101 protein-coding genes and 2 tRNA genes (1 of these 103 running past the window's edge) are annotated in these 115,343 nt (G+C 42.8%); 30 read left to right on the forward strand and 73 right to left on the reverse strand.

The window, feature by feature from the left end; all coding sequences use genetic code 11:
• The 6 genes from ACRHOZ_RS11280 to ACRHOZ_RS11305 form a co-directional block, all read right to left on the reverse strand.
• The coding region (locus tag ACRHOZ_RS11280) for a hypothetical protein (RefSeq protein WP_431125672.1) at window positions 1–537 on the reverse strand (537 nt) is incomplete at its 3' end.
• A gap of 155 nt (window positions 538–692) precedes the next feature.
• Window positions 693–1,574 carry an ACP S-malonyltransferase gene (gene fabD / locus ACRHOZ_RS11285; RefSeq protein ID WP_431125674.1) on the reverse strand — a complete coding sequence of 294 codons (882 nt, stop codon included), beginning with the start codon at window positions 1,572–1,574 and terminating at the stop codon, window positions 693–695.
• Between the two features lie 115 nt (window positions 1,575–1,689).
• Entirely contained in the window at window positions 1,690–2,208 is a 519-nt protein-coding gene (locus ACRHOZ_RS11290; protein ID WP_431125676.1) for a gamma carbonic anhydrase family protein, read from the reverse strand.
• A 13-nt stretch (window positions 2,209–2,221) separates the two neighbouring features.
• Window positions 2,222–2,953 (reverse strand): LytR/AlgR family response regulator transcription factor, encoded by a 732-nt coding sequence (locus ACRHOZ_RS11295; RefSeq protein ID WP_431125678.1) that lies wholly within the window; start codon window positions 2,951–2,953, stop codon window positions 2,222–2,224.
• Entirely contained in the window at window positions 2,953–5,121 is a 2,169-nt protein-coding gene (locus ACRHOZ_RS11300; RefSeq protein ID WP_431125680.1) for a tetratricopeptide repeat-containing sensor histidine kinase, read from the reverse strand. The genes ACRHOZ_RS11295 and ACRHOZ_RS11300 overlap by 1 nt, the downstream gene beginning before the upstream one ends.
• A gap of 78 nt (window positions 5,122–5,199) precedes the next feature.
• On the reverse strand, window positions 5,200–6,015 hold the full coding sequence (locus tag ACRHOZ_RS11305; RefSeq protein WP_431125682.1) for a hypothetical protein: 816 nt from the start codon (window positions 6,013–6,015) through the stop codon (window positions 5,200–5,202).
• 230 nt (window positions 6,016–6,245) lie between these two features.
• Here ACRHOZ_RS11305 and ACRHOZ_RS11310 point away from each other — a divergent pair, with 230 nt between their 5' ends.
• Entirely contained in the window at window positions 6,246–7,415 is a 1,170-nt protein-coding gene (locus tag ACRHOZ_RS11310) for a vWA domain-containing protein (protein ID WP_431125684.1), read from the forward strand.
• Window positions 7,416–7,466: 51 nt separating this feature from the next.
• On the opposite strand, the gene ACRHOZ_RS11315 is transcribed toward ACRHOZ_RS11310, so the two are convergent.
• Window positions 7,467–8,462 carry a PorP/SprF family type IX secretion system membrane protein gene (locus ACRHOZ_RS11315; RefSeq protein ID WP_431125686.1) on the reverse strand — a complete coding sequence of 332 codons (996 nt, stop codon included), beginning with the start codon at window positions 8,460–8,462 and terminating at the stop codon, window positions 7,467–7,469.
• 124 nt (window positions 8,463–8,586) lie between these two features.
• On the opposite strand from ACRHOZ_RS11315, the gene ACRHOZ_RS11320 reads away from it, so the two are divergent.
• From ACRHOZ_RS11320 to ACRHOZ_RS11335, 4 genes are all read left to right on the forward strand, one after another.
• A complete protein-coding gene (locus ACRHOZ_RS11320) occupies window positions 8,587–9,483 on the forward strand; it encodes a NifU family protein (RefSeq protein ID WP_431125688.1) in 897 nt (298 codons plus the stop codon).
• A 70-nt stretch (window positions 9,484–9,553) separates the two neighbouring features.
• Window positions 9,554–9,754, forward strand: coding sequence for a dodecin family protein (locus ACRHOZ_RS11325; protein WP_136466086.1), 201 nt, complete (start codon window positions 9,554–9,556; stop codon window positions 9,752–9,754).
• Window positions 9,755–9,816: 62 nt separating this feature from the next.
• The gene (locus tag ACRHOZ_RS11330) at window positions 9,817–11,925 is read left to right on the forward strand and encodes a thioredoxin domain-containing protein (RefSeq protein ID WP_431125690.1); all 2,109 of its coding nucleotides are present in this window, start codon (window positions 9,817–9,819) and stop codon (window positions 11,923–11,925) included.
• 25 nt (window positions 11,926–11,950) lie between these two features.
• Window positions 11,951–12,772, forward strand: a complete 822-nt coding sequence (locus ACRHOZ_RS11335) for a mechanosensitive ion channel family protein (RefSeq protein WP_431125692.1) — start codon at window positions 11,951–11,953, stop codon at window positions 12,770–12,772.
• Here ACRHOZ_RS11335 and tsaB read toward each other — a convergent pair.
• The 17 genes from tsaB to cyoE form a co-directional block, all read right to left on the reverse strand.
• The gene (gene tsaB, locus ACRHOZ_RS11340; protein WP_431125694.1) at window positions 12,769–13,446 is read right to left on the reverse strand and encodes a tRNA (adenosine(37)-N6)-threonylcarbamoyltransferase complex dimerization subunit type 1 TsaB; all 678 of its coding nucleotides are present in this window, start codon (window positions 13,444–13,446) and stop codon (window positions 12,769–12,771) included. The two genes, ACRHOZ_RS11335 and tsaB, sit on opposite strands and share 4 nt — an antisense overlap.
• 16 nt (window positions 13,447–13,462) lie before the next feature.
• Window positions 13,463–14,812, reverse strand: coding sequence for a TolC family protein (locus ACRHOZ_RS11345; RefSeq protein WP_431125696.1), 1,350 nt, complete (start codon window positions 14,810–14,812; stop codon window positions 13,463–13,465).
• Window positions 14,813–14,852: 40 nt separating this feature from the next.
• Window positions 14,853–15,968 carry an efflux RND transporter periplasmic adaptor subunit gene (locus ACRHOZ_RS11350; RefSeq protein ID WP_431125698.1) on the reverse strand — a complete coding sequence of 372 codons (1,116 nt, stop codon included), beginning with the start codon at window positions 15,966–15,968 and terminating at the stop codon, window positions 14,853–14,855.
• A 45-nt stretch (window positions 15,969–16,013) separates the two neighbouring features.
• Window positions 16,014–17,213, reverse strand: a complete 1,200-nt coding sequence (locus tag ACRHOZ_RS11355; protein WP_431125700.1) for an ABC transporter permease — start codon at window positions 17,211–17,213, stop codon at window positions 16,014–16,016.
• 58 nt (window positions 17,214–17,271) lie between these two features.
• Window positions 17,272–18,501 (reverse strand): ABC transporter permease, encoded by a 1,230-nt coding sequence (locus tag ACRHOZ_RS11360; protein WP_431125702.1) that lies wholly within the window; start codon window positions 18,499–18,501, stop codon window positions 17,272–17,274.
• A complete protein-coding gene (locus ACRHOZ_RS11365) occupies window positions 18,494–19,195 on the reverse strand; it encodes an ABC transporter ATP-binding protein (protein ID WP_431125704.1) in 702 nt (233 codons plus the stop codon). Before ACRHOZ_RS11365 ends, ACRHOZ_RS11360 begins: the two co-directional genes overlap by 8 nt.
• Window positions 19,196–19,292: 97 nt before the next feature.
• A complete protein-coding gene (locus ACRHOZ_RS11370) occupies window positions 19,293–20,405 on the reverse strand; it encodes an efflux RND transporter periplasmic adaptor subunit (RefSeq protein WP_431125706.1) in 1,113 nt (370 codons plus the stop codon).
• 37 nt (window positions 20,406–20,442) lie between these two features.
• On the reverse strand, window positions 20,443–21,702 hold the full coding sequence (locus ACRHOZ_RS11375) for an ABC transporter permease (protein ID WP_431125708.1): 1,260 nt from the start codon (window positions 21,700–21,702) through the stop codon (window positions 20,443–20,445).
• Between the two features lie 17 nt (window positions 21,703–21,719).
• Window positions 21,720–22,964, reverse strand: coding sequence for an ABC transporter permease (locus ACRHOZ_RS11380; RefSeq protein WP_431125710.1), 1,245 nt, complete (start codon window positions 22,962–22,964; stop codon window positions 21,720–21,722).
• Window positions 22,965–23,078: 114 nt separating this feature from the next.
• Window positions 23,079–23,345, reverse strand: a complete 267-nt coding sequence (locus ACRHOZ_RS11385) for a hypothetical protein (RefSeq protein ID WP_431125712.1) — start codon at window positions 23,343–23,345, stop codon at window positions 23,079–23,081.
• 4 nt (window positions 23,346–23,349) lie between these two features.
• A complete protein-coding gene (locus ACRHOZ_RS11390) occupies window positions 23,350–23,883 on the reverse strand; it encodes a DUF420 domain-containing protein (protein WP_431125714.1) in 534 nt (177 codons plus the stop codon).
• On the reverse strand, window positions 23,883–24,629 hold the full coding sequence (locus tag ACRHOZ_RS11395; protein WP_431125716.1) for an SCO family protein: 747 nt from the start codon (window positions 24,627–24,629) through the stop codon (window positions 23,883–23,885). The genes ACRHOZ_RS11390 and ACRHOZ_RS11395 overlap by 1 nt, the downstream gene beginning before the upstream one ends.
• Complete coding sequence (locus tag ACRHOZ_RS11400; protein ID WP_431125718.1) at window positions 24,610–25,242, reverse strand: hypothetical protein; 633 nt, start codon at window positions 25,240–25,242, stop codon at window positions 24,610–24,612. Before ACRHOZ_RS11400 ends, ACRHOZ_RS11395 begins: the two co-directional genes overlap by 20 nt.
• Before the next feature lie 71 nt (window positions 25,243–25,313).
• A complete protein-coding gene (locus ACRHOZ_RS11405) occupies window positions 25,314–25,697 on the reverse strand; it encodes a cytochrome C oxidase subunit IV family protein (RefSeq protein WP_138835493.1) in 384 nt (127 codons plus the stop codon).
• A gap of 54 nt (window positions 25,698–25,751) precedes the next feature.
• Window positions 25,752–26,726: a cytochrome c oxidase subunit 3 gene (locus tag ACRHOZ_RS11410; RefSeq protein ID WP_431125720.1), complete on the reverse strand. Its 975-nt coding sequence runs from the start codon at window positions 26,724–26,726 to the stop codon at window positions 25,752–25,754.
• Window positions 26,727–26,819: 93 nt separating this feature from the next.
• Window positions 26,820–27,401, reverse strand: a complete 582-nt coding sequence (locus ACRHOZ_RS11415) for a cytochrome c oxidase subunit 3 (RefSeq protein ID WP_431125722.1) — start codon at window positions 27,399–27,401, stop codon at window positions 26,820–26,822.
• A 4-nt stretch (window positions 27,402–27,405) separates the two neighbouring features.
• Complete coding sequence (gene cyoE, locus ACRHOZ_RS11420) at window positions 27,406–28,308, reverse strand: heme o synthase (protein ID WP_431125724.1); 903 nt, start codon at window positions 28,306–28,308, stop codon at window positions 27,406–27,408.
• 127 nt (window positions 28,309–28,435) lie between these two features.
• Here cyoE and ACRHOZ_RS11425 point away from each other — a divergent pair, with 127 nt between their 5' ends.
• On the forward strand, window positions 28,436–29,323 hold the full coding sequence (locus tag ACRHOZ_RS11425; RefSeq protein ID WP_431125726.1) for an MBL fold metallo-hydrolase: 888 nt from the start codon (window positions 28,436–28,438) through the stop codon (window positions 29,321–29,323).
• A gap of 145 nt (window positions 29,324–29,468) precedes the next feature.
• Here the strand turns inward: ACRHOZ_RS11425 and ACRHOZ_RS11430 are convergent, their stop codons facing one another.
• Together ACRHOZ_RS11430 and ACRHOZ_RS11435 are read right to left on the reverse strand one after the other, a co-directional pair.
• The gene (locus ACRHOZ_RS11430) at window positions 29,469–29,708 is read right to left on the reverse strand and encodes a helix-turn-helix domain-containing protein (protein ID WP_431125728.1); all 240 of its coding nucleotides are present in this window, start codon (window positions 29,706–29,708) and stop codon (window positions 29,469–29,471) included.
• A 79-nt stretch (window positions 29,709–29,787) separates the two neighbouring features.
• The gene (locus ACRHOZ_RS11435; RefSeq protein WP_431125729.1) at window positions 29,788–30,027 is read right to left on the reverse strand and encodes a helix-turn-helix domain-containing protein; all 240 of its coding nucleotides are present in this window, start codon (window positions 30,025–30,027) and stop codon (window positions 29,788–29,790) included.
• 125 nt (window positions 30,028–30,152) lie between these two features.
• On the opposite strand from ACRHOZ_RS11435, the gene ACRHOZ_RS11440 reads away from it, so the two are divergent.
• Both ACRHOZ_RS11440 and ACRHOZ_RS11445 read left to right on the forward strand, forming a co-directional pair.
• A complete protein-coding gene (locus tag ACRHOZ_RS11440) occupies window positions 30,153–30,578 on the forward strand; it encodes a hypothetical protein (RefSeq protein WP_431125731.1) in 426 nt (141 codons plus the stop codon).
• Window positions 30,579–30,749: 171 nt separating this feature from the next.
• A complete protein-coding gene (locus ACRHOZ_RS11445) occupies window positions 30,750–31,121 on the forward strand; it encodes a SnoaL-like domain-containing protein (RefSeq protein ID WP_431125733.1) in 372 nt (123 codons plus the stop codon).
• 111 nt (window positions 31,122–31,232) lie between these two features.
• On the opposite strand, the gene ACRHOZ_RS11450 is transcribed toward ACRHOZ_RS11445, so the two are convergent.
• From ACRHOZ_RS11450 to ACRHOZ_RS11540, 19 genes are all read right to left on the reverse strand, one after another.
• The gene (locus ACRHOZ_RS11450) at window positions 31,233–31,937 is read right to left on the reverse strand and encodes an energy transducer TonB (RefSeq protein WP_431125735.1); all 705 of its coding nucleotides are present in this window, start codon (window positions 31,935–31,937) and stop codon (window positions 31,233–31,235) included.
• A 52-nt stretch (window positions 31,938–31,989) separates the two neighbouring features.
• Window positions 31,990–32,391: a VanZ family protein gene (locus tag ACRHOZ_RS11455; protein ID WP_431125737.1), complete on the reverse strand. Its 402-nt coding sequence runs from the start codon at window positions 32,389–32,391 to the stop codon at window positions 31,990–31,992.
• Complete coding sequence (gcvH, locus tag ACRHOZ_RS11460; RefSeq protein ID WP_422350203.1) at window positions 32,384–32,764, reverse strand: glycine cleavage system protein GcvH; 381 nt, start codon at window positions 32,762–32,764, stop codon at window positions 32,384–32,386. The genes ACRHOZ_RS11455 and gcvH overlap by 8 nt, the downstream gene beginning before the upstream one ends.
• A gap of 111 nt (window positions 32,765–32,875) precedes the next feature.
• Window positions 32,876–39,994, reverse strand: a complete 7,119-nt coding sequence (gene sprA / locus ACRHOZ_RS11465) for a cell surface protein SprA (protein ID WP_431125739.1) — start codon at window positions 39,992–39,994, stop codon at window positions 32,876–32,878.
• A gap of 5 nt (window positions 39,995–39,999) precedes the next feature.
• The gene (gene ruvA / locus ACRHOZ_RS11470) at window positions 40,000–40,581 is read right to left on the reverse strand and encodes a Holliday junction branch migration protein RuvA (protein WP_422350201.1); all 582 of its coding nucleotides are present in this window, start codon (window positions 40,579–40,581) and stop codon (window positions 40,000–40,002) included.
• 73 nt (window positions 40,582–40,654) lie between these two features.
• Entirely contained in the window at window positions 40,655–42,955 is a 2,301-nt protein-coding gene (locus ACRHOZ_RS11475) for an NADP-dependent malic enzyme (RefSeq protein ID WP_431125742.1), read from the reverse strand.
• Window positions 42,956–43,063: 108 nt separating this feature from the next.
• Entirely contained in the window at window positions 43,064–44,362 is a 1,299-nt protein-coding gene (locus ACRHOZ_RS11480; RefSeq protein WP_431126363.1) for an MFS transporter, read from the reverse strand.
• Window positions 44,363–44,509: 147 nt separating this feature from the next.
• Window positions 44,510–45,427, reverse strand: coding sequence for a tRNA epoxyqueuosine(34) reductase QueG (queG, locus tag ACRHOZ_RS11485; RefSeq protein WP_431125744.1), 918 nt, complete (start codon window positions 45,425–45,427; stop codon window positions 44,510–44,512).
• Window positions 45,427–46,755 carry a cytochrome P450 gene (locus tag ACRHOZ_RS11490; RefSeq protein ID WP_431125746.1) on the reverse strand — a complete coding sequence of 443 codons (1,329 nt, stop codon included), beginning with the start codon at window positions 46,753–46,755 and terminating at the stop codon, window positions 45,427–45,429. Before ACRHOZ_RS11490 ends, queG begins: the two co-directional genes overlap by 1 nt.
• Entirely contained in the window at window positions 46,752–47,777 is a 1,026-nt protein-coding gene (gene ruvB, locus ACRHOZ_RS11495; RefSeq protein WP_431125748.1) for a Holliday junction branch migration DNA helicase RuvB, read from the reverse strand. The genes ACRHOZ_RS11490 and ruvB overlap by 4 nt, the downstream gene beginning before the upstream one ends.
• Window positions 47,778–47,784: 7 nt before the next feature.
• A complete protein-coding gene (locus ACRHOZ_RS11500; RefSeq protein ID WP_431125750.1) occupies window positions 47,785–48,624 on the reverse strand; it encodes a GIN domain-containing protein in 840 nt (279 codons plus the stop codon).
• Window positions 48,625–48,728: 104 nt separating this feature from the next.
• Window positions 48,729–50,546 carry a cytochrome c oxidase subunit I gene (locus ACRHOZ_RS11505; protein WP_420402144.1) on the reverse strand — a complete coding sequence of 606 codons (1,818 nt, stop codon included), beginning with the start codon at window positions 50,544–50,546 and terminating at the stop codon, window positions 48,729–48,731.
• Window positions 50,547–50,587: 41 nt separating this feature from the next.
• Window positions 50,588–51,646 carry a cytochrome c oxidase subunit II gene (locus tag ACRHOZ_RS11510; protein WP_431125753.1) on the reverse strand — a complete coding sequence of 353 codons (1,059 nt, stop codon included), beginning with the start codon at window positions 51,644–51,646 and terminating at the stop codon, window positions 50,588–50,590.
• 27 nt (window positions 51,647–51,673) lie between these two features.
• Window positions 51,674–53,014 (reverse strand): quinol:cytochrome C oxidoreductase, encoded by a 1,341-nt coding sequence (locus ACRHOZ_RS11515; protein ID WP_431125755.1) that lies wholly within the window; start codon window positions 53,012–53,014, stop codon window positions 51,674–51,676.
• A gap of 15 nt (window positions 53,015–53,029) precedes the next feature.
• A complete protein-coding gene (locus tag ACRHOZ_RS11520) occupies window positions 53,030–53,599 on the reverse strand; it encodes a c-type cytochrome (protein ID WP_431125757.1) in 570 nt (189 codons plus the stop codon).
• A 4-nt stretch (window positions 53,600–53,603) separates the two neighbouring features.
• Window positions 53,604–54,131: a DUF3341 domain-containing protein gene (locus ACRHOZ_RS11525; protein ID WP_420402140.1), complete on the reverse strand. Its 528-nt coding sequence runs from the start codon at window positions 54,129–54,131 to the stop codon at window positions 53,604–53,606.
• A gap of 2 nt (window positions 54,132–54,133) precedes the next feature.
• A complete protein-coding gene (gene nrfD, locus ACRHOZ_RS11530) occupies window positions 54,134–55,858 on the reverse strand; it encodes an NrfD/PsrC family molybdoenzyme membrane anchor subunit (RefSeq protein WP_431125759.1) in 1,725 nt (574 codons plus the stop codon).
• A 32-nt stretch (window positions 55,859–55,890) separates the two neighbouring features.
• Window positions 55,891–59,013 (reverse strand): TAT-variant-translocated molybdopterin oxidoreductase, encoded by a 3,123-nt coding sequence (locus ACRHOZ_RS11535; RefSeq protein WP_431125762.1) that lies wholly within the window; start codon window positions 59,011–59,013, stop codon window positions 55,891–55,893.
• 32 nt (window positions 59,014–59,045) lie between these two features.
• Window positions 59,046–60,386 (reverse strand): cytochrome c3 family protein, encoded by a 1,341-nt coding sequence (locus ACRHOZ_RS11540; RefSeq protein WP_431125763.1) that lies wholly within the window; start codon window positions 60,384–60,386, stop codon window positions 59,046–59,048.
• A 235-nt stretch (window positions 60,387–60,621) separates the two neighbouring features.
• Between ACRHOZ_RS11540 and ACRHOZ_RS11545 the strand changes: the two genes are divergently transcribed.
• Window positions 60,622–60,993, forward strand: a complete 372-nt coding sequence (locus tag ACRHOZ_RS11545) for an SPOR domain-containing protein (protein WP_420402136.1) — start codon at window positions 60,622–60,624, stop codon at window positions 60,991–60,993.
• A gap of 463 nt (window positions 60,994–61,456) precedes the next feature.
• On the opposite strand, the gene infB is transcribed toward ACRHOZ_RS11545, so the two are convergent.
• From infB to ACRHOZ_RS11575, 6 genes are all read right to left on the reverse strand, one after another.
• Complete coding sequence (gene infB / locus ACRHOZ_RS11550; protein ID WP_431125766.1) at window positions 61,457–64,144, reverse strand: translation initiation factor IF-2; 2,688 nt, start codon at window positions 64,142–64,144, stop codon at window positions 61,457–61,459.
• A 43-nt stretch (window positions 64,145–64,187) separates the two neighbouring features.
• Window positions 64,188–65,420, reverse strand: coding sequence for a transcription termination factor NusA (gene nusA, locus ACRHOZ_RS11555; RefSeq protein ID WP_422350187.1), 1,233 nt, complete (start codon window positions 65,418–65,420; stop codon window positions 64,188–64,190).
• A gap of 13 nt (window positions 65,421–65,433) precedes the next feature.
• Window positions 65,434–65,895: a ribosome assembly cofactor RimP gene (gene rimP, locus ACRHOZ_RS11560; RefSeq protein WP_431125768.1), complete on the reverse strand. Its 462-nt coding sequence runs from the start codon at window positions 65,893–65,895 to the stop codon at window positions 65,434–65,436.
• Between the two features lie 125 nt (window positions 65,896–66,020).
• Entirely contained in the window at window positions 66,021–66,653 is a 633-nt protein-coding gene (locus tag ACRHOZ_RS11565; protein WP_431125770.1) for a hypothetical protein, read from the reverse strand.
• Window positions 66,654–66,738: 85 nt separating this feature from the next.
• On the reverse strand, window positions 66,739–68,322 hold the full coding sequence (locus ACRHOZ_RS11570; RefSeq protein WP_431125772.1) for a sulfatase family protein: 1,584 nt from the start codon (window positions 68,320–68,322) through the stop codon (window positions 66,739–66,741).
• A 225-nt stretch (window positions 68,323–68,547) separates the two neighbouring features.
• Window positions 68,548–68,619 (reverse strand) — tRNA-Gln (locus ACRHOZ_RS11575).
• Window positions 68,620–68,827: 208 nt separating this feature from the next.
• Between ACRHOZ_RS11575 and ACRHOZ_RS11580 the strand changes: the two genes are divergently transcribed.
• Window positions 68,828–72,157 carry a glycosyltransferase family 117 protein gene (locus tag ACRHOZ_RS11580; RefSeq protein ID WP_431125774.1) on the forward strand — a complete coding sequence of 1,110 codons (3,330 nt, stop codon included), beginning with the start codon at window positions 68,828–68,830 and terminating at the stop codon, window positions 72,155–72,157.
• Window positions 72,158–72,181: 24 nt separating this feature from the next.
• Here ACRHOZ_RS11580 and ACRHOZ_RS11585 read toward each other — a convergent pair whose 3' ends face one another.
• From ACRHOZ_RS11585 to ACRHOZ_RS11595, 3 genes are all read right to left on the reverse strand, one after another.
• On the reverse strand, window positions 72,182–72,478 hold the full coding sequence (locus ACRHOZ_RS11585; RefSeq protein WP_036382448.1) for a thioredoxin family protein: 297 nt from the start codon (window positions 72,476–72,478) through the stop codon (window positions 72,182–72,184).
• A gap of 89 nt (window positions 72,479–72,567) precedes the next feature.
• Window positions 72,568–73,803 (reverse strand): metallophosphoesterase, encoded by a 1,236-nt coding sequence (locus ACRHOZ_RS11590; protein WP_431125777.1) that lies wholly within the window; start codon window positions 73,801–73,803, stop codon window positions 72,568–72,570.
• Window positions 73,804–73,858: 55 nt separating this feature from the next.
• Window positions 73,859–74,581: a copper homeostasis protein CutC gene (locus ACRHOZ_RS11595; protein ID WP_431125779.1), complete on the reverse strand. Its 723-nt coding sequence runs from the start codon at window positions 74,579–74,581 to the stop codon at window positions 73,859–73,861.
• 109 nt (window positions 74,582–74,690) lie between these two features.
• Between ACRHOZ_RS11595 and ACRHOZ_RS11600 the strand changes: the two genes are divergently transcribed.
• The 4 genes from ACRHOZ_RS11600 to ACRHOZ_RS11615 all read left to right on the forward strand — a co-directional run bounded on the left by ACRHOZ_RS11600 (window position 74,691) and on the right by ACRHOZ_RS11615 (window position 80,645).
• Window positions 74,691–75,683 carry an isoaspartyl peptidase/L-asparaginase family protein gene (locus tag ACRHOZ_RS11600; protein WP_431125781.1) on the forward strand — a complete coding sequence of 331 codons (993 nt, stop codon included), beginning with the start codon at window positions 74,691–74,693 and terminating at the stop codon, window positions 75,681–75,683.
• Between the two features lie 159 nt (window positions 75,684–75,842).
• Window positions 75,843–78,683 (forward strand): DNA polymerase I, encoded by a 2,841-nt coding sequence (gene polA / locus ACRHOZ_RS11605; protein WP_431125784.1) that lies wholly within the window; start codon window positions 75,843–75,845, stop codon window positions 78,681–78,683.
• A 14-nt stretch (window positions 78,684–78,697) separates the two neighbouring features.
• On the forward strand, window positions 78,698–80,233 hold the full coding sequence (locus ACRHOZ_RS11610; RefSeq protein WP_431125786.1) for an arylsulfatase: 1,536 nt from the start codon (window positions 78,698–78,700) through the stop codon (window positions 80,231–80,233).
• A gap of 49 nt (window positions 80,234–80,282) precedes the next feature.
• Window positions 80,283–80,645, forward strand: coding sequence for a nuclear transport factor 2 family protein (locus ACRHOZ_RS11615; protein WP_431125788.1), 363 nt, complete (start codon window positions 80,283–80,285; stop codon window positions 80,643–80,645).
• 29 nt (window positions 80,646–80,674) lie between these two features.
• Here ACRHOZ_RS11615 and ACRHOZ_RS11620 read toward each other — a convergent pair whose 3' ends face one another.
• Window positions 80,675–81,127 carry a MarR family winged helix-turn-helix transcriptional regulator gene (locus ACRHOZ_RS11620; protein ID WP_431125790.1) on the reverse strand — a complete coding sequence of 151 codons (453 nt, stop codon included), beginning with the start codon at window positions 81,125–81,127 and terminating at the stop codon, window positions 80,675–80,677.
• Between the two features lie 188 nt (window positions 81,128–81,315).
• On the opposite strand from ACRHOZ_RS11620, the gene hppD reads away from it, so the two are divergent.
• The 5 genes from hppD (at window position 81,316) to ACRHOZ_RS11645 (ending at window position 87,056) form a co-directional block, all read left to right on the forward strand.
• Window positions 81,316–82,449 (forward strand): 4-hydroxyphenylpyruvate dioxygenase, encoded by a 1,134-nt coding sequence (gene hppD / locus ACRHOZ_RS11625; RefSeq protein WP_420402123.1) that lies wholly within the window; start codon window positions 81,316–81,318, stop codon window positions 82,447–82,449.
• An 89-nt stretch (window positions 82,450–82,538) separates the two neighbouring features.
• Complete coding sequence (locus ACRHOZ_RS11630; protein ID WP_431125793.1) at window positions 82,539–83,696, forward strand: homogentisate 1,2-dioxygenase; 1,158 nt, start codon at window positions 82,539–82,541, stop codon at window positions 83,694–83,696.
• Window positions 83,697–83,790: 94 nt separating this feature from the next.
• Window positions 83,791–85,011 carry a fumarylacetoacetase gene (fahA, locus tag ACRHOZ_RS11635; RefSeq protein WP_431125795.1) on the forward strand — a complete coding sequence of 407 codons (1,221 nt, stop codon included), beginning with the start codon at window positions 83,791–83,793 and terminating at the stop codon, window positions 85,009–85,011.
• A gap of 30 nt (window positions 85,012–85,041) precedes the next feature.
• Window positions 85,042–85,953: a flavin reductase family protein gene (locus ACRHOZ_RS11640; RefSeq protein WP_431125797.1), complete on the forward strand. Its 912-nt coding sequence runs from the start codon at window positions 85,042–85,044 to the stop codon at window positions 85,951–85,953.
• The gene (locus tag ACRHOZ_RS11645) at window positions 85,950–87,056 is read left to right on the forward strand and encodes a pyridoxal phosphate-dependent aminotransferase (protein WP_431125799.1); all 1,107 of its coding nucleotides are present in this window, start codon (window positions 85,950–85,952) and stop codon (window positions 87,054–87,056) included. Before ACRHOZ_RS11640 ends, ACRHOZ_RS11645 begins: the two co-directional genes overlap by 4 nt.
• 35 nt (window positions 87,057–87,091) lie before the next feature.
• Here the strand turns inward: ACRHOZ_RS11645 and ACRHOZ_RS11650 are convergent, their stop codons facing one another.
• Window positions 87,092–87,586, reverse strand: coding sequence for a hypothetical protein (locus ACRHOZ_RS11650; protein WP_431125801.1), 495 nt, complete (start codon window positions 87,584–87,586; stop codon window positions 87,092–87,094).
• Window positions 87,587–87,660: 74 nt separating this feature from the next.
• The gene (locus tag ACRHOZ_RS11655) at window positions 87,661–90,312 is read right to left on the reverse strand and encodes a DUF5916 domain-containing protein (RefSeq protein ID WP_431125803.1); all 2,652 of its coding nucleotides are present in this window, start codon (window positions 90,310–90,312) and stop codon (window positions 87,661–87,663) included.
• 248 nt (window positions 90,313–90,560) lie between these two features.
• On the opposite strand from ACRHOZ_RS11655, the gene rplM reads away from it, so the two are divergent.
• The 4 genes from rplM to tsf all read left to right on the forward strand — a co-directional run bounded on the left by rplM (window position 90,561) and on the right by tsf (window position 93,674).
• Window positions 90,561–91,016 carry a 50S ribosomal protein L13 gene (gene rplM / locus ACRHOZ_RS11660; protein WP_138835580.1) on the forward strand — a complete coding sequence of 152 codons (456 nt, stop codon included), beginning with the start codon at window positions 90,561–90,563 and terminating at the stop codon, window positions 91,014–91,016.
• Window positions 91,016–91,402 (forward strand): 30S ribosomal protein S9, encoded by a 387-nt coding sequence (gene rpsI / locus ACRHOZ_RS11665; RefSeq protein WP_138835582.1) that lies wholly within the window; start codon window positions 91,016–91,018, stop codon window positions 91,400–91,402. The genes rplM and rpsI overlap by 1 nt, the downstream gene beginning before the upstream one ends.
• 209 nt (window positions 91,403–91,611) lie before the next feature.
• Complete coding sequence (gene rpsB / locus ACRHOZ_RS11670) at window positions 91,612–92,742, forward strand: 30S ribosomal protein S2 (protein ID WP_431125806.1); 1,131 nt, start codon at window positions 91,612–91,614, stop codon at window positions 92,740–92,742.
• 107 nt (window positions 92,743–92,849) lie between these two features.
• On the forward strand, window positions 92,850–93,674 hold the full coding sequence (tsf, locus tag ACRHOZ_RS11675) for a translation elongation factor Ts (protein ID WP_431125808.1): 825 nt from the start codon (window positions 92,850–92,852) through the stop codon (window positions 93,672–93,674).
• A gap of 68 nt (window positions 93,675–93,742) precedes the next feature.
• Here the strand turns inward: tsf and ACRHOZ_RS11680 are convergent, their stop codons facing one another.
• From ACRHOZ_RS11680 to ACRHOZ_RS11695, 4 genes are read right to left on the reverse strand one after another with little or no spacing between them, the layout of a single operon-like run.
• Window positions 93,743–94,558 (reverse strand): DUF4097 family beta strand repeat-containing protein, encoded by an 816-nt coding sequence (locus ACRHOZ_RS11680; protein WP_431125810.1) that lies wholly within the window; start codon window positions 94,556–94,558, stop codon window positions 93,743–93,745.
• A 3-nt stretch (window positions 94,559–94,561) separates the two neighbouring features.
• The gene (locus ACRHOZ_RS11685; protein ID WP_431125812.1) at window positions 94,562–95,428 is read right to left on the reverse strand and encodes a DUF4097 family beta strand repeat-containing protein; all 867 of its coding nucleotides are present in this window, start codon (window positions 95,426–95,428) and stop codon (window positions 94,562–94,564) included.
• 56 nt (window positions 95,429–95,484) lie between these two features.
• Complete coding sequence (locus ACRHOZ_RS11690) at window positions 95,485–96,279, reverse strand: hypothetical protein (protein WP_431125814.1); 795 nt, start codon at window positions 96,277–96,279, stop codon at window positions 95,485–95,487.
• Between the two features lie 4 nt (window positions 96,280–96,283).
• Window positions 96,284–96,835, reverse strand: a complete 552-nt coding sequence (locus ACRHOZ_RS11695; RefSeq protein WP_431125816.1) for an RNA polymerase sigma factor — start codon at window positions 96,833–96,835, stop codon at window positions 96,284–96,286.
• Window positions 96,836–97,000: 165 nt separating this feature from the next.
• On the opposite strand from ACRHOZ_RS11695, the gene pyrH reads away from it, so the two are divergent.
• The 6 genes from pyrH to ACRHOZ_RS11725 all read left to right on the forward strand — a co-directional run bounded on the left by pyrH (window position 97,001) and on the right by ACRHOZ_RS11725 (window position 104,400).
• Complete coding sequence (gene pyrH / locus ACRHOZ_RS11700) at window positions 97,001–97,708, forward strand: UMP kinase (RefSeq protein ID WP_431125818.1); 708 nt, start codon at window positions 97,001–97,003, stop codon at window positions 97,706–97,708.
• Between the two features lie 42 nt (window positions 97,709–97,750).
• Complete coding sequence (gene frr / locus ACRHOZ_RS11705) at window positions 97,751–98,305, forward strand: ribosome recycling factor (protein WP_431125820.1); 555 nt, start codon at window positions 97,751–97,753, stop codon at window positions 98,303–98,305.
• A gap of 75 nt (window positions 98,306–98,380) precedes the next feature.
• Complete coding sequence (locus ACRHOZ_RS11710; RefSeq protein WP_431125822.1) at window positions 98,381–100,777, forward strand: efflux RND transporter permease subunit; 2,397 nt, start codon at window positions 98,381–98,383, stop codon at window positions 100,775–100,777.
• An 86-nt stretch (window positions 100,778–100,863) separates the two neighbouring features.
• Window positions 100,864–102,297: an asparagine--tRNA ligase gene (gene asnS / locus ACRHOZ_RS11715; protein WP_431125824.1), complete on the forward strand. Its 1,434-nt coding sequence runs from the start codon at window positions 100,864–100,866 to the stop codon at window positions 102,295–102,297.
• A 43-nt stretch (window positions 102,298–102,340) separates the two neighbouring features.
• On the forward strand, window positions 102,341–103,798 hold the full coding sequence (gene rpoN, locus ACRHOZ_RS11720; RefSeq protein WP_431125826.1) for an RNA polymerase factor sigma-54: 1,458 nt from the start codon (window positions 102,341–102,343) through the stop codon (window positions 103,796–103,798).
• Window positions 103,798–104,400: a hypothetical protein gene (locus ACRHOZ_RS11725; protein WP_431125828.1), complete on the forward strand. Its 603-nt coding sequence runs from the start codon at window positions 103,798–103,800 to the stop codon at window positions 104,398–104,400. The genes rpoN and ACRHOZ_RS11725 overlap by 1 nt, the downstream gene beginning before the upstream one ends.
• On the opposite strand, the gene ACRHOZ_RS11730 is transcribed toward ACRHOZ_RS11725, so the two are convergent.
• The 10 genes from ACRHOZ_RS11730 to ACRHOZ_RS11775 all read right to left on the reverse strand — a co-directional run bounded on the left by ACRHOZ_RS11730 (window position 104,395) and on the right by ACRHOZ_RS11775 (window position 110,808).
• Window positions 104,395–105,066 (reverse strand): porin family protein, encoded by a 672-nt coding sequence (locus tag ACRHOZ_RS11730; RefSeq protein ID WP_431125830.1) that lies wholly within the window; start codon window positions 105,064–105,066, stop codon window positions 104,395–104,397. The two genes, ACRHOZ_RS11725 and ACRHOZ_RS11730, sit on opposite strands and share 6 nt — an antisense overlap.
• An 87-nt stretch (window positions 105,067–105,153) precedes the next feature.
• On the reverse strand, window positions 105,154–105,630 hold the full coding sequence (locus ACRHOZ_RS11735) for an ExbD/TolR family protein (RefSeq protein WP_431125832.1): 477 nt from the start codon (window positions 105,628–105,630) through the stop codon (window positions 105,154–105,156).
• Window positions 105,631–105,638: 8 nt separating this feature from the next.
• Window positions 105,639–106,259 (reverse strand): ExbD/TolR family protein, encoded by a 621-nt coding sequence (locus ACRHOZ_RS11740; protein WP_431125834.1) that lies wholly within the window; start codon window positions 106,257–106,259, stop codon window positions 105,639–105,641.
• A 178-nt stretch (window positions 106,260–106,437) separates the two neighbouring features.
• Window positions 106,438–106,920: an ExbD/TolR family protein gene (locus tag ACRHOZ_RS11745; RefSeq protein ID WP_249970193.1), complete on the reverse strand. Its 483-nt coding sequence runs from the start codon at window positions 106,918–106,920 to the stop codon at window positions 106,438–106,440.
• A gap of 12 nt (window positions 106,921–106,932) precedes the next feature.
• Window positions 106,933–107,550, reverse strand: coding sequence for an ExbD/TolR family protein (locus tag ACRHOZ_RS11750; protein WP_138835612.1), 618 nt, complete (start codon window positions 107,548–107,550; stop codon window positions 106,933–106,935).
• A 12-nt stretch (window positions 107,551–107,562) separates the two neighbouring features.
• Complete coding sequence (locus ACRHOZ_RS11755) at window positions 107,563–108,009, reverse strand: hypothetical protein (RefSeq protein WP_138835613.1); 447 nt, start codon at window positions 108,007–108,009, stop codon at window positions 107,563–107,565.
• Between the two features lie 26 nt (window positions 108,010–108,035).
• Window positions 108,036–108,770: a MotA/TolQ/ExbB proton channel family protein gene (locus tag ACRHOZ_RS11760; RefSeq protein WP_138835615.1), complete on the reverse strand. Its 735-nt coding sequence runs from the start codon at window positions 108,768–108,770 to the stop codon at window positions 108,036–108,038.
• A gap of 78 nt (window positions 108,771–108,848) precedes the next feature.
• Window positions 108,849–108,936: transfer RNA gene (locus ACRHOZ_RS11765), tRNA-Ser, on the reverse strand.
• A gap of 69 nt (window positions 108,937–109,005) precedes the next feature.
• On the reverse strand, window positions 109,006–110,031 hold the full coding sequence (locus ACRHOZ_RS11770; protein ID WP_431125838.1) for an asparaginase: 1,026 nt from the start codon (window positions 110,029–110,031) through the stop codon (window positions 109,006–109,008).
• A 9-nt stretch (window positions 110,032–110,040) separates the two neighbouring features.
• Complete coding sequence (locus tag ACRHOZ_RS11775) at window positions 110,041–110,808, reverse strand: TatD family hydrolase (protein WP_431125840.1); 768 nt, start codon at window positions 110,806–110,808, stop codon at window positions 110,041–110,043.
• Window positions 110,809–110,845: 37 nt separating this feature from the next.
• Here ACRHOZ_RS11775 and ACRHOZ_RS11780 point away from each other — a divergent pair, with 37 nt between their 5' ends.
• A complete protein-coding gene (locus ACRHOZ_RS11780) occupies window positions 110,846–111,289 on the forward strand; it encodes a retropepsin-like aspartic protease (RefSeq protein ID WP_431125842.1) in 444 nt (147 codons plus the stop codon).
• A gap of 205 nt (window positions 111,290–111,494) precedes the next feature.
• Here ACRHOZ_RS11780 and odhB read toward each other — a convergent pair whose 3' ends face one another.
• Window positions 111,495–112,718 carry a 2-oxoglutarate dehydrogenase complex dihydrolipoyllysine-residue succinyltransferase gene (odhB, locus tag ACRHOZ_RS11785; RefSeq protein ID WP_431125844.1) on the reverse strand — a complete coding sequence of 408 codons (1,224 nt, stop codon included), beginning with the start codon at window positions 112,716–112,718 and terminating at the stop codon, window positions 111,495–111,497.
• A 24-nt stretch (window positions 112,719–112,742) separates the two neighbouring features.
• Window positions 112,743–115,343, reverse strand: partial view of a 2-oxoglutarate dehydrogenase E1 component gene (locus ACRHOZ_RS11790; protein ID WP_431125846.1) — the 3' portion only. Its footprint extends 195 nt past the window's final position; only the last 2,601 of its 2,796 coding nucleotides appear in the window; its start codon lies off the right edge, out of view — the gene reads right to left on this strand; it ends in the stop codon at window positions 112,743–112,745.

The raw sequence follows: 115,343 nt of genomic DNA on the forward strand, positions 1-115,343 counted from the left end.
GTCAAGGCTGACCGTATATTCGCCCGTGGTCGTGCCGGCCTCGGTCGCCGTGCCGTCCGTCGCCGTTATCGTGGCAACGGGGTCGGGGGCCACATCGTCGCTCTCTATCGTAACGTCGGCACTGCTGGGGGTCCCGACAGTATAGCCCGTGCCCGCGTCAAGGGTCACCGTCACCGTCTCGTCCGCCTCAACGTCGCCGTCGTCTATAGGGGTCAAAAGTATCGTCGCGCTGCTGGCCAGGTTCGCTATGTCGACACTGCCCGTGAGCGCTACAAAGTCGCTGCCTGAGGTCGCGTCCCCGCTGACCGTGTAATCGACCGTTATCGCACCGCCGCTGGTGTTCGCAACGTCAAGGCTGACCGTATATTCGCCCGTGGTCGTGCCGGCCTCGGTCGCCGTGCCGTCCGTCGCCGTTATCGTGGCAATTTGGCCATGACCAGCACCAACAGCTAAAAGAAAAATTACTAATAACAAGTTTTTTCTTCCAACAAGAAAGGAATTAGTGCTCCGTGAGGTTTTTTCTAAGAAGGTTAACATTACCTATTCAAGATTATAAGCTGGGTTTTTATGCCACAATAGGTAGGTTATTTGGGAAGAACCAATATTACTAAAAAATAAAGGAAGCCCCCAAAATTGTGGATTAAATCTAGGTTTATTGGCTGAACTGTAGTAATTCGTAGATAAATAGTATACTAGAGGACTGCAGATGAAGTCTCAACCCCTGAATCAATTTTCTTTACCAAACCTTGTAATACTTTGCCTGGACCAACTTCTACAAAAGTATTTCCCCCATCCTTGATCATTTGTTGAATACTCTGCGTCCATTTGACCGGGGCAGTGAGCTGCAACATTAGATTGTTTTTTATTTCAGAGGCACTGGTAACGGCAGTAGTAGGAACATTTTGGTAGATGGGGCAATTTGGTTCATTAAAATTGGTAGCATCTATTGCTGCTGCCAATTCTTCCCTTGCCGGCTCCATCAATGGGGAATGGAAAGCACCCCCAACAGGAAGCAACAATGCCCTTCTTGCTCCTGCCTCTTTCATCTTTTCGCAAGCCTCATTAACAGCTTCCACGTCACCTGAGATAACAAGCTGTCCAGGACAATTATAATTTGCGGGTACAACAATACCATCAATGCTATCGCATATTTCTTCCACTACCTCATCCGCCAAGCTTAAAACAGCCGCCATAGTGCTAGGTTTTAGCTCACAGGCTTTTTGCATGGCCAAGGCACGCTGGCTAACCAATTTGAGTCCATCCTCAAAATTTAGGGTTCCATTGGCAACCAAGGCGGAAAACTCCCCCAAAGAGTGGCCTGCAACCATTTCGGGTTTAAACACATCACCCAACACCTTACTAAGTATTACTGAATGTAAAAAAATTGCTGGTTGGGTAACTTTGGTTTGCTTCAGGTCATCTGCTGTACCTTCAAACATTATATCCGTGATGGAGAACCCTAAAATATCGTTGGCTTGTTCAAATAATTCTTGTGCCAAGGAGTGGTTTTCATAAAGATCCAGCCCCATTCCAACAAATTGGGCGCCTTGTCCGGGAAATATATGTGCTTTCATTATAGTCTGGTTTTGATTCTGCTAAAATAGGGATATTTTGAAATGTTACAGCGCATTTTTGACGAGGAGTTGTGGGTAGCGAGCAAAGGGCCAAGGGTGCTAGATGATTGATACCTTAATCACTTTCTTTGAACCAACCCGAGTACGTAACATAAGCGTTGGCAATACGATCAATCTCTCCAGAGCTGAGTTCAGGACTTATATCCTTAATTTTCTTTGCCGGCATTCCTGCATATATGCTTCCTGCCTCCACATGGGTCCCCTGGGTAACCACTGCACCTGCTGCTATTATGGAATTGCTTTCCACAACACAATTATCCATTATTATGCTACCCATACCAACCAGCACATTGTCCTTAATGGTGCAGCCATGAACTAGCGCATTATGACCTATGGAAACGTTGTTTCCAATGGTAGTTGCTGCTTTTTGATAGGTCCCATGAATCACAGCCCCATCCTGCACATTGACCTTGTCCCCCATTTTTATGTAGTTTACATCGCCCCTAACCACTGCATTAAACCAAATACTGCACTGGTCTCCCATGGTTACCTCACCAACAATAGTGGCATTTTCAGCAATAAAGCAATCATCACCAAATACAGGGGTTTTACCCCTTACTGATTTTACAATCATAATTCTTTGATTCTTATTTAAAATAAGAGAGCAATGTAGCCTTTTTAGACGCCGAAACCGACAATTCCTTTCCATTTGACAACACTACACTCCCCCCTTTTCCTTTTTTGTACTTAACCACTTCGGCCACGTTGACCAAATAGGATTTATGAATTCGGGCAAAGGCATAGGAACTGAGGGCATCCTCAAAATATTTAAGGGTTTTGCTCACTAATATCTTCTTATGCTCCAGATAGATTTCCGTATAGTTGTCATCAGCCTTACAAAAATAGATATCACCAACTTCCAATACTTGAAACCCATCTTGTTGGGGCAAGGTAATTTTTCCCTCCGCCTTAATAGATCCAGCACTAAGTACCCGTCCGTCCAAAGCACTTTCCTTTTCCTTGACCTCTTTTACGTAATCAACGGCCTTAATCAATTCGTCAATATTGATAGGCTTCATTAAATAATAAGCTGCATGGCTGTTCAGGGCATCCATGGCGTAATGGTTGTATGCCGTAACAAAAACAGTCTCAAAAGTTCTGTCAGGTAGCTTGTCCAATAAATCAAAGGCATTTCCAAATGGCATTTCCACATCCAAAAAGACCATGTCAGGCTCATTTTTCTTAATAAGCTCCAGCCCTTCATCAATATTGGAAGCTTCCCCTAAAAGTTTCACTCCTTGGCAATACTTCCCCAGATAATTTCGCAGAATCTCCCTGCTATTGGCCTCATCCTCTACTAAAATTGCTGTCAAATCCATCAATCCTTTCTTAGATTTAAGGTAACCCTTGTTCCCGTTTGATCCTCCTTCAAATCCGCTATGGAAACCTCCACCTTGTTCTTATACATATCGTTTAGAATTTGAATTCGTTTTTTAATGTTCCCCATTCCCTTGGACTTCTGCTTCTTTTGATTTTCGGTTTTCAACGCAGCCGATCTCTTTCTTCCAATCCCATCATCCTCAATCACAATTTTCAACTTATCCTTGGTTACTTCACTTACCTTAATTTTCAAAAAGCCCTTTTCCTCTTTATATCGAAGTCCATGCCAAATAGCATTTTCAATATAGGGCTGTAAGAGCATTGGCGGAATCTCAAAAGCCTCTACATCAATTTTATCATCAATTTCGATGGAAAAATCAAACTTGTCCGAAAAACGGGAGTGCTCCAATTTTACATAGAGTTCCAAAAGTTCCAGTTCCTTGGGCAAGGGAATAAAATCCTCTTCGGAATTTTCCAAAACACTCCGCATAAGCACAGAAAAATCGCTTAAGAAGCGGTTGGCACTCCGTTCATCGCTTTTGGCAATAAAATTGTTCACCGAATTGAGCGCATTGAAGATAAAATGGGGGTTCATTTGGGTTCGAAGCGACTTCAGTGCCAACAGATTGTTGGCCAATTTTTGCTGCTGATTGTTTCTATAGAACAGAAATGCGGTCAAGGCCATCAACACCATTCCAAAAATCAGGGAGTAAATAATCCATGTCTGTCTTTTACTGGCTTCCTCAAACAATTGCTGCTCTGTTAGGGCCAGGCTATACTTGCTTTGCGACAATTCCCTTTCTTGCTCCAGGCTTGAAATACGGTTTTGTTTAGTGGCTATTTCCCGGTTCAATCGGGCCGCCCTTGAAATCTCCTGCTCTTTTCTTGCATACAAACTATCCACGACCGCAACATAATCTTGATAGGTCTCCAGGGCTTTGGCAAAATCACCCTTATACCGATATGCTTCGGACAATCTTCTGGTCGCGTCCTTTTGCACTACCAAATCGTCCTCACTATCAGCCTCCACGATACTCTTTTGTAGATAAGGGATAGCCTCATCCAGCTTATCCTGGGCTATGTACGCACGACCAATCTTATAATTTATTTGTTGGGAAGTGATGGAATCCGGCAGTCCGGCAGAGGAATTATCTTTATTAACGGAAACACTGGGAAGTTGCTGTAGCTCATTCAAACTCTGCTTGCGCAATTGAATCTCATCCTCATAACGGTTTTTCTCGTTATAGAAATCCGCCACTTTTTCATTTTCCTGGATTTGGCGTTCTGGAGCCACTTTTTTGGAGAGATTCAGGGAGTTGGCAAAAAACCCTTCGGCCTCAACAAGTCTGTTATCCCTGGCATAGGCGTCTGCAATCTTGGAATTTAAATCGATTACCTTAGGGGAAATCTGATTTTTTTCGGCAATTTGAAGTCCTTCTTGATAGAATTCCAATGCTTTTTGGACATCTCCCAAGCCTTTATTGGCATCTCCCAGTCCTTCGTAAATTTCAATTCGTTGATAGGGCACCAGACCATTGACATCTACCAGTGGTGCCAGCATGGACTCGCCATTCCCAAATTCCCCATTTAAAATATGGGCCCGGCCCAAAAGCAACTCTGTTTTTACAGTCCTTCTCGCCGCAAGGGCATCCTGGAAACTACTTATGGCCAAATCGTATTGCTGGTGATATAAATAAATCTCGCCCAGCGCCGTCAACGAATTGGAGAGTTCTGTTTTGTTTCCCCGTTTACCCAATTGGGAAATGGATTGTGCAATGAAGTCGATACTCTTTTCCAGATCGGTTCTTTTATATTGGTTGGCAGAATCCAAAAAACGCTGATGATCTTCCACTTTTCTGGAAATTGAGCTTGACTTTTTTTCCCTCTTACTACTTCTTGAAGGAGTATAGCCTTCCACCAATACGTCCACATCCTCGTCGGAGGTAATCCGATGCCTTGCAGTTTCAAACTCCCCGCTTTCAAAAATGAGGAGATCACCAATAGCCGCCCTGATTCTGAACTCTCCAAGACTGTTGGTTGTGGTATAATACCCCGAATCCGTGGACACGTCCACACCAGAAATGGGCTCATAGTTCTCCTTGCCCTTTACAGAGCCTTTGATTTCTACCCATTTGCGTCCGTTCTGCTGTTGCGAAAAGGCAACCATTGTAAACAGACTACAGAGAAATACTATAATTTTTGATTTTACCATTCCCTTTAACATGCCGTTACTAGTCAGCGGTGTTTATTTTGTTCCCTCCAAGGTTCTTTGCAACTCAGCATCTACTTTTTCATCAACAATATCTACCAACTTGCCAGTTTCAAAATCATATTTTTTTATAATGGTGGGCTCATTGCGTTCCTCGTATTTTCCGTCTTTGTTTTTATCAATCCCAAAACGAATAGCTATGTCCTTGCCCGTATTCAGAACTTTAAAATGGAAAACATCCGTTCCTTCGATAGCAACTTTTTTTAGTTCTCCACTGCCCATAGAATAAATATAAAGTGTTTTGTAGTCCTTTAGGTTGATTACACCATCTTTGAAGGTATCTTTTTCAGAAACACTCAAAAAGAGCAGGACATCGTCTTCAAAATACTCAGTTTGGATTTCGTTAAAGTTCACTCTTTTATTAAATAGTTTTTTAAACTCATTCAGAGCGGGTTTATATATTATTAAATTGTTGAAGGCTCCATAAAAATAATTGGTGTACCGCAAGTCCACTTTTTCAAGCATCACTTCGGAAGACAAAGCGTTGAGGGATTCATCAATATCCTCAGGTTCGCCCAGGGTTTTGTGCGAGACAGGAATAATGTAAACCGAATTTAAGGTGTCAATTAATCGTGGGGTTTCATAGGAGATTACCTGCTCCCGTTTGTTTTCCTGCTGTAACTGCTCAATCTTTTCTTGCGATAAAATGCCAGTATTAATGTCGTCATCCGAATACCGTCCCAGCTCTAAAGCCCACATAGACACAAAGGCAATAAGTGCAATTATTAAGAAAATCACCCCTACAGTTCCCAAAATGGCTAGCAGTCTTTGGTTGTATTTTTCAATTTTCATTTTTGTAGATTTTATACTCGTTTGATTGATACAAACTTTCGTAAACTTACTTCATACCGAGCTTTTTAAAAAATGGTGTTTCCCCGAAAACATAGCATTTTTCAGCCTTTTTTTCCATGTCACAAAATGGTTTACCCTGCTCCCTCACCAAAATGACCTGTTTACTCATTATGGATTTTAATTCAAAAAAGTTGGAAATAGTTTTAGGGCAGATTTAAAAACATTGAACTATGAAACATTTGAAACACCTATTTGGAATAGCCCTTATGACTATGGCAACTGGAACACTATATGGTTGCAATCTTAAGGCACATCAACCGGAAACTGCCTCTTTGGTTACCACAACGATAGCCGAAAAGCCGGCAAAGCAATATGTGAAAATAGCCCTGTTATTGGATACCAGTAACAGTATGGACGGACTTATTAACCAGGCAAAGGCACAACTTTGGGACATTGTAAACGAATTTACCCATGCCCGTTGCGGAAACGAGACCCGCCCATTACTTCAAATTGCACTTTATGAGTACGGCAATGATAACTTGGCTTCGAGCGAAGGCTATATCCGTCAAGTGCTGGGATTCAGCGAAGACTTGGACGAAATCTCTGAAAAACTGTTCTCCCTTACCACCAATGGTGGGGAAGAATTCTGTGGAGAAGTAATTCAAACCTCATTAAAGCAATTGGAATGGGGCAAAAATGCCGACGACCTTAAAATGATATTCATTGCGGGGAACGAGCCCTTTACCCAAGGGAAGTTGAATTATAGGGATGCCGCCGATAATGCCAAGGAAAACGATGTTATTGTAAACACCATCTTTTGTGGCAACTACGAACAAGGTATCTCCACGGAATGGAAAAATGGCGCCACCTTGACCGGCGGTGAGTATATGGCCATTGATCATAACAGGCAAGTAGTCCATATTGAAACTCCCTATGACGATGTCATTATTCAACTCAATTCCAAGCTCAACAAAACCTATGTTTCTTACGGATACCTTGGTGCCCAAAAGGAAGCTGCACAGGCGGCGCAAGATATGAGGGCTAATGAAATGAACAAGGGCGTGGCCGTAAAACGATCTGTAAGTAAAAGCTCCAGACTTTATAAAAACTCCAAATGGGATTTGGTAGATGCCATTGAAGAGGATGAGATGGAAGTTTCCGCAATAGCTGTGGAAGACCTGCCCAAGGAACTTCAGGGCAAATCAGAGAAGGAAATCAAGGAATATGTGGAAGGAAAAAAAGAGGAGCGTGAAAAGATCCAGAAGCAAATTCAGGATTTGAACATAAAGCGCGAGGCCTATATTGCCAAAAACCAAAAGGAGGAGACCGGAGAGTTGGAAAATGCGCTGTTATCGGCCATTAAAAACCAGGCAGCCAAGAAAAACTACAAGTGGGATTAGTTTTGTGTTGATTGTAGTTAAGATGGTCCATCCTAACCGATGGGCCATTTTTTAGTTATTGGCAGCGGGACAATAACAATCGTATCGTTTGCTTTGATCATTCTGTCCAAATTCGTAGCCCAAGGTAATTTGATGAAATCCACCATTGTCAAAACGAATGTCCCCAGATTGGTAAGAATAGTTATAAGAGAACAAAAATTGGTTCCAGTTTACCCCCACAATGGGCGTGAACAACTGCAAACGTTGCTCTCCAAATCCGCCATTGGTCTGGAATTGAGCTCCATCAAAACTTCGCCTATAGGATAGTCCTGCCCATACGGTACCAAAACTCACATCTTTATACACTTTGGCGTTGATATCCACAGTCTTTTCGCGGGTAAAATCTGTTAGCTGGAACAAAATGGAAGGTTCAATCCTCGTTTTTCTCCCAAAAATATATCCTGCGGAAATTAAATATCTTCGGAGGTTATCAAATTCTTCAACACTATATAGATCCCGACCACTACCCAAAACATTTAAGATAGCAAAGTGCGCATAGAATTCCATATAGTTATAAGAAGCTCCCAAATCAACATTGAAATAACTAACAGTGTTCTTGGTTCCGGTAACCACCGGATCAGGAATTATGGAACGAAACTCGGTTTCGTCCAAACTGCTTAAAATAACCCCAGCACTAAGTCCCAACGAAATCTGGTTCAAAGTCCTAAAATCCCCTCCCAACTGTAGATGTTGGGCAAATGTTCCCTTAAATCCTGTTTGGGAGTGATAACCATTGCTGTCATTGAACAAAATAGCACCAATTCCGCTACGATCCCCTACCCTTGAATTAAAGTTCAAGGTCTGCAAACTGGGTGCCTCATCCACGTTAAACCATTGTTTTCTTGCAGTTAGCCTTATTTTGGTTCCTTCTGCTATACCAGCCATTGAGGGATACACCAAATAGTAGTTGTCCGCCAGATAATCAAAGTAAACGGGAATGCCCTCCTGGGCCTTAGCAGAAAGCCCTATGGTTAGGGCAACGATTAGTGAGGTTACATAGCGTCTCATGCTGTGTTTGGGGCTATAGTTGGGGTTTAAAGGTAATCAAACATTTAAATAACGCCCTCCGGCATACATTATTATATATTTTGCCCCTCATCTTTACTTTGGTATTTTTGTACAAATTTTGGCTATGAAGGAATATAACATCACGGTTGTACCCACCAACAACCCAAAAATCATAAAATTTGAGGCTAATCAGTTCCTTGCAAAAGGCAATTATGAGCTCAAAAACATAGACGAGGCAAAGAATTCGCCTTTGGCTCAACAACTTTTCTACCTTCCGTTTATTAAGACAGTATATATATCCGGAAATTTCATTGCCCTAGAGCGATTTGATATTGTGGAATGGGAAGATGTCAAGGACGAAGTGGCCCAACAATTGGTGGAATATCTAAACGACGGCCAGCCTGTGATTCTTGAGGAGGAAGTGCAAAAGAAACAGCCCATTACCGTGTATGCCGAGGTAACACCGAACCCGGGAGTAATGAAGTTTGTTTCCAATAAAAAAATAGTACCCGCAACTTACGAGTTCAAAAACATAGACGAAGCCAAGGACAGTCCACTTGCACAAGAACTTTTTCACTTTCCCTTTGTCAAGGAGGTATTTTTGGATGAAAACTATGTTTCCGTTACCAAATTTGACATCGCTGAATGGGATACCGTGACCATGGAAGTACGGGAATTTATCCGGGATTTTTTGGCCAATGGCAAGGAAGTTATTTCCGCGGAAAGTATTCAAAAATCCAAAGAAAGCGCAAGTCAAAACCAAGCACAAACGGCTTACGATGACACTTCCAAACAAATTATTGACATTTTGGACGAGTACGTAAAGCCAGCAGTTGCCAGTGATGGGGGCAATATCCTGTTCCAATCCTATGAAGCTGACAGTAAAACGGTCAACGTTATCCTCCAAGGCGCTTGTAGTGGTTGTCCATCATCCACATTCACCCTTAAGAACGGTATTGAAACCATGCTAAAAAACATGATGGGTGATAAGGTAAACGAAGTGGTCGCGATCAACGGTTGATTTCAAGCTCCCCTGCCAAAGGTGTGGTCAATTTTTGTTAAATTGAATAAATTTAAAATCATTAACTATTATGGCAGTATTAAAAGTAATCGAAGTATTGGCCAACTCGGATGAAAGTTGGGAACAAGCGGCAAAAAATGCGCTGGATCAGGCATCAAAGTCGGTAAAAAACATACGTTCTGTTTACATTAACGAGCAAAGCGCTTCCGTTAAAGATGGCAAAATTGATGAATACAGAGTCAATGTAAAGATTACCTTTGAGGTAAAATAATCAAAGGGCAAGAAAACAATGCGCCCTTTATGGGCGCTTTTTTTATGTCCAAAAGAATTGTTATGATCAAAAGAATTATCCTTTTATCGGTGATAATTTCACTGAACCAGGGCTGCACACAAAAAACCAGTAAAGTGACCCATAAACACACCAATGCCTTAATCAATGAAACCAGTCCCTATCTGCTTCAACATGCGCATAATCCGGTGAATTGGGAAGCTTGGCGGCCCGAAGTGCTGGAAAGGGCCAAAAAGGAGGATAAACCCTTACTCATCAGTATTGGCTATTCATCGTGCCACTGGTGCCATGTTATGGAAAAGGAGTGTTTTGAAGATGAGGAGGTGGCCCAAATGATGAACGAAAATTTCATCAACATAAAAATTGATCGGGAGGAAAGACCCGATGTGGACCAAATTTACATGGACGCCATCACCATGATGTCCGGAAACGGCGGATGGCCCCTCAACATTGTTGCCCTACCGGACGGTAGACCCTTTTGGGGAGCCACATATGTGCCCAAGGACAATTGGATAAAATCCCTTCAACAGCTTATCGATCTATACCAAAATGATAAATCCAGGATAGTCAAGTATGCAACTGACCTATCCAACGGAATCAACGCCATTAATTTGGTGGAGCATAAACCCGATTCCGGTTTATTTACCATGGAGCAACTGGATGTATCTGTGGAGAATTGGGCCAAGCACTTTGACAACTTTTTGGGAGGCTATAAACGGGCTCCAAAGTTCATGATGCCCAACAATTGGGATTTTTTGATGCACTATGCAGAGACCAACAACAAACCTGAACTCATGGAGCAGGTGGATGTTACCTTAAGGCGTATTGCCTTTGGTGGGGTTTTTGATCATGTTGGTGGCGGCTTTTCCAGATACGCCGTGGATACCAAATGGCACGTTCCACATTTTGAAAAAATGCTTTATGACAATGGCCCCTTGACCAGCTTATATTCCCGTGCTTATGCGGTGACGAAAAATGAGCTGTATCGAGACGTTGTTGAAAGAACCATTGCCTTTGTGCAAGAGGAACTATTGGATGAAAATGGCGGATTCTACTCTTCTTTGGATGCGGACAGTTTGGACGAAAATGGTGAATTGGAGGAAGGTGCCTACTATGTTTGGACCAAAGAACAACTAAGTCAACTCCTTGGAGCGGATTTTGAGGTTTTCAAGGATTATTACAACATCAACTCCTATGGACTTTGGGAACACGGTAATTATGTGCTGATTCGGGATAAAGAGGATGCCGAAATAGCTGAGAAGCACAACATTTCTGTGGATGAGCTAAAGCAAAAAATACAGAATACCCAACAAATCCTGAAAAAGAAACGTGCCAAGCGATCCAAACCCCGATTGGATGATAAAATCCTCACCTCATGGAACGGCCTTATGCTAAGCGGATTGATAGACGCACATCGGTACTTGGGGAACCAGGAATACTTGGATATGGCACTGAAAAATGCCGAATTTCTGGAGAAGGAAATGATCAAAGATGATTATTCCCTATTTAGAAACCATAAGGATGGTAAAAGTGACATTGATGCATTTTTGGAAGACTATGCCATTATCAGCGAAGCTTTTTTATCGCTATACGAGGTAACTTTTGACGAAAAATGGTTGAATCACTCCAAAAAGTTGGTGGAATATGCCAAAGTTCACTTTTTAGACCCAAAATCGGGGATGTTCTTTTATACTTCCGATGCGGACACCTCCCTTATCAGACGATCTATTGAGACCGTTGACAAGGAAATTTCCTCATCCAATTCCATCATGGCAAAAAATCTTCTAAAATTCCACAAGCTATATCCAGATGAAGGCTATGGGGACATGGCCAAACAAATGCTTAAAAATGTACAGGACGATTTTGTGGAAAGTGCGCAGGGATATGCCAATTGGATGAACTTGGTGCTTTTTGAGAATCAGAATTTCTACGAGATTGCCGTGGTTGGTGAAAACTACAAAGCCCTTGGGAAGGAAATCAGCAAAACCTATATTCCCAATAGTATTTTGGTGGGATCAGCCAAAGATGGCCCGGTAGAACTATTGACCAATAGATATGCTGAGGGAGAAACCTTTGTGTATGTCTGTATTGAAGGTACTTGCAAGCTTCCGGTGCAAACAGCAGATAAGGCTGTAGCATTGATGAACAACTAATAAATTTATTATCCGTTTTTAGGCTATGAAACAACTCAGGGATTTTGAGCAACATTTAGAGCATGCCATAGAATGGTTTTGGGGTTTTATGCCCAATCTGCTATTGGCGGTTGTTATATTTTTTGTTGGATTTTGGATCGTTCGGTTGATCAACAAGATGGTACACCGATTTTTTGAACGGAAAGACTATGACCCCACCCTCGAAAGCTTTCTTCAGAGTTTTATAAGTATAGCCCTAAAAGTGCTGCTTTTTGTAGTTGTGGTCACCCAATTGGGGGTCAAATCATCTTCTTTGGTGGCCATGGTCGGTGCCGCGGGATTGGCCATTGGTCTTGCGCTACAAGGTTCGTTGGCCAACTTTGCTGGCGGGGTGCTGATTTTGGTTTTCAAACCCTTTAAAGTTGGGGATTGGATTTCCGCCCAAGGACAGGAAGGTAGTGTAAAACAAATCAGCATCTTTAGTACCAAACTCAACACCTTTGGCAATCAGGTGGCCATCATACCCAACGGACAGTTGTCCAACGGTAGCATCGTAAACTACAATATGGAAAATACTCGGCGTGATAAATTTGATGTGGGTATTGGATACGGCTCCGATATTAAAAAAGCCAAGGAAATTTTATTGCAAATCTGTGCGGATAACCCAGATATTTTGACCGACCCCGTTCCTGAAGTGTATGTGGGAAACCTTGGGGATAGTTCCGTTGACCTTACATTGCGTTTTTGGGCAAACAACGATGTATTCTGGCCAGCACATTTTTATGTCATTGAGGAAACCAAACTTCGTTTTGACCAGGCGGGAATAGAAATTCCATTCCCACAAAGAGTGGTTCACGACGCCGATTAGGCTTTTTTCTTGGTTTGCAATACAAAATCCTTGAGGTAATAGGGCTCAAAGTAGGCCACATCCTCAAAGTCCTTGGTCTGAAATTTGGCGTAAGCCAATTCGGCCATTTCCTTTGATGATGGAACCACTTTGGGATGAAATTGAAAATTGGAATGTGTAAGTACCTCTTTGCATTTTTCTGCTCCGCTCCCAACCAGATGCACTTTTTTGAAGTCGGTAAACTCGCTAAAAGTTTGGTCATCCACTACTTCTGCCCTTGTTTCACGGACTTCTTCTCCTTGATCATCAAAAACAGCGGAGTACACTTCCATGCGCCTGGCATCCAAAACAGGAATGGCAAGCTCGCCTGCATTGAGCTTCACTTGTAAGGCCATACCCTGAAGTGTTGGAATGGAAATCAGGGGAATATCCAGCGAAAAACAGAGCCCTTTGGCTGCGGATACCCCAATCCGAAGCCCGGTGTACGAACCCGGGCCCTTGCTCACGGCAATTGCATCCAAGTCTGAAAAAGACAAAGAAGCCTCTATCAAGGCTTCTTTTATAAATACGTGCAACTGCTCTGAATGGGAATAGTTTATTGCATTATTCTCTTTTAAGCACAGGATTTCCTTTCCTTTGGAAATGCTTACAGAACAATTGGTCGTTGCTGTTTCTAAATTGAGTATTATGGCCATAGCGGCCACAAAGATACTAGTTTAGGGAAATGGGAATACCAAAGTAGAACTCCAAAATTTTCAATCTAAAGATATAGTCGTATTTGGTACGAATTACATCCGCTTCCGCATTGTCCACCCTGGATTGCGCTTGACTAAAATCAAATGCATTCATCAATCCCACATTAAAACGTTCCTTGGCATAATCATAGGCCAATCTTCGGGCTTCCAAGGTTTTTTCAGCAGCTTCGTAAGCTTTAAAAAAGGTGGTAACGTCCACATAGGCTTGCTGGATGTTGGTTTCCAAATCCAACTTATCCTGCTCGAATTGCAATTTGGCCTTTTCCAGATTGATTTGGGAACGTTTTACATTGTTTCGAGTACTCCAACCATTAAAAATGGGAACATTCAATTGGGCACCATAGGAAACCCCATCAAAAATCCACAACTGATCAGTGAAACTTGGCGTAAAAGGCACCCCATTCTGATCGGGAATTTGGGTTACGTCAGAATATCTGGTTCCATATTGGAAAAATGCCGACAGTGTAGGGTAATAGGCTCCCTTTGATATTTTTAAATCCTCTTCTGCAAGTTTTACGTTGGACTCCGAGAACTTGATGTCGTTTCTAAAACCCAAAGCTTTGTCAAAAATGACTTTGGCAGAGTTGTTCAAAATGTCCGAAGGTGGAATATTAAACTCTTCATCAGCTATATCAAAATTTTCGTAATCGGTAATTTGAAGCAATTGCGCCAAATTGATTCTGGCAATCAACACCAGACTCTCCCCATTTACAATTTGCTGCTCTTGATTGGCAGCGGTGGCCTCAATTTCCAACAAATCCCCTCTAGGCACCACCCCGGATTCCACCAACTCCTCGGTTCGTTTCAAATCCTGTTCGGTAACTGCATATTGGGCCCTGAAGGTCTTTAACTGTTCTTTATTGGAAATTACCTGCAAATACGCGTTGGCCACATTTAAGCGAATATCGTCTTTCAAATCGTCCAACCTATACTGACTGGCAATAGCGTTTAATTTGGCCCTTTCCAATTGGCGCATATTACGCAAGCCGTCAAACAGGGTTACATTGGAACTCAATGATCCGTTTACGTTGAAAGCTGTACTGTTGGTGGGCAGGTTATTTGTTGGATTAATGGAAAAACCTGTGTTACTTGAGATTGTGGACGACCCATTTAAATTGGGAAGCATGTTTCCAATGGCATCCGACTTATCAATTTTGGCACTTTCCAAGTCCAATTCAAACTGTTCAATGGTCAAGTTGTTCTCCACAGCAAATGTCACACATTCCTGCAGGGTCCACTTTTTCATTTGAGCGTTGGTGGCGAGCATGGCAAATAGTGCCATGATCACTGTGATCTTAAATTTCATTCGTTTTTTGATTTTTTGATTGATTATTGTTTGGCCCACTCTAGGAATCATCCTCATCGCTCTTCTTCTCCAATTTGTTCCAAACCTTTATTTTGTCTCCTTCCTCGATTCCGGAAACCACTTCTACATCAATGCCATCACTAACACCCAACTCCAACTCCTTTCGCTCAAATTCATTCTCACTCACTTCTATTTCCACATAGGGCTTTTCTGTTTCCTTGTCAAATTGCAACAATGCTTCCTTGATGGCCAGAACATCCTTCTTTTCTTCCAAAACAATGGAGGCATTGGCACTGTATCCAGCTCTTACATAAGTACTGTCATTGACCACCAAATCGCCTTCTATTTTAAACTGCACGGCACCTTCTTCCTCCACACCTTTCGGAGCAATAAACTTAAGTTCTGCATCAAATTTGTTCTTTTCCAAGGCACCCAAGCTAATTTCCAAGGGCATTCCCACGCTAAGTTTGCCTACCTCGGCCTCATCCACTTCCCCTTCAAAGATCATTTTGGTCATGTCCGCAATAGTGGCAATGGTGGTTCCATCATTGAAGTTATTACTTTGGATGACCTGATCTCCTTCTTCCACAGGGATTTCCAAAATGGTTCCAGATACCGTAGCTCTGATGTTGGTATTGGCGCTGGATGATCCACCAGCAGAACCTATTCTGATGATCTGATAATCGGCTCGGGAATTGGTAAGTTCCTGCACCGCCTGATCATAAGTCAACTTTTGATTGTTGAAATCTTGGCTCGAAATCACCCCTTTGTCAAAAAGAGCTTTGTTCCGATCAAATTCGATTTTGGCATTGTTCAAAGCCAACTCTGCATTTCTTACCCGTCCCGCTGCTTGGTTCAGGGATTGCTCATTGGGCACCACTTTGATGACCGCGATCAAATCCCCAGCCTTGACCTCAACACCTTCTTCCAAATAAATTTTGTCAATAATCCCAGAAATCTGCGGCTTAATGTTGATTTCATCTTCTGGAATAACCTTACCCGTAACAATAACTTTGTTTACAATGTCTTTGCGTTCCAAGGATTCTGTCTCATAAATCTGGGTTGGAGTACTATTTTGTTTAAGGAAATAAACCACAGCACCTAAAATTCCGACCGATACAATCGTGATTAACCCGTATTTTACGTATTTGTTCATTACTACTTATTTGATCGTTATCTAAATTATTTTTTCAATTTCAACTTATTCTTCCCGCAAGGCTTCAATGGGACGCACTTTAATAGCTTTAATCGCCGGTATCAACCCAATCAACAGGCTTAGGAACACCATCCAAAAGAAGGAGAAACTAAACTGTCCAATACTCACCATGGGCTTGACAAAGGGAAAATCCTCCCCACTGCCCCAGAGTGAATCCAGGATTGCCAAAATTCCGACAGAAATGGCAAATCCAACCAATCCAGCAAAGGAAGTCAACACTACCGCTTCCATCAAGATTTGCCGTAGCACCAATCTCGGGGTTGCACCCAAAGCTCTTCGCACTCCAATTTCCTTGGTGCGTTCCTTTACGGTAATCAATAGGATGTTACTAATGGCAATCACCCCAGCTAGTAAAGTGAGTAATCCTACGAAGTAGGAAAACCCTCTGAGTACCATGGTAAAGGAAGAAATGTTGTTGAATATTTCCGACATGTCAAAGCTTCCAATGGCCCTCTCGTCATCGGGATGTATATCGTATTTGTTTTTGAGAATATCCTTGATCCTGCTCTCCACTACTGGAACCTTGGTGTTGGGTTCCACAGCTATGGCCATCCAACCCATCCGATCTCCAGAATTAAAGGCTTTTTGAAAGGTTGTAAATGGGATAAACACGGCATTTTCCCCATCTATATTAATATTGTTGTTGGGCTTGTAGATACCCACCACGGAGAAAAACACTCCGTTGATCCTGATATCCTCGCCAATTGCATCTTCACCTTTCTCAAACAAAAGTTTATAGGTTTCCTCCCCAATTACACAGACTTTTTTGGAATTGTCAATGTCTGTTTGGTTCAAAAATCGTCCTTCAACCAACCTCTTTTTGGTGATATTATCGATTTCTGGGTAATCTCCATACACAGAGGATCCGCTGGTTTGGCCATTTCTATATACGGTGACCACACTCCTGTGGCTTCCCAACTCAATCCTTGGTGCCAAAACCTCAATTTCAGGAATTTCCCTTTTAAGAATTTCCGCATCCTCTATTTTATAGCGAATCCTTCGACCTCTTTCAAAACCCTTATAAGGTTCTGAGGTAGACTGTCCCCAAACAAAAAGACTGTTGGACGCCGTACCTGCAAAAATTTTGTCGAATCCGTTAGTCATTCCATTGGAAGATCCCAAAAGCAGCATCAAAATGATCATGGCAAAGATGACCCCCAACATGGTCAAGAATGTGCGAAACATATTCTTTCCAAGGGTGTGGAAAACTTCAATCCATAAATCTCTATCGAATAACCACATATTACTTATCGCTTAAGGCCACTATTGGTTTTACATTGGCAGCTTTTACTGCTGGAATCAATCCCGCCAACACCCCTGCAACAATTAGAATAATGGTTGCTGTAATCACTGTTGACAAGCTAACATTTGGATTGGTAAAGGCTGGGGTATTAATTGTAGGTCCTATCAAGGATAAAATGATCCACGCAAATCCCAGGCCAATAAAACCGGATAAGGCTGTTATAAATGTGGATTCCAAAAGCACCAAATTAATTATTTGCTTGGGCTGTGCCCCCAATGCTTTTCGAACCCCAATCTCCTTGGTTCGTTCCTTAATGGTAAAGACCATAATGTTTCCGATGCCCACAATTCCAGCAATCAATATTAGAAAGCCCACACCTATACTTATCGCACTTAAAACCGCAGAAAAACTACTGATGTCATCAAAGGCTTCCGCATAGTTCCAAACATTGATTCCAGCCTGATCCTCTGGAGCCACTTTATGCCTTCTTTTCATCAAATCCTCCAAACGATCGGAAAATTCCAAGGCCTTGGTGAGATCATAGGTTGGGTTGTAGGTCAACACAATTTGGTGGATGTCATTGGTATCCCCAAAAATTCTTTGGTATGTTGTTATTGGGGCATAAATACCTCGCTCCGCATTGTCATCACCGTCATCTGTAAAGACCCCAACAACTCTAAAAGGTAGTCCGTTGAATTCGACAAATTGACCTAAGGGATCTTCATCCTTAAATAAATCTTCGGCTACTTTTCTTCCAATTACTGCAACTTTGGCCCTATTGACTACATCGGCGTTATTAAAGAACCTCCCCTTCATGATCAACGTCTTTTCTATGATCTGATGGTCTGGGTGTACGGCTTGCACGGAGTAGTTCCCTGTCTCACTTTTATAGCGAGCCGTTGTATTTGTAAAATAACGGGTACTGATATATTCAACGTCTTTGGGAAAGCTCTCCTTTATATATTGGTAATCGTCATTTTTCAGCTGAATCCTTCTTCCTGCCTCAAAACCTCCATAAGCTTGGGCGGTAGTACCGGGTCTAATAAAAATGGAGTTGGTGGCATCATCGTTAAATTGGCTGGTAAAGCCGTTCTGCATTCCATTTACGGAAGCCAACAGCATCACCAAAATAAAGATGGCCCATCCCACAGAAAAACCGGTCAAGAACGTTCTGAGTTTGTTGTTCTTGAGGGTGTGAAAGATCTCTTGCCAAATATCCCGATCAAACATATTGTTGTGCTCTTACCTGCTCTATTTTCTTGTCTTCTACTATAACACCGTCCTTAAGGTGTACAATTCGCTTACACATATGTGCAATATCTTCTTCGTGTGTCACCACCAAAATGGTATTCCCTTCGTCATTGATTTTTTGGATGAGGTCCATAACCTCGTAGGAAGTGGTACTGTCCAAGGCTCCCGTAGGCTCATCTGCCAACAGTACCTTGGGTTCAGCAGCCATGGCTCTGGCAATGGCGACCCTTTGCTTTTGTCCACCTGAAAGTTCGCTTGGTAAATGGCTTGCCCATTCTTTAAGACCCACTTTTTCCAAATAGCTCATGGCTTTTTCCTGTCGTTCTTTCCTTCCCACTTTTTGATAATACAAGGGCAAGGCCACATTTTCCAATGCCGACTTATAATTGATCAGGTTAAACGATTGGAAGATGAATCCCAAGAACTTATTCCTGTATTGGGCCGCTTTGGTCTCACTTAAATCCTTGATCGGAACATTATCCAATGTATACTCCCCTGAATCGGCCACATCCAACATTCCCAAAATATTCAATAAGGTAGATTTACCTGACCCTGAGGACCCCATAATGGCCACCAGTTCTCCTGATTCTGCCTTAAAATTGATTCCTTTGAGTACATGAAGGGAATTGCTTCCCATTCTATAGGATTTGTGAAGGTCCTTGATTTCTATCATGATTGGTGCTATTAGCTATCTGGCATTTTAACTCCTGTAATATGACTTACAAGTTGTTAAAATGTTACAAGATTATTTGAAATTTTTTGTTAAATGATTAATTGGCAGATTCTTCCTCCTCAACAGCGTTCCATATTTTCACTTTGTCATCGGAATTGAGGCCAGACTTCACTTCTACAAAAATGCCGTCGCTAATACCCAACTCTACATCCTTGCGCTCAAATTGTTGTTCTGAAGTTTCTATTTCCACATAGGGTTCCTTGGTTTCCATATCAAACTGCACCAAAGCTTCCTTCAGCGCCAAAACACTATCCGCACGAGCCAAAATAATGGAGGCATTGGCACTCAAGCCAGCCCTAATAAATACGGAATCCCTTTTCTTGAGTGTTCCCTTGATTTCAAATTGAATGGCACCATTCTCCTCTTTTCCTTTGGGTGCGATGTAATCCAAAACAGCATCAAAAACCTGATTCTCTATGGCTCCAACAGTAATTTCCAAGGGTAAGTCTTCCGTAATTTTTCCCACTTCGGATTCGTCCACTTTCCCCTCAAAAATCATTTTTTCCACATCTGCGACAGCGGCAATGGTTGTACCCTCATTAAAATTGTTGCTTTCAATCACCTGGTTCCCCACTTCCACGGGAACTTCCAAGACCATTCCACTCACTGTGGAACGAATCAAGGTGTTGGCCGCATTGCTCAATCCCCTAGTGGTTCCTGTTTTCACAATATCATAGCGTTTATTTGCCGCGCCATAAGCTTGTTTGGCCTGATCATAGGTTACTTGGGCGCGTTCCAAATCGGCCTTGGATATCACCCCTTTATTGAACAGGGACAATTGTCTTTCGTAATTTCTTTTTTGATCATCCAAATTGATTTTGGACTCATCAATGGCATTTCGGGCATCGTTAAGTGCATTTAAATTGGGAACAACCTTGATTTTTGCCAAAAGGTCGCCCGATTTAACGTAATCGCCCCCTTCCACATAAATCTCTTCGATGACTCCAGAGATATTGGGTTTGATCAGTACTTCTTCCAAAGGAAGGATACTTCCAGTGGCCACAGCTTTTTTAACGATATTTTGTTTGGAGGGCTTTTCCGTCTCATAGACTACGGGATCCTCAGAATTTTTTTGATACAAGTAATACATGGAGCCACCGAATACCACAACGATGAGCAACAAGATGATGATGGTTACTGACTTTTTCATTTTAATTCCTATAGTTATTTGATTGATTCATTTTATTCTAATCTGTTCGAAGTGCTTCAATGGGTCTCACTTTGATGGCACTATTAGCGGGGATGAATCCAGCCAAAAGTCCAGATACCATGAGAATGACCAGCGCGCCGCTTACCACCCCAACGCTTACACTGGGATTGATAAACATATCCACAGGCCCTACACTGTCCAAAAGTGAATTGATTCCATAAATGACCAGTGACCCAAATACAATGCCCGCCATTCCTGAAATAATGGTTAGGAAAATGGACTCCATCAAAATCTGTTTTTTAATGGACCAAGGTTGCTCTCCCAATGCCCTGCGAATCCCAATTTCCTTGGTGCGTTCCTTCACCACAATGAGCATAATATTGCTCACACCAATGATCCCAGAGAGCAATACCATAATACCTACTAGATAAGCAATGGCCTTTAATCCCACAAATAGACTCTCTACCCTATTGAACTGCTCGTATAAATCAAAATGGCCAATGGCCCGGTTATCCTCAGGATGCACCTTATGGCGCTCCTTCATCACCTTGATAATATCTTCCTTTAAACGGGAAATGGAACTTCCATCGTGGGCGGTTATAGCCATCCAGCCTACATCTTCACCTCGATTAAAGGCCTGTGCAAAAGCGGTAAAGGGTACATATATTTCCTTTTGGGCCTCTTCCCCATCCCCGTCGTTGTTTTTCTTTTTATAGGTGCCAATGACCATAAAATTGACTCCCTGTATTTTAATATAACTTCCCAGGACTTCCTCACCTTTTTCATAGAGCTCGGATTTAACTCCTTGCCCAATAACCGCCACCTTTCTTTTCTCCCTGATGTCATTATGGTTAACAAATCGTCCCGAAGTAACGGTCATGGGATCTTGGTTGATGATTTCCGGATAGTCTCCATACACATTGTAGGCACCAATCCGAATGCCCCTGATGACATTTCCACCCCCACGAAAGCCACCCAATTGATTTCTTGGGGAGACAAACCGAAGGTTGGGCACATTGTCCCAAATGGCCTGCACATCACTTACCTTGAATTCAAAACTTCGATCCTTGGGAAGGCCTTCATAAGGTTTTGTGGTTCTGCGGGTCCACATGAACATGGTGTTGGTGGCAATGTCTCCAAAATCGGCCCGAATGCCATTTTCAAAGCCCTTCCCCGCAGCCAATAGCACAATTAGGATGAAAATACCCCAACACACCCCAAAAGCTGTAAGAATGGTTCGGCCCACATTACTCGTGAGCACTTCCAAAATTTCCCGCCATCTATCTCGGTTGAACATGGTATTTGGTTTTAAGTTTATTCATCCCGTAACGATTCTATCACTTGAACCCTAGCAGCGCGCAGTGCTGGTACAAGTCCGGCAAGAGCTCCGGCAAAAATGAGCACCATAACCGTAGAAAATGCCACCGTAAAATTCACAGACGGATTCTTTACATATTCAATTTGGACATGGGGTCCCAAAAATTCCAGTATCAACATGCTAAAAATCAAACCTGAAAAACCGGAAATTGCGGTAACAAAAATGGATTCATGTAAAATCATGCCCACAATGGACCAAGGTTTGGCTCCCAAAGCTTTCCGAATTCCAATTTCACGGGTACGTTCCTTGACCACAATCAGCATAATATTGCTAACCCCAACCACTCCGGCAATAATGGTGCAAACGCCCACAAACCAGAAAAACAGTTTCATATTGTTGGTTATACCGTAGTAGCGCTTGGCCTCCTCCATGGCACTCCAAACCCTCACTCCCGATTCATCTTCAGGAGCTACCAGATGCTCCTCTTTCAAAAACTTTCTGAGGTTATCCTTAAATGCAACAGCTTGGGCTACGGCTTGGTCAAAATTTTCTACTGGAGGTAAAGTGTAGGAGAGCGTGTTTAATTTATCATCCCCATTAAACACCCTTTGGCCCGTAGTAAGAGGTATGTAAATGCGCTCTTCTTCCCTCTCATTTTGTTCTTTAAAGACTCCTATAATGGTAAATTGGATTCCGGCAATTTCGATTCGCTCTCCTACGGGTGTATCCACATCTTTGAATACATCGCCCCGAATTTTCTTTCCTATAACGGCCACCTTGCCCAGGGACACTTCGTCCTTGTAGTTGATAAACCGCCCTTCTATAGTGGAAAAACCTTCTATAAACTGAAATTCGGAAGATACCCCTTGAATGCCATAGACCAAGGATTCGCTTCCGTAGTTGATGTTGACGTTGCGCACAAAAACACGCGGGGATTCATATTCAATATCCTCTTTGAACATTCTTCCAGCGGTTTCATAATCCGCATTTTTGAAGCGGATAACCCTTCCCGGGTTGAGTCCTTTGTAGGCTTTTGAAGTCGCCTCGGGCCAAGCCCATACGCTGGTGGTTGCATCCTGTTTGAACTCGTGTTCAATACCATTCTGCATCCCTTGGCCAAAACCTAATAATATGACAAGAATAAATATACCGGAGGCTACGGAAAGCCCGGTCAAAAAAGTACGCAGTTTGTTCTTCCGTATGGTGTCAAATATTTCTTGCCACCTTTCAATGTCGAACATGATGGTTGGTGTTTGATGATTGATGAAATACGTAAACGTATATTCAATAAGACAAAGCTACCATCAAAATGTTACACCTTTTTGTAAAAAATATGTGAAAATTTTAGATTTTTCTTAAGCGCGAAGCTTTTTATACACGAAATAGAACAATCCACCTATCAAAATATAGGGGATCGCCATTAAATAGACGATGCCGTTATTGATCCCTTCTGCCGTTTTTCCATCGGCCTCGCTTTCCACAACTGCCCTACACATGGCACATTGGGCTTCGGTGAGTTGGGGGAATAAGAAAAATATTACTAGGAGAAGCCAAATACCCCATTGTCCCGACCTAAAGCTCGGGACGTTTCCACTTCTTCGAGGGGAAAAGTGAGATGTCATAAATCTAATGTGCATAGTAAGGTGAGATCATGAGATAAACAACAACTCCCGTTACCGCTACATACAACCAAATGGGAAAGGTGAATTTGGCCCATTTTCTATGGCCTTGAAAATCCCCTAGGTATCCCTTGGAATAGGTGACCAATACCAATGGAATTACAGCAATAGAGAGAGCAATATGCGTGATCAGAATAAAGAAATACAGGTATTGGATTGCGCCATCACCTCCAAACTTAGTACTATCCGATGTCATGTGATAGGCCACATACATCACCAAAAAGAGTGCTGAGAGCACAATACAGGTAGTCATCAATTTTTGATGCAATTCCCTTTTTCCATTTTTAATGGCGATCACCGCCCAAACCAAAAGTATGGCAGTCAATCCGTTAATGGAAGCATAAATTGGTGGTAAAAAAGAAAGTGGTTTGGCATTTGGAATCTTGTACCCGAACAATAGGGCAACCACTACCGGTATAGCGATTGAAATTATGGTAATCCAACGCTTAAATCTTTTTTCCTTGGCTAAATCATGTTCCATCAGTCCTCGAGCAATAATTTTTGAATGTCTTCCTTGAGCATGGTAATCTGTTGCGCCTCTCCTTCCTTATTTACCCCTTGCTTTTCCGTTATAGTTCCGCGATAATAAATCATCGGATTTCCAAATTCGTCATCCCGCGAGCGGATATAGCCTTCCTTGTCCACCAGGGCAAACATACCCGAATGCTCAAAACCTCCTGGAGCATCCTCTGTCTCACTGGCCACAATATAGAATCCTTCTTGGGCCAAGGTATAAATGGAGTCCCTATCCCCGGTCAACAAATGCCAGTCTTGATCGGTAATCCCGTACTTGCTTGTATATTTCTTCAGAACGGTTGGGGTATCGTATCTTGGGTTAATGGTAAACGAAGCCACGCCAAACTCGGGATGCTCGATAAACGTATCTTGCAATTCCACCAAGTTCTGCGTCATAATTGGGCAAATGGTGGGGCAGGTGGTAAAAAAGAAGTCAACCAGATAGACTTTCCCCAAATAATCCTTGTTGGAAACCAGTACACTATCCTGATTCAAAAAGGAAAAGTTGGGAACCTTTCTCTTCTTGCCGTTACTGATCACATATCCCAGTTTGGATTGTTGGGGAACCGCACTCATGCGATCCGTTTCCACTACAGTTCCCTTTTTTAGGGTTTTTGTAATCTCACTCACCGCGAATATCCCAAAGATCAGGATTATGGCGGATACCCAAACGTAGTTGTACTTTTTCTTCTTAGTTGCTCCTGTCGGCATTGTTTTTCTTTAAAGAAAGGCGATATTCAGCAAGAATGATCTTTACATCATCTTCCATCTTGTTGTTCAGATCAGCTACAGATGTGGTATTGAATCCATATTTGGTTCCCTCATCCTCATCATCTGTTCTTCCCCTAAGGTTACGGTCTTTGTCCACAATAAACACATAGGCGGTACCCAAATCCTCATCCAGGGTTAAATTGGTTTTCAAACTTCCAAACAGGGATTTTATGTCTCCTTCTGTGCCATACACAAAATTCCATCTGTCTGTCTCGGAAAGCTTGCCCAAATCCTTTCTAAGGACCTCCACCTTTTCCTCTTCACCCTCTGGCACCACCATGATGATCTGAAAATCGGTGAACTTGCCAAAGCGCTTATAAATCTTTTGGTTCAGGTTAAAGGCATTTCCTTTTTTGTAGTCGATATTGTTCCCCAGAAAGCCTAGAATGGTAATCTTGTTGTTGAGTCTTGCACCTCCCTCAAAATTATCCAGCTCATGGATATTTTGGGTCAAAATGGGCAATCTCCCAAAGTTGTTTACGCCAGATGCAAAAAACAAATAGGCCACTAGGGGAAAGACAAAGAGAACGATTAAAACAGAGGCCTTTTTCATGATGAATTTGCTGAGTGCAAAAATAAAAAAAGACGGTCAAGAAACCGCCTTTTCATATTGTTAATCCTTTACTAGAAATTCCAGGACATATACCCATCCTTGAACACGTTGTAAATATAATCCGCTTCAAAAAGCAATATAAATATCAGGTAGCAGATCAAGAATATCGGTGTCCAAACAATAGCTCTACGCAAAGAACTTTTCTCATCCCTAAGATGCATGAAATCCCATGCAATGTAATAAGCCTTTACCAAGGTAAGGATAATGAATATCCAGTTGAGGAGTTTCATACCAAGGAAATAGCTTCCCGTCAAAGCCGCTGGTTTGGCAATACCCAAACCTACTTCAACTGCAGTTACCAAGGTTAGAAAAATCAGTACTCCCCAAATCTTTTGGACGTTGGACTTGAACTTTACCAGTCCTCTAAAAATTTCAAGTTTATGTTCGTGCGCCATAATGTGCTATTATTTTTTCAAAGATTCCTGCTTTCGCAGGAATGACATGTTGCGTTATACCAAATAGAAGAATGTAAATACGAATACCCACACCAAATCTACAAAGTGCCAGTAGAGTCCAACCTTTTCCACCATTTCATAATGACCTCTTCTTTCGTAGGTTCCCAAAATGATATTAAAGAAAATAATGATGTTGATCACTACTCCAGAGAATACGTGGAACCCGTGGAATCCAGTGATGAAAAAGAAGAAATCAGCAAAAAGACGGCTTCCGTATTCGTTATGGATAAGGTTTGCACCTTCCACCACTTGAGAGGCATCTGCCAATTTTGCCAACGAACCTGCTCGATCCAAAACCGTCTTTTCGCCATGTTCGTTAATGGTCTCGGTACGAATCAAAATATTTGGCGAAGCCTTGAATCCTTCAATAACTTCATTTAAGGAATAGCTGGTTTTGTAGCCTTCTTGCAAGAACCAAACACCTTCGCTCTTAACATGCTTTACCCGATCTTCAGGCAAAGTTTTGGAAAAATCTGCCAAGGCAGCCCTTTCACCAGTTTCGGCATTTACAAATTGAAGTATTCTACCTCCTTTGGTCTCAATCGCCCCAAAGTCACCTTTTATAAAAGTAGCCCATTCCCAAGCCTGTGAACCAACGAAGATGGCACCACCTATTATAGTAAGGAACATATAAAGAATGACCTTCTTTTGCATCATTTTATGTCCGGCATCCACGGCCAACACCATGGTAACGGAAGACATGATCAGAATAAAGGTCATAAAGGCCACATAGTACATGGGATAATTACCGTGGAAGAAAGGAACGTGGGTAAACACCTCATCGGCAATAGGCCAGGTTTCAATAAACTTGAACCTTGAAAAACCATAAGAAACCAAGAATCCAGAGAAGGTCAAGGCATCCGAGACGATGAAAAACCACATCATCATTTTTCCATAGCTAGCATTTAGTGGACGATTTCCGCCTCCCCAAGTGCTTTCTTCTGTACCGGTAGTCACCGTTGTATCCATATAAAAAGGTCGTTTTAATAAAACTTTAGCAAAAATACATCTTTTGCTGTATTGAAAAAGACAAAGTTGAATGAAAACTACTTCATCAAAAATTTATTTCACGAAATACATAAAAAGTATGAGATATACCCAAAGGAAATCCAAGAAATGCCAGAAGGTAGCCCCCAGTTCCAAGCCCAACATATTGTCCGGTGAATATTTCCCCCTAAGCTGTTGAACCAAAACCGTCAATAACGATAGAAGTCCCGCCACCACGTGTACAATGTGTACCGCAGCAATCAAAAACACATAGGACATTTTAATATTACTGGTTGGCCCGGTAAAGTAATAACCGTTTTCCAGCATTTGGGAAAATCCAATAAACTGCAACACAATAAAGGAAATGCCCAAAGCCAAAGTACCAACTAGCAAAAGTGTTCCTCTTTTTGGGTTTCCCGCAGCCACGGCTTGCTTGGCCATAAAATAGGTGATGCTGCTCAATATGATGATCGCGGTGCTCACAAAAAAGGCCTGAGGCAATTCCAGATCACTGATCCAGTCTTCCCGTTTGCTGCTTACAATATAGGCACTCGTCCATCCTGCAAAACCCATAATCAGGCTCACAATTCCAAACCAGAGCAACATTTTTTTGGCTCTTTTGTTCTTTACTTCAATATCCACTTCGGTGAAATCCATAGGCTTAACCAATAAACTTATCTATAACGTAAATAATCTGAATCAATGAGATGTAGGTAACACTGGCCAGCATCAACTTTCTTGCAGCTGGGTTATCCCTCTTTTCGTACAGTTTGAATGCAAACACCAGCATCACCAGCCCTGCCAACAACACCAGTACCGCTGCTGGAATGGATAAGTGCAATCTTCCGGTAAACCCAAATGCGGGCATAATGGAAATTACGATCATCCAAATGGTGTACAATATAATTTGAAGGGCGGTACCTGCATCTTTTTTTCCTGTGGGCAACATTTTAAAGCCGCCTTTTTTGTAATCTTCGTCCAACATCCAGCCCAATGCCCAGAAATGGGGGAATTGCCAAAAAAACTGGATCATGAACAAGGTTCCAGGCTCAATGCCAAAATCGTTGGTTGCCGCTACCCATCCCAGCATAAAGGGAATGGCTCCGGGCAATGCCCCAACAAATACCGAAAGTGGGGTTTTTGTTTTTAAGGGTGTGTAGGCGCTGGTGTACAAGAAAATGGAAATGGCCCCGAACATGGCCGTTTTGGGACTTAAAATGTATAGCGCAATTACGCCAAGGATGGTCATTACAATGGCGATGGTCATTGCGGTGGCCACTGTCATCCGTCCAGATGGGATAGGTCGGTTTTTGGTGCGGTTCATGAGCGCATCCAAATCCTTTTCTATCACCTGATTGTACGCATTGGAAGCTCCAACCATACAATAGCCGCCAAAGGCAAGGAGCAACAGAGAGACCAAATCAATTTGATAGGCCCCCAGAAAATAACCCGCAATGGATGAAAACACCACACTTACGGCCAGTTTGGCCTTGGTGATTTCCTTAAAATCGGTAAAAATCAAGGAAAGGGAAGTGCTTTTTACAGAACCTACGGCAGATTTCATCCTCATTTTTTAATGGCAGGCAAAGATAACGCCAGCCTATCTCTTTTCCAACCTATTGACGGTCTTTGTGTTATTTTTGATGGGACGGTACGTCCAAGATTAGGTAACAATCCTTAAAACCATCATCATGCGCGCTCTTTTAGCCCTTCTTTTTGTTTTTCCAGCCGTTCTTCAAGCCCAAATGAACGATGTGACCATTTCCGTAGATACCCTGACTTCAAATACCTATATGCTTACGGGTAGAGGCGGTAACATTGGGATTTATGTGGGGCAGGATAAAGTTTATATGATCGATGACCAGTTTGCCCCTTTGAGCGATAAAATCAAGAAAACGATCTCCTCATTGACGGACAAGCCAGTTTCTTTTTTGGTAAATACTCACATGCATGGTGATCATACGGGAGGAAATGCAAATTTCAATTCTGACGAAACCACGATTGTGGCCCAGGACAATGTGCGCAAAAGATTGCAAGAGCGTGGGCAAAAAAATGTGGCCGATAAAAAGCTTACCCAATCGGATTACGAAAAAAGCCTGCCTGAAATCACACATGCCGACGGGATGACATTTTACGAAGGTGATGAAACTATAATGCTCATGCACGTACACAATGCCCATACGGATGGGGATACCCAGGTATATTTTATGAATGAAAATGTACTGCACATGGGCGACACTTATTTTGCGGGTCGCTACCCTTATATTGATATCAACAGCGGGGGAAGCATTGATGGGTATATCGCTGCCAGTAAAAATGCGCTCATGGTAATTGATGACGAAACCCAAATTATCCCTGGGCACGGAAGACCTTCAAATAAAAAAGAACTACAAGGCTTTGTGGCCATGTTGGAGGATATCAAAAACATTATCCAAAAAGAAATTGATGCGGGTAAAGGTTTGGAAGAAGTAAAAAACAACAGCTCATTGTTGGCCAAGTACGATGAAACCCATGGGAAAGCATATATTAATCCCGAGCGAATGCGGGAGGCGGTTTATCGTAGTCTGACGGAAAAGTGAATTGACGGAGGACAGTTGTCAGATGTTGAATGCGTGTTGTCGGATCTCAATAATCCAAAGTCTGATTTTTGAGGCCATGGAAAAGAGAATAAAGAATAAAGAACCAAGACCAATGAACTTGAGTTTGAACTTGAACTTGAAAAGCCTAATCGTCAAAAAGAAACAAACTGCTCAACGGGATTTCAAGAGCATCTGCTATGCGGCTTAAGGTTACAATACTAGTGCTTCGTTCCGCGCGTTCTATTCTTCCTATCTGGTTTCTACTAATGTCTGAGTCTATAGAAAGCCAAAATTGGGATAATCCTTTTTGAATCCGAAGTCGTCTGACTCTTTCTCCGACTTTTTTGATAATCTCCTTATCCCTCTCTGTGTAGTTGGTATGCATAACCAAAAACCTTTGTTCCCTAAACGGGAAAATTAAACTTAGTTCAAGGGGTTATACTGATGAGGTTGGGAATGCCTTCTTAATTAGGGAAATCAAAGAAATCTCTAATTTGCACATTTAATGCTTGGGCAATCAGATTTAAATTTACTACCGAAGTGCTGATTTCACCTCTTTCTATACGCCCGACTTGGTTTTTGGACATTTTTGAATCGATTTCCAACGCCGCTTGCGACAAATCGGTTTGCTCTCGAAGTTCCCTAATACGGTTTCCAAGCTTTTTTAGAAATTCATAATCTTCTTCGGTATACTTTCTTCGCATAGGCCAATTTGCATTATGACCACAAGTTTATTAACCACATGTATGCTGTAATTGATTTTAATTGCTTACATTGTTCATTGTAAATTGAATTTCCGCATAGCCCCAGTTAACCAACACCATTGGCTATGACACCTATATCTATTTTGGAGGAAATCCAAAACTTTTGGGAAAGCAACTCCCACACCACCCTAGAACTGACCTTTGAAACTTTGGAAATCACCTTGCTGAACCATGGCAATCCGCTTGACAAACATATACGGCGAGAAGCGGAACTTATCCTCCAAAAAACCAACGATCCATTAACCCTAACCATGGACGTGGTAGACAATCTGGTATTTCCCTTTTTGTTTGCTTTTGAAACCAAAGAGGCGCTGGCTGGTAAAACCACAAGCATGAAAAAACTCCCACGGCCCTTAAACCACGGGAGTCTCTGTATTAGACCTCATTCCCTAGAACTGGAGTTTACCATTGAACCCCCAGAGAAACATAGGGAGTTGCGGGTGAGGCATGTTTATAAGCAGTTGGTTCTTTTAAATTTACTGAACAATTGAACAAACCAATTCAAAAGAAAAAAGCCTGTTTCCAAAGAAACCAGTACAAAAACAACACATTTTCACCCTATTAGGGAAATCCATAAAAGTATTCGGGAAAGATCAACAATGAAGAAGGCATCCACCACACCTACTTTTGCTTTCAGTTATTAACAACTTAAACATACAGTTATGGAAACTACAATACAAGAGCAAGAATTACTTGCCAAAGCAAACGAGGTAACGGCCCTATTGGCCCAAGGTAAATTTATTGAGGCCATGGAAAACTATTTGGATGACGACGTGCAACTTTTTGAAGGGAACAATCCCGCCAAAGTGGGTAAGGATTTCTGCCTGGCCGAAGAAAAGAAACTACTGGATACGGTAACCGCCTTTCACGGATATACCGTAATCTCCGGGCCGGCAGTTAAAGGGGACACTACTTTCTACGAAGCTGTAATGGAATTTACCACCGATGATGGCACCGACCACAGATTTGAACAGGTGGTACGAACGCAATGGAAAGATGGGAAGATCATCAATGAGCGCTACTATCATGCTTAACCCACCTACCTCAAGATTGCATCTTGTGGTAACCAAAATGACCAAAAAAAGCCCTGACGTTTCCATCAGGGCTTTTTCATTCCTGCCTCGACAGGAATTGTAAATCTTCTTTTACTGTAGCTTAAAGGTAATTGGAATACTGAAAGGAACCTTAACAGCTCTACCTCTCTGCTTTCCAGGAGTCATTTTAGGAAGCTTTTGGATAATACGCATAGCTTCTTTCTCCAAGTTTTTGTCCGGCCCACGCATTCTGATGTTTCCGATACTTCCATCCTTTTGGATAACGAAAATTACGTTTACCCTTCCTTGAACTCCCATTTCTTGGGCAATTTCCGGGTAACGGAAGTTTTTACGGATGTGCTTTTGCATCATATCCTGGAAACACTGCTTTTTATTGCTGGCTCCCTCACAACCAGGGAACACCGGTACGTCTTCAATTACGGCAAACGGAACGGAGATATCTTCATCGATTTCCTCTACCTCAACCTCTTCCACTTCCATAACTTCCTCTTCCTGGCTGGTTTCTGTAGACTCGATCACGGTTTCCTCAACTTCCTCCTCATCTTCAACAACCTCGATAACTTCAGGTGCAGCTGGTGGCGGTGGTGGTGGCGGTGTCTTGATCTGCTCCGTCATGGGCACTTCCTCATCCAATTGATCTTCAACGTTCATAGAAACGTCATAATCATTGGATTTGTCATATTTCTTCCACTCCATGGCTCCATAAACCAACCCCAAAACAGCGGCCAACCCTATCACAAAATAGAGTGAACTGTTTTTTCCTACGTCTGCTTTTGGATTCTTTTTTAGTTCCATCGTTCTGAATTTAGTGTTTGCTAATTTAATTATTAATTGATGAAATAAACAATTAAAATTTCCATTTTAACGGCCTTTCTTTGGAAAAATACCATTTAATTAAGAGAACTCCTGCAAATGCTCCCAATGTATTGGCAACCACATCTCCCAATTCGGCCATGCGATCTTGTGTTAGTGCGTACTGTAATACCTCAATAATTATACCGTAAGTTATGGCAGCGATCAATGCCCACTGCATAGCCTTTCCCAGTTCCATTCGGCCTTGGGTTTTCTCGCGTAGCATTAGGCAGGCAAGTACCCCAAAAATCAAATAAAACATAAAATGGGTAATCTTATCTGCATACGGTATGCGAATGGAACCCGTATCCAACCCGGAAAAAGAAAATAAGCTGAGTGTTGTTAAAAACAAGACCCAGCCTATAAAAAGTACGGTATAAATATTTTTTTTAAGCACCAATCAATGCTTTGTAATCTGTATCGCTCATTAAATCATCAACTTCAGCAGCATCACTGATCTTGATTTTGATCATCCACCCTTCACCATAAGGGTCTGTATTTACCTTCTCCGGTTCATCTTCCAAAGCTTCGTTGAACTCGATGATTTCGCCACTCAAGGGCAAAAACAAATCAGACACGGTTTTTACGGCTTCAACCGTTCCAAAAACCTCTTCCCTGTCCAAGGTTTCATCCACAGTTTCCACTTCTACATAAACAATGTCCCCAAGTTCCCCTTGGGCAAAATCCGTGATTCCCACAGTGGCAACATCGCCGTCAATCTTGATCCATTCGTGGTCTTTGGTGTACTTTAATTCTGCTGGTATGTTCATTATCAATTTGTATTAGTCCAGTGACAAATGTAAAGGATCGGATATAGCTTTTCAAGTAAACTTTGCAACAAAAATATCGGCCCTATAAACAGGCTCAAATTCTGTTGTTTTTTAGTTACCGAAATTGTACCTAAGCGTGAATCCGGCGTTGATGGTAGTCTGTGGGAATGCAGTGGAAACCGCAAACTTGGAGAAGGAATGATCGTAGAAGAACAGGGCATTTAAACTTTTGCTAAGCGCATAATCTGCCGAAAACTTGAAAGAAACCAGTTTTTGACCCGAGGTTATCTGATTGTTATCAATATCGAGGTTTCTAATGATGGTAATATTATCCCTGATTGAGAGATCGCCCTTTAAGTTCAAATCGCCCTTAAGTCGAGTTCTTTCACCCCCAATATTGGTCACAAATTTTACGTCCTTGAATCGATACCCCAATCCCAAGGTGTACTTTTTCCCATTGATCTCGGTCATCAAGTTGTTGTCAAAACTTAGGGTCAGCACCCTATCTGTTTCCACCTCGGCCAAGAAGCTAAAGGAGTTTTTCATCTCAAAATCCACACGAAGCAGTGGATTAAACTGGTCTGTCAACACCACATTGTTGATGATGTTTTCCGGTAATAGGTCTTCGGTCTCTGGATCAAACTGCCCGTTTTGGCGTTCCAAATTGCTCTGGATGGAATTGACACTGTAAGATGCCCTATAGCCATGGCTCAAAGAGAATCGCTTGAATTTCTTTTTGAACCAACGGTTTTTCATCAAACCTGTGTATTTGATGTTCCAATTGGGTATTGGAATTTCGCGATACGTATCCAAGTTTACACGGTTTACATCCTGACCTGTATAAGCGGCAAAGAAGGCAGGCAATAACACTTCTTGCTGCGTTTTTCCATAACGTTGCGGGAAGCCATCATCATCCAAAGGCCCTGGAGTTTGTCCCCTGTCCGAAACCAGTCTATTGGCAATGGTAATACGATTGGCCTTGAACTGCTCAAAAGTTTTGGAATCAAACTCGTCACTTTTATTAAAAATGGTTCCAATCATGATGGTGGAAATACTGAAATTCCCCAACTCATTGATCAGCCCATCCTGTTGATTGATCCATTCTTCTGGACTATAATTTTCCTGGGAACTACTGGTCAACAAACGATCAGCGGTCAAATCTATGGTCAGATCTTGTGTAGGCTGTGCGGTAGCTGTAATGTTCAATTGTCGATTGGTGTTTCGCATGTACTGCGAATTAAATTCCGGGAAAGTGGTCAACCACCCATTTCGGGCCGCTTCGTATCTCACGTCGGATTGGCTTCCAAAGACAAAGCCCAAACTGGGTCTTGCCGTTCCAATGAATCCAATGGACTGGGTATAACCAGGCAATACGGTTCCGCTATTTCTGCTATAGTTAATATTCACCCGTTTCACCATGGTCAACACATCCACCAACGTATTGAAACCTTTACTGGTCTTCTTAATAGGTTTTTCATCGGTTCCCGAAGCTGGGTTCCCGGCCTTATCCCTTCGCTGACGAGCTTGTGCTGCCGTAACTTTTCCATCCCGTTTTTTCAATCCCAAATAGTCGTACAAACGCTGCATGGTCAAGGTTGACGTTAAATTATGGGTGCTGGCATTCTGAACAGTATTGATGTTTTCACCAGCCACTTCCAGCAGGGCATCCCCGCCTCGTTGCCAATCAAAATTACTGGTGTAACTGTATTGGGCATTGATGAAATTCAAAAACGGAATCTTAGCTGTTGGAAGATCATAGTTCAACTGCATATTCTGCTGATGACGATTGGGTTCCCCAATATCAAAAAATCCATCCCACAGATCAAGGGCTTCGTTGATTCCTGAATCCGGGTCTGCATCCACATTAAAGTAATTGCGGACAATATTGTTATTGGAAGCGGTCAGATTCAATCGTAAAGACTTGCTGATACTATAGTTTAAAGTGTACTGCCAATTAAAGAGGTAATTGCGCTGTTGCAACAAGGGTAATTCCAAAGCATCCACTCCTGGTTCCAACACATCCCTAAAGCGCTGCTGGTTAAAAGAGCGATTGTAATTGGCATTTACCGAAAGGCTGGTAGGCAGCAAATTGAAATTCAAATCCTTGAGCCACTGCCAGTACTTGCCCGTCAACAAAGAATCGTTTTTGGCGAAAGGTGCCACGGGCGCAGGCTTAAAATTGTGATTGTACACAAACCCGGTGGTGACATTCTGATCGCGCAGGTCGGCCACTTCAAAATCCCTGTGGTTGGTTTCGTTATAGGAGTAGTTAAAGGTAAAGTTCTCAACGTCAAAGAAATTCTCCTTGGCCTCGGCTCCGCGATTTTTCCGAACCCCAATCAAGTTTATACTCCTTCTTTTGGTATAATCCTCAGCTTGTTCCTTAATAGTTTCTGCCTCCTCTGCGGTAGTTGCAGCGGCAATTCTATCATCCAATTTAAGATCATCATACACGGGATCAAATTCCGGGGTGATCAAGGTTTCTGATATTCCATAGTTGAACGGAATTTGGATGCCCCATTTCTTCGGGAGCAATTGGCCCACGTTCACATTGGTAACCACATCATAGGAAATGGCGTCCTCCCTAGATCGCTCGTTGGGCATTTGATCTATGGAACCAAAGCCAGAGGTACTTTTGCTTCCCGTTGCCGTAACATTGGCAAAGTCGGCCATATTGGCGTCCATGGCAGCTATGGCAGCCCAACCTCCATTGTTATCCAAACCGGCCAAACGCAGTTCGTTGAACCAAACTTCTCCTCGTGCAGGCAAGTCATCAATATTTTTGACTCCAACCATCATCCCCCGTATACTACCCAAAGATGGGTTACCCCGGATTCCAATTCGCAACCTTCCCAATGTTCGTGGAGCAAATTCATCCACTGGAACAGCTTCGCCATCCACAATTTCATAATAGTTGATTTGATTTAGGGTCTGTTCCGCAATGCCTCTGGACTTTACCTTGTTCAAATCACTCAGGGCAATATTGATTTGGTTTACGTCTGGCCAAATTTCATCCGCCGAGGTCACATTGAAGGACGTAAACTGAAGCGGGAGTTCTATCTGATAAAAGTTTTCCGAAAAGTCCGTTCCAATCCGAAGGAAACCAACAAGGGGTGTATCGTCATCAGAATAATCTCCATTTAAGATCTTTTCGGCATGCATGAACATTTTGATTCGCTCATATTGTCTCACATCAATGTTGACATTTTTAAACACTCCCCTGGAATCCTGGGATTCCAAATTCTCTACCACAAATGAAAGCGATTGCTCATTTTGGCGAATGATGGTGTTATTGTTGTTCAACTGCTCCCGAACAACTCCCGGAGGCAACACATAAGGAATGGGTTGACGACCAAAATTCTCTTCAATATTAACAGTGTTCACATCCGTTACGGTACCATCGTCCGAAGGGTCATTATCGATATCGGGCTGCAAGGAATTAGTATAGGTTCTCCAATCTCCCCTCACCAAATCCAAGGTGGCAAAACGCAAGACCATGTCATCCTGGAAACCGGTCATATACATCCGCATAAAACTTATCGAACGGAAATCGGTGATTCCCCCAACTGCTTCTGTAAAATCGCTTAAAGGAATTTTATACTGGATCCATCTTCGATTCAATTGGGTTCCATTGGGAAGGTCTGGCGTGAGTCCCTCTCTAATATCAGTTACATATTGATCATTGATATCGGTGTTCGGCCTAATTTGGATACGATACTCGTAATAACTGTTTACCGTGTTCATGGTAAGGTCGCGGTCGATATCCTCTACATCGGGTAAGGTGGTGGAACCTCTATTGGTATTGGTCACGGCCACTGGCGAGTTGCCATCTGGGTTGTTGAAATCAAAATAGCGCTCCAAAATACCCCCCTCGCGGTTCAGATAGTATTGATAGTTATCCAAAGCAGGGTCTTCACTGGGGCCATTGTAAATGGCAGCTTCCTCAGCATCATTCAAACCATCAAAACCAACATCCTGTAAAGTTCGGTTGCTTTCATCGGCATCAAAGGCATAGACCAAAGATTGGGTGGAAGGTACCTGTCCCCAGATAGTGGCTCGTGGGATTTCGTTATTGGTGCTTGCCGGCAATCCGTTTTCATATTGCTTGCGACCATCCTTTAAAATGTCTTCTGAAATATTTCCGAGATTGAGTACAAGCTCCCCAGAATTGGCAGGGTTGGCTTGCCCGCCTATATAGGGATCCAACACCCAAAACTGGACAAATTCCACGTTGGATTGCTCAAAATTGGTACTGCTTAAGGGACGCATAATACCTGCCCATTTATCCTGAGGGGTCTCAGCGGCAAAATTGGGATTTGCGTTATACGGCCCTTTATCGTTGGGGTAGTAAACCATATCCAAGGTTCCTTGCACCTGGGTCTGTCCTTGGGCTATATCGGTTTCCGTAAACACCTCATTGATAAAAACCCTTCGGGTTTCGTTCAGGGAAATGTCATTATCGGATATTCCAGAAGGTCTTTGGTTGGTATAGAATATGGGGTCGATGGTATACCAAGCCATTTTGGCCCGTTCATATCCCACATCAATATCGGTCCTGTCCTGCAAGAATTCCACAGGTGGACTAGCCAGGGACCAACCCAAGCTGGAGCGGATGTCGATAAGGGCCTGTGCCCCTTCAAAATCATCCAAATAGGTCGTGGTTTCACCCTGGAAATCTGCATTTTTAGGTGAATTTGGCTTTAAAAAAGCCACTTCTCCCCGAAGGGATAAATTGGAAGGCACATCCGTATCAATATTGGGTAATTTATTGGCCAAACGAGTCAGGAAAGGTATCTCTGTACTGAAGTTTCCGTTCAAACCAAAAATGGTATTGTTGACGGGCTCTACACCAAAATTGGATTTTTGGGTCAGGGGCCTTTCATTAAGATTGAGAATGGTTCCGCCCAAAACAAACTTGTCATTGAACTTGTGCTCCACATTCACCCCTGTAAATCTTCGGGTCTGCTGCCCAAACACCGCATTGTTCTCCACCGAAATGTTGATGGGCGTATTGGAAGCTGCCAAGCTGGGATCCAAAATCTGAACGGTCCCTGCCTGATAATTCACGGTGTAATCAATTCCTTCTTGAAGCTGTCTCCCTCCCGCGGTGACCCGTACGGAACCTCTTGGAACGTTAAAGGCTCCAATAGGGATACCATTGTTTCCTTCGGATTTGTATCGTCCCTTGATTTGGAAACGGTTCTTTTCAGCATCCTGTAAGGAAGCCGCCTTGGTCTTGGCATACATGTTACGAAACACATACCGCTGCTGATTGGGATTATATCCCTGATCGTTTTCCACATCATAAGTACCTCCTCCCAATTCGTCGAAAAGGAATTCCCCAAAAGGTTCCACCTTGGTAAATATGATTCGGCCACTTTGCGTGTCAACCGTAATTCCAGGTACATAATCAAAGAATCCATCTCCACCGGGTTGCACATCATTATAGATGTTTAATCGGTCCAGATTAAAGACATCTATCAATATTCTTTCCTCCAACCCAGTAGGCCATCCTTGATTGGGATCCACAGGGGTAATATAGTTTCGTGGAGTAGGGTCTGAATAGAGGATATTTAATTTGAAATCTTCCTGACTCAACTGAAAAGCTCCTGTGGCATAGATGTTTTTCATCATCAAATCCCAGATAGGATCATCCACATTGGTGATGTTACTCTTGAGCAATTTCAAGATCAGCGTATTGTTTTCTATAATGGGATTTACCCCTCCAGATACCGTTGTAGCATCTACTCCGCCATTGGCAAATTCCCCTACTTGGTATACTTGATCCCCTATGGTGTATTGGAAGGCCACCCCGAGCACCTCATCATTGCTCAATCTTTGGTTCAGAGAGATGTACCCTAGTTGGGTATCGAATTGATAATCCCTTCCCTGCTCCAATTTTCTTGCATTTTCAAGAATGGCATAATCAAATCCTTGGTTTACCTGATATCCGGGAACATTGAATCCCTGTTCCACGGTAGCAATATCCCTAATGGACTGTGTAAGCGCTCCAGTTCCTATTTGGTTGGGGTCAAAATCATTGGCACCGTTCTGAGGAGGCACATCATTTCCAAAAACATTGAAAAAGCCCGCGGGGGCACCACCCGCTATGCCAATTCTGGTTTTGGGGTTTCCGTTTTGGCCCAACTCTGCTTCTCCCAAATCCTGAATGGCCACCACATTACGCACATTCAAGGTTTGTTGGTTTCGGTTGGTAACCCATACCTCCAAACGGGTAATCTGTACTTCGCTCCTAATAAATGGATAGTTGGACAAGGCGCGATCGTAATTATCCCTAAAGTATTGGGCCAAGAAGAAGTGCTTATCCTCATCATAATCCAAAGCGGTGAGGGAAAATTCGTTGAGTGTACCACCTCCTTGGGCCACAACGGTATTGTTTTGGGACCGCTGCTCGGAGAAAACGGCAGTAACCGTAGTCTTTCCAAATTGCAATTGCGTCTTGACCCCAAACAGACTTTGGGCACCGGTAATCAGGGAACTGTTCAGGGGCATGTTCACATTACCAATCTCAATTTTTTTAAGAATATCGTCCTCGGTGGGAGTATAATCCAGTTTTACCAGATTTTGAAAGTCAAAAGTGGCCTCGGTGTCGTAATTGGCCGTCACTTGGAGCCGCTCTCCTACTTTACCCAAAAGACTTAAGCTAATCCGTTGGTCAAAATCGAAGGACAAATTGGTTCTGTTTCTTGGTGAAAGGGCTGGATTGTCATTTTTCTGCCATAAGATTCCCAAATCCATGGCAACAGAACCTTGCGGAATGACTTCAATGGTGTTTCCTCCAAAAATGGATTCGAAAAAGCTGCTGTTCACATAAAAATTGGGCAATAGGTTTTTACGTGCTTCCTCACTTCCTTCCTTTTTTCCTGTAAAGGCATCTATTTTTTCCTTGAAATAGGATTTCATCTGCTCCTTTCGGACCAGATCGAAATATTGATCCGGAGTCAAAATAACGGGATGGGTTATATCAAAATCTCCAATACTTTCTGTGTAAATATATCGGTCCAGTTTGGGGTCGTAGGTGTATTTTGCAATAATGCTATTGGGGTTTTCCAATATCAACTTACCAAGGGCAACACCTGTTTTAACAGAGTCTTGAACCTGCTCGGTAGTTTCCTGGCCCATTGCGGTAGTGGCCATCAGAAAACATATATAAAAGAAAAAGTACTTAAATCTCAACGATTTAAGCATCGGTTTTGCCCCTCTTTTCAAACTAGTTACAAATTTTTCAGCGCCAGTTTAATAATGTCCTCAACGCTTAGTGCAGGGTCTTGGGCCAGTACCTTGTCCACAACCTTTTCAGATTGTCTCCTAACGAAACCAAGAACCTCTAAAGCAGATAACGCTTCTTCTTTGCTAGTATTGTTTGATTGAAGGGAAACTTCGCCCATATCATAGACTTTTAAAATCTTGTCTTTAAGATCTAAAATTACCCGCTGGGCAGTTTTGGCTCCTATCCCCTTGATTGCCTGTATGGAAGGGACATCCCCATTGGCAATGGCATCCCTAACTTGGGTAGGTGATAAAGAGGATAACATAGTGCGTGCAGTGCTTGATCCAATCCCGGAAACGGAAATTAAAAGTCTAAAAATTTCGCGTTCCGCCTTCTCCACAAATCCAAACAGGGTATGCGAGTCCTCCTTAACCTGCAAATGGGTAAAAAGTCTGATGTTTTCCTCATCCTTTAAAAGTGAAAAAGTGTGCAGGGATATGTTCAAAAAATAACCTACCCCGTTGCATTCAATAATTACATAGGTGGGATTTTTTTCGACCAGTTTTCCGGATAGGTGGGTAATCATGTTTGGATTATTGGTTATTGGTTATTGGTTATTGGTTATTGGTTATTGGTTATTGGTTATTGAAATATAAGGTTTAATCTTCCCCCTGCATATGAGCCATTCTTCGTTTTTCCCGCTCTTGGGCATCAATTACGGCAACCGCCGCCATATTCACCATTTCATCCACGCTGGCACCTAATTGTAAAATATGGGCAGATCTGCGCAGACCTACCATAATGGGCCCAATGGATTCTGCATTATGCAATCCCTTTAAAAGCTTGTACGTAATGTTTGCCGAATCCAAATTTGGAAATATCAAGGTGTTCACTTTCTTCCCGGCCAATTTGGAAAATGGGAAATTGTTGTGGCATAAATCCTGATCCAGGGCAAAATCGGTTTGGATTTCCCCATCCACTACCAAATCAGGATTACGCTCATGTAACATGCGAACTGCTTCCCTAACTTTTCGGGCATTGGGGTGACTGGATGAACCATAATTGGCATAAGACAATAGTGCCATCACAGGATTAAATCCAAAGGTGCCGGCCACATTGGCCGTCATTTGGGCAATTTCTGCCAATTCTTCGGCATTGGGATCAACATTGATCGAGGTATCTGCCAAAAACAAAGGCCCCCTATCTGTAATCATTATATTGACCGTGGACGCATTGGTAACCCCTTTGGCTCTACCCAAAACTTCAAAAACGGGTCGCAATACCTTAGGATAAGATCTTGAATAGCCAGAAATCATTCCGTGAGCATCACCTTCCAACAGCATCATGGCGCCAAAATAATTGCGTTTTCCCATATTGATTCGGGCGCTGTATTGGGTCTCTCCTTTTCTTTTGCGGGATTCCCACAGCTTCATGGCATATCGGGTTCTCACCTCCTTGGTCTCTTCTGATCTAGGGTCGATTATTTCCACTTCGGCATCAAAATCCAGTTCTTTTTTGAGACCTTCAATGATTTCCCTATTCCCTAAGAGAATGGGTATGGCTATCCCTTCCTCATGCACTATCTGGGCGGCCTTCATCACATCCAGAAGCTCTGCTTCGGCAAAAACAATCCGCTTGGGATTCATTCTGGCCCTGTTGTGCATTAACCGCACTACTTTATTATCGTTCCCTGACCGCTGGTACAGTTCCTCTTCATACTTTTTCCAATCCTGAATGGGTGCCTTTGCAACTCCACTATCCATAGCCGCCTTGGCCACCGCAGGTGGAATTTTGGTAATCAGACGGGGATCAAAAGGTTTGGGAATGATATATTTCTTGCCAAATGCCAATCTGGTGGTATCGTAAGCTATGTTGACCTGTTCTGGTACCGGTTCACGGGTCAAGTCGGCCAAAGCCCTGACCGCAGCCATTTTCATTTCTTCATTGATCTTGGTGGCCCTAACATCCAAAGCACCCCTAAATATAAACGGAAACCCTAGCACATTGTTTACCTGATTGGGATGGTCGGACCTTCCTGTGGCCATAATAACATCTTTCCTTGTTTTGCAGGCAAGACCGTACTCAATTTCTGGATCTGGATTGGCCATGGCAAATACAATAGGGTCTTTGGCCATGGATAGCAGCATTTCCGGAGTCATTATATTGGCGATGGAAAGCCCAATAAACACATCTGCATCTTTCAGAGCTTCGTCCAGTGTATCTATTTTCCTATCTGAAGCAAATTCCATTTTTTCCTGGGAAAGATTTTCCCGATCCTTTCGGATAACGCCTTTACTATCCAGCATTACAATGTTCTCTGCCTTGGCTCCGAATGCTTTGTACAATCGGGTACAGGAAACGGCGGCCGCTCCCGCTCCGCTGACCACAATCTTTACCTTCTCAATTTTCTTTTGGGCAATTTCCAGGGCATTGATCAATGCGGCGGCCGAGATAATGGCCGTTCCGTGCTGATCATCGTGCATCACTGGAATGTCCAGTTCCTCTTTTAGACGTCTTTCTATTTCGAAAGCTTCAGGAGCTTTAATGTCTTCCAAGTTTATCCCACCAAAAGTTGGTGCGATGGTCTTGACGGTTTCTATGAATTTATCAACATCGGTGGTGTCCAATTCAATGTCCATTCCGTCGATATCAGCAAAGATCTTGAAGAGCAAACTCTTCCCTTCCATCACAGGTTTGGATGCTTCCGGGCCAATGTTCCCCAAGCCCAAAACAGCAGTTCCATTGGAAATTACGGCAACTATGTTTCCTTTGGCTGTATAGCGATAGACGTCCTCCTTGTTCTTTTCAATTTCCAAACAGGGTTCCGCCACGCCTGGAGAATATGCCAAGGCCAGATCGCGCTGAGTGGCATAGGGCTTGGTGGGAACTATTTTTATCTTACCGGGTTGGGGTTTGGCATGATACAATAATGCCTCCCGTCGTTGTTTCTCTTTGCTCATACCTAAAGTTTGAAGGGGTAAATTTATGGCATTCCATTAGAAAACCTATATAAGTTAGGTCTTCTTTTGCCAGGAGTTGAAATGACGCGTAGATTTCTAGGAAAAACCTTATTCTTTCTTGACATTGAGTCGCATAGCCAGTATGGCCGCGATCACAAAACAAGTGCCCGCAAAGAACATGGCGTTCACAGAATTAGCCCCTAACAAATTCTTGAAAATGGGGCCAAAGCTCAGGGTTTGAATTCCCATGGGAATCACGATCATCATATTAAGAATTCCCATATACACGCCTCTTCTCTCCTGAGGTACAATTTTGGAAACCATGCTATAGGGAATCCCCATCATGGCAGCCCAACCGATTCCAAATAAGATCATGGGGAAAAGCACCATGACCGGATCCGAAATGTTCGGGATGGCGAACAGTGCTAATCCAGTACCTACCAGACTTAAGGCGTATATTTTTTTACCCCCATACTTTACAGTTAGGGGTACCAAAATTAAAGCGACCACCGCAGTTACAATGTTGTAGGTAGTACTCATTTTGGCAGCTTGTGCTGCTGCTTGTGATGTGTCATATCCCATTGTGGACCTAAACAACGGGGTTATAAATTGCCAATAGACAAATAGCGCATACCATTGAAATAAATATACCGCAGAAAGTTTCCACATAAATTTGGGCATATCCTTGACGGCCTCCGAAATTTCCTTGAAAGGCATTTTAAACCGTTCAATAAAAGGTAATCCCTTATGGGCATTTATTTCTTGCAATTCTTCATCTGAAGGAGGTATTTCCGGGGTCTTTAAAACCGACCATAAGATGGTAGCAATGGATAGGAAAGAACCTATAAAAAAGGAGTAGTACAACCATGTTGGAATGGAGCCAGAGGTTTCTTCCCCGCCGCCAAACCAGGACTGAAACAGAAAGATGGAAGCATTTGCCAATAAGATTCCCGCTCCAACAAATAAACTCTGCATTTGATAACCAATGCTCAACTGACTATCGGGCAATTTGTCACCAACAAAAGCCCTATAAGGCTCCATGGCCATATTGTTTCCCACATCAAGAATCCAAAGCAACCCAACCGCAAACCAAAGCGCTGGACTTAAAGGGAACGCAAATAGACATAAGCTTCCCATAATGGCCCCTATCAAGAAAAAAGGTTTTCTCCTACCCCACCGAGGTGACCAGGTTTTATCAGAAATTGCCCCAATGATTGGCTGTACTATCAACCCAGTGACAGGGCCAGCAATGTTGAGAATTGGCAGTAATTCTTCCGCTGCTCCCAAAAACAGAAAAATGGGATTTATTGCTGTTTGCTGTAAACCGAAACTATATTGGATCCCTAAAAATCCAACGTTCATGTTCCAAATTTGCCAAAAACTCAATCGGGGTTTTGTGATCTTCATCATATCTGAGGGAGATTTAATCCAAGGCCAGGTATCACCTATTGTCTTTAAGTTCCTTCAATATAGTGTTTTCCCTAGAGGATTTATAAAATTACACCACCCAAATCACGATATCGGCAACGAAAACGTTTGAAATTTTACAATTCCCTATTTCAGAAATTTAATATTCCGTGTCAACCCTTGGAATTTGGTTCTTTTTACCGCCGATTTTTTGAACATTTTTCTGAAAACTTCCTCTGTAATCTCTTCCCAGTCCTTTCGTTCCATCGACAATAATTGCGGGTGCGGATTAAACAAAGGTTCCTGGTGTGCTTTAGAGAATCGGTTCCAAGGACAGACATCCTGGCATACATCACACCCAAACATCCAGTCATCAAATTGCCCCTTGAACTCGGTTGGAATCTCATTTTTGAGTTCAATCGTGAAATAGGAAATACACTTACTTCCATCCACCACATAAGGCTCCACAATAGCCTCCGTTGGACAAGCATCCATACAAGCCGTGCAGGTACCGCAATGGTCTGTGGTTGGAGCATCGTACTCCAAATCCAAATCAATAATCAACTCGGCAATAAAATAAAAAGACCCCACTTGTTGGGTCAGTAAATTGCTATGTTTACCAATCCACCCCAGGCCACTTTTGGCTGCCCAAGCCTTGTCCAAAACAGGAGCCGAATCCACAAAGGCCCTGCCGTTGACTTCCCCAATCTCTTCCTGGATAAACTGTAAAAGGAATTTGAGTTTATCCTTGATCACAAAGTGATAGTCCGTTCCATAGGCATATTTGGAAATCTTGTATGTATCCTCTATTTGATGTTGTTCCGGAAAATAGTTCAACAGCAATGAAACCACAGATTTGGAACCTTCCACCAATTTGGTGGGGTCCAAACGCTTATCAAAATGGTTTTCCATGTATTGCATCTCCCCATGCATGCCCTGCTTGAGCCATTTCTCAAGGCGCGGGGCTTCCTCCTCCAAAAACTCTGCTTTGGAAATGCCACAAGACAAAAAACCAAGGCGTTTGGCCTCTGTTTTGATGCGTCTTGTGTTTTCGGCAATTCCCATTAGCTATTTCTTCTTTCAAAATTAACCTGGATATCTAATGGCTTTAAGGTAATCAAAGGGTTTATTTCAACCCCATCCATTTTGGTGGACAATTTGAAGTTTTTAACGATTTCTGCCACGGTAAGAATCATTTCATAGGTTGCCATGGCATTGCCAATACACATTCTTGGCCCAGCTCCAAAGGGATAAAAATAATTGCCATACGCTTTACTGTCCAACCCCACAAAACGGTCCACTTGATATTCATAGGGATTTTCCCAAAATGATGGATGTCGATGCAATTCGAAAATGGAGAGTAGGATCATACCTCCTTTTTTAAGCCTGACCCCATTTAGATCCGTGTTTTCCGTGGCCACTCGATCCATAAAATAAGCTGGAGGGTACAGACGCATAGCTTCTTTAATGCTCGAAGATGTCAAGGGCAGCTTGGCAAAGTCTTCCCACTCCAATTGCGTTTTGCCCAAATTGGTAACCTCTCCCAATATTTTTTCCTGTGCCAATTGATTCTTTGCCAAAAAGAACAAAGTAAAGGAAAGGGCGCTGGCGGTGGTCTCATATCCTGCCGTAAACAAGATCATCAATTCGTCCAATAATTGTTTTCTGGGCATGTGAGTCCCATCTTCGTAAGTGGCCTTCAGTAGCATGTCCAACAAATCATCCCTGTCCACATCTTGAGACAGTCTATTTTCCACTAGGCCATTAAGAATATCCCTTGCACGATTACTGAATCCTATGTGTTTGGTGATTTCTCCCGTAAGACGATACCACCATCTCAAATACGGCCTACGCATTTCGGTCACCAACATATTCTGATTGACTTCAGTGATCTGCTTAAGCTCCGCCATGGGTTGCCTAATATCATTGTGGCTAAACAAGGTTTTTGCCACCACTTGAAACGCCAAATCCCCCATCAACGGGATAACATTCAAGTCCGAGCCAGGCTTAATTCTGTCCAGCTCTTCCTGAATGGCAGATCTCATAATTCCAAGAAGTCCCTTGAGTTTTTTCTGATGAAAGGCCGGCTGAATCATTCGTCTATGGGTTCGCCAATGTTCCCCGTTCGAAGTCAACAAACCATGCCCAATATATTTGGCCAGATCCTTAGTCTGCAATTTTGATTTTTCAAAGCTTCTATGCTTTTTCTGAAGTACTTGTTTCACCAACTCAGGATCGCGAGTAAAGATTACCCTGCCTTCGGCGGGGATGGATACGCTAAAAGTATCGCCCAATTTCTTAAAATTACGGTGATGGAAATTCAGTGGGTTTTTCTGGATGGTACGTCGGTTGGCAAAAACCTTAAAAGTGGAAATGGAAGGTACCTTCTTCATTCAAAAAGACCGCCTTGAGTTCCTCCTTTGATCTTCCCCAAGTGTTTATAGGCCAATTCCGTGACTTCCCTGCCCCTCGGGGTTCGCATAATAAAACCCTGTTGAATGAGAAATGGTTCATAGACCTCTTCAATGGTTTCTGCACTTTCCGAAACCGCGGTGGCCAATGTGGTTATTCCTACTGGCCCTCCCTTAAATTTATCAATAATGGTGGAAAGGATCTTATTGTCCATCTCGTCCAAGCCGTGGGCATCCACATTCAGGGCTTTCAATCCAAATTTGGAAATCTCCATATCAATGTTTCCATTCCCTTTGATTTGGGCAAAATCCCTCACCCTTCTTAATAGGGCATTGCAAATTCTAGGTGTTCCCCTACTTCTTCCCGCAATTTCAATGGCTGCTTCGTTGGTAATGGGCACTTTGAGAATATCTGCACTTCGCTGCACAATGGTAGAGAGCAATTCGGTGTTATAATACTGCAATCGGCTTTGAATACCAAAACGCGCTCGCATTGGAGCCGTCAACAAACCTGAACGGGTGGTGGCGCCTACGAGAGTGAACGGACTTAAATTGATCTGCACCGTTCTGGCATTGGGACCCGTTTCGATCATAATGTCAATCTTATAGTCCTCCATGGCCGAATACAGATACTCTTCCACAATCGGACTCAGGCGATGGATCTCGTCTATAAACAACACATCCCGCTCCTCCAAGTTGGTCAACAATCCAGCCAAATCGCCGGGTTTGTCCAAAACGGGTCCAGAAGTAACCTTGATCCCCACTCCCAATTCATTGGCCAAAATATGGGCCAAGGTGGTCTTGCCCAATCCTGGTGGCCCATGGAACAAGGTATGGTCCAATGCCTCACCTCTAAGGTTTGCAGCCTGCACAAATACCTTAAGGTTTTCCAACACCTGTTCCTGACCGGTAAAATCATCAAAAGTTATGGGTCTCAAAGCCCTTTCAATGTCCAGCTCTTCCTGGGAATAATTTTCGGATGTTGGATCCAAGTTTTCGTTCATAGGGTAGCTATTGTTCCTCCTTTTTTAAAAGTTGTGCGGTATTTAAGAATTCAAGAAGGGTTATGCGCGGATTTCCATAGAGATAGGTCCTGGTATTGTCTATTGCGCTGAGCTCGAGTTCACGATATACATTCAAACGCGCCGTGGCGCTGTTTTCAAGCTTAGCCTTGACAGCTGCCGCTTCCATTCTTTCAGCCTTTAATCTGGAGTTGTCCGTTAGATTGGCCTCAATCCTATCTGATGTTCCTTCCAAGGTCAAAGAACCATTCTGCTCCAAATCTACCAAGCCCACTTCACTTACGGCATATACATAGGCTTCTGCCCTTTGATTTACCGAAATGTTGAGAGAGTCCACATCCACATTAAAATCTCCACGACTGGTTTCTTCCAAGCGAATATCCATAACGGCTGCGCTGGCCTGAAGGTTCAATCTAGTGTTCGCAAAAGCATCCACAAAAAGTTCATCGCTGTTGATGATATCTTCTGAGGTAATACTGCCTTCCTTGACCACTATGGCCTGTAACTCAGTAAATTCTATGGTTATATCCAATTTCTTTTTGGAGGTAACATCGTAGAAGGAGCTTATGATCAAGGTACCGTCCACAACATTGAATTTGAGGATATCAATCAAGTTATCGTCCGCTTCTATTTTATACCCCGGCCCAAAAGATTTTTTGAGGACAATATCCAAATCATCATTGAGCTGTACCGCATTGAACATGGGAAGTTCGCCATTCACCTCGGTCACAATCCTGCTTCCCTTTATTTTGGGCTTGCGCTGCGCGAATGCAGTCAGATTAAACAGCAGTAAAAGAACTATGGCAAGATTTTTCAAAAGTGTTCGCATTATGGATTATTAAAGATATTACAATTAGCAATAACAATTGCCGTACCAAACCCCAGAAACAAAAAACCCATCCTAATTGGATGGGCCTTGTTTTATCTTTTGCGCTAGTGATTCAGCTCTTCTTCATTATCCTGCAGCGGTATGGTCTGCGGCACAAAATCCTGCCCTGCTATGATGTACTCCCCATTTTCATAGGTTTTGCTGTAATCATACGCCCAACGATGTACGTGTGGAATAGCTCCAGGCCAGTTTCCATGGATGTGTTCCTGTGGAGCAGTCCACTCCAAGGTGGTAGCCTTCCAAGGATTCAATGACCCTCTCTTGCCATAGTAAATGCTGTACACAAAATTGAATGCAAATACTAGCTGTGCTCCCGCTGTAATGATGGCGAAAACAGTCATCAGTACCTGAACATTGGTCAATTCGTCAAACATTGGGAAAGCCGTATTCTCGTAGTATCTTCTTGGTACCCCGGCCATTCCAACAAAGTGCATCGGGAAGAAAATACCGTACGAACCTATAGCTGTGATCCAGAAATGGACATAGCCCAAATTCTTGTTCATCATCCTTCCTTGGAAGAGTTTTGGGAACCAGTGGTATACTCCGGCGAACAGTCCATAAAGTGCCGAGATACCCATTACCAAGTGGAAGTGGGCCACAACAAAATAGGTGTCGTGGACATTGATGTCCAGGGCACTGTCCCCAAGAATAATACCTGTTAGACCCCCTGTGATGAAGGTAGATACCATTCCAATTGAAAAGAGCATACCTGGATTGAGCTGTAGATTTCCTTTCCAAAGGGTTGTTATCCAGTTAAATGCTTTTACTGCGGATGGAATCGCGATCAACAAGGTTGTAAATGTAAATACGGAACCAAGGAACGGATTCATCCCTGAAATGAACATATGGTGCCCCCAAACAATGGTTGACAAAAAGGCAATGGCCAAGATAGAGGCAATCATCGCCCTGTATCCAAAAATAGGTTTACGGGCATTTACTGCCATAACTTCGGACACAAGACCCATAGCTGGCAAGATTACGATATATACTTCTGGGTGACCCAAGAACCAGAACAAATGCTCAAATAGTACAGGAGAACCTCCTTGATAATGCAACACCTCGCCTTGGATAAAGATATCCGAAAGGAAGAAGGATGTTCCAAAACTTCTGTCCATAATTAGCAACAGGGCTGCCGAAAGAAGCACTGGGAACGAAATTACCCCAATTACTGCTGTCACAAAGAACGCCCAAATGGTCAAAGGTAGGCGTGTCATGGACATCCCTTTGGTCCTTAGGTTCAGTACCGTAACAATATAGTTCAAGGATCCCAGTAAGGATGATGCAATGAATATAGCCATGGAAACCAACCAAAGTGTCATTCCCGCTCCAGAACCAGCTTGCGCCATTGGCAGGGCACTCAAGGGAGGATAAATGGTCCATCCAGCTGCTGCCGGACCAGCTTCCACGAAAAGTGAAATCACCATAATTACGGCAGACAAAAAGAACATCCAAAAAGAGAGCATGTTCAAGAAACCGGAAGCCATATCCCTGGCCCCAATCTGCAATGGAATCAAAAGATTACTAAAGGTACCACTCAAACCAGCTGTCAATACAAAGAATACCATAATGGTACCATGCATGGTCACCAAGCCCAAATAAATGTCGGCATCCATTACTCCATCTGGAGCCCATTTGCCCAACAATCCTTCAAAAACGGAAAAAGATTCACCTGGCCAAGCCAATTGCATTCTGAAAAGCAAAGACATGGCAATACCAATAAAGCCCATGATCAACACCCCAGTAATAAGATATTGCTTGGCAATCATCTTATGGTCTTGACTAAAGATGTATTTGGTTACAAAGGTTTCCTTATGATGATGTCCGTGATCTTCGTGTCCGTGTTCGTGTCCAGTAGCTGACATAATCTTCTTTAAATTTTGTTTTTATTTTTTGATGGCCTTTCTTACTCGGCAGAGGCTACAGTTTCCTTAAAAGTAGCTTGTTCTGCAATCCACTTGTTATATTCCTCCTCGGTTTCCACTATGATTTTCATCTGCATGTTGTAATGGGATTTTCCACAAATCTTGTTACAAAGCAATACATAATCAAATTCCCAAGGGTCGGAGTTGGGTTTGCCCTCGGCAGCCCATTTGGCCCTTAATGTGTTTGTTCTTTTCACTTTGTCCACTACATCCGGGTTGCGTCTCATCTCCTCAGTAGTAATGGTCGGCGTAAAGGAAAACTGTGTAATCATACCTGGAACACAGTTCATTTGAGCCCTAAAGTGTGGCATATAGGCGGAGTGCAATACATCTTGTGAGCGCATCATAAAATTCACTTTGCGCCCTACCGGTAAATGCAATTCCTTAACCAAAATATCGTCAGCTGCATTGGGATCGGATTCGTCCAATCCCAAAACGTTGGCCCTATCAATATCAATAAGTCTTACACTGGCATCTCCCAATACATTGTCCTCACCGCCATAGCGAGCTGTCCAATTAAACTGCTGGGCATACAATTCCACAATCAAGGGATCGTCCTCATCATTGACATCCATGATATTGGTCCAGGTGTATAATCCCCAAAGAATCAAACCTGCCAAAACGATAACTGGGATGATGGTCCAGATGAACTCCAAACGGTCATTGTCCGCGAAGAAAAGGGCTTTTTTCCCTTTTTCACCTCTGTATTTGTATGCGAAATAGTGCAAAAGAGCCTGGGTAATGGTCTGCACCACGAAAATAATGGCGAAGGAAACCCACATCAATTGGTCATATCCACCTCCATGTGCCGAAGACGCTTCAGGCAACAATACCTTGGAGTACTTCGCAAAGCTAAAAATGGTAATGCCATAAATGAAGAATAAAAATGCAAACATCAGATAACCGTTGTACTTATTATCCTTGTCCGTTGCTACTCCAGTTTCTTCCGCTTTAAGTTGGGACAATTCAAAAATCTTGGTCATTTGCCAGATTGCAATTGCCACCAGTACTAAAACAGTCAATGTTAATAATGCAGTCATTGTATATTGCTCTAAGACTTAATCGTATTAATAATGAAATTGTCTACTTTCCTCAACAAATGGATTTCGCTTGGGCTGTAAAGGATGCTTGGTCAAGGTGTTGAACACCCAGAAAACAAACAATCCACCAAAGAACAGTATTCCACCAATTTCAGGAATTCCAAAATGCCATTGATCACCCACTGTTGCCGGCATTACCATGTTGTACACATCTAAATAGTGACCAAACAACACCACAATACCAGCCATAATCACAAACCAGTTTATTCTCTTGTAATCACTATTCATCAATACCAATAACGGGAATACGAAATTCATAACCAGCATGGTAAAGAAAGGTAATTTGTAATCCTGGAATCTTGCTATGTAGTAGGTTACTTCTTCTGGAATGTTCGCATACCAAATCAACATGAACTGCGAGAACCAAAGGTAGGTCCAGAAAATGCTAATGGCGAACATAAACTTGGCCAAATCATGAATATGGCTGTCGTTCACGTTTTCCAAATAGCCTTTGGACTTCAAGTAGATGCTTACAATAGCTATAACCGTGATACCGGAAACAAACATACTGGCAAATACGTACCAGCCAAACAGCGTGCTAAACCAGTGTGGATCCAAACTCATGATCCAGTCCCATGACATCATGGACTCCGTAACCAAGTAGAATACCAAGAAACCAGCAGACCATCTAAAATTCTTTACAAAGTTGGTATTGTCATCAGATTCATCCTGGGCCAAGGAAAGTTTTCTGGAAATCTCCCTGTAGAAGATCCAACCTCCCAAGAAAATGGCAGCTCTTACCAAAAAGAACGTTGGGTTAAGGTAACCTGCCTTGCCTTGCAAAAGTTTATCATGGGCCACAACATCCGCATCCATCCACACAAACATATGGTTCATGTGCAATACGGAAAGTACCAAAATCACAAATACGATAATACCACCTGGAACCAGGTATGCGGTTATCCCTTCCATCACTCTAAACAATAGTGGGGACCATCCCGCCTGCGAAGCTCTCTGAATGGCATAGAACGCCAAAACCCCAAGGGCAATCATAAAGAAAAAGAATGCGGCTACATATAATGCGGACCAAGGTCTGTTTTGCAATTGGTGCAGCAAATGCTCATCATGGGATGCATCATGACCTTCTTCATGTGCAGCTTCCTGTCCGTGGCCAGCTGCTTCACCATGCGCAACTTCTGCTGCCTCGGCATGACCACCACCATGATCATCGTGATGGGCAGATGCCACAATTGCCTTAGCTTCTTCCACAGTGCTTGGGGCAGAGGTAAAACCGATCACTAAAAAAATCAGTCCTACTGCCATGGCAATGAAAGATCCTATTTTAAGTCTGTTTGAAAACGTGTACATAGTATACTTATCCAATTATTTTGTTAGGTCTTCCTTTAACTTCATCACGTACTCGGACACTTGCCACATTTCTTCCTCATTGGCAAGTTGAGCGGCATATGAACCCATGGAGTTCAAACCATAATATATGGTATGATAGGTACTTCCCACGGTTATATTACGGGCCACATCATCATAGCTGGGCACACCCAATATTTTTTCACGCTTCACCAAAGTACCCTGTCCTTTTCCTTTTGGTCCGTGACAAATGGCACAATAGATATCGTACAATTCCTTTCCCTTTGCCAAATTGGCCTCACTTTGAAGTGAATCCAACGGGCTTGGCTCCAATCTGGCCAAATCCTTTCCTTCCAAGGTGTTCTCAAACTTATAGGGCATATAACCTCTAGAAATCGTATTTTCCGGTGGAAGAAGGGCTTCTGTTCCTTGAGGGAACAAACCATTATCCACTCCTTGATAGGTTTCATACCCAACCGGTTCGTACATGTTTGGCATATACTGGTAGTTTGGGCTATTCTTATCCGCGCACGAAGCCATGGACAGAACCAAAACTAAAACAACACCTATTTTACCTAAATGCTTCATATTATTACGACTCCTTTTCTGTAACTTTTAGTTCCACAGCTCCAGTATCCCACAACAAGGCGGTCAACTCATCTTCGTTATCATGTAGCCCGATTTCCATCAAAAAATGGTCGTCAGTTGTTCTTACATCCGGATTTTCAGCTTTCTTAAAAGGCCACATTCTACTTCTAAGGTAAAATGTGATCACCATCAAGTGAGCGGCAAAGAAAACGGTCATCTCAAACATGATGGGCACGAAGGCCGGCATGTTTTCCAAGTAGCTAAAGCTAGGCTTACCACCAATATCCTGAGGCCAATCATCTATCATGATATAATTCATCATGGTAATGGCCACCGCAAGACCCAAACATCCGTACATAAAAGATGTGATTGCAATCCGTGTATCCGCAAGTCCCATGGCCTTGTCCAGACCGTGTACAGGAAAAGGGGTATACACTTCCTCAATATGATGATGTTCCGCCCTCACCTTTTTGACAGCTTGCATCAACACATCGTCATCATTATAAAGTGCTTGTATAACTTTTGAAGCCATAACTACTTTTTATCGTTTAATTTTTTAGCTTGTCCAGCCCAATCATCGCGCTGTGCCCTACCTGGGAACGAGCCTGTGATCGAATCCAACAAATCATATTCTTTCTCGGTCATTTTACTTACCTGAGCGAAGGTATAAATCCCGATTTGGTTCAAGGTTTCCTCCATTTGAGGTCCAATCCCCTTAACTTTTTTCAAATCGTCTGCCTGATCTGTTTCGGCATCAAAGGTTCCGATAGCTCCCAATAAGGATGCTACTTGTTTCTCATCCGCCTCAGGTTTTGCCTCTGTTGCGGCTGCTTTTTCCACTTTACCTCCTTTTGAAGGTTTTTCATATAGCGGCTTTCCAGCTTCACGAAGATTCTTGAATCGTTCTCCTGAAGATTTCAATATGGATTTCACCTCTGCTTGCGCAATTACAGGGAACGTTCTGGAATACAATAGGAACAATACGAAGAAGAATCCGATGGTTCCAATAAAGATTCCAACATCCACAAAAGTTGGTGAGAACATTGTCCAAGAAGAAGGTAAGTAATCTCTGTGCAATGAGGTTACAATGATCACAAAACGCTCAAACCACATTCCTATGTTTACCACAATGGAAATAAAGAATGAGAACATGATGCTGGTACGTAATTTCTTGAACCACATGAACTGCGGCGAGAACACGTTACAGGTCATCATAGACCAGTATGCCCACCAGTAAGGCCCTGTAGCCCTGTTTAGGAATGCATACTGTTCGTACTCTACTCCTGAATACCAGGCAATGAACAACTCCGTGATATAGGCACAACCCACAATGGATCCCGTGATCATGATCACAATGTTCATCAATTCTATATGCTGAACGGTAATATAAGCCTCTAGGTTGCATACTTTACGCATGATGATCAAGAGGGTGTTTACCATGGCGAATCCTGAGAAAATAGCTCCCGCAACAAAGTAAGGTGGGAAGATGGTGGTGTGCCATCCAGGAATTACCGAGGTGGCAAAGTCAAAGGATACAATAGTGTGTACCGAAAGTACAAGTGGTGTGGCCAATCCTGCCAATACCAAGGAAACTTCCTCAAATCGTTGCCAATCTTTTGCCCTACCCGTCCAACCGAAGCTTAACAGGCTGTATATTTTCTTTTGGAATGGCTTAATGGCCCTATCCCTGATCATCGCAAAGTCAGGTAAAAGACCTGTCCACCAGAACACCAAGGATACCGATAAATAGGTAGAGATTGCAAATACGTCCCAAAGCAAGGGCGAATTAAAGTTTACCCACAACGAACCAAATTGGTTTGGAATAGGCAATACCCAATAGGCCAACCATGGACGTCCCATGTGAATAATTGGGAACAACCCGGCCTGGATAACAGAGAATATGGTCATTGCTTCTGCAGAACGGTTGATCGCCATTCTCCATTTCTGCCTAAACAACAGCAATACCGCAGAAATCAGGGTTCCTGCGTGACCAATACCTACCCACCAAACGAAATTTGTAATATCCCAGGCCCAGTTTACGGTCTTGTTCAGACCCCATACCCCGATACCTGTGGAAATGGTGTAAATAATACATCCTATACCCCAAAGTAATGCAACCAAGGCAATGGAAAATACAATCCACCACTGCTTATTGGCTTTTCCCTCCACTGGAGCGGCAATATCCACGGTAACATCATGGTATCCTTTATCTCCAAGTACTAAGGGCTTTCGAATAGGTGCTTCGTAATGCGACGCCATAATTTATCTTCTAGTTACTTCTTTATTATTTATTAAGCCTCGTTGGTATTTCTTACCTTAACATGATAGAACACGTTGGGTTTGGTCCCTACATGCTCCAACAAGTGGTACATTCTATCATCCTCCTTCAATTCGGCAATCTTGCTGTGCTCATCGTTAATGTCTCCAAATACCATGGCTCCACTGCTACAAGCAGCTGAACATGCCGTTTGGAATTCCCCATCCTTAATCTCACGACCATCCCTTTTGGCATCCAAAATGGTTTTTTGGGTCATTTGGATACACATGGAACATTTTTCCATAACCCCTCTGGAACGTACATTAACATCAGGGTTAATGACCATCTTCCCAAGGTCATTGTTCATGTTGAAATCAAACTCGTCATTGTCATAGTACAAGAACCAGTTGAATCGACGAACTTTATAAGGACAGTTGTTGGCACAATATCTAGTACCCACACAACGGTTATAAGCCATTTGGTTTTGCCCTTGTCTACCGTGCGAGGTAGCAGCTACTGGACAAACAGTTTCACAAGGTGCATGGTTACAGTGCTGGCACATTACCGGCTGGAATGCAACCTGAGGATTTGCAGAGGCATCTTCCATCTGTCCCAATCCACCCAAGGTTCCTTGATCACCAAACAAGCCTTCTAGACCCTCTTTCTTTTCATTATCCTGCTCAAAGGTCTCTTCTGAAGAATAATATCTATCTATACGCAACCAGTGCATATCCCTGGAACGTCTTATCTCTTCTTTACCCACTACAGGAACGTTGTTCTCTGCATGACACGCAATTACACATGCCCCACAACCCGTACATGCGTTCAGGTCGATGGATAGGTTAAAGTGATGTCCGATGGAACGATCAAACTCTTCCCACAAATCAGCATCCGGAGAAGTAACCGGAATTTCCTGGTGGTTTAAGCTTACATGCGGCATTGGGTTCCACTCGTGATGGTCTTTGGTATTGAAAATCTCCAAGGTAGTCTCCTTGATGATATCCCCTCTTCCCATCAGCGTTTTATGCAACTGAACACAAGCAAACTCATGATCCCCTGAAGCTTTTTCCAAGCTCACGGACTGAACATCGGAGAAGTTCTTGTACAAAGCATAGGCGTTTACACCAGTGGCCATTTCAGCTTTCATTCCAGCTTCACGACCGTACCCAAAGGAAAGCCCCACGGTACCTGGCGCCTGTCCTGGCTGAATGATCACAGGAACATTATTTAGCACTGCACCATCTACAGTAAGGTTTACATAACTACCGTTCAATCCACCATCAGCCACATTGTAGTTTTCAAGACCCAAATTTTCAGCATCCGCTTTGGATACCGTAACATAGTTGTCCCAAGAAACTCGGGAAACAGGGTCTGGGAATTCCTGCAACCATGGGTTGTTGGCCTGTTTACCATCCCCCATTCCAACTTTGGAGTACAACACTAGCTCCGTTCCAGAACTGGTACTGTTTACCAAAGAATTTACTGCCGCAGATATTGGAGCAATGCTTTCCGCCTCATCTCCATCAGTACTTTCGGCAACACTTTCAGCAACGGTCTCTTCTTCTGCCGCTGTAGGAACAAAAACACCATCTTGAAGTGCCTGATTCCAATCTCCACCTTGCAATAGTGAAGTATTCCAATTTTCTTTTATATACTCGTAGTAAGTTTGATCCTTACCCAACCAGTTCAACAAAGAAGTTTGGAACTGACGTGTATCAAAAAGTTCACGAATGGCGGGCTGGGTTAAGCTGTATTGTCCTTTTTTGAACTCGGCATCACCCCAAGACTCCAGGTAATGGGAAGCAGCTGCAACGAATTGGGAGGACTGTGCGGTTTCATCATTATTGAATGAAAAACTAACCGAAACATCCACTTTTCCAAGACCTTCAATGAACTCTGCAGCGTTTGGCAAAGAATAGGCTGGGTTTACCCCGTCCATAATCAAAATTCCAACACGACCGGCATTCATATCAGTGACCAACTTGTTTACTTTGGCCGAATCCCCTTGACGAACATATCTTGGGTTTTCCGCATCAAAAGCCTCACTGGCCAACAACTTATTGATGGCCAACACCACTGTTTGGGCATGAATATCATTCAATCCTGTTACCACAACGGCCTTGCTTCCAGCTTTTTTGATCTGCGCAGCAACACTTTCCACAGCAGCATCCACATCCGATGTACCTCCACCCAAGTTGCTACCGTTTAACTTACTATACAGTTTGGCCAAGGCTATTTTTTGTTGCGTCGGTGTCATTGGGTAACGCTTGTCCGCATTGGCACCGGTCAAGGACATATTGGCCTCCAACTGTACATGCTTGGACATTTTACCGTGATTTGGCACACGACCTTTGGCGTATCCACTGTCGTATCCACCACCTTGCCAATCTCCCAAAAAGTCAGCGCCGAAGGAAACAATCAAGTCCGCTTTTTCAAAATTGTAATCTGCCAAGGCACGCTCTCCGTAAGCAGCGTTGAATGCATTTAGGGCAGCATCCTCAGAAATGGCATCATAAACCACATGGTTTACATTGTCACCATACTCCGCCTTGAACTCGGCAATTAATTTATCTGTGGATGGACTTGCATAGGTTTGCGTCAACAAAACAATTTGTCTGTTGGAACCTTTAAGGTTACCCAATTTAGCCTTTACATTGGCATCCAATATCTTCCATTCAATAGGCTCCCCACCTTGGGATGGCCCTTGAACTCTCTTGCTATCATATAAGGATAGAACAGAAGCTTGCACTCTGGCATTGGTACTTCCATTTACCTTGGCATCTGTATTGTTCTCAATCTTGATAGGTCGCCCTTCACGGGTTTTGACCAAAATACTGGCAAAATCAAATCCATCCGCAATGGTGGTTGCGTAGTAGTTGGCAACACCGGGAACAATATTGTCCGGCTGCACTACATAAGGAATGGATTTATGCACAGGCCCCTCACAGGCTGCAACAGTAGCTGCCGCCGTACTGAAACCAACATATTTCAAGAAGTCCCTTCTGTTGGTGGTTGTGGCCGACAGATTTTCTTTGTCGCCCAAAAACTCATCCACGGGGATTTGTTCCATGAATTCGTTTTGTCTTAGCGTCTCAACAATGGAATCGTTCGGATTTAGCTCCGCTTCGCTCTTCCAATATTTTTTGTTTGATGCCATACGATATATCTGAGATTATCTTCTTTTAATTCTTAATAGTGACACTTACCACATTCCAAACCACCCATCATTGCAGCGGTCAATTCCTCAACGCCATACTTTTTGGAAAGCTCAGCATGGATGGCAGCATAGTACTCATTGCCTTCCATTTTTACGTTGGTTTCCCTGTGACAGTTGACACACCAACCCATAGTTAATGGCGCATACTGCTCCATTATTTCCATTTCCTCTACCGGACCGTGGCAGGTCTGACACTCAATACCTGCAACGGAAACGTGCTGGGAGTGATTGAAATAGGCAAAGTCAGGAAGGTTATGAATTCTAACCCATTCCACTGGCTGACTGTCCCCCGTATATCTTTGCTCTTCCTCGTCCCATCCTACGGCCTTGTATAATTTCTTGATTTCGCCAGTATAGAACTCATTGGTATAACCGTTTGCCAAATCCTCTGCACTAGGCCCTTCTGGATTACCTTTGTACTCATAAATGGATTTGTGACAGTTCATACATACATTTAAGGAAGGAATTCCCGAAGTTTTGGAAACCCTAGCTGATGAGTGACAATACTTACATTCAATTTTGTTGTCTCCTGCGTGAATTTTATGGGAATAGTGAATAGGCTGAACAGGCGCATATCCTTGATCAACACCAACCTGCATCATCCACCCGTAAGCGAAATACCCACTGGCCAACAACAAGAAAATAGCGCTGACCAAAACCAAGAACTGGTTTTTCACGAAGGCTTTCCAAATAGGAAGTCCCTTTTCAGCTTTGTCTTTTTCCAAATCAACCCCATTGGCCTCAGCGATTCTTCTCAAGGTATTGTTTACCAAGATCAACATAACCACCAATAGACCAAAGACCAGGGCCAATGCCCCAAGAATCATTTCATTGGAAATACCTCCTTCAGATTCCCCAGTTCCAGTTGCCGCAGCAGTAGCCGCTGGTACTGCAGGAGCAGGCGGGGGAGCTGCGGTATAGGCCAAAATATCATCAATATCTTGATTGGACAGGGTAGGGAAAGCGGTCATCGCCGCCTGATTGTACTCTGCATAAATCTTATTGGCGTATGCATCTCCGGCTTTGATCATTCCCGGACTGTTCTTAATCCACGTGTAAAGCCACTCCTTGTCCAAACCCTCATCTTCGGACAGCCTACTTTCCACATTGGCCAAAGCCGGCCCAGTCATTTTACGATCAAGGGCATGACAGGCTGCACAATTCTGATTGAACAGCTGCTTTCCCTTAACGGGATCACCTCCAGCTGCGGCATCAGCGGAAGCTTCCTCTTGCGCATAAAATGAAACGGAAAAAAGTAGGAGAGAGAAACCTAAAACTTTTGAAAATAGATGGCGGTATAAAACCTTTTTCATACTAACAGAATTTCTATCGAAATCTTTGGCACGATTATTCCAATTGATACTGAGAACAATAGCATTTGGGTGGCCTAAAATCGCAGACAAAAGTACGGAATAAGGTCATTTTTCAAAATGTTAAGGGATCTATAATATCTAATTTATAACTATTCTAAATAAGTTGAAAGTAGATGGAATAATCCCTAAAAAATTACATTTGTACAAGGACGAATCCGATAAGCTTGAAAATAACATGAAAACTTATGCTTTAGCACTGATTTTGATTGGTTTGACTTATAACCTATCTGCTCAAGAAGGACAGGTTGTGATTGATCAGGATCCAAGGATTGACGAATTGATGAAACTTTACGCCCAAGTAAATTCCAAAGCCGATTATTATCAAATACAAGTGGGCTTTGGAAGCTATCAAAAGGCACAAAACCTAAAGTCAAAAATAGATATTGATTTTCCGGGGTGGTACTCCAAAATTGAGTTTGAATCCCCAACCTATCGTGTTCGTTTGGGAAAGTTTAAAACCAAATTGGAAGCCGAGCGTAAATATCTGGAAGTTCGGAAAAAGTACCCGGATGCGATGTTACTTAAACCTGAGAGCAATTCTAGGTAAGTTCAAGCTCAAAATTCAAGTTCAAGACTCAAGACTCGCACTGAGGCTATAAAATTCCAAATCACAAGCGCCAAATTCCATCTCGCTGGGCAGATTAAGTAAGTTCAAGCTCAAAATTCAAGTTCAAGTTCAAAACTCAGGAATCAAGACTAAAGACCAAAGACACAAGACTTAAAGATTCCAAGTTCTAAATTACCAGTACCAAGCTCTAAATTCCAAATCCCAACTTACCTTAATCAATTTTTCATTTTCAATTTTCAATTTTTAATTCCTCCAACACACCAAGCCCCAAACACCAAGCCCCAAACACCAAGCCCCAAACACCAAACACCAAACACCAAGCACCAAGCACCAAGCACCAAGCACCAAGCACCAAGCACCAAACACCAAACACCAAACACCAAACACCAAGCATTAAAACAAAAAAAATCCCGCCGAAGCGGGAGTGTGATTATTTTCGAAATTACAGTTTCTTCTTTACTGCGACCTCTTGGAAGGCTTCCACAATATCCCCTTCCTTAATATCATTGTAGTTTTTGATCTGAAGACCACAATCGTATCCTTTGGACACCTCCTTAACATCATCCTTGAATCGTTTGAGTGATGCCAACTCACCTGTAAAGATGACCACCCCATCCCTGATCAAACGAATTTGGGAATTTCTAAAGACCTTACCAGTGGTCACCATACAACCTGCAATGGTTCCAATCTTGGAAATCTTGAAGGTCTCCCTGATTTCTGCATTTCCGGTAATCTCCTCCTTCATTTCCGGAGACAACATACCTTCCATGGCATCCTTCAAATCATTGATGGCGTCGTAGATAATTGAGTACATTCTGATATCGATTTCCTCCTTATCTGCAACTGCACGGGCATTGCCCATTGGTCTAACGTTAAACCCGATGATAATGGCGTCCGAAGCACTGGCCAACAACACATCGGATTCTGTAATGGCTCCTACACCTTTATGGATAATATTCACCTGAATCTCATCCGTAGACAATTTCTGGAAGGAGTCCGTCAAGGCTTCCACCGAACCGTCCACATCCCCTTTCAGGATAATGTTCAATTCTTGGAAATCGCCCAGAGCGATTCGTCTTCCAATCTCATCCAAGGTAATATGTCGCTGTGTCCTAACGGATTGCTCGCGTTGCAATTGGGAACGCTTGGTCGCGATTTGCTTCGCTTCACGTTCATCCTGCAATACATTGAATTTATCTCCTGCCTGGGGTGCTCCATCCAATCCCAAAATGGAAATAGGGGTTGCCGGCCCGGCTTTTTTGATATTCTTTCCTCGTTCATCCTGCATGGCCTTTACTTTACCACTACAGGTTCCTGCCAAAACATAATCTCCAATCTCCAAGGTTCCTGCCTGCACCAAAATGGTGGACACATAACCTCGACCTTTATCCAAGAATGCTTCAACCACAGTTCCAGAGGCCAATTTTTCTGGGTTGGCCTTAAGTTCAAGCAATTCCGCTTCCAACAATACCTTCTCCAACAACTCATTTACCCCTTGACCTGTTTTGGCCGAAATATCATGGGATTGGATTTTTCCTCCCCAATCTTCCACCAAAAGGTTCATGGCTGCAAGTCCTTCCTTAATTTTATCTGGATTGGCCGTAGGCCTATCAATCTTGTTTATGGCGAAAACAATGGGAACATTGGCCGCCTGGGCATGACTTATCGCTTCCTTGGTTTGTGGCATAATATCGTCATCGGCAGCAACTACGATAATGGCTATATCCGTTACCTGGGCACCCCTAGCACGCATGGCCGTAAAGGCTTCGTGACCTGGAGTATCCAAGAAAGTTATCTTTTGTCCCCCTTCCAAGGTTACACCATAAGCACCAATGTGCTGGGTAATTCCACCACTTTCACCAGCAATTACATTTTCTTCCCTGATGTAATCCAGCAAAGAGGTTTTACCGTGATCCACGTGACCCATTACTGTAACGATCGGAGCTCTTGGATGCAAGTCTTCCGGAGCATCCACCTCCTCTTCAATGGCTTCTTCAATTTCCGCTGTGACAAACTCCACCTCAAAGCCAAATTCCTCAGCAACTATGGAAAGTGTTTCCGCATCCAAACGCTGGTTCATGGTTACCATGATCCCCAAGGACATACAGGCAGATATAATTTGGGTAGTGGACACATTCATCATGGTAGCAACTTCATTCACGGTAACAAATTCTGTTACCTTAAGAATCTTGCTTTCCAGTTCTTGTTGTTCCAGATCTTTCTCTGTCTGCTGACGATGCTGATCTCTTTTCTCCCTTCTATACTTTGCTCCTTTTCCTTTGCTGGATTTGCCTTGAAGTTTTTCAAGGGTCTCCCGTACCTGTTTTTGTACTTCTTCTTCCGTTGGCTCAACTTTAGGAACCGACGAACGTTGCCCCCTTCTACCCGGACCGTTGTTACCTCTTTGGTTTGGACGACCGTTTCCAGATTGCGGGTTGTTCTTGCTTACTATTCGTTTACGCCTTTTCTTTCTGTCTGCGCTTGAATCGGCAGCATCTCCAGTTTTGGCCTTGGCCTCCTCTTTCTTTTTCTTAGGCTTGTTGAATTGGGACAAGTCAATTTTATCCCCAGTGATTTTGGGCCCTGAAAGCTTTTTGTATTGGGTTTGAATGGCCTCTGGCTCCTTGGGTTGCTCGGCCTCCTCTTTTTTGGCCTCTACCGGTTCGGCCGCTTCCTCAACCTTGGGCTCGGCAGCTTTTTTCTCCACCTCAACCTTGGGTTGTTCTTCAACAACAGGCTTCTCCTCTTCCTTGGGCGCCACGGGCTTGTTGTCCAAATCTATCTTCCCAACAGTTTTAGGTCCCGAAAGTTCCGCTTTGGCCTTAATGACCTGATCGGCATTTCTTCGTTCCCTGGCAAGTCTTCTTTCTTCCTGCTCCTGCTCCATTTGGATTCTGAGCGCTTCCTTCTCCTTCCTTTTCTCCTCACCTACTTCTTTGGAAGCAACTTTTTTGCTCTTATCCGTTTGGAATTCATCCAACAGCACTTGATACACCTCATCTGTAATCTTGGTAGTGGGACGTGCTTCTACCTCGTGTCCTGCGGACGCAAGATATTCCACGGCCCTATCCAGTGAAATGTTCAACTCCCTTAGAACTTTATTAAGCCTTATTGTTGGGTTTCCTGCCATAAATTGTTTTTCCTAGCCCTTAAATTTGCTGCTAATATATAGTTTAATCTTCAAATTCCTCCTTAAGAATTCGTACCACTTCAACAACCGTTTCCTCTTCCAAATCTGTACGTTTGATCAAATCGGCTACGTCTTGTTCCAAAACGCTTCGGGCTGTATCCAATCCAATTTTCTTGAACTCCTCGATCACCCAACCTTCAATTTCATCTGAGAATTCGGTCAACTCTACATCTTCCTCGACACCTTCACGGAATACATCAATCTCATAACCAGTTAATTGACCAGCCAAACGTATATTGTGCCCTCCTCTACCAATTGCCTTGGAAACTTCTTCAGGCTTCAAATAAACCTGGGCCGTTTTCTTCTCGTCGTTCAACTTAACGGATGAAACCCTAGCTGGACTCAATGCCCTTGTCACCATCAATTGGGAATTGTTGGTCCAGTTGATCACGTCAATATTTTCATTGCCCAATTCACGGACAATTCCATGGATTCTTGAACCTTTCATCCCCACACAAGCCCCAACAGGGTCAATTCTATCATCATAAGAGTCCACCGCAACCTTAGCTTTTTCTCCAGGAATACGTACGGCCTTTTTAATGGTGATCAAGCCGTCAAACACCTCAGGTATCTCCTGGAAGAACAATTGCTCCAGGAATACAGGGGAAGTTCTGGACATGATAATGGCGGGCTTGTTCCCTTTGAGCTCCACACTTTCAATCACTCCTCTTACATTATCCCCTTTTCGGAAGAAATCCGAAGGAATTTGCTTTTCCTTTGGCAGGATAATCTCATTACCTTCATCATCCAACAAGATGATGGCTTTATGGCGAATGTGATGCACCTCCGCGGTGTAAATCTCACCTTCCAAGTCTTTAAACTGCTTGTAGATGGTGGTATTATCGTGCTCATGAATCTTGGAAATCAGGTTTTGGCGCAAGGCCAAGATGGCTCTTCTTCCCAAATCCATTAGCTTCACTTCTTCCGAAACATCTTCACCCACCTCAAAATCGGGTTCAATTTTTCTCGCTTCGGAAAGCGATATTTCCTCATTGGGTTCTTCCACCTCTCCGTCTTCCACAACTATACGGTTTCTCCAAATCTCCAAATCCCCTTTGTCAGGGTTGATAATGATATCGAAGTTCTCGTCAGAACCAAATTTCTTCTTCAGGGCATTTCGGAAAACATCTTCCAAAATTGCCATAAGGGTTACCCTATCTATAAACTTATCGTCCTTAAATTCCGAAAAGGATTCGATGAGCGCTAGGTTTTCCATTTTTGAATTACGATTAAAATTTTAAAATAACTTTTGCTTGATGGATATCAGAAAAGGCAATCACCTCTTTCTTCTGAACCGTAACTTTTCCCTTACCCACGGGTTTGGGCTCTCTAGCCTTCCACTCCAGGGTAATATGATCATCATTGGCCTGGGTTAGCGTACCTTCCCATTCGTGGTCGCTGGTCCTGACCTTTAATTTTCTTCCCACATTTTTTCTGAACTGACGTGGTAATTGAAGTGGGGAAGTGGCTCCTGCAGAGGTTACCTCCAAAGAAAAATCCTCTTCTTCCCGATCCAGGTTGTGCTCTATGGCCCTGCTAACGTCCATACAATCCTGAAGATTGACACCCTGGTCACCATCCAACACCACACGGATTGTATTGTCACTTCCTATCGTGAAATCTATCAAAAACAAGGAAGGCCGTTCTTCCAAAGCCTTGCCCAATAGCTGTTCCACTTTTTCCCTCAACATAAAATCAAGTAATAAAAGAGGGGACTCGAAGTCCCCTCATGAATACAATTATATCCGTTCAGTGGTGCAAAGATATGATTTTATATACAAAATGACAATCCTTCACATCCAAGTTTCCATATTACTTACTGCCCCTGGCAAGAATCATTATAAAATTTAACAGCCTCAAGTATATTTCTTTTTCCGTACTTCCCTTTCTTAAATCTATCAACGAGCTCTGAACAATCTCGAAAATAATAAGCAGCCGCCTCTCTAAAATTGTTTGAAAAAGCTGAATTCCTGGTAAGTCTTGTTGCCATTTCTTCACCATCTCGTAAAACACAAATACTACTGGCCAACCCAGTAGGTGCAGGCAGAACCGAATTAGAATTACCCGTCAAGCCCGGGACGCCCTTTGTTTCATATTCATAAAGATTGACTTTTCCTTTTTCCAAAAGCTTCATTGCTTTGAATGAATCCCCCTCCCCATATGCCTTTAAAATTTCATAAGTTATTACTTTACCCCTCCTCAGAATCCTGACTTTATCCAACCTTTTTAACCGTATAAGAATAGATTTGGATTTCTTAGTTTCCTTAAATTGAACATAGCCGGTTTCATGAAATTTCTTGTTATGGGATTCAACTTCAATTAAGATTTTGGCAAACCCTTTTTGAACCCTACCATTTTTGTAATATAACTCGGCCGGTGAACTCTGAGTAAAACCTACACCACACCAAAATGTAATTAATAGTACTTTAATAAATATTTTCTTTGCCATCAAATAAGGAAGTCTTAGTTGTTTAATTCACCAATGGTAATATTCGATTTATTTTTCCAAACCCCATTTTCATAGTAATGTGTTTTCAATCCACCTCATCCATCCACCATAATTGTTCCCAATTCTTGTCCTCCCCATCATTTTGCTGTGCCAAACCGGGAGTACTCCTACCCTCCTGAATGTACTTGGTCAATAAGGTTTTTAGCTCCTCCACTTTTTCAGGATTTGAAACTTGTAGATTATCAGCTTCTGCTGGGTCATTCTTAAGATCATATAGCTGAATCTTGGGCAAGTCCTCCAGAGCATCTTTGTTGTTAGGTGTTGGAAAACTCCATCCCCCGGAACCTTGACACATAATCAATTTCCAATCTCCTTTTCGGATGGCAAAGCTTCCATTAATGGAATGGTGTACCGTGGCCTCCCTAAAATCCCCTTCAATCGCTTCTTGGGTTAAAAGAGGTAGTATGTTGTAGCTATCCTCTCCTTCGTTATCCTTTAATTGATATCCTGCTATGGCGGCCGAAGTAGCCATAAAGTCAGTAGTGCAAATGGTTTGATCCATTATGGAACCTTTTTGCACTTTGGCGGGCCATTTTACGATGTAGGGAACTCTATGACCGCCCTCAAAAATGTCGGCTTTGTGGCCTCGATATACATAACTTGGATAATGTCCCTTTTCCGTCATCTCATCAATTTTTGCTGCCGGCGAACATCCGTTATCACTTGTAAACACAATTAAGGTATTTTCTTCCACACCCGCTTCCTTGATTGCCGCATTCAGTTGCCCCATATAATCATCTACCATCATCATAAAATCCCCATACGGATTAAGTCCACTTTTCCCCTGCCATTCTTCGGTGGGAAGGATAGGCGTATGCGGCGAGGGCAGTGCCAAATACAGAAAGAAAGGCTTTTCCTTATTGGATTGTTCCTTTACATATTTAATACCTCTTCGAAAAAAGTTCGGGGTCACATCATCATGGATAAAATCTTTGGAAGTCGGCCCTTTTCGCCACCAAGAGTATTTCCCCGTGTTTACCGTGCTGGAATCAGGTACCTGGGTGGCCATTCCATTTTCCACATAAACATAGGGTGCCATATCCAAGGAGCCGCTATGTCCATATGCATAGTCAAATCCAAGATCATTAGGGGTGTTTGTAACTGGCTTGGTATAATCAATGTTGACAAAGGTCGTGTCTTGCCAGCCTGTGGTAGGTTCCTGATTTGGATCCTTTAAAGCCCAATCCCATCCCAAATGCCATTTGCCAATAAAGGCGGTGTTGTAGCCACTCTGCTTTAAGACAGAGGCCACGGTTGTTCTTGTATTCGGAATCAATGCCTTGGAGGCTCCTATAAGTACACCTTGTTTTAATTCACTTCGCCAATTGTATCTCCCTGTAAGAATCCCATATCGGGTTGGAGTACAAACAGCAGAGGAGGTATGTGCATCCGTAAATCGCATTCCTTCTTGGGCCAGCATATCTAAATGTGGAGTTTTGATTTTGCTATTTTCATTGAAAGCGGTAATATCCCCATAGCCTAAATCATCAGCCAAAACGAAAATAATGTTCGGCTTTTGCTCAGTTTTATTGGGTTCGGTTTTTTCGGCACAACTGAAAACTATTATCAGTATAAAAAGGCACAAAAGGAGGTTTGGTTGAGTCTTCATTTCCCTAGGTTGGTTTAAGGGATGAATGTACCCAAAATAGGTCAAACAAAAAATCCCAATTTCCTTAGAAATCGGGATTTTATTCAGTTTTCCGTTGGCCCACTAGGACTCCCTTCGTCTGCGCTCAGGATAAACCTGTCTGCCGACAGGCAGGCTTCTCATCCCGCCTCTGCATAAAATAGAAAACCCGACATCCTGAAGACATCGGGTTTGTTTACTATTCTGTTGGCCCACTAGGACTCGAACCTAGAACGACTGGACCAAAACCAGCTGTGTTGCCAATTACACCATGGGCCACTACCAAACTTGCATCGAAATGCAAATTTTCAAATACATGTTCCAGTATTTGAGCGTGCAAATTTATAACAAACTTTTGTTTGCACAAATAATTTCACAAGAATCCGAATGATTTTTCCAGAGCCATCCATGTTAAAGCTTTTCCAAAATTCGCCAGACGTCTCTACTATATTTACTAAATTCGCCCCAACTGGTTAAGACCATCTTTATGTTTGCAGCAAACTTCAGAAAATGGGATACCATCCTAGGGTGGGTTTCCTTTGCCATAGCTTTTATTGTTTACGCCCTTACCATAGAACCTACCGGGAGTTTTTGGGATGCCGGTGAATACATTACAACCTCTGCCAAACTTCAAGTAGGGCATCCGCCTGGTGCACCTCTATTGCAGATGATAGGTGCCTTTTTTGCCATGTTTGCCTTTGGCGACCCCTCCAAGATTGCCCTTATGGTGAATGCCTTGTCCATAGTGTCCAGTGCATTTGCTGTTTTATTTACATTTTGGACCATCACCAACCTAACCCGCAAACTCATTGTAAAAAAGAAGGCGCTTACCAACAGTAAGGCCATTGCTGTTTTTGGAAGTGGACTTGTGGGTGCCTTGACCTTTACCTTTTCGGATAGTTTTTGGTTTAACGCCGTGGAGACCGAAGTATATGCCATGGCCAGTCTGATCATGGCCCTTTTGCTGTGGCTGGGACTTAAATGGGTGGACAACCTTGACGAACCAAGAGGCCATCGTTGGTTATTGCTCATTTGCTTTGTGATCGGTCTTACCTTCGGAATCCAATTCATGGGTTTCTTGGCCATCCCATCCATAGGTTTATTGTTCTATTTCAAAAGGTATAAAGAAACCAACATCAAGAATTTTCTGTTGGCTAACATGGCGGTGATTGCGGTGTTGATGCTGGTCTACAAGTTTTCCCTTACATACGTGCTAAAACTCTTTGGATGGAGCGAAGTATTTTTCATCAATAGTATTGGGTTGCCATTCAACTCAGGAACCATAATTATGGGCTTGCTTTTTGTGGCCGCCTTTTATTTCGCACTTCGCTATACTCGAAAAAATGATTTTCGCACAGGAAACCTTATTGTGCTGTGTTTGATGTTCCTGATTCTAGGATTTTCATCTTGGTTAATGTTACCTATTCGAGCCAATGCCAAGACTGTGGTCAACGAAAATGACCCTTCCGATGCCCGTTCGCTTTTGGCTTATTACAACCGGGAACAGTATCCTGGAGTTGAGAGTCCATTTTATGGAGCCTATTACTCAGATACCTTTGCGCCTGCCGGCGAGGATAAGGACGACCGCCCAAAATATGAAAAGGATGAAACCTTGGGCAAATATGTGATTGTCAACAATTATAAAGGAGCGATGCAAGGGCCCAATGAAAAGCATGTGGGGCTTTTGCCCAGACTTTGGAGCGACCAGCATGCTGAAAATTACATGCGCTATTTTGGAGTACTTGATTTTAGGATTAAATCAGAATACATTTCCCGAAATGACCTGAGGGAGGCCGTTTCGCAATTTAAAGCTGCCTATGATCGTGGGGAACTGGATGCCGAGCAATATGTCAGGTTCCTTCGTGAGTTTGGGGAGTATATTGAAGTGGAACCTCCCACTTTAGGGCAAAATATTCAGTATATGATCGAATTCCAGTTTGGCTACATGTACATGCGCTATTTTATGTGGAATTTTGCAGGTAGGCAAAACGATGTCCAAGGTCGATATGACGAAAATGGCAATTGGTTGAGTGGAATAGGTTTTATAGATAGCCTAAGATTGGGAAGTCAGGATAATTTACCTAGTGACTGGAAAAACAACAAAGCCCGAAACACCTATTTCTTTCTGCCCCTGCTTTTGGGGATTATTGGACTGGTCTTCCAGATTTCCAAAAACCCGAAACAGTTTTGGGTGCTGTTTGTCTTTTTCATGTTTACTGGAATAGCCATTCAATTCTACACCAATCCATACATTTTTCAGCCTAGGGAACGGGATTATTCCTTGGTGGGATCATTCTACGTCTTTAGCATGTGGGTGGGTATGGGCGTCTATGGCCTGTTTGACGAATTCAGAAAGCTCATTTCCGCCAAAATTGCGGCGCCAGCACTAACCACGATATGCCTGTTGTCCGTCCCACTCTTGATGGCATTTCAAAATTGGGATGATCACGACCGATCCAACCGATATACCGCCAATTCCACGGCCAAAGCCTATTTGGATTCTTGCCAGGAAGATGCAGGCGCCATTCTCTTTACCATTGGGGACAATGATACCTTCCCGTTGTGGTATGCACAAGAAATTGAAGGCCATAGAACTGACGTGCGTATTGTAAATACCAGTTTGTTCGCCACAGATTGGTACATAGATCAAATGAAACGAAAGGCTTATGAAAGTGAACCTATTCCTTCGCAGCTTACCCATGATAAATACCGATATGGTTCAAGGGACGCTGTGTATTACCAAGGCATAACGGATAGCAGATGGGAAATTAAAGATTTTGTGAATTGGATTGACAGCGACAAGCCGCAGAACAAATACCGCTATTTATTGGAAAAACAAGGTGTGGATATCAGCGATGTTCCCGAGGGCACTCTAAATATCATATATTATCCTACCAACAAAATCCGTATTCCTGTCAATAAGCAAAATGTATTGGACAGCGGGTTGGTGAAACCTGAGGATGCCGACCAGATTTTGGACTATATCGATATTGACCTACCGCAAGGGGCTTTGCCCAAAAACCGCATCCTTATGTTGGATTTATTAGCCAACAATGATTGGAAACGGCCCATTTACTTTTCCGGGGGTAGTTTTGATAGAGCAGAATACATTTGGCTGAAAGACTATCTTCAATTGGATGGCTTGGTCTATAAATTAGTGCCCATCAAGACAAAAAATGAAAGCTCTTTTGAAATGGGCAGGATTGATTCCGATCTTATGTACGACATTGTCAAAAAATGGGATTGGGGAAATTCTGGGGACACCGAAATCTATCATGACCCCCAAACCCGTTCCCAAGGACTGTCCTTTAGAAGCAATCTGGCCCGTTTAATGGAGAAATTATTGGAAGAGGGAAAAGTGGATAAGGCCAAGGACATCATTGACATCGCTATAACCAATATGCCTGTGGAAGAGTTTGGATTTTACGCTTTTGTAGAACCCTATGTGGATGGATACTATAAAGTAGGCGAAACGGAAAAGGCCCATGCTCTTTTTGAAAAACTTAAAAAAGTGTATCAAGAGCGCTTGGAATACTATTCAGCTGTACCATTGGATGAGCAATACGACAGAATCGATGATATTTTAGCCGACATGCAGGCTTACCGAAGGAACATTGACATTCTGATCGAAAACCAGGATAGGGAGAAAGCTGAATCTGAAACCGTAATATTCAATGAATACATTGATAAGTTTTCACAGTTTGTGGGAGACGATGAGGAAATGTTTGAAGAACCCACACCTGATCCAGATATGGGGGATTCCATTCCATTGGATACGATTGAATCAGTTCAGGACTCTTCGGAAAGCTTGGAATAAAAAAACAAGGTTAAACCTCGCTCTTTAAATATATTCATTTAAGATACCGATCAGTGTATTGGCATCTTGCTCTCCACTTTGTCGCCATACCATTTCACCCTTTTTGTAGATCATAAGGGTAGGTAAACCTTTAATTCGAAGCGCCTGTGACAACTCCTTGTTTTTATCAACATCAATCTTGATCACTTTGCCCTTATCACCCAAAGCTGCAGCAACATCCCGCAGCACAGGGTGCATAGAAGTGGATTGTTCGTTCCATTCCGCATAAAAGTCCAATAACACTGGTACTTTTAAATCGATAAGTTCGCCGAATTTTGACATGTATTATCTGGGTTTACCAACCAAAAGTAAGAAAATTTGTTAAAATCTTGACGAAGCCCTTATTTATCCCAGAAAAGACAACGTTAATTTCACGTTAAACCTTTCTTTTTTAAGGTAATCACAGTAATCTCCGGCCAGATACCCACACGCCCAGGATAACCAATAAATCCAAACCCTCGGTTCACGTTAATATATTGGTTGAGTTCTTCGTATACCCCAGCCCAATACTTGTATCGCCATTTTACGGGACTCCATTTTACCCATCCTGGTATCTCAACCCCAAACTGCATTCCGTGCGTATGCCCACTTAGGGTTAAATGAAAATGGTAATCGTCATGAATCACCACATCTTCCCAATGCGAGGGGTCATGGCTCATCAAAATTTTAAAGTCATCCTTGGACACACCTGCCTTGGCTTTTTCCAAATCACCTGCTTTTTTAAATCCGCCCCTACCCCAGTTCTCAACGCCAAGAAGAGCAATGCGTTGGCCATCCTTTTCCAAATAGCGATGCGTATCCAAAAGCAGGTCAAAGCCCATCTCTTTTTGAAGGTCTTTTAAATCCAGAAGATTTTGGGCCTTGGCCTCATCCGAAGGCCATTCCGTGTAATCCCCATAATCATGGTTCCCCAAAATGGAATACTTGCCGTCTTTTGCCTCCAATGTAGAAAAAAGGTCTGCCCAAGGTTCCATCTCTACAGCCTTATCGTTGACCATGTCCCCTGTAAAGACAATCACATCACTTTGTTGTCTATTGATAAGATCAATGCCATAGGCCACCTTGTTTCGGTTATCAAAACTTCCACTGTGCACATCAGATATTTGGGTGATTTTGTAGCCATCAAACGCAGCTGGTAAATCGTCAAATTCCATTTCATAGGTAAGCACCTTATAATTGTATTTGCCCCTATACATTCCATAGAGCAAAGCACCAAATGGCAAGGCTGCAATGCCCAGGCCAATTGCACTTATGAACTTTCTACGGGATGGAAAAAACTTGGCCTGCGGTTCTGTCAATCCCGCAATTTTGTTATATCCAAAGACAAAAAGCCGCACCACATCCTCCAACAAGAGAATGATTCCCAAAACAAGACCCAACATCAGAAACGAAAAGAAAATTCCCCCCGCGGTCGCTATCTGGCCACGAACACCATCGCCAGGGGTATAGTTGAGCACTCTTATGATAAAATTGAGCAAGGCCGCTAAAAAAAGTACGCCATATAGAATCTGAATCCAAGTACTTTTAAAAAGGGTCTTAAAGCCTTGAAAACCATAAATGGCCAGCACTATATAAACAATGGATAAAATGATCAGAAACCTTGGCATGCAAACTTTTTTATAAAGATATTTCTTTCCTTAGGGAACATTGGGCTTTTTGCGTTTATTTAACGCGCCGTACAATCAGACGAACAGTTTCCAAATTTGTTACGGCTACTTGATCTTCCCTAAGGTGCGTATTGGAATTCATCGAAATTTTGCCTTCCAACGCAACGTTGTTACCAAAAGAGGTTCCGGACAAATGAATGGCCGTTAAACCTGCGGACTTAAATTGCTCCGCATTCTCCAATTTGACCCCACCACCTGCCATAACTTTTACCTCCTTGGAAATGGAATTCAGCTTCTTTAAAAGTCCCAACCCTATTTCGGAGGAGGTTTCTTGACCTGAAGTCAATAGATAATCCACTCCCATTGCTTCCAATTGCTCGAAGGATTTTTGGGGGTCCGGCACCCAATCAAAGGCGCGGTGAAATGTGAATCGCATGGGCCTTGAGATATTAATCAGCTCGAGGGTACGATCAACATCCAGTTCAAAATCCGGATGCAAAACCCCTGAAACAATTCCTTCAACCCCCAAGTCCTTACAAACTTCTATATCCTGGATCATGGTCCTAAATTCCCCATCGGTATAGGTGAAATGACCTCCCCGAGGTCTAATAAGCACATGTACCGGGATTTTCAAGGCCTTTTTCACCAATGCGATCAGTCCGGCGGAAGGGGTGATTCCCCCTACACCCAACTCAGAACAAAGTTCAATTCTATCTGCCCCAGCTTCTTGGGCATTCAGTGCAGATTCCAGCGAATTGGCACAAACTTCTACCAGCATATTCCTATATTTATGAACTCAAAATAACAACAAAAATAGTGACTTCCGATGATGCAAAATTCGTAACGGAAAAAGCATCAGGAACAAACCATCCAAACCTTAATTCTCCATGCAAAGAAGAAAGTTTCTAAAAAAATCCAGCTTAACCACGGCGGGATTATTGTCCGCACCTGTTTTGGCTTCTTGTAAAACCGAAACCGCAAAGGCACCGGTTTTATCCGAAACCGAAGCCATAAAACCCATAGTTATTTGTACCTGGAACTTTCAAAATGCCTCTGCAAAGGCTTGGGAAGTATTGAGCAATTCGGGCAGCTCGCTTGACGCCGTGGAGGCCGGAGTTATGGTGGAAGAGGCAGATACCAGTAATCAAACCGTAGGCGTAGGGGGAAGACCTGATCGTGAAGGTCGGGTTACCCTGGATGCTTGCATTATGGACAAAGACGCCAATTGCGGCGCAGTCTTATGCATGGAAAACATTGCCCACCCAATTTCCGTGGCCAGAAAGGTCATGGAGGAAACTCCACATGTAATGTTGGCTGGATTGGGTGCCGAACTTTTTGCCTATGAACAGGGTTTTGAAAAAACCAACCTCCTCACCGAACAATCCAAAAAGGAGTGGGAGGAATGGAAAAAAACTTCCAAGTACGAGACCATTATCAATATCGAAAATCACGATACCATTGGGATGTTGGCCATTGATGAAAATGGGGACATTGCCGGGGCCTGCACCACAAGCGGAATGGGTTACAAAATGGCCGGCCGTGTAGGGGATTCACCTATTATTGGTGCTGGTTTATTTGTGGACAATGAAGTTGGAGGAGCCACGGCAACCGGAGTTGGAGAAGAAGTAGTCCGAACGGTAGGCAGTTTTCTGATAGTGGAACTCATGCGTCAAGGAAAATCGCCTCAAGAAGCTTGTGAGGAAGGAGTTAAGCGCATCATGAAAAAAAATGAAGGCCGAAAGGATTTCCAGATTGGCTTTATCGCCGTGAACAAAAAAGGAGAGACAGGGGGTTACTGTGTACATCCTGGATTCACCTATCGGGAATATTCCGAAAAAGGACACGAAAATAAGCAGGTCGAGAGCTTTTATCAAGGTTAGACAGGAGATACCCGACCGCTTCGATTCTGGATACAAGATTCAAGACTTCTTGGCTCTTTTTTCTTGATTCCAACTTCTTTTTCTACCTTTAAAAACTGTGCGATTACAATGGTTAAAACAAGCTTCGCATTTTTAATTTCATATAGCTAACCCAAAAATATGTCCGATCAGAAAAGACTCTTCCTTCTGGATGCCTACGCCCTTATTTTCAGGGGATATTATGCCTTGCTAAAAAACCCTAGGATAAACTCCAAAGGCATGGATACTTCTGCTATTATGGGGTTTGTGAATTCCCTTTTTGATGTGATCAAACGGGAAAAGCCGGACCATTTGGCCGTTTGTTTTGATAAAGGGGGCAGTGTGGAGCGCACCGAGCTTTTTGAAGATTACAAAGCCAACCGTGATGAGACACCGGATGCCATTCGCATAGCAGTTCCCTACATCCAGGATATTTTAAGGGCCATGAACATTCCGGTAGTGGTCCTGGAAGGTTATGAGGCCGATGATATTATCGGCACCTTGGCAAAACAGGCCGAAAAAGAGGACTACAAAGTTTTTATGGTTACCCCGGATAAGGATTTTGGGCAATTGGTTTCCGAAAATATTTTCATGTATCGCCCGGCCCGAATGGGCAACGGAATTGAAATTTGGGGCATTCCAGAGGTGCAAAAACGCTTTGGAGTGCAACGTCCGGAACAGGTAATAGATTATTTGGGAATGATGGGGGATGCAAGTGACAATATTCCCGGCCTACCTGGAGTTGGAGACAAAACAGCCAAGAAATTCCTGGCCGAATACGATTCTTTGGAAGGGCTTTTGGCCAATACCGACCAGCTCAAAGGAAAAATGAAGGAGAAGGTGGAAGCAAATGCCGAATTGGGCCGACTATCACGAAAGCTGGCCGAAATCAAAACGGATTGCGATGTCACCTTTAATGCGGACGATTATGAAATGTCTGAACCCGATGGAAACAAAGTGCAGCAGATTTTTGATGAGTTGGAGTTCCGAAGACTAAAAGAGCAATTCATTAAGATATTTTCTGGTGAAGCTGAGGCCCCGGCGGCAGAATCGCCTACCCAAGGAAAGCCCACCGCTCCCAAACCACAAGCGGCCGGAAGTGGCCAATTTAGTTTGTTTGGTGCCGATCCCAGTGCGGCTCCGGCCACGATCAAAGATGCCAACAGTAGAAATACGATATCAGATGTTTCCCATTTGTACCAAAGCATCGTTCCCGGTCTTGGGCTTCAGATATTTATGGAAAAGCTGATGCAACAAGCTTCGGTTTGTTTTGATACGGAAACCACCTCCCTCAATCCATTGGAAGCAGAACTTGTGGGAATCGCGTTTAGCTGGGAGGCCAAAAAAGGCTTTTATGTGCCAATTCCTGAGGAGCGGGAAAATGCCATGGAAATTTTGGAAACTCTGCGGCCATTTTTCGAATCCGAGGCCATAGAAAAGGTAGGGCAAAACCTAAAATACGACATCAAAGTGATGAAAAATTATGGGATTGAGGTCAAAGGAAAACTCTTTGATACCATGCTGGCCCATTACCTCATCAATCCAGATATGCGCCACAACATGGATGTTTTGGCCGAGACCTACCTCAACTATACCCCAGTTTCCATTACGGAGCTTATTGGCAAAAAAGGAAAAAACCAATTGAGTATGCGTCAGGTGCCTTTGGATAAGCAAACGGAGTATGCCTCCGAAGATGCCGATATCACCCTTCAACTGGCGGAACATTTCAGACCTGAATTGGCAGAAGCAAAAACCGACGAGCTTTTCGAAAATATTGAAGTTCCACTGCTCAGGGTTCTTGCCGATATGGAAACCGAGGGCATCAATCTGGACAAAGGTTTTCTCAATAACCTATCCGAAGAACTGGACAAGGACATCAAATCGCTGGAACAAAAAATTTATGAAGCAGCAGGTGAACAATTCAATATAGCATCTCCAAAACAGTTAGGTGAAATCTTGTTCGAGAAAATGAAATTGGTGGACAAGCCCAAGAAAACCAAAACAGGTCAGTATTCCACAGCGGAAGACGTGCTTTCCTATTTGGCCAAGGACCATGAAATCATCCAAAACGTTTTGGACTTTAGAGGTCTAACCAAACTCAAAAGCACCTATGTAGATGCTTTACCTAATGAAGTTCAACAACATAGCGGTAGAGTTCATACCGATTATATGCAAACAGTGGCCGCTACCGGCCGTTTGAGCAGTAACAATCCCAATCTGCAGAACATCCCTATCCGAACAGAGCGGGGAAGACAGGTTAGAAAAGCCTTTATCCCAAGGGATGAAAACTACACCTTGCTTGCTGCGGATTACTCCCAGATAGAGCTCCGTATCATTGCGGCTTTGAGCGAGGAGGACACCATGATAGAAGCTTTTAAGAATGGAGAGGATATCCATGCCTCCACGGCTTCCAGAGTTTTCAATGTCCCTATTGAAGAGGTGACCAGGGAACAGCGGGGCAATGCCAAAACTGTCAACTTCGGAATCATTTATGGGGTTTCGGCATTTGGATTAAGTAATCAAACAGATCTTAGCCGAACGGAGGCCAAAGAGCTTATTGAGACCTATTACAAAACCTATCCGAAACTTAGGAATTATATGGGAGATCAGGTGGACTTTGCTCGAGACAACGGCTATGTCCAAACCGTGTTGGGGCGAAGAAGGTATTTGAAGGATATCAACGCGGGCAACCAAGTTGTGCGGGGAGCTGCAGAACGAAACGCAGTGAACGCTCCCATTCAAGGGAGCGCCGCCGACATCATCAAAATTGCCATGATCAACATCCACAAAAAACTCACCGAAGGTGGCTTTAAAACCAAGATGTTATTACAGGTTCATGATGAATTGGTTTTTGATGCCTATAAACCTGAGCTGGAAGAAGTCAAAAAATTAATCAAAACCGAAATGGAAAATGCCTATGAGCTGGCTGTTCCTCTTGATGTAGAAATGGGTCTTGGGGACAATTGGCTGGAGGCGCATTAATCCTTAAATAAAAAATGTCAAGAATCCCACAGATTGCCTTATTTGTTCTAGTCACCTTTTGCTTGGTTCCAAAACTTAATGGTCAACACTCCATTAAAAAACCCAACATTATCTATTTTCTGGCTGATGACCTGGGCTATGGTGAGGTTGGTGTTTATGGACAGGAAAAAATCAAAACCCCGCATATTGACGCCTTGGCCAAAGAGGGCATGCTTTTTACGCAGCATTATTCCGGAGCACCCGTTTGTGCCCCTGCCCGTTATATTTTGATGACCGGCAAGCATGCGGGCCATGCGTACATCCGAGGAAATGATGAATGGCGGGAACGAGGAGAGGTTTGGGATTACAAAAAAGCTTTTACCAATATCAAACTGGAAGGACAACGTCCGATTCCCGGAAACACGATCACCTTGGCAAAAAAACTAAAAGAGGCCAATTATGTCACCGGGGTGTTTGGCAAATGGGGGCTTGGGGCTCCTGAAACCGAGGGGGTTCCCACCAAACAGGGTTTTGATTCCTTTTACGGATATAACTGCCAAAGACAGGCGCACAATCTTTATCCAAGTCATTTATGGGAAAATGAGACAAAAGTTTATTTGAACAACGAACTTATTGCTCCCCATGCCAAGCTGGATGCTTCGGCAGATCCCAAGGATGAATCTAATTATGATTTGTATTATCAAACAGATTATGCCCCTGAATTGATCCACAAAAAGGCACTTTCATTTATAGAGCAGAACCTGGACAATAATTTCTTTCTTTATTACGCTTCTCCCCTTCCTCATTTACCGCTACAGATTCCGAAAAAATACGCTGCTCCTTACAGAGAGCAAATTGGCGATGAAGAGCCATATGTAGGGAATAAAGGTTATTTCCCTAATCCCTATCCTCGGGCAAGCTATGCGGCCATGATTACTATGTTAGACCAGCAGTTGGGAGAACTGGTTGCCAAACTGAAAGAATTGGGGCTCTACGAAAACACTTTAATTATGTTTTGTAGCGACAACGGCCCTACCTATACAGGAGGTGCTGATTTTGAGTATTTCGAAAGCTCAAAACCTTTTACCAATGGCGAGGGAAGAACCAAAGGCAATGTATACGAGGGAGGTATCCGTGTTCCGTTTGTAGCCAGCTGGCCTGGTCAGATCAAGGCAGGGAGTGTATCCGACCATATTTCCATTTTCTATGATGTACTTCCCACACTTTGCGACATAGTGGATGTTCCTCTTCCCCAAAATGTGGATGGACTTAGTTTTAAGCCAACGCTCTTGGGTTCCAAACAGCAAGAACATGATTTTCTTTATTGGGAATTCCCCAGCTACAAAGGGCAGCAAGCTGTTAGAATGGGCAAATGGAAAGCTGTTCGGAAAAACATTTTTGAGGGCAATCTTAAAATAGAGCTCTATGATTTGGAGCACGACCTTAGGGAAGCAAACGACTTGGCAGATCAATATCCAGAGGTTATTGAAAAAATAACCAGAATCATGGAGCAAGAGCATGAGCCTGCGGTCAATGATCGTTTTAAGTTTGCTGAGCTGGGAGATAAGTAAGCTGACCCCAGTCTCCAATCATGTAGAAAGGTATTTAATTCATACAAATATGGAATCCAAAGCATTGGCAAAAGAGTGGTTTCGACTTTGGGAAACCGGTGAGTTTGAGGATTTACCTATTTCCGATGACTTTATCCACACCAGTCCCTATGGGACCATTGAAGGAAAGACAGCATATCTGGATTTGGTAAAGGCAAACAGAGACAAATTCTTGGGGCATACATTTGAAATTCACGACTTGATTTCGAATTCGAATAAAGCATGTGTCCGATACACGGCCCTAAAAGAAGCATTTAGGTTGGAGGTCACGGAGTGGCATTATACCAGGGACGGTCTTATTTATAAGATAGTTGCCTACTATAATATTGAGGGCGAAATCAACGAAGACAGAAAACTATCTATGCCCAATTGAAATCAATTAAAGAAGCGCAGCTACCTTAACTACATCTCATTGGAGTAGTAATTGTAACCTATCTGGACCAGGACCTTTAGGAAAATTTCAAAGTCCTCATTGTCCAAATCCTTGATAGCAAGTTTACGAAGGTTTACTGCATGGGGCAACACCAATTTAATGATCTTCTTTCCTTTTCTGGTGAGTTCCAATTTGAAACGTTTTTGATCCCCATCAAATCGGGCTTTACTTATCCAACCTTTTTGCTCCAGTTTTCCAATAACTCTTGAGGTGGTCGCACGATTTCGAAAGTTGGAACGTACAATATCCCTTTGGGAAGCCGTTTTGCCCAATTCGGATATGCGGTGCAAAATCACCCATTGCTCAATGGTCAGATCCACTCCAAGTTCCTCGAACTTTTTTAGATAGGCCTCCTGAATCCTTCTCAGAACCAAGTCCAAATGAAGCCCAATACCCGATATTTCATCAATTTGATTCAGCATTCACTACGCATGTTTTCGTCCATTACCTTTTTGAAAATCACCTTACTAATGTATCCATTTTCACCCATCAGGTAAAACCCTTGTCAATTTTAACAAAAATTATGCTTCCAATCCTAAAAGATCAATTCAAATTTCATATTTTTGTTGCATTAACAACAATTTTTATCTCACATCAAAATATAACACCTATGGAAACTACTGCAATCCCTAAAATTCATGACTCCGCTCAGGATTTTATGCCTATCAACGGCACCGATTACATTGAGCTCTACGTGGGCAACTCCAAACAAGCGGCACATTTCTACAAGACCGCTTTTGGTTTTCAATCTTATGCTTATGCCGGTTTGGAAACGGGACTTACCGATCGCGAAAGTTATGTAGTAATCCAGGACAAGATTCGCTTGGTGCTTACCTCTCCCCTCAAAAGTGGAACTGACATTGGTAGACATATTGATCAACACGGAGATGGCATCAAGGTAGTTGCCCTATGGGTAGATGATGCCACTTATGCCTACAACACTGCTATGGAAAGAGGGGCCAAATCGTATATGGAGCCCGAAGTGATGGAAGATGAAACAGGCAAGATCGTACGCTCCGGAATCTATACCTACGGGGAGACCGTTCATATTTTTGTGGAGCGGAAGGATTATGAAGGCACTTTTATGCCCGGATACAAGAAATGGGAAACCCCGGACTACAATCCTGAACCTACTGGCTTAAAATTTGTTGACCATATGGTAGGCAATGTAGGATGGAACAAAATGGACTACTGGGTAGAGTTCTATGAAAAAGTAATGGGCTTTGTGAACATTCTATCTTTTGATGACAACGATATTTCCACAGAATATACTGCCTTGATGAGCAAGGTAATGAGCAACGGAAACGGACGCATCAAGTTCCCGATAAATGAGCCTGCAGAGGGTAAAAAGAAATCCCAAGTTGAGGAATATCTTGATTTTTATGAGGGTGAAGGCGTACAGCATATTGCCGTGGCCACGGACGATATTATTACCACAGTGCGGCAATTGAGAAGCCGCGGGGTCGAATTTCTTCGCGTCCCTGACACTTACTACGATGCCGTTACCGATCGCGTGGGAAAAATTGATGAGGACATTGCTCCGCTAAAAGAACTTGGCATCCTGGTTGACCGCGATGATGAGGGGTATTTGCTACAGATTTTTACCCGTCCTGTGGAGCCAAGACCTACCATGTTCTTCGAAATCATCCAAAGAAAGGGTGCACAATCGTTTGGAAAAGGTAACTTTAAGGCATTGTTCGAAGCCATTGAACGCGAACAAGAAGTAAGAGGTACTTTGCATTAATTAGGTCAAGAGTGCTGAGTTATGGGTTAAGGTACATAGTTGTTTACTTAAGCTCATTACTCTTTGCTCCCAACTCAAAATTAAAATCCATGCCGATTTATCACAAACTTGGAAGAATTCCACAGAAAAGGCATACCCAGTTTACCAAGCCGGACGGAAGTCTTTATTATGAGCAATTGTTTGGCACCATTGGTTTTGATGGGATGTCTTCCTTAATCTATCATGAGCATAGACCGACTCAGGTTTCTGCCATAGGTGATTCTATTGATGTAAATCCAAAAATAGCTGTGAGCCACAACATTGCTTCCCGTAAATTAATTGGGTTCGATGTAAAGCCAAAAGCTGATTTTTTGGATGCTCGGGAGCCGCTTTTGGTCAATAGTGATGTTCATATTGGATTGGCAGCTCCAAAAAAATCCCTCACCGAGTATTTTTATAAAAACTCGGATGCAGATGAAATGCTGTTTATCCACAAAGGCACTGGAACTTTGCGAACGTTTTTGGGCAATATTCCATTCGAATATGGGGACTACCTGATCATTCCCAGAGGGATGATCTATCAGATAGAATTTGATTCAGAGGACAACCGCATTTTATATGCCGAGTCCTTCCACCCCATTTACACCCCAAAAAGGTATCGTAACTGGTTTGGACAACTATTGGAACATTCCCCTTTCTGCGAACGGGATTATAAACTACCTCAAGACTTGGAAACCTATGATGAAAAAGGCGAGTTTGTCATCAAGGTAAAAAAACAGGGCATGCTGCACAGTTTGGTATACAACACCCACCCTTTTGATGTAGTGGGCTGGGATGGATATAACTTCCCATACGGGTTCTCCATTCACAATTTTGAGCCTATTACGGGGCGCGTGCACCAACCGCCACCTGTGCACCAAACTTTTGAAACCGGGGCCTTTGTCATCTGCTCGTTCTGTCCGCGATTGTACGACTATCACCCAAAAGCCATTCCAGCACCATATAATCATTCCAACATAGACTCCGATGAAGTGCTGTACTATGTGGATGGGGATTTTATGAGTAGAACAGGGATTGGCCCAGGATATATTTCCTTGCACCCTGCTGGAATTCCACATGGCCCACATCCCGGTACTTATGAAGCCAGTATTGGCAAAAAGGGCACGGAAGAGCTTGCCGTGATGATAGATACCTTTAAACCACTACAAGTCACTGAGAATGCACTCAAGATTGACGATGGAAGTTATTACAAATCTTGGGTGGAGTAATTGTCCTCCATTGTCATTCCTGCGAAGGCAGGAATCCATAATTAATGATTAACAGATAGATTCCCGTTTTCACGGGAATGACATAAAATATAATATGATCATCAACATACCTGAAAATTCAGATTTCTCAATCCATAACCTCCCATTCGGAATCTTTTCCACCCAGGACAGGAGTCCAAGGGCCGGAGTTGCCGTTGGGGAACATATTTTAGACTTGGCAGCTGTTGCCGAGTTGGATGTCTTCGATTTTAACACCGCCGTTATGGAGAAGGACACCTTGAACGATTTCATCGCTTTGGGAAAATCAATCACCAAAAAAGTTAGGATTGATATTCAGCATTGGTTAAAAGATGAAGGTTCAATTTTAGCCGGAAAACCAGAGCTATTTGTCCTCCAGTCCGAGGCTCAAATGCATATGCCGGTCTACATTGGGGACTATACGGATTTCTATTCCAGCATTGAACACGCTACCAACGTGGGCATGATGTTCCGTAATCCAGAAAATGCACTTTTGCCCAATTGGAAGCACATTCCCGTGGGATACCATGGTAGGGCATCTTCCATTATTTTAAGCGGCGAACCCATCCACAGACCCAAAGGTCAGGTTTTGCCAAAAGATGCTTCAACTCCCGTGTTCCAGGCATCAGCCCGCTTGGATTTTGAGCTGGAAATGGCCTTTATCACAGGTAAAAACACAGCCTTGGGTGAAACAGTTTCCACAGCGGAGGCCGAGGACTACATATTTGGCATGGTGCTTTTCAATGATTGGTCGGCCAGGGATATTCAAAAGTGGGAGTATGTTCCCTTAGGGCCATTTTTGGCCAAGAATTTTGCCTCATCCATTTCACCTTGGATCGTAACCATGGAAGCTTTGGAGCCCTTCCGGGTTGCAGGGCCTGTCCAAGAGCCCAAAGTACAGTCATATCTGGAGTTTGACGGCAACAAAAACTACGATATCAACCTGGTAGTTGCCCTTCAGCCAGATGGAGCGGAAGAAAAGACTATCTGTAATTCCAATTACAAATACATGTATTGGAACATGGCACAGCAATTGGCACACCATACGGTGAATGGCTGTAACATCAATGTTGGGGACTTGTACGGTTCAGGAACTATCTCAGGAAAAGATGAAAACTCCTATGGATCCATGCTGGAACTGGCTTGGATGGGGACCAAACCCCTTCAAATGAAGGATGGTACCGAACGTAAGTTCATCCAGGACGGTGATACCGTGATCATGCGCGGGCATGCCAAAAAAGATGGGGTTCGGGTTGGCTTTGGAGAGGTTTCCACCAAGGTGCTTCCGGCAAAATAGATTTATCTTAGCATCCTATAAATCCAATCCATGTCCAGCATAAAGACCATTGATCCCAATTCCATTTCCCAACCTGAATTGCATTCTTACTTACTTACGGCCGTAGCGCCAAGGCCAATCGGGTTTGTAAGCACTATTGATTCCGAAGGAAATGTGAATTTAAGTCCATTTAGCTTTTTCAATGTTTTTAGTTCCAATCCCCCAATCATGATATATTCTCCGGCCAGGGGTAGGAACAATATGCCCAAACATTCGCTTCAAAATGTTCAGGAAGTTCCGGAGGCGGTCATCAATATTGTGGATTTTCCAATTGTAGAGCAAATGTCCCTCTCCAGCACGGCCTATGATAAGAACGTGAATGAATTTGTCAAATCCGGATTGACCCAAGTGCCCAGCGAAAAAGTAAAACCTCCAAGAGTGGGGGAATCTCCAGTTTCGTTTGAGTGCACCATAGATCGAATCATTGAATTGGGTGATGGCCAGGGAGCTGGCAACCTAATCATGGCCAAGGTTGAATTGATACATATTCAAGATCAATTTTTAGATGAGGAAGGCAAATTGGATCCCTTAAAATTGGACTTGGTAGGAAGAATGGGCGGAAGTTGGTATACCCGGGCCAACAACGCTTCACTTTTTGAAATTCCCAAACCCATTAGAACCAAAGGTATGGGGGTTGATGGATTACCTTCGGGAATCAGAAATAGCGCTGTTTTAACAGGTAACAATTTAGGGAGGCTGGGCAATCTGGAACAGTTACCCACTGCGGATGAAATTGACAAGGTGGCCAAAGATGATGAAATCCGCATGATGCAGAAGAAATTGAACGGAAATCCACAGAAATTGAAAAACGAACTGCACTGGTTATCACAACGTATGTTGATGGAAGAACAAACAGAAAAGGCATTGGCGGTTCTAATGTATGCTGAAAAACTTGAAGCATGAGCAAAGGAATCGAGTCCATTTTTAAACCGTATCTGCAGCCCAAAAAAGCTTACGAAGGCGGAAAAGGCATTCCTCCGTCCAAAGACAAAAAAATATATAAGCTTTCTTCCAACGAGAATCCGTTGGGACAATCTCCCAAAGCAACGGAGGCTCTGCTCAAGGCTGCACAAAATGTACATATTTACCCCGATCAAACGGATATAAGACTGCGGGAAGCCTTGGTAAAGGATTTTGGCCACCAACTGGATGCAGATCAGTTTATCTGCGGCAACAGCGGTTCCGAGATTATCGATATGATCTTAAGGGCATTTATCAATGAGGGGGATGAAGTTATTTTTTCCAATCCCTGTTTTCTGCCCTATTCCGTTTTTTCTAGATGGTATGGCGCCGTGCAGGTAGATATCCCACTTTTGGGACCCGATTACACTTTAGACCTGGAAGGTATTTTAGATGCCATTGGCCCAAAAACAAAAATTGTCTTTTTGACCAGCCCCAATAACCCTACGGGCACCTATATTCCCAAGTCGGTTCTAGATGACTTTTTCCATCGAATTCCAAATAACATTTTAGTGGTTTTTGATGAGGTCTATCGACATTTTGCAAACGCATCGGATTATGTTACTGCTCTACCGTACGTCCAAAAAGGTTTGAACATCATTGGTATCAACAGTTTTTCCAAGACCTATGGACTGGCCGGGCAGCGTATTGGGTATGGATATACCACAGAAAAAATTGCAAAGTACCTCAGACAGATTCACAAACCCTTTCTGTTGCCGCTTACTTCCCTTGAAGCTGGTATTGGCGCTTTGGAAGACAGGGATTTCATCCAAAAGACGGTGGAAACAGTGCACGAGGGCCGTAAATTTCTTTCCGAAGCTTTTGATCAACTGGGTATTGTTTACTGGCCTTCCCAAGCCAATTTTTTTCTGATAGACCCTCCATTACCTGAATTCGAGTTTACCGAAATCTTGATGGAGCAAGGTATCATGGTTAGACCTGTGTCACAGTTTGGGGCACCTGGAAAAGTTAGGATTACAATAGGTGATCAAGAGGCCAATGAAGCTCTGGTCAACGCATTGCAAAAAATAAAGCCCCAAGGATAAACCAAGGAGCCTATTTTTTAAGTATTAAAGCTTTACTACTGTTTTGTAAAGACCGCCTCGGCCCCATCATAATTGTTGGCATCGACACTTTCTCCGGGAATGATCAAGGTGTTTCCATCCAGTTGAATTGTAATTACCTCATCATCCTCGCCTTCCCTAGAAATTGTTAGTTGATCTCCATCCAAAACCCAAAGTGAATTTTCTTCATCGCTTTCAGTTGGACAAGGAATATCCAACCCTCCTGTTCCGACGTTTATGGACAAGTGGTCTATTTTATTTTCTGATTCCAAAGTCCCACTATCATTAAAGGAGAGTATAACCAAATCACAGTTCTCATTCTGCAAAAAGGCAATAATCTCTTTAGCAAAGTTTAAGTCATCATCGTTAACTGCAGGGTCAATAAGAATGTCCGTCAACGCCCAGGTCCCTAGCAATCCATTGGCGCCTTCAGATGTATCATCCGTACTGTCGGTAGAGCAGGAAAACACCAAGGCCAATGCCAAGAAAAGTAAAAGGTAAGTTCTTTTCATTGTATTTAGTTTGTGGGGTTTACATTGCTGATAACGCAAAATCCAACTAAATAGTACTGAAAAGCCCTATGGAATCAGAGTACAAACCTATAGGTTGCCTTTAACAAAAAGATGTTTTGTGGTTTCTGACCAAAGATATTGTCTCCCAAACTCGGTAACAGGCCCGCAGTTGGATCTCCATTTTGGGATACATCTTGGGACCAGACCAGAAATATCTCGGAACCTGGGATGTATTCCCATCTAACCACGAGGTTGGAACGGAATTGCACAAAGGAAAAATCGGGATCATCAAAGGTAAAATCCACATCCCCGTCCAAATCATCATCCACCGAGAACACATCCTCCGAAAAGCTTAGTTGCTCTGAGGCATAAGCCGTGAATCGGTCTTCAAAATTCTTGGCCCCAGCATTGGAGATATGCTTAAAGTTGGAATAGCGACCTCTGGAAATAAAGGGTTGTCCCCAATATTGAATGGTCAAATTAGGGCTGATGTTATAATTCAGTCGAAGGGACATACTCAAAGTTCGCTGATTGACCTCCCCGTTCAGGTAGCGCGGTGAACCATTAACTTCATCAAAATTGTCTATGTACTGGAGTTTGTTATGGTTGATGCTCAATGACGGAAAGGCCGAAATACGTAACGCATTAATGGGTTGATAGACAAACCCCGCTTCTATCAAATAGAACTTCAAGGAGTTATCCACGGTCTTTGTCCCTCTGTGAAATGCACTAAAGCGAAGCTTTTTTCTATTGTCCGTGTTAATACTGTTCCAAAAACTAATCCAAGGGGATGATCTTAGTCTTGGGCCACCACGTAGGGCAAAATTATCGTATTCGATAGGCGCATAATTGAACCCAACGTTGGTAAACCAATTGTTTTTCCAATTTTGCCAGCTGTTAGTGTTGAATTGTAGATAATTGTGGTTTCCGCCAAAATCCCAGGCCGTCCAATGGTTATAATTAATGCCCACCCTTCTAAAAGTACTATCGGGTTTAAGTGTCTGATATCCAATCCAAGTGTAGTGCCTGATATCATCGGATTGCCGTTGAAATCCAATGTCATTTATTTCCAATTCAGGAGATCGCCAGGTACCTCCGGATTCAAACTTCCAGTGGCCATTTCCAACTTTACCAATTTGAACATTCCCACCAGTTCCGGACAATGTTGTTCTTTCAGTGTCCAACTCCACATGATCCGCCCCTACTCGTTGAAACAAATGTGTAATGGATTCCTGGGTGTTTTGTATTGCTTCCTGACTTCCTTTTACATGGCTGAATATGACATTCCCTTCCACATACCAATCCCGATTGGCCCACTGGTGCTTAAAATCCAATCCCCCCGAAAAGGCAGATTTATGCAGAAAATCAAGTGCTTGGTTAAGATTGTCCCGATTTGTGGCGGTAAATATCCCTCCGATATAGGAGTTTCTGTCGTTAAAATCCTTTTGCAATCGGCCTACAAAATAATTGGTAAGCGGTTCTACCATTTCCCTACGCTCATCTCCATTTTCATTTCTGATGGCAGCATATCGCTTAGCCGTCACGCTTTCCAGAATCCCTATGGCCCAACCATCTTTGGTTTTACCACTGAATTTTGCAGCCCCAATAATAGGTGTTTTATCGGGTTGGTTTACAAATTCATTATCCCCAGCATCCACAGAGCCTTGGGGACTTCTACCTATTCTCCGGGAATAAAAAAGGTTATCAAATCCAAAGGTGTTCCCCGCTTCTGATTCCGAAAGCCGGAAATCGAATATGTTTTTGTTCTCTACAAAAAATGGGCGTTGCTCCCTAAAGAAAATTTGGAATCCGTCCAAGGCAATGGCCGATGGGTCGGCCTCTACCTGCCCAAAGTCGGGATTTACCGTTACATCCATGGTCAGGTCATTGGTCACTCCAATCTTGGCATCCAAGCCAAGGGTAAAATCACTTTCGTTTCCATCCCTAAAGGGATTTCCATCCTCCGCTTCGTAGGTCTCCCCACTTGTAACGGTGTAGGGTTGGATTTCCAACTGTTTTTGAGGCTCAATATTCTTTAATCCATGTAACTCACCAAACTCACTGACCCAGCCTGGCTGGTCTATGGGCTTTCGTTGCCATACGGAACGTTCCTCTGCCCTAAATATCCTCCGGGTAGATTGCAGGCCCCAAACCTGGTTTTCTGCAGACCCAAACTTTAACTGGCTCAATGGTATCCTAAACTCGGCCGTCCAGCCCTCTTCATCAATATGGGTTTTGGTATACCAAATGGGGTTCCAGCTTTCATCCCAATTGTTTCCATTATTGGATACAAACTCGTCGCCCTTAACCCCAGATACACTTGTGGTAAATGAAAAAGCTGTGCGCTTATCGTGGTAACTATCAATATTGAATTCGATAAAATCGCCTTCAAAACCATCCCTACGGGACATTCGCTTTACAATTTTATCCGGTTCAGAATCATAGCAGCGTACACCTATATATAGGTTCTTGTTGTCATATACAATTTTGAATCTGGTTTGGTGGGTTGGGGCGGTATTCTCATCGGGCTGCAATTCAATATAATCTCCAGCCCATTCCACGAGGTTCCAAGCGGGATCATCCAAACGACCATCTATTGCGGGAGGCTGTTCTCCTCCTATGGATGTGGTAACATAAATCTTCTTGGGAACTACGGCTGTTGAGTCCTGTGCTTTTAGATGAAGACCAAGGAAAAGCAAAGGTACAAGGATGATTAGTCTGGACACTTTGAATGTTTTTTGATTGATTTGCTACCTTAAAGACCAGCAATTTTGGGAACAGTTACAGTGGGCTACAACATTTGCTTAATTTTAACAGAAGAATGGGGTAGATTTGACCCTTCCAAAGCAAGCTTTTCTTCATCGAAACAAAAAGTCAAAAATATTCCCAATCAACCATTTGTAATTCAATCTAATAATTGTACATTTGCAGCCCGTAATTCGGGATAGGTTTTTAAATCACTAATATTCTAGAAGTGGACACATTAAGTTATAAGACTATTTCTGCCAATAAATCTACCGTTGACAAGCAATGGTTATTGGTTGATGCTGAGGGAGAGACATTAGGTAGATTGTCATCTGTAGTAGCCAAGTTGCTAAGAGGTAAACACAAGCCAAACTTTACCCCCCATGTAGATTGTGGCGATAACATCGTTGTAATCAATGCTGAAAAAATTAACTTGAGCGGAAACAAATGGGCCGACAAAGAGTATCAAAGATACACTGGATACCCAGGAGGACAGCGTTCCACCACTGCACAAGAAATATTGGAAAAGCATCCTGAAAGACTTATTGAAAAGTCTGTTAAGGGAATGTTGCCCAAAAACCGATTGGGAGCTGATTTGTTCAGAAACCTTAAAGTATATGCCGGTGCAGAGCACGGTCAAGAAGCACAAAAGCCAAAAGCAATAAACTTAAACGACTACAAATAATGGAAGTGGTTCATAAGATTGGTAGAAGAAAAACTGCTGTAGCAAGAGTATATGTTTCTGAAGGAAAAGGAAACATCACCATAAACAAAAAGGAATTAAAGGATTACTTTACCACAGCTCCATTGCAATACAAGGTAAAACAACCTTTTGCCTTGACCGAAACTGAAGACACTTACGATGTTAAGGTAAATGTTTACGGTGGAGGAATCACTGGACAGGCGGAAGCTGTTCGTTTGGCATTGTCCAGAGCTTTGTGCGAAATAAATGAAGAGAACAGAACCGTTCTTAAGCCCGAAGGTTTGTTGACCAGGGATCCAAGAATGGTGGAAAGAAAGAAATTCGGTCAGAAGAAAGCCCGTAAGAAATTCCAGTTCTCCAAACGTTAGGATTTTCGGTGCATTTGCACCACATATTATAAGTTCATTGAAAACCCTGATGCATTTCAGGGTTATATTTTTAACCAAGTTGTCGTTGTTCCAAAAAGGAAAAAACGAACTTTTTGGAATTTAGTTTAGCATCTAAATGGGCTGGGCGCGCAGTTTGCAACCACCAACCCATTGCTACTACAACGGAACGTAAACTAAGTACAAAAAAAATGGCAAGTAACGTCGAAGTTAAAGACTTATTGGAAGCAGGTGTGCACTTTGGACACCTAACCCGAAAGTGGAACCCAAACATGTCTCCTTACATCTATATGGAGCGTAACGGGATCCACGTAATCAATCTCTACAAAACAGTAGCAAAGCTTGATGAGGCCAACGAAGCCCTTAAGAAAATTGCTGCTTCCGGTAGAAAAATTCTTTTTGTAGCCACAAAAAAACAAGCAAAGGATATTGTCGCAGACAAAGTATCCAAAATCAACATGCCTTACATCACTGAAAGATGGCCAGGTGGTATGTTGACCAATTTCGTAACTATCCGTAAGGCGGTTAAGAAAATGGCGTCCATTGACCGTATGAAAAAAGACGGAACTTTCAACACACTTTCCAAAAAAGAAAGATTGCAAGTAGATCGTCTTAGAGCAAAATTGGAAAAAAACTTGGGTTCCATTGCTGATATGACCCGATTGCCAGGTGCCATTTTCATCGTGGATACCATGAGAGAACACATTGCAGTTAAAGAGGCCCAAAAGTTGAACATCCCAATCTTTGCGATAGTGGATACCAACTCAGACCCAAGACCAATTGACTATGTAATTCCTGCCAATGATGATGCTGGAAAATCCATAGAAGTTATCATGGGACAGGTAACGGAAGCAGTTGCGGAAGGTTTGGCAGAACGCAAAAACGACAAGCAAGAAGAAAAAGAAGCTCCGGTTGCAAAAGAGGAAGCTCCAGTAAAAGAGGAAAAAGCAGCTGAGCCAGTGCAAGAGGAAAAACCTGCTGTTGAGGCCAAAGAAGAGCCAAAAGTAGAAGAAGTTGCAAAAGAGGAAGCTAAGGAGGAGCCAAAACCAGCTAAAACCAAAGCAGCTAAGGCTGACGATTTGACCAAAATTGAAGGCGCTGGACCAAAAGCGGCAGAAGCGCTTGTAAATAGCGGAATTGACACCTATGCAAAATTGGCGAAAGCTGATCCTGAGAAAATCAAGGAGATCCTAACGGAGGCCAGCTCAAGAATGGCTCATTTGGACCCAACTTCTTGGCCAAAGCAAGCTCAAATGGCTGCTGATGACAAGTGGGATGAGCTTAAGGAATGGCAAGAGAACGCCAAAGGAGGCGTAGAATAATCAATTGATAACATTAGGCTAAAACAAAACACTGCCAACAGTGTTTATTTTACATAAATTTTAAAAAGATTTCCGCTTTTGCGGAAAAGACTAAAAAAAATCAAATTATGGCAAAGATTACCGCCGCAGAAGTAAATAAACTAAGAAAGACCACCGGAGCTGGGATGATGGATTGCAAGAATGCTTTGGTTGAAGCTGATGGTGATTTTGATAAAGCAATTGAAATCCTTCGTAAAAAAGGACAAAAAGTAGCTGCCAAAAGAGCAGACAGAGATTCCTCTGAAGGAGCTGCTATCGCAAAAGTAAATGCAGATAGCTCCACTGGTGTAATCATCTCCTTGAACTGTGAGACCGATTTTGTGGCCAAAAACGAAACCTTTGTTACCCTTGCCAACGATCTAGCTGATCTAGCACTTGGTTTTGACAACAAAGATGCCTTCTTGGCTGCTCCCTTTAACGGGATGACCGTTGCTGAAAAATTGACGGAGCAAACTGGTGTGATCGGTGAGAAAATTGAAATTGGAAGCTTTGAGAAATTGGATGCCCCATTCGTTGGATCATACATCCACGCTGGTAACAAAATTGCTACATTGGTTGGTTTGTCCGCATCTGTTGATGGTGCCGCAGAAGCTGCTAAAGATGTTGCCATGCAAGCCGCAGCTATGAACCCAGTGGCCCTTAACGAAGAAGGTGTAGATCAATCCGTTATTGACAAGGAAATTGAGATTGCAAAAGATCAATTGCGTCAAGAAGGAAAACCAGAAGCTATGTTGGAAAACATCGCCAAAGGAAAACTACAGCGTTTCTTCAAAGACAATACTTTGGTAAATCAAGCTTTTATCAAGGACAGCAAGCAAAGCGTTGCACAATACGTAAAATCTGTTGACTCCGATTTGGAGGTGACCGGATTCCAAAGAGTAGCTTTAGGATAAACATCCTAAACCCAAAAAAGAAAAACGCTCCCGATCGGGAGCGTTTTTTGTTTGTGCACGGGGCTATTTTATTTCGATTTTATCAAAATATCTCCATTAAAGGTTTTGAACAGCATTTCCGGGCCTCCTCCATTTATGGTACCCCTTACCCATTGTTCAATCTTTACTTTATACGTTCCAGAAGAGGAATTCTGGTTGACCTCAGGTTGGTTGGCAGTGACCTTCATATCAAAATCCGTATAAATATCCCCCATATCCGTTTTGGCCTTCACATTGGCCTTAAGACTGCTGGGAAAGGTAATATCCAAATCCCCATTTAGGCTACTAAAAGCCATGTTGGCATCTTGGGCAATGCTCAGAAAATCCACCTTAACATCTCCGTTTACCGTATCAGCGGTGGCAGACCCGCTGACACTTTCCAAGACAATTTCCCCATTGACATTGGTTATTTCCATTTCACCGCTGATTCCTTTCACGCTAATATCACCATCATTGACTGTGGAGAGTTTAACCGAAAAGGCCTTTGGCACCTTTACATGAATGTGGGTGGACTTGTTCCATTGCTCATTGATCACATGTACCACATTATCTTTTTCTTCGGCACCAATGTTCAATGATGAACTATTGATTCGTTTCAGGCCGTTCTTTTCCTTGTGCCCGTTATCATGGTCATGCTCCCCGCCAAAAGAAGCCTTGATCACCACTTCTTTACCGTCATAAGCTTCAACGGAAATGGAACCCGATATTTGGTCAATAACCAATTTCCCTGGGTTTTGTGGATTACTCAATGGCACAGAGAACAAATCAATACTCTTTTCTTGTGCGGTACCCTCAACCATACAAATGGCAACGGCCAGAATTACTAATGCTTTTATATTTTTCATGACTTATATCTTTTTGATGAATACGTTTCCATTTAATGTTTCAAAATCGTGATCTACAAGTCCAGAACCTATTTGCACCACGGGTTTCGCTTCGAATCTATATTTGGGCTTATTTCCCTTTTCCATGGTCTTATCGGTTTTCATGAACTGCTTGTTCACATCAAAATCGGTATATAGCTCCCCATTCATACTTTTAAATGAGATGGAGGCAGACAATGCCTTTTGATACTTAATGGTTATATCCCCATTTAAGGAATAATATGTTGAGGCATTCTTAGGGTTGGCGGCATAGGATATGTTAACATCCCCGTTGATACAATGAACTTTTGTAGTTCCTGTAATATCCGTAAGGGTAATACCTCCGTTGATATTCTCAGCACTTACAACATCTCCCCGTGTGTTCTTAACGGTCACCTCTCCATCATTGACGGTACTTACATTGACATGAATTTTGTTAGGCACTTTTATTTTAAAATTCAAGATATGCCCATAAGAAGGTTCATCGTGGTTGTTGCACCAATTGAATCTTAAGTTTTCCCCATCAAAATCCGCATAGGGAGCATCTGGGTACAGAACTATTCGGTTGGCCTTTTCAATGACCCCAAGATTCAACTCTTGCTTTCCCAAGTCCAAATCCTCTTGGTTTTTTGCTGAAATGATTTTCTCCACTTCCACAACAACTTGGGTACCAGCATAACCTTCAACGGTAATATCCCCAAAGACATTCTTTACAATCAGGCTATGATCGGATTGGTTGGAAAAGGCAATTTCCTTCTTGATAAGTTCCCTAAACTCCTTCTTTTGGGCATGTAACCCGGACAAGGCCACCAAAAGGCTCAGACTTGCCATAAAAATTAATTGTTTCATCATTTTTTAATTTGACTGTTCGTGATTTGATTATGCCGCAAGGGCGATTGATAAATAAACTAGATTATTGATTCTATTGAATTTTTGATTTTCTTCTGCACCGTGGTATCCAACTTTCTTTCCTGGAGCAGTTGTTTAAAAGGTTCTATGGATGCTTTCTCCTGTAGGGCCACCATTAAGTTGGCCAGGGTTATCTGAAGAATCGGCGATTCCTGATTGGGGATGGACTGCACCAACCCCAGACGCACGATCGGATGGTCTACATAATTGGTCAGGGATTCTATGGCTGCCAAGCGTACATTTACGTTGGAATCCTGGTTAAGGGTTTGAAGCAATGCCTTGATCACAATCTCATCGGCATCTGCAAATTTATTGGCTTCACTTACCCCTTGCAATCGCTGATTGGCAGAAGGTTGTTCCAATAAGGTCAAGACCAATTTCTGCCTAACACTTTCCGTTTCCTCGTTGACCACAACATTGTCAACAGGAATATCCTTACTCTTCGAATTCAAAAAATACCCCACCGTTATTCCCAGACCCAAAAGAAAAAGTCCAAATACCCATTGCGCCCTAGGGAAAGGCCAAAACCAAAGGGGAAAACTTTTGCTTGTCGCTTTCTGGTTCTGCTTGTCCATTTCTTTGGAAAGCATGTCAAAAAAAGCGGAATCCATGGCTTCGGATGGTTCGGGTGTTTTTAGATTTCCAACCATGTCCCAAGTATCCATCAGCGCTTGCATTTCCAATTGTAACCCTGGGGAATCTTGCAACAGTTTTTCAAACTCCTTCATCTCATCTTCATGCATACTGCCTGACAGGTAATCCATCATTTGCATTTTCAATTGTTCCTTATCCATGTCTTTAAACCGTTTCTAGTTGTAAAAAAATATTTCTTAACTCCTTCAAGGCCCTATGTACCCTTACCTTGGCTGCACCTTCGGAACATCCAATGGTTTCTCCAATTTCCTTGAACTTCATTTCCCTGTATTTACTAAGCACCAACAGTTCCCTTTTTTCATCTGGCAGTTGCGCCATGGCCCTTTTTATTTGATAGGCCTTATCCTCCATTTCCACCTTTTCCGAAAACGTATCAGTTTCAACATGGACATCCTCGGGATTGGTACCCACTGCTATTTTGTTTTTCGCTGCTTTTTTGTGGTAATCATAATTGACATTCCTCGCCATTCTGAACATCCAAGCTGCAAACGACCCATTTCCCGCATACGAACTTCTGTATTTGAGCATGCGTACGAATACATTCTGAACCAAATCCTCACTAACTGACGGATTGTTGCCCAAGTTGTAAAAGAACCCAAAGAGCCTTTTTTTATGTCGCTCATACAGCAAGCCCAACTTATCCAAGTCCCCGGATTTTACTTTGAGCATGAGCATGTCGTCGGTTAGGTTTTGCAATTTGATGGTGTTTTTTTTGGCTTGTTGAATGATATACTGCCCATTTTTTAGATGGTTACAGAATCTATGATTTTTTTTGTTCAATTTGATGGAAAACCATCGTTAGTTCCACCAATTCCCATAAATATTTTTGATTATTTTTGTCCGGACTTCAAGATATCCTCAATGCAATACAAAAGAGTTTTACTAAAACTTAGTGGAGAAGCCCTAATGGGCGAACAACAATATGGAATAGATGCGAAACGGCTTGCAGAATATGCGGAAGATATAAAGTCCGTGGTGGAAAAGGGCATTGAGGTTGCCATCGTTATTGGAGGAGGCAACATTTTTAGAGGTCTGTCCGGCGCAAGCCAAGGAATGGATCGTGTTCAAGGTGACCATATGGGGATGCTGGCAACGGTAATCAATGGTCTGGCCTTACAAAGCGCTCTGGAATTGCAAGGTGTAGAAACCCGATTGCAATCTGCAATCAAAATCAACGAGGTAGCGGAACCATTTATCAGGCGTAGGGCCATGCGCCACTTGGAAAAAGGAAGAGTGGTTATTTTTGGAGGCGGAACCGGAAATCCGTATTTCACCACAGATTCTGCCGCGGTACTTAGAGCCATTGAAATCAAGGCCGATGTAATTCTCAAAGGTACCCGAGTAGATGGTATCTACACGTCGGATCCGGAGAAAGACAAAACTGCGACCAAATTTGATTCTATTTCCTTTAACGATGTCCTTTCCAAAGGATTGAAAGTAATGGACACCACCGCCTTTACACTAAGTCAAGAAAACGAGCTGCCCATTGTGGTCTTTGATATGAACACAAGAGGCAACCTTATGCGAATAGTTTCTGGGGAAAACATTGGAACCGTGGTCAATATCTAAAATTGGTACGAGCTTTGATGCCAGATGTAAAAATTTAGGATTATGAACGAAGAAGTAACTTTTATTCTAGACACTACCAAGGAAAGTATGGAAGGGAGCATTTCCCATTTGGAAAAGGCCCTGGTAAAAATTCGTGCGGGTAAAGCCAGCCCTGTAATGCTTTCAACTGTAATGGTGGAATATTACGGCTCGCCCACGCCACTTTCCCAGGTTTCAAACATCAATACTCCGGACGCACGTACCATATCCGTACAACCTTGGGAAAAATCACTTCTTCAAGAAATAGAAACTGCCATTATGAATGCCAATCTGGGTTTTAATCCCATGAACAATGGCGAGATGGTCATCATTAATGTCCCGCCTTTGACTGAGGAGCGTAGGATTCAATTGGTGAAACAAGCTAAATCAGAAGCTGAAGATGCTAAAGTGAGCATTAGAAACGCTAGGCAAGATGCCAACAAGGAGCTTAAGAAACTTGAAATCTCAGAAGATTTATTAAGCAATGCCGAAGTCGACGTTCAAGAATTAACGGACACTTTCAGCAAAAAAGTGGATGCCATTCTTTCTGTCAAAGAGACAGAAATCATGAAGGTTTAGTCCCCTGAAACAACCCTTGGTTATCTTTAGGAACACAAACAATCATTTTCTACCTTTGCGCCCAATAAAAATCGTATGGTAGCAAAGCTTACAAGAGGATTTTGGCCCACGGTCGCACGTCTAATTCTGCGCAATAGAATTTTGATCCTTCTTGGGGTTGCCGCCTTTACGGTCTTCTTGGCCGTGCAGTGGAAGAACATGCAGTTCTCCAACACGGAAGCCAACATTCTGCCGGATGACCACCCAGCCACTGTACAGTACAATGCCTTTAAAAGTATTTTTGGGGAGGAAGGCAATGCCATAGTGCTCGCTATTAGGGATTCTTCTTTGTTTACCCCCAGTAACTTCAATCGGTGGAACAAGTTGAGCAAACAATTGGATGCTTTCCCCGAGATTGACTACGTTATTTCTACAGACAATCTCAAAGTTCTGAAGAAGGACAATGAACAGCAGGTGTTTGTCATGGAGCCCCTGATTCAGGAAGTACCCCAGACCGAAGAGGAAATAAATGCCATAAGGACCCATCTTTTTAAGGAACTTCCTTTCTACGATAATCTAATCTATAACGCTGAAAGTGAAACCATCCAAACCATCATCTACCTGGATAAGGACATTATGAACACAGCCGTTCGGAATGAATTTATCCTGAATGATTTGGGTGATTTGGTCAAGATTTTTGAGGAAGAAACCAACTTGGACGTCCGTGTTTCCGGAATGCCATATATCCGTACCTGGAATACCAAATCCATTGTGGATGAGATTGGCATCTTTATCGTGGCTGCCCTTCTAGTGACATCTCTTATTTTCTTTTTCTTCTTCAGGAGTTTCAGGGCAACCTTTATCTCCATGTTTGTGGTAATTATTGGGGTGATGTGGGCCTTTGGAATCTTGGGCCTTTTCCGATATGAAATAACCATACTTACAGCGCTTATTCCGCCTTTGATCATTGTGATTGGAATTCCCAATTGCATTTTCTTGATCAACAAATACCAGCAAGAGGTAAAAAAACACGGAAATCAGGCCCTTTCCCTGCAAAGGGTCATTTCCAAAATTGGGAATGCCACTTTGATGACCAACATCACCACAGCTTCGGGATTTGCCACTTTTATCATTCTTGATAGCGATCTGCTAAAGGAATTTGGTATTGTAGCTTCCATCAACATTGTTGGGATTTTCATCCTATCACTATTGATTATCCCGATCCTGTACAGTTTTATGCCGCTTCCCAAGACCAAGCACTTAAAACACTTGAACAAAAAGTGGATTGATATGTTCGTAAACTGGATGGAACATATCGTTAGAAATCACCGTATTGCTGTCTACATTACCTCGGTCATTGTGTTGGTGTTGAGTATTATCGGCATTTACCAAATTGAAATCACGGGTAGTAGAATTGAAGATCTGCCGAAAAACACCCACTACTTTAAGGACATTCGTTTTTTTGAGGAAGAATTTGATGGTATCATGCCCATGGAAATAGTGGTGGACACCAAGCGAAAAAACGGAGTTACCAAACCAGCCACCCTAAGACGTATGGATCAATTGGGAACCGTTATTGAGGAGATACCCGAACTGTCCAAGCCAGTGTCGGTGGTCAACCTGGTAAAATATTCCAAGCAGGCCTTTTACAATGGTATCCCTAAATATTATCAGCTCCCTACCTCCCAGGAAAACACCTTTATCATGGATGTGGTCAGAAAATCCTCAAGCGACGGTGACCTACTTGAAAGTTTTGTGGATAGCACTGGACAGACAGCAAGATTGACCACTTATATGCGTGATGTGAAAATTGACCGCATGGAGGAAATCGAGAAAGATGTTCAGGAATCCATCACCAAGTTCTTTCCTTCGGAACGATTTAATGTATACATGACGGGCAAGGCCTTATTGTTCCTTAAAGGAACAAGATACTTAGTCAAGAATTTACTCTTGTCACTAGCGCTGGCCATTGGACTTATTTCATTGTTTATGGCCTATTTGTTCCGTTCGTTCAGAATGATTGTCATTTCATTGGTACCCAACTTACTCCCGTTGGTCATTACCGCCGGGGTAATGGGTTATCTAGGCGTGCCAATCAAGCCTTCCACAATTTTGGTATTTAGCATCGCATTTGGAATCTCGGTGGACGACACCATTCACTTCTTGGCCAAATACCGACAGGAACTGGCCACCCATAAATGGCATATCAAAAGGTCTGTATATGCTGCGCTTAGAGAAACTGGGGTTAGTATGTTCTACACCTCCATTGTTTTGTTCTTTGGGTTTTCCGTATTCATAATTTCCAATTTTGGAGGCACCAAGGCTTTGGGAGGGTTGGTATCCGCCACCTTGCTTTTTGCCATGCTTGCCAATTTGATTTTGCTTCCATCCCTACTCCTATCATTGGAACGAAGCATTGCCAACAAACAAGTACTCAAAAAACCACAGATAGATATCCTTCCGCAGGAAGAGGTCAATATCAAGGACAAATAGCCAAAAGGACTGTTTTAATTGCAGTTTAGGTGTTATCCTTTTTGACCAAAAAGCTATCTTTACCGCTTAATTTACCATAGATTATAATGAAGTCTTATTCTGTAAAAGAACTGCTTACAAAGCAACCGATTGGAGAAAGTGTGGAGGTGAACGGATGGGTAAAAACCTTTAGAAGTAACCGTTTTGTAGCGCTCAATGATGGATCTACGATTCATAACCTTCAATGTGTTGTCGACTTTGAAAATTTTGATGAGGAATTGCTCAAGCAGATATCCACAGGTGCCGCCTTAAAGGTAACTGGAACCCTTGTTGAAAGCCAAGGTAGAGGTCAGAGTGTGGAAATCCAGGCAACAGACGTCTTTGTCCATGGTACTGCAGACCCAGAGACATATCCAATTCAACCTAAAAAACACTCTTTGGAATTTCTAAGGGAGAAAGCGCATTTAAGGGTACGCACCAATACGTTTTCAGCTGTGATGAGGGTACGATCTGCCCTGGCTTTTGCCGTTCACCAATATTTTCAGCAGAATGGCTTCTATTATATGCATCCCCCAATAATAACAGGCTCTGATGCCGAGGGAGCTGGGGAAATGTTCAGGGTAAGTACCTTGGACCCACAAAACACTCCCTTAACAGAAGACGGTGCGGTTGATTATTCCCAAGACTTCTTTGGAAAAGAGACCAACTTGACCGTTTCCGGACAGTTGGAAGCAGAAACCTACGCCATGGGATTGGGCAAGGTGTACACCTTCGGCCCCACGTTTAGGGCGGAAAATTCCAATACGTCCCGACACTTGGCGGAGTTCTGGATGATAGAACCGGAAATGGCTTTCTATGACCTGGATGCCAACATGGACTTGGCAGAGGATTTTATTCAATCCATCCTTAAATATGTGTTGGAGAACTGCAAAGATGACCTCGAGTTTTTGGAAAAGCGTCTTTTGGATGAAGAAAAATCCAAACCGCAAAACGAAAGGTCAGAGATGGCGCTTATTGAAAAGCTGAAGTTTATTGTGGATAACAACTTTAAACGTGTAAGCTATACGGAGGCCATCGACATATTAAGGAACAGCAAGCCCAACAAGAAAAAGAAATTCCAGTTCCCCATTAACGAATGGGGTGCCGATCTTCAAAGCGAACATGAGCGTTACTTGGTGGAAAAACACTTTAAGTGCCCCGTAATCCTCTTTGATTATCCAGCCAACATCAAAGCGTTCTATATGCGATTGAACGAAGACGGTAAAACAGTCCGGGCCATGGATGTTTTGTTTCCCGGGATTGGAGAAATTGTGGGAGGTTCGCAAAGAGAGGAACGCTTGGAAGTGCTCCAACAAAAAATCAAAGCGCTTGACATTGATGAGAAGGAGCTGTGGTGGTATCTTGATCTTAGACGATTTGGAACCGCCGTCCACAGCGGATTTGGGCTTGGGTTTGAACGCATGGTTCAATTTGCCACGGGAATGGGAAATATCCGTGATGTCATCCCCTACCCTAGGTTCCCGCAAAATGCGGAATTTTAATAGGATTGCGTAATTTTATCAGAAAGCAATACGGTAGTTTTTTATGCTAAAACAACATCTTCAATTCAAGCTTTCCCAGAAACTGTCCCCGCAACAGATTCAGCTTATGAAGTTGATTCAATTGCCCACCCAGGCCTTTGAACAACGATTAAAGCAAGAATTGGAGGAGAACCCTGCCTTGGAGAGTGGAAAAGAGGAAAAGGAAGGCATGGATGATGCGTATGAGGATGCCTTTGACGATTCAGCCGACAGCGAAACCATATCTGCTGACGAAATCAATATAGACGACTACCTTAGCGATGATGAGATTCCCGATTACCGTACCCAAACCAGCAACTATAGTGCGGATGACGACGAAAAGAGTATCCCTTATGCTTCCGGAATTTCGTTTAACCAATATTTGATCAACCAGCTCAACACCATTTATTTGGATGACCAGGAATGGGCCATTGCCGAGTTTTTGGTGGGAAGCGTAGATGAAAGTGGTTATATCCGCAGACCTCTTTCAGATATTATGGACGATTTGGCCTTTACCCAGAACATTTATGTGGAGGAAACCGACATTGAAGCAGTCCTAAGAACCGTCCAGGAATTGGATCCACCTGGTGTGGGAGCAAGGTCATTGGGAGAGTGTTTGATCATTCAGCTCAAAAGAAAGGAAAGAACCCCAGCAGTTGAATTGGCCATAACCATTTTGGAAAAATCCTTTGACCAGTTTACAAAGAAGCACTATTCCAAATTACTGCAAAAGCACCACATTGGCGAGGAGGAGCTCAAAGAAGCCATTTCGGAAATCGAGAAGTTGAATCCAAAACCCGGTGGCTCCTATGCCGGTAGCACCCGAATCATTGAACATATTGTTCCTGATTTTTCCATCAAAATTGTTGAGGGAGAATTGGAGCTGACCCTGAACGGTAGAAATGCACCTGAGCTGCACGTAAGCCGCGATTACAGCAATATGCTGGAGGGCTACAAAAATTCCAAGGAAAAATCCAAGGCCCAAAAAGACACAGTGCTTTTTATCAAGCAAAAACTGGATGCGGCCAAGTGGTTTATTGATGCGATCAAACAAAGGCAGCAAACCTTGTATGTGACCATGAGCTCCATTATGAACTACCAACGGGATTATTTCCTAAGTGGAGACGAACGTAAGTTGCGCCCGATGATTCTCAAGGATATTGCGGATCAAATTGGTATGGATGTTTCCACCGTTTCAAGAGTTGCCAACAGCAAATATGTTGACACTCCGTATGGCACCAAACTGATTAAGGAATATTTCTCAGAAGCCATGAAAAATGAGCAGGGAGAAGATGTTTCCACCAAAGAAATCAAAAAGATATTGGAAACCGTTATCGGTGAGGAAGAAAAGAAAAAGCCGTTAACTGACGATAAATTAGCCAAAATATTAAAGGAAAGAGGGTATCCCATAGCAAGGAGAACCGTCGCCAAATACCGAGAGCAGCTAGGAATACCTGTGGCGAGGTTAAGAAAGCAAATCTAATGCATCATTTCCTCAACATTATCTCGTACATTTTTCACCCTTTATTTGTCCCCATAGGAGGAACATTGCTCTTTTTCAGGTTAACCCCTTACAGTACTTTGGAAGTGCAGAGCGGTAACATTCTTCCCATTTTTATTCTAACAGTAATTATCCCGATTATTTTTTTTCTTATCCTGAAAAATCTAGGGGTCATTAAATCCATTTTCCTGCCCACCCTCCAGGAACGCAAGTATCCCTTATACATTAGCTGTGTGCTGATCCTTATGATTTTGTACAAGGTAATCCCCAACAACTACGTGAATGAGCTTTTCTTCTTTTTCACCGGTTTGTTGACCGCAACGGGGGCTGCCCTGATATTGCTGTTTCTCAAATTCAAGACCAGCATGCATTTACTGGGTATGGGAAGCTTGTTGATGTTCATGATTGGACTCAGCATCCACTTTGAACAAAACATCACCCTTGGAATAAGTTTGTTTACCCTGTTGACGGGGCTTGTTGCAACTTCCAGACTCTATCTCAAAGCCCACAGTAAAGCCGAATTATTGATAGGATTTGTTGTTGGAGTGGGATCCCAACTGCTTATTTTAAAGTACTGGCTATAAAATATAAAAAATCAAGCCGATACGCAGCACACGCATATCTATGGGTTCCCCACCTTCAATTTGGGTTCCATCTTCCAGCAATGGATTAAGGGCATAATAGGCATGAATATTCCAAGTATTATAGCCAAAACTCAAGGTCAATCCGTATTGCAGTTTTTCGATATCGCCATTCGAAAATCCCTCAGCCCCTGTTTCATCCATGACCAACCTTGACCTTCCAGAAAAGACATAGCCCAATCTGCCGCCTGCATAAATTCTCCAAAACTTATATTCCTCCGCAGTTGACGTACGCCACCTTAATTCCAAGGGAACTTCAACGGTATGGGTTTCCAATTTGCTTCTAACTATGTCGTCCGTACTCACCACTTCATAAGTGACGGCATCCCCAACTTGGGTGGCTTTAATATTGGTATAATAAGAATTGACGGCATATCCCAATCCAAGCCCAAATCCAACATTTCTTCTGCGTGATAGTGGAATATCTTTGATAAATCCCGTCTGCAGATTGTACGAAAGACTTCTTTGAACCACATCTGTTGGCCTATCCAGTAAAAAATTAAATCCCAATCCAACATAGAACTGATCTTCCAAGTATCTGTCATCCACCGGTTGCGGAGTTTGGGCAGAAATTCCCTGGATGGCAAACCAGCCCAAAAGCAATGTCATTAAAGAAGTCCAATTCCTCATAGGTAAAAGCAGTAAAAACAATCCAAAATACACATTTGGATTGTTTTTTAGCAAAAATTATCGGGCTTATTGTCCAGAAAGACTGTTGCCCTCGTAAGTGGTATAATTCACTTTTAGCAAATTTACTTTTCGCAGTTCTTCCTTGATATCGGAAACGATGCCCATACCCACTTTTTTGTCCACTTTTAAGGAAACCGTTACCAAATTTCTGATAGCATCCGGTTTTTTGGCAAGTTCTGATAGCACATAAGGAGCAACCTCATTCACATTGGCCAATCTTTTATCCAGTTGAATTTTAGGTTCTGCACCCAAAACCTTGGCCAAATCCTCGGTGGGTTTCCCAACATATATCTCAATGATCCGATCCTTCTTTTCCAATTTTTTGACTTGATCTGCCTTTGGCAGCTCATTGTCTACCAGCATAGGATAATCCTTGATGGTAGTCACCGTCATAAAAAAGAAGAGGAGCATAAATACAATATCCGGTAAGGACGCGGTTGAAATTGCCGGCATTCCTTTTTTGCTTTTTTTAAAATTTCCCATAATCTTTCTTATTTAATTTGATTGGTCTGTGCTTCGGACAACTGCATGGGAAACAAGTTCCTAATTGCCAAAATATGCTCCTTCAATTCCCTTTTGATTTCAGATGGGGTCTCAGCATCATAATAACGTTTCTCCATTTCCACAAAATCCATATTGAACAAACGTTGGGACTCCCTATTTCTCAATTCGTTATAAGCGGCTGTCAATTCATTTTGCACAGTAACATAGGTGCCATAGGTAGCCTCCCGGTCGCTGTTCAAAGAAATAATAGCTTCCTTGGGATGGTCTGATGAATTAGGATTTCGCGCTCCCATGCAATAGCTGCAATGGTTTTTCTCTCCCTGGATCTCTCCTCCATTGTCCAGAAATGCAATGGCTGCATTTCGAAGGTCTTTGAGCGGCATAACTTCGCTTTCCACCATGAGTTCATCATTTTTGTTCAGAACAATCCTAAACACGTTTCGCTCATTAAACGTAATAGGTGGTGTGGGTTCTTTTGAAGGTAACTTTCTATCCAATCCCATATCGGTTTGGATAGTTGCCGTGACCAAGAAAAAGATAAGTAACAGAAAGGCAATATCCGCCATGGACCCGGCATTCACTTCCGGGATTTCGTTGTTTCTAGCCATAATGAAAATATTTAGTTGGACGTAATGATTAATTAACCCGAATGGGCTATCCAAACCATCACAACAACTATTCCAAAACACTGGAGACCAAAACTATCCGGAAGATTTCATGAAAGTGCATAAAAAAACGCTCCAAATCTAAAACTTGGAGCGTTTTCCACTAAATCTAAGTTATTGTCTACTGCAGATTGTTGAAAGCATTACCTTCATAAGTCGTATAGTTGACCTTAAGGGCATTTACTTCTCTCAATTGTTGTTTAATATCGGCAATAAGACCCATATTGGCGTTCTTATCCACCTTCAATGCGGTAGTCAATACATTTTGTAATTCTTGTGGTTTTTTGGCACGCTCTGCCAAAATATAAGATCCTACCTCATCCACATTTGCAAACTTATCGTTTAACTGGATTTTTGGCTCAGTACCAAAAACCTTTTGATATTCTTGCGTAGGCTTCCCTACATAAATATAGATAACTCGGTCTTTTTTCTCCAACTTCTTGATTTCAGTTGCATTTGGAAGCGTATTTTCCACCAACAAAGAACTATCTTTCATCGTAGTTACTGTCATAAAAAAGAACAGTAGCATAAATACGATGTCTGGCAACGATGCGGTTGAAACCGCAGGCAAATCGCCATCTTTCTTTTTTGCAAACTTTGCCATACGTTAATTACTTTAGTTACTTGTTGTTTCAGCTTCCGATAGTTTCTGTGGAAACATATCTTGAATCCTCTTTACATCATCCTTCAGTTTTTCCAACTGCGATGCTGTAAATAAATCTTTGTTTTTTGGATCGAGATACTCCCCTTCCATTTCTACAAATGATCTACCAAAGATTCTTTGGGCTTCTCTGTTCCTAAGGTCGTTGTAAGCTCCTACCAACTCATTCTGAACGGTGATATAGGTACTGTACTTGGTTTCCCTATCGTTCTTTAGAGAGATAATCGCTTTGGATGGGTTATCCGAGGAAGCTGGATCTTTACGTCCCTTGCAGTAGTTGCAGGTACCATCCGCTCCATTTTCAAGAAAGTCCATGGCGGCTTTTCTCAAACCTTTCAGGTCCATCAACTCATCCTCAACCAGCAATTGTCCATTTTTATTGATGTTAACCGTAAAAATGTTCTTTTGCTTGATTACCACATCCTCCTCTGGCGGTTCCATTGGTGGCAACATACGATCCAATCCTGCATCTGTTTCAATGGTCGTGGTAACCAGGAAAAAGATAAGCAATAGGAAAGCGATGTCTGCCATAGAACCGGCATTCACTTCTGGTGCTCCTTTTCTTCTAGGCATAACTTTGAGTTTTTACTTAACAAACATTTTTTTCAACCCTGGAAAAACCATTAGAGCTACGGCTACGGCAGTTAGGATAAAGAAAACATTCAATCCCATGCCAATGTTTTTTACCGTTCCTTCCGTTGCGACAATGTTTGGATTGTTAGCAAATGAATCCGCTACCGCCTTTGCTTCTTCAGAAGAAGAAAGCCCATAAGAAATAGCTACCACAATGGCCAAACCTCCAAGTGCAAACAATGTTTTCTTGAGGCTTCCAGGTGTTGAAAGCAATTTTTTAAGTCCAAAGAACAATGAAGCCACAACAGCTATTGCCAATAATATGTACATTATAACGAACATGAAGTTCATTGATCCGCTATTAATGGCGTCTGGGTCATCAGCGGATGGTAGAGAGAACCAAAGTACGGCTGCTACCAACCCGATGACAATCAATACTATTTTAATTATTTTATTCATGATTCCCGATAGTTTAAATTTCGTAATTACTTTTTATGTGCTGCCAACATATCTATTAAAGATATGGAGGAGTCTTCCATGTCATTTACGATACTATCGATTTTTGCAATGATATAGTTGTAGAAAATTTGAAGGATAATCGCCGTGATCAAACCGAATACGGTTGTCAATAACGCCACCTGAATATCACCAGCAATCAACGAGGCGCTCAAGTTACCCACAGCTGCAATTTTCTGGAAGGCCGCAATCATACCAATTACCGTTCCCATGAACCCAAGCATGGGTGCAATAGCGATAAACAATGATAGCCAAGAAACGTTTTTCTCCAATTGTCCCATTTGTACCCCACCATAAGCCACAACAGCTTTTTCAGCGGATTCCAAACCTTCACCAGCTCTATCCAAACCTTGGTAGAAAATGGAAGCAACAGGTCCTTTGGTGTTTCTGCATACTTCTTTAGCAGCTTCAACACCACCGGAAGCCAAAGCGTCTTCCACTTGTTGCTTAAGTTTGGCAGAATTGGTACTGGCCAAATTCAAATAAATTATTCTCTCAATGGCAACCGCCAATCCCAAGATTAAACATAAAAGTACGATTCCCATGAAAGCTGGACCCCCTTGGATAAATTGTTCTTTCAAAACCTGGGTGAAACCTTTGCTGGCTTCGGCCGCGGCTTCATCTTGAAACATAGCTGCAGATGCAGATGTAGTTCCCATAACAAACATTCCGGCAGCAGCCAGAGTAAAGGATAATTTTTTCATTTTTCTAAAACTTAAATTTAGTTAGTTAATAATGTTAAAGATATAAAAATTTTTATACCAAAGAATTTTAATACCTAGCAGAGAGGAAGGGATTCGAACCCTCGATACACTTTTGGTGTATACACACTTTCCAGGCGTGCGCCTTCGACCACTCGGCCACCTCTCTAATTAATCTCAGTATAGGCCGAGCAATAAACGAAAAAATAATTATTTAACGAAATTTAAGGAGTTAATTTTAGTGCATTTCGCCCCTCAAAGAAGTTTCAAAAATCGTTTTAAAAAGCCTATGGGAAACACCGGTTCCCAATAGGTACATTGCCTTGGTAATTGCTGCCTCTGTCGTAATATCCTTTCCGTTAACCAATTGCATCTGCTTGAGCTTTTCGCTGGTTTCATAATGACCCATGACAACACTCCCTCCAGAGCATTGGGTCACATTAATAATATGCAATCCTTTTTTCACGGCCTTCTCAATCTCTTCCAAAAACCAAGCATCCATAGGAGCATTTCCGGCACCATAGGTTTCCAGAATCAGGACTTTTAATCCCGTTGCTTGCAAAGCTGATTTTAGCACTTCTTGATTCAATCCCGGAAAAAGTTTAAGCACCATGACATTGTCGTCCAAAGTCTTGTGCACTTGTAAGGGTTTTGATTTTGAAGGTCGTTTCAACAAATAGGAATGATGCACATTAAGATGCACTCCAGATTCTACCAAAGGCGGATGATTAAGGGAAGCGAACGCCTCAAAATGCTCTGCATTGATTTTGGTTGTCCTATTGGCCCTGTACAACTTATATTCAAAGTACAGTCCCACCTCCTGAATCACGGGTTTGCCCTTGCTCTGTAATGCAGCAATCTGAATGGAGGTAATTAGGTTTTCCTTTGCATCCGTGCGCAGGTCCCCAATGGGCAACTGCGACCCAGTAAAGATGACAGGTTTGGCCAAATTCTCCAACATAAAACTTAGGGCCGATGCTGAATAGCTCATGGTATCGCTCCCATGCAGCACCACAAAACCGTCATAAACTTTATAGTTTTCCTCAATCATGGTGGCAATGGTTGCCCAGTATTTAGGATTCATATTTGAAGAATCAATGGGATCCTCCAATGAAAGCCCTTGAATTTCACAATCCAGCTGGTTCAGTTCAGGAATATTGTTGACCAGCTCTTCAAAATTGAACGCTTTTAGAGCTCCAGTCTCATAATCCTTGACCATTCCGATGGTACCTCCCGTATAGATCAACAAAATGTTTGTCTTCATTTCTTTTGATTAAATTCCAAAAACCTGTTTTGAATTTTCCGTGGTTATGCTGGCGATCGCTTCTTTGCGCATGCCATAAATCTCAGATAACTTTTCCAATACCTTAATTATATAGGAACTCTCATTTCGCTTTCCTCTATAGGGCACCGGTGCCAGATATGGGGAGTCCGTTTCAAGAACAATATGCTCCAGGTCCACTTCATGTAAGAACTGATCTATTTTTCCATTTTTAAAGGTTGCCACCCCTCCAATTCCCAATTTCATATTGAACGAAATAGCTCGATGCGCCTGCTCCAAGGTTCCTGTAAAGCAATGGAATATCCCATACAAATCCTCACTTTTTTCCTGTTCCAAAACTTCAAATATCTCATCAAAGGATTCCCTGGAATGGATTACAATGGGAAGTTGGTATTTTTTGGCCAACCGGATTTGATGAATAAAAGCTTCTTGTTGTTGCATTAAAAAGGATTTATCCCAATACAAATCGATACCTATTTCCCCCACTGCGTAGAACTTTCTTTTGGCCAACATCTCCTCCACATGTTGCAATTCTTCCCTGAAGTTTTCCTTAACATGGGTAGGGTGCAATCCCATCATCAAAAAAACATTGTTGGGAAAGTCAGATTCCAAATCCAACATGGATTGGGTATAGGTGGAATCAATCGCTGGAATGAAGAATCGTTCCACTCCCAAATTCATAGCGGATTGTATGATTTGGGATCGATCTTCATCAAAGGCTTCGCTATACAAATGGGTATGTGTATCCGTTATAACCATAAAGCAAAAATAGGTTTATCTTTAATAAAAATTGTGGATGAAAACCCTCAAAAAATTCTTGAAATCCAAAAATTACGCACGGATACCCTTAGTGTTGACCGCCACCAACCATTTTGAAATTTCAGCCATGATCAATGGGGTCTCAGGTCGATTTATTCTGGATACGGGAGCCTCCAATACCTGTGTGGGCATGGATAAAATAGACTACTTCAAAATGATTTCTGAAGTATCTGATATCAAGGCCGCAGGAGCGGGTGCAACCGAGATGGAAACTTTGGTCTCCGCAAAAAATAAGGTTCAAATTGGCTCTTGGACCAAGAAAAAACAGAAAATCGTGCTGTTCGATTTAGTCCATGTAAATCAAGCCTTAACCTCACATAACTCCCTACCGGTAGATGGCATTATAGGTGCTGATATCCTTAAAAAAGCAAAGGCTGTTATCGACTATGATAAAAAGTGCCTGTTTTTGAAAAATCCGTGATCAATTATCCAAAAACCTTCACCGGGTTGGTTATTGGTTATTGGTTATTGGTTAAACATACAAAATGGACACAAGGTGATAAGGTGAGAGAATTCATGCAATTTTCCCATTTTCAAATTCAAGCATTTTCACATTTTGAAATTGTGATAGACACCAGAAAGTTACCTATCCCAAAAAGAGCGTCGGATACAAAATCGAACCTAACCTATAACTCCAGAGCCTTCTTCACATTGCCGTCCATCAGTAATTCTTCAGGACTTTCCAACGCTTCCTTCACGGCAACCAAGAATCCTACGGATTCCTTTCCATCAATGATTCTATGGTCATAAGACAGAGCCACATACATGATAGGCGCTATGACTACCTGTCCATCCTTGGCAATAGGTCTTTCCACAATATTGTGCATTCCAAGTATGGCACTTTGCGGAGGATTAATAATAGGCGTGGACAACATGGAGCCAAACACCCCACCGTTGGTTATGGTAAAGGTACCACCGGTCATTTCGTCCACAGTAATTTCACCTTCCCTGGCTCTAATCGCCAATCTTTTTACCTCTGATTCAACGCCTCTAAAAGTCAGATTCTCCGCATTTCTAATTACGGGCACCATAAGTCCTTTAGGCCCTGATACCGCTATACTGATATCACAAAAATCAAAAGACAACATTTCTTTGCCATCGATCATGGAATTTACCGCGGGATACATTTCCAAAGCGCGGACTACGGCCTTTGTGAAGAAGGACATAAACCCAAGGCTTACCCCGTGTTTTTCTTTAAAGGTTTCCTTGTATTCTTTTCGTAGTGCAAAAATCGGAGACATATCCACCTCGTTGAAGGTGGTCAACATGGCCGTTTCATTCTTGGCAGAAACCAATCGTTCAGCCACTTTTCTTCGAAGCATTGAAAGTTTGGAACGGGACTCTCCCCTATTTCCACCTGTTGGGGTTCCCATGGATGGAACCGCTTTTACAGCATCATCTTTGGTGATTCGTCCATCCCTTCCTGTTCCAGAAACGGAGGCAGCATCAATTCCCTTCTCATCCAAGATTTTCTTCGCCGCCGGAGAAGGAGTACCGGAAGCATAGGTTTCCTTTTTCGCTTCAGCCTCTTTTGGGGCTTCCACTTTTGCTGGTTCTTCCTTCGGTTCGGATTTGGCTTCTGCTGCAGGAGCTGCATCTCCCTCGGGCTTGGCGGCACTTGTGTCAATCAAACATACCACCTCACCTACGGCAACGGCATCACCTTCTTCAGCCTTTAAAGTTATGATTCCACTTTCTTCCGCTGGAAGTTCCAAAGTAGCTTTATCCGAATCGACCTCGGCAATGGCCTGATCTTTTTCCACGTAATCTCCATCTTGCACCAACCACTCTGCTATTTCTACCTCGGTTATGGATTCCCCTGGCGAGGGAACTTTCATTTCTAAAACCATGTTATTTTAGTTTATGCTTTTTAATTATCGTCTAACCATATTATCCTTGGTCTTGTCAAATACATATTCCAAGACCTGTGCATGTCTTCTTTGTGAGCGTACCGCACTACCTGCAGCTGGAGCCCCGTAGAATCTGCGCGAAGCCACCCTAAAGGTTTTTGCTTCCTCAAAATGCATCAACAAATGCCCCCAAGCCCCCATGTTCCTGGGTTCTTCCTGTGCCCACACCACATCATTCGCATTCTTATATTTCTTTAGGACACTTCGCATCTCTTTGGACGGAAGTGGGAACAATTGTTCCAATCGTACCAAGGCCACATCGTCTCGCTGCAATTCTTCTTTTTTGTCGAGCAAATCATAGTAGAATTTCCCTGTACAGAAAACCAGGGTTTTCACCTTGGATGCAGACGCTTCCGCATCATCAATTAAGGATTGGAAACTTCCTTTGGCCATCTCTTCCTTGGTGGATAAAACCTTTGGATGTCTCAACAAACTTTTCGGCGTAAATACTACCAAGGGTTTTCTAAACCCAGCCTTCATCTGTCTACGCAACAAATGGAACATATTGGCTGGGGTTGTAACGTCCGCTACATACATATTGTCCTTGGCACAAAGCTGAAGATACCTTTCCATTCTTGCCGAAGAGTGCTCCGCACCCTGACCTTCATATCCATGAGGCAGCAATAGCACCAACCCGTTCTGCAATTTCCATTTGTCCTCTGCGGAAGACAGGTATTGATCAATAATAATCTGTGCTCCATTACTAAAATCCCCAAACTGGGCTTCCCATATGGTCAAGGTTTTCGGACTTGCCATTGCGTAGCCATAATCAAATCCCATTACCGCATATTCTGAAAGCAGGGAGTTGTAGATATGGAATTTCCCATTTTGGTTTGCTCCCAATTCATTGAGCAGGGTAACTTCCTCTTCATGCATTTCGGTCTTGATAACGGCATGTCTGTGGGAGAAGGTCCCCCGTTCCACATCCTGACCGGTCATACGTACATCATAACCCTCCTCTATCAAAGACCCATAGGCCAAAAGTTCGCCCATGGCCCAATCCAGTTGGTTGTCTTCGAAATACATTTTGTTCCGGGCACCTACCAATCGCTCCAACTTTCGTAGGAATTTCTTCCCTTCAGGCAACGCTGTGATACTTTTGGCAATGGCATCAAGTTTTTTCTGTGGATATGAGGTTTTGATCTCATCTAACATGGCATCCTCCGTAACCTGTCCAAAACCTTCCCACTCATCTTGCATGAAAGGCGTAATCACAGTCTTTTCAACCTTACGGGAATCCAACAAATCCTCTTCCAAGTTTTTCTTGTATTCGGCTTCCAAGCTCTTGACGTAATCCTTGTCAATGATTCCTTCCGCAATCAATTTCTCTGCGTAGATATCCCTTGGGTTTTTGTGCTTGGAAATGGACTTATACAATAAAGGCTGGGTAAACTTGGGTTCGTCCCCTTCGTTGTGTCCATACTTTCTATATCCCAACAAATCCAAGAAAATATCGCGTTTGTAACGCATTCTATATTCCAGTGCAAAAGTTGCCGCATGCACCACTGCCTCTGCGTCATCGGCATTTACATGCAATACTGGCGACAAAGTCACTTTGCCCACGTCCGTGCAATAAGTGGACGATCGTGCATCCAAATAATTGGTAGTAAATCCTATTTGGTTATTGACCACAATATGAATGGTTCCTCCCGTATGGTAGCCATCCAAGCGGGCCATTTGTATGATTTCATAAACCACTCCCTGTCCTGCAAATGCTGCATCGCCATGCACTAAAATTGGCAGTACCTCAGATACATTTTCTTGGTGATTTCGGTCTTGTTTTGCCCTTGCAATCCCCTCAACAATTCCGTTTACTGTTTCTAGGTGGGACGGGTTAGGCGCAATATTCATATTGACCACTTTTCCCGAGTCCGTTTCCCGTCTGGAAGTCCATCCCAAGTGGTATTTTACATCTCCGTCAAAGATGGTCTCTTCATAATCCTTACCATCAAATTCGCTAAAGATATCCTTGGGCGACTTACCAAAGATGTTGGTCAGCACATTCAATCGGCCACGGTGTGCCATTCCCATTACAAATTGCTTCACACCAGCATCTGCAGCTTTCTCGATAATGACATCCAAAGCGGGAATCAAAGATTCACCACCTTCCAAGGAAAAGCGTTTTTGCCCTACATATTTGGTGTGCAAGAATCCTTCAAACGAAACTGCCTCGTTAAGTTTTCTTAGAATATTCTTCTTCTCTTCCGGAGAAAAATTGGGATGGTTATCATTTACATTCAACCAATCCTGTATCCACTGAATCCGTTCCGGGGTTCGGATATACATATACTCCACTCCTATGGCATCGCAATAGATCCGCTCTAAGTGGGCAACAATGTTCTTAAGGCTGCTTGGGCCTATTCCGATAATCTTCCCTGCGTCAAAAACAGTTTCCAAATCGGCATCGGAAAGGTCAAAGTTGGAAAGTTCCAATGATGGCTCATACTTCCTTCGTTCCCTCACTGGATTGGTCTGGGTAAACAAATGTCCTCTGGAACGGTACCCATTGATCAGCTTGATTACCTGAAACTCCTTTTGCAAGGATTTTGGAAGGGCCACTTCCTC

This window comes from Flagellimonas flava (assembly GCF_050617915.1).
Taxonomy (GTDB): domain Bacteria; phylum Bacteroidota; class Bacteroidia; order Flavobacteriales; family Flavobacteriaceae; genus Flagellimonas; species Flagellimonas flava_A.

What these genes read in the sequence shown, in the direction of transcription:
- ACRHOZ_RS11735 (WP_431125832.1), bottom strand. Translation starts at nt 105,630, where the DNA reads ATGGGAAATTTTAAAAAAAGCAAAAAAGGAATGCCGGCAATTTCAACC.
- ACRHOZ_RS11580 (WP_431125774.1), top strand. Translation starts at nt 68,828, where the DNA reads ATGTTTGCAGCAAACTTCAGAAAATGGGATACCATCCTAGGGTGGGTT.
- ACRHOZ_RS11745 (WP_249970193.1), bottom strand. Translation starts at nt 106,920, where the DNA reads ATGGCAAAGTTTGCAAAAAAGAAAGATGGCGATTTGCCTGCGGTTTCA.
- ACRHOZ_RS11325 (WP_136466086.1), top strand. Translation starts at nt 9,554, where the DNA reads ATGGCAGTATTAAAAGTAATCGAAGTATTGGCCAACTCGGATGAAAGT.
- ACRHOZ_RS11565 (WP_431125770.1), bottom strand. Translation starts at nt 66,653, where the DNA reads ATGGCAAAGAAAATATTTATTAAAGTACTATTAATTACATTTTGGTGT.
- ACRHOZ_RS11730 (WP_431125830.1), bottom strand. Translation starts at nt 105,066, where the DNA reads ATGACATTGCTTTTGGGCTGGTTTGCCATCCAGGGAATTTCTGCCCAA.
- ACRHOZ_RS11445 (WP_431125733.1), top strand. Translation starts at nt 30,750, where the DNA reads ATGGAAACTACAATACAAGAGCAAGAATTACTTGCCAAAGCAAACGAG.
- cyoE (WP_431125724.1), bottom strand. Translation starts at nt 28,308, where the DNA reads ATGAAATCTGCCGTAGGTTCTGTAAAAAGCACTTCCCTTTCCTTGATT.
- rpsI (WP_138835582.1), top strand. Translation starts at nt 91,016, where the DNA reads ATGGAAGTGGTTCATAAGATTGGTAGAAGAAAAACTGCTGTAGCAAGA.
- ACRHOZ_RS11525 (WP_420402140.1), bottom strand. Translation starts at nt 54,131, where the DNA reads ATGGCTTCAAAAGTTATACAAGCACTTTATAATGATGACGATGTGTTG.
- ACRHOZ_RS11600 (WP_431125781.1), top strand. Translation starts at nt 74,691, where the DNA reads ATGCAAAGAAGAAAGTTTCTAAAAAAATCCAGCTTAACCACGGCGGGA.
- ACRHOZ_RS11535 (WP_431125762.1), bottom strand. Translation starts at nt 59,013, where the DNA reads ATGGCATCAAACAAAAAATATTGGAAGAGCGAAGCGGAGCTAAATCCG.
- ACRHOZ_RS11350 (WP_431125698.1), bottom strand. Translation starts at nt 15,968, where the DNA reads ATGAACAAATACGTAAAATACGGGTTAATCACGATTGTATCGGTCGGA.
- nrfD (WP_431125759.1), bottom strand. Translation starts at nt 55,858, where the DNA reads ATGGCGTCGCATTACGAAGCACCTATTCGAAAGCCCTTAGTACTTGGA.
- ACRHOZ_RS11750 (WP_138835612.1), bottom strand. Translation starts at nt 107,550, where the DNA reads ATGCCTAGAAGAAAAGGAGCACCAGAAGTGAATGCCGGTTCTATGGCA.
- ACRHOZ_RS11395 (WP_431125716.1), bottom strand. Translation starts at nt 24,629, where the DNA reads ATGCCGACAGGAGCAACTAAGAAGAAAAAGTACAACTACGTTTGGGTA.
- ruvA (WP_422350201.1), bottom strand. Translation starts at nt 40,581, where the DNA reads ATGATTACCCACCTATCCGGAAAACTGGTCGAAAAAAATCCCACCTAT.
- ACRHOZ_RS11760 (WP_138835615.1), bottom strand. Translation starts at nt 108,770, where the DNA reads ATGAAAAAATTATCCTTTACTCTGGCTGCTGCCGGAATGTTTGTTATG.
- ACRHOZ_RS11775 (WP_431125840.1), bottom strand. Translation starts at nt 110,808, where the DNA reads ATGGTTATAACGGATACACATACCCATTTGTATAGCGAAGCCTTTGAT.
- ACRHOZ_RS11630 (WP_431125793.1), top strand. Translation starts at nt 82,539, where the DNA reads ATGCCGATTTATCACAAACTTGGAAGAATTCCACAGAAAAGGCATACC.
- ACRHOZ_RS11590 (WP_431125777.1), bottom strand. Translation starts at nt 73,803, where the DNA reads ATGCCAAGGTTTCTGATCATTTTATCCATTGTTTATATAGTGCTGGCC.
- ACRHOZ_RS11490 (WP_431125746.1), bottom strand. Translation starts at nt 46,755, where the DNA reads ATGAAGAAGGTACCTTCCATTTCCACTTTTAAGGTTTTTGCCAACCGA.
- ACRHOZ_RS11780 (WP_431125842.1), top strand. Translation starts at nt 110,846, where the DNA reads ATGAAAACCCTCAAAAAATTCTTGAAATCCAAAAATTACGCACGGATA.
- ACRHOZ_RS11610 (WP_431125786.1), top strand. Translation starts at nt 78,698, where the DNA reads ATGTCAAGAATCCCACAGATTGCCTTATTTGTTCTAGTCACCTTTTGC.
- ACRHOZ_RS11540 (WP_431125763.1), bottom strand. Translation starts at nt 60,386, where the DNA reads ATGAAAAAGGTTTTATACCGCCATCTATTTTCAAAAGTTTTAGGTTTC.
- ACRHOZ_RS11520 (WP_431125757.1), bottom strand. Translation starts at nt 53,599, where the DNA reads ATGAAGCATTTAGGTAAAATAGGTGTTGTTTTAGTTTTGGTTCTGTCC.
- ACRHOZ_RS11480 (WP_431126363.1), bottom strand. Translation starts at nt 44,362, where the DNA reads ATGAAGATCACAAAACCCCGATTGAGTTTTTGGCAAATTTGGAACATG.
- ACRHOZ_RS11355 (WP_431125700.1), bottom strand. Translation starts at nt 17,213, where the DNA reads ATGTTTCGCACATTCTTGACCATGTTGGGGGTCATCTTTGCCATGATC.
- ACRHOZ_RS11650 (WP_431125801.1), bottom strand. Translation starts at nt 87,586, where the DNA reads ATGAAAAGAACTTACCTTTTACTTTTCTTGGCATTGGCCTTGGTGTTT.
- ACRHOZ_RS11725 (WP_431125828.1), top strand. Translation starts at nt 103,798, where the DNA reads ATGCATCATTTCCTCAACATTATCTCGTACATTTTTCACCCTTTATTT.
- ACRHOZ_RS11740 (WP_431125834.1), bottom strand. Translation starts at nt 106,259, where the DNA reads ATGGCTAGAAACAACGAAATCCCGGAAGTGAATGCCGGGTCCATGGCG.
- ACRHOZ_RS11430 (WP_431125728.1), bottom strand. Translation starts at nt 29,708, where the DNA reads ATGCATACCAACTACACAGAGAGGGATAAGGAGATTATCAAAAAAGTC.
- ACRHOZ_RS11330 (WP_431125690.1), top strand. Translation starts at nt 9,817, where the DNA reads ATGATCAAAAGAATTATCCTTTTATCGGTGATAATTTCACTGAACCAG.
- frr (WP_431125820.1), top strand. Translation starts at nt 97,751, where the DNA reads ATGAACGAAGAAGTAACTTTTATTCTAGACACTACCAAGGAAAGTATG.
- ACRHOZ_RS11300 (WP_431125680.1), bottom strand. Translation starts at nt 5,121, where the DNA reads ATGGTTGCCTTTTCGCAACAGCAGAACGGACGCAAATGGGTAGAAATC.
- ACRHOZ_RS11425 (WP_431125726.1), top strand. Translation starts at nt 28,436, where the DNA reads ATGCGCGCTCTTTTAGCCCTTCTTTTTGTTTTTCCAGCCGTTCTTCAA.
- rpsB (WP_431125806.1), top strand. Translation starts at nt 91,612, where the DNA reads ATGGCAAGTAACGTCGAAGTTAAAGACTTATTGGAAGCAGGTGTGCAC.
- ACRHOZ_RS11290 (WP_431125676.1), bottom strand. Translation starts at nt 2,208, where the DNA reads ATGATTGTAAAATCAGTAAGGGGTAAAACCCCTGTATTTGGTGATGAT.
- ACRHOZ_RS11770 (WP_431125838.1), bottom strand. Translation starts at nt 110,031, where the DNA reads ATGAAGACAAACATTTTGTTGATCTATACGGGAGGTACCATCGGAATG.
- ACRHOZ_RS11685 (WP_431125812.1), bottom strand. Translation starts at nt 95,428, where the DNA reads ATGATGAAACAATTAATTTTTATGGCAAGTCTGAGCCTTTTGGTGGCC.
- ACRHOZ_RS11585 (WP_036382448.1), bottom strand. Translation starts at nt 72,478, where the DNA reads ATGTCAAAATTCGGCGAACTTATCGATTTAAAAGTACCAGTGTTATTG.
- ACRHOZ_RS11755 (WP_138835613.1), bottom strand. Translation starts at nt 108,009, where the DNA reads ATGAATAAAATAATTAAAATAGTATTGATTGTCATCGGGTTGGTAGCA.
- gcvH (WP_422350203.1), bottom strand. Translation starts at nt 32,764, where the DNA reads ATGAACATACCAGCAGAATTAAAGTACACCAAAGACCACGAATGGATC.
- pyrH (WP_431125818.1), top strand. Translation starts at nt 97,001, where the DNA reads ATGCAATACAAAAGAGTTTTACTAAAACTTAGTGGAGAAGCCCTAATG.
- ACRHOZ_RS11375 (WP_431125708.1), bottom strand. Translation starts at nt 21,702, where the DNA reads ATGTTCAACCGAGATAGATGGCGGGAAATTTTGGAAGTGCTCACGAGT.
- rimP (WP_431125768.1), bottom strand. Translation starts at nt 65,895, where the DNA reads ATGTTGAGGGAAAAAGTGGAACAGCTATTGGGCAAGGCTTTGGAAGAA.
- ACRHOZ_RS11570 (WP_431125772.1), bottom strand. Translation starts at nt 68,322, where the DNA reads ATGAAGACTCAACCAAACCTCCTTTTGTGCCTTTTTATACTGATAATA.
- ruvB (WP_431125748.1), bottom strand. Translation starts at nt 47,777, where the DNA reads ATGAACGAAAACTTGGATCCAACATCCGAAAATTATTCCCAGGAAGAG.
- ACRHOZ_RS11515 (WP_431125755.1), bottom strand. Translation starts at nt 53,014, where the DNA reads ATGTACACGTTTTCAAACAGACTTAAAATAGGATCTTTCATTGCCATG.
- hppD (WP_420402123.1), top strand. Translation starts at nt 81,316, where the DNA reads ATGGAAACTACTGCAATCCCTAAAATTCATGACTCCGCTCAGGATTTT.
- ACRHOZ_RS11320 (WP_431125688.1), top strand. Translation starts at nt 8,587, where the DNA reads ATGAAGGAATATAACATCACGGTTGTACCCACCAACAACCCAAAAATC.
- ACRHOZ_RS11390 (WP_431125714.1), bottom strand. Translation starts at nt 23,883, where the DNA reads ATGGAACATGATTTAGCCAAGGAAAAAAGATTTAAGCGTTGGATTACC.
- ACRHOZ_RS11710 (WP_431125822.1), top strand. Translation starts at nt 98,381, where the DNA reads ATGGTAGCAAAGCTTACAAGAGGATTTTGGCCCACGGTCGCACGTCTA.
- ACRHOZ_RS11310 (WP_431125684.1), top strand. Translation starts at nt 6,246, where the DNA reads ATGAAACATTTGAAACACCTATTTGGAATAGCCCTTATGACTATGGCA.
- ACRHOZ_RS11345 (WP_431125696.1), bottom strand. Translation starts at nt 14,812, where the DNA reads ATGAAATTTAAGATCACAGTGATCATGGCACTATTTGCCATGCTCGCC.
- ACRHOZ_RS11620 (WP_431125790.1), bottom strand. Translation starts at nt 81,127, where the DNA reads ATGCTGAATCAAATTGATGAAATATCGGGTATTGGGCTTCATTTGGAC.
- ACRHOZ_RS11645 (WP_431125799.1), top strand. Translation starts at nt 85,950, where the DNA reads ATGAGCAAAGGAATCGAGTCCATTTTTAAACCGTATCTGCAGCCCAAA.
- tsaB (WP_431125694.1), bottom strand. Translation starts at nt 13,446, where the DNA reads ATGGCCATAATACTCAATTTAGAAACAGCAACGACCAATTGTTCTGTA.
- ACRHOZ_RS11400 (WP_431125718.1), bottom strand. Translation starts at nt 25,242, where the DNA reads ATGAAAAAGGCCTCTGTTTTAATCGTTCTCTTTGTCTTTCCCCTAGTG.
- ACRHOZ_RS11500 (WP_431125750.1), bottom strand. Translation starts at nt 48,624, where the DNA reads ATGCGAACACTTTTGAAAAATCTTGCCATAGTTCTTTTACTGCTGTTT.
- nusA (WP_422350187.1), bottom strand. Translation starts at nt 65,420, where the DNA reads ATGGAAAACCTAGCGCTCATCGAATCCTTTTCGGAATTTAAGGACGAT.
- ACRHOZ_RS11545 (WP_420402136.1), top strand. Translation starts at nt 60,622, where the DNA reads ATGAAAACTTATGCTTTAGCACTGATTTTGATTGGTTTGACTTATAAC.
- ACRHOZ_RS11365 (WP_431125704.1), bottom strand. Translation starts at nt 19,195, where the DNA reads ATGATAGAAATCAAGGACCTTCACAAATCCTATAGAATGGGAAGCAAT.
- ACRHOZ_RS11370 (WP_431125706.1), bottom strand. Translation starts at nt 20,405, where the DNA reads ATGAAAAAGTCAGTAACCATCATCATCTTGTTGCTCATCGTTGTGGTA.
- ACRHOZ_RS11335 (WP_431125692.1), top strand. Translation starts at nt 11,951, where the DNA reads ATGAAACAACTCAGGGATTTTGAGCAACATTTAGAGCATGCCATAGAA.
- rpoN (WP_431125826.1), top strand. Translation starts at nt 102,341, where the DNA reads ATGCTAAAACAACATCTTCAATTCAAGCTTTCCCAGAAACTGTCCCCG.
- fahA (WP_431125795.1), top strand. Translation starts at nt 83,791, where the DNA reads ATGATCATCAACATACCTGAAAATTCAGATTTCTCAATCCATAACCTC.
- ACRHOZ_RS11690 (WP_431125814.1), bottom strand. Translation starts at nt 96,279, where the DNA reads ATGGATAAGGAACAATTGAAAATGCAAATGATGGATTACCTGTCAGGC.
- ACRHOZ_RS11360 (WP_431125702.1), bottom strand. Translation starts at nt 18,501, where the DNA reads ATGTTTGATCGGGATATTTGGCAAGAGATCTTTCACACCCTCAAGAAC.
- ACRHOZ_RS11405 (WP_138835493.1), bottom strand. Translation starts at nt 25,697, where the DNA reads ATGGCGCACGAACATAAACTTGAAATTTTTAGAGGACTGGTAAAGTTC.
- ACRHOZ_RS11440 (WP_431125731.1), top strand. Translation starts at nt 30,153, where the DNA reads ATGACACCTATATCTATTTTGGAGGAAATCCAAAACTTTTGGGAAAGC.
- ACRHOZ_RS11615 (WP_431125788.1), top strand. Translation starts at nt 80,283, where the DNA reads ATGGAATCCAAAGCATTGGCAAAAGAGTGGTTTCGACTTTGGGAAACC.
- ACRHOZ_RS11315 (WP_431125686.1), bottom strand. Translation starts at nt 8,462, where the DNA reads ATGAGACGCTATGTAACCTCACTAATCGTTGCCCTAACCATAGGGCTT.
- odhB (WP_431125844.1), bottom strand. Translation starts at nt 112,718, where the DNA reads ATGGTTTTAGAAATGAAAGTTCCCTCGCCAGGGGAATCCATAACCGAG.
- ACRHOZ_RS11640 (WP_431125797.1), top strand. Translation starts at nt 85,042, where the DNA reads ATGTCCAGCATAAAGACCATTGATCCCAATTCCATTTCCCAACCTGAA.
- infB (WP_431125766.1), bottom strand. Translation starts at nt 64,144, where the DNA reads ATGGCAGGAAACCCAACAATAAGGCTTAATAAAGTTCTAAGGGAGTTG.
- queG (WP_431125744.1), bottom strand. Translation starts at nt 45,427, where the DNA reads ATGGGAATTGCCGAAAACACAAGACGCATCAAAACAGAGGCCAAACGC.
- ACRHOZ_RS11410 (WP_431125720.1), bottom strand. Translation starts at nt 26,726, where the DNA reads ATGGATACAACGGTGACTACCGGTACAGAAGAAAGCACTTGGGGAGGC.
- asnS (WP_431125824.1), top strand. Translation starts at nt 100,864, where the DNA reads ATGAAGTCTTATTCTGTAAAAGAACTGCTTACAAAGCAACCGATTGGA.
- ACRHOZ_RS11680 (WP_431125810.1), bottom strand. Translation starts at nt 94,558, where the DNA reads ATGAAAAATATAAAAGCATTAGTAATTCTGGCCGTTGCCATTTGTATG.
- ACRHOZ_RS11385 (WP_431125712.1), bottom strand. Translation starts at nt 23,345, where the DNA reads ATGACATCTCACTTTTCCCCTCGAAGAAGTGGAAACGTCCCGAGCTTT.
- ACRHOZ_RS11380 (WP_431125710.1), bottom strand. Translation starts at nt 22,964, where the DNA reads ATGTTCGACATTGAAAGGTGGCAAGAAATATTTGACACCATACGGAAG.
- ACRHOZ_RS11435 (WP_431125729.1), bottom strand. Translation starts at nt 30,027, where the DNA reads ATGCGAAGAAAGTATACCGAAGAAGATTATGAATTTCTAAAAAAGCTT.
- fabD (WP_431125674.1), bottom strand. Translation starts at nt 1,574, where the DNA reads ATGAAAGCACATATATTTCCCGGACAAGGCGCCCAATTTGTTGGAATG.
- ACRHOZ_RS11305 (WP_431125682.1), bottom strand. Translation starts at nt 6,015, where the DNA reads ATGAAAATTGAAAAATACAACCAAAGACTGCTAGCCATTTTGGGAACT.
- ACRHOZ_RS11415 (WP_431125722.1), bottom strand. Translation starts at nt 27,401, where the DNA reads ATGGATTTCACCGAAGTGGATATTGAAGTAAAGAACAAAAGAGCCAAA.
- ACRHOZ_RS11450 (WP_431125735.1), bottom strand. Translation starts at nt 31,937, where the DNA reads ATGGAACTAAAAAAGAATCCAAAAGCAGACGTAGGAAAAAACAGTTCA.
- ACRHOZ_RS11595 (WP_431125779.1), bottom strand. Translation starts at nt 74,581, where the DNA reads ATGCTGGTAGAAGTTTGTGCCAATTCGCTGGAATCTGCACTGAATGCC.
- ACRHOZ_RS11295 (WP_431125678.1), bottom strand. Translation starts at nt 2,953, where the DNA reads ATGGATTTGACAGCAATTTTAGTAGAGGATGAGGCCAATAGCAGGGAG.
- polA (WP_431125784.1), top strand. Translation starts at nt 75,843, where the DNA reads ATGTCCGATCAGAAAAGACTCTTCCTTCTGGATGCCTACGCCCTTATT.
- ACRHOZ_RS11510 (WP_431125753.1), bottom strand. Translation starts at nt 51,646, where the DNA reads ATGACTGCATTATTAACATTGACTGTTTTAGTACTGGTGGCAATTGCA.
- tsf (WP_431125808.1), top strand. Translation starts at nt 92,850, where the DNA reads ATGGCAAAGATTACCGCCGCAGAAGTAAATAAACTAAGAAAGACCACC.
- ACRHOZ_RS11475 (WP_431125742.1), bottom strand. Translation starts at nt 42,955, where the DNA reads ATGAGCAAAGAGAAACAACGACGGGAGGCATTATTGTATCATGCCAAA.
- ACRHOZ_RS11505 (WP_420402144.1), bottom strand. Translation starts at nt 50,546, where the DNA reads ATGTCAGCTACTGGACACGAACACGGACACGAAGATCACGGACATCAT.